The sequence below is a fragment of the Niveispirillum sp. FG148 genome (genome assembly GCF_057809655.1).
Genome location: NZ_JBMDKJ010000002.1, coordinates 173,015 through 286,556, shown reverse-complemented (window position 1 = coordinate 286,556; position 113,542 = coordinate 173,015). Strand labels below are relative to the sequence as shown.

Here is a 113,542-nt window from a genome sequence, read left to right as displayed (position 1 = left end):
CGCCATGCCGAAGCGTTCGAGAAGTCGGGATCGAAATTTCTGGGCTTCCTGCCCGATATGGGCATGTTCCTGTTCCGCTTTCCCCGCGTATGGAAGGAAAAATTCATCCGCGACGGCGTGCCCCCGCATATCGCCGACTATATCTGCAAGGCCTATGACGACCGGGTCTTGAGCGAATATGTCATCCTGGAAGTGGAGAAGATGGGCGGCGTCGGCCCAGCCATCGGCATGGCCATCACCTTGCGCCACAATGCGGCGTTCGAGCCCAAGCGCATGCTGGATCATATGGACCGCATCTGGAACATCCATGGCAAGTTCTACGAGATGACGGAAGATCTGGTCGAGCCGTCCATCCCCTATGACGAGATTGTCCGGGTGCTGAAGAAGGGCGGCTACAAGGGCTATATCTGCTCAGAATATGAGGGCAACCGCTGGATCCAGGATGCGTTCCCCGTGGACAGCATCGAACAGGTCCGCCGTCAGCAGGAAATGCTGAAGAAGCTGATTGGCGAACCCGCCGCCACCGCCGCCTGAGGAGCCGCCCCATGTTCGACAAATACATGATCTGTGAAGATGGCTACGGCAACGTCCAGCAGGATGGCCGTACCGTCGGTTTCGCCTTCCAGGCCCGTCTGCCCTATTACCGGGGCATCGGCCTGTCGATGGTGGAGGATATCGGCGTCATCATCGATGGCGAGCCGGTGGCCCGCCAGGATATCCGCTTCTCTGTCCGCGGCCGCACCTGGACGCTGGATGAGATGGAAACGGAATATACCGACCGCTGGAACTTCGCGGAGAAGGCGCTGGTCACCGTGCTGCGCGACGGCGGCCTGTCGCCCGGCCGGCACAAGGTGCAGCTGTCCGAACGTATCCGCGTGTCCTATCTGCCCTTCGTGCCGACCACGCGCGACACGAAGGAACTGCTGATCCCGGCCTGAATCTCCCCTCATATCCCTCAGGTTCGGTAGACTGCGGGGCACGGCGATGACGCCGTGCCCCGTTTTTTGGGGTATCACCCCCGCCGTTCCGGCCAGAAGCCGATGCAGATGATCTGGGCCGCGATGGCCAGCATGGCGGGCGCGTAATAGAGGATATGGACCATCCGGCGTGCTTCATCGCTGACATCTGCCGGGTCGTATCCCGCCTGGGCCAGACCGAAGGCCACGACGGCCCCACCCAGCGCCATGCCGACCTTGATGGCCAGATTGACGCCGGCGGCCAGCAGCCCCTCATTGCGGGTGCCGAACCGCGCCTCGTGGTAATCCACGACCTCCGCCGCCATGGCAAAGATGGCGGTCATGGAAATGCTGATCAGGATCGAGGACAGGATATAGACGGTCAGGAACAGGGCCGGCACCGCCTCGGTAAAGGGCAGGACGCCATACAGCACCAGGGCTGCCGCCAGCGCCACGCGGTTGCCCTTGCGCATGCCCAGCCGTTTCAGGAAGGGCGGGGCGATGGCGGACCCGATCAGCAAGGTGCCCGACACGGCGGGCAGCAGGATGGAGATCATCCAGGGTTGCCGCAGGATGTTGATGGCGAAATAGGCGGTGACCGACAGCACGGCGCCGAAGCGGATGAAGTTGAGGCTGGCAAAGCCGAACACGACCAGCCAGGCCCGGTTGTGCAGCATGTCGCGGATGGAGGACAGGCTGGTTTCCTGCTGGCCCGCGGGCGGCGGCACTGCCTCCCGGCAACTGGCAAACAGGTTCAGGGTCAGTAGCACCGTGACCGCTGCCATCAGGATCGCCACCCACAGGAAGCCCTGGGCCTGATCCCCGCCGCCCAGCGCCTGGACCAGCGGCATGGTGGCGGCCGTCGCCACGATTACCGACAGGGCGGTGCCAGCGGCCCGCAGGCTGCCCAACTGCACCCGTTCACCCTGCCGCACCGTCATCATCGGCATCAGGGCGCCATAGGGGATGTTCACGATGGAATAGAGCAGCCCCAGCACCACGAAGCTGACGCAGGCCCACAGCAGCTTGCCCGTCCCATCCAGCGGTGGAACATAGAAGCTGGCCACACAGAACAGGCCGAACGGGAGCGCCCCGAACAGGAAATAGGGTCGCACCCGGCCCCAGCGGCTACGCGTCCGGTCCACGGCCAGCCCGACCAGCGGATCGAACGCCGCATCCAGCAGGCGTGACAGCAGGAACAGCGCCCCCACCACCCCCACGGGCAGCATCGCCACATCGGTATAAAAGTACAGCAGAAACGCCCCGACCAGATTCCAGGTCAGGCCGAAACCGAAATCCCCGGCGCCATAGCTGAGCTTGGCGCGCCAGGACAGCGGCGGGGCGGCGATGCCGCCCCCCTCTTGGTTGATCGACATCGCCGTTTTCTCCGCGTTTCTTTACAGGCCCAGCGTCTGGCGCGCCTGGGTCAGACCGTCCAGTGTCGGGCCTGTCGGCTTATATTCCAGGCCGATGGCCCCCTGATAGCCAAGGTCACGCAGGATGCCGATATAGCGGGACCAGTCGATGGTGCCGCTGCCCGGCTGATGGCGGCCCGGCACATCGGCCACCTGCACATGCCCGACCAGATGGAACCGCCCCGCCAGCACGGCGGCCGGGTCCTCTCCCATGACGGTCGAATGGTACATGTCGTAGAGCAGGCGCAGATTGGGGCTGTTCACGGCTTCCACCATGTCCAGCCCCTCGGTTGTGCTGACCAGATACATGCCTGGATGTTCGACCCGGTCGTTCAGCGGTTCCAGCAGCAACAGGATGCCGGCCTCCTCCGCCAGTGTCGCCGCCTGACGCAGGGCGGTGACGGCGGCATCAAAATGCTCCTGTCGCGGCACGTCCGGACGGGTGAAGCCGGAGGCGACGACCAGGGCCGGGGCACCGGCCTGTTTCGCGGCCACCAGACTATCACGGACAGCGGCCAGGAATTCACCATGCTGGGCCGGATCCACGATGCTGCGGCGGGGTTCGACGACGAAGCTGGCCAGCTTCATCCCGGTTTCTTCAAGGGTCTGGCGGATGTCGGCCAGCGGCTTGTCCCGCCACAGATGGAACTCCACAGCGGTCAGGCCGGCATCCTTCGCGGCACGGATACGGTCGGCAAAAGTCGGATGTTCGGCGGCGAACAGCCACTCGATACAGGCGGCGAGGTACATGATGTCCTCCGGATGGGACATGTTTGACCGGCGACCGCCAGGGGGTGGTCACCGGCGGTCCGCGCGTGCGAACCTGGCGCCGAAGCGCTGAAACAGGGCCCCAGGGAGCGGGGTCAGTACCGCGTGCCGGTGTCGACCTTGCCCCTCGACAGGGCCAGCAGGGAGAGGCCGGCACCAATCAGCGCGGCGACCCCCATCACCAGAAAGGCGGTCTGCACCGTGCCATCCGTGGCGGACTTGGCCCCGGCAACGAAGAACGGGCTGGTGAACTGTCCCAGGAAGAAGCAGGAAGCCCAGATGCCCATGCCCCGCCCCCGGTGGGCGAAAGGCAGCTTGCTTTGTGCCCAGGCGATCAGGGTCGGCACCGTCATGCCCGCGCCCATCTGCTGCATCACCAGCAGGGCCATCATCCATTTATAATCCGGTGCCAGGCCGATGCCCGCCAGCCCAATACCCAGGAAGGCAAAGAAGCCGAACAGTTGCAGGGCGGTCGCCCGCTTGCCGATCCAGCCGAAGATCAACGCGCCCACGGGCACGCCCAGGCTGGCCAGCGCGATCAGCGAGCCGACACGGGCCGGGCTGTCCACCCCCACCTCCCGGAAAGCCAAGCCGCCCTGGATGATGAAGACATAATAAAGGGTGGAGGCGAACAGGGTCACGACGCCATAAAGCGCGACCGCCCGGACGGGGAAGGGCGGGGTGGGTCCGGCGTCCGGCTTCTGGTCAACGGGCGCACCGCTGGTATTCTTGCCGGGTTCGAAGATCATGAACTGCATGCCGACAAAAATGGGCATTGCGATCAGGTAGATCAGGAACACGCCGTTCCAGCTCAGTGTCGTCAACAGCCCGGACAGCGCAATGACGCCGGACGCCATGGCCGGTCCCGCCAGACCCTGCGCCACCAGCAGCCGGCGGCGTCCCGCGGCATCGTAATAATCGGCGATCAGCGTGTTCACGATGGTCAGGATCGCCGCCTCGCTCACCCCCAAGAGAAGACGCGACGCGATCACGGCATGCAGGCTGTCCAGGAAATAGGGCAGCGATCCGGCAATCCCGTAAAAGAAGGTCGCCCAGACCAGCAGCGGCCGCCGTCCGAACCGGTCGACCAGCATGCCGGCGAACGGTGCCAGCAGCGCAATGGCCAGACCGGGGGCCGACACCAGCACCGGCACCAGCAGCGAAGCGTTCGCCACATCCCGGAAATGGTCGAGAATAGTGGGGACGGCGGGTGTCAGCGACACGATGGCCAGGATCGGCAGAAACCCGCTGATCACCAGAATGATGCCTTGTGCCAGGCCTGCCTTACGCTCGTCGTTGCCAACGGGCATGGCAATGGCTTGATCGGCCATGGATTTCCTCCCAGATGGCGTTCTGCGTCGCCATAACAGAATTATGATTTTGATAATGATGATGGTGAGCGAACGATTCTGTCAATGCGGGAATCGTGCGGCCGTTAAAACAGTTGGATTTTAAGTGAATTCGGAACGGCGCCTCCGGTTTCTGTTGACAGGCAGCAATTCGCCCGGTTACTTGTTCAGAACAACAATTCTAATTCATATGTCGGGATCGCGGCGCTTTCCGTTCGGAAAGGCCGTGGCCGCACCGGCTGACAATGGAGGAAACCTTGCGCTTCTCGACCTTTCTGAACGCCCGCTCCATGGGGCCGGAGCAGGATCGCGATGTCATGATGGGCATGATCGACCATGCTGAGCGGGCGGAGGCGGCGGGATTCGATGCTGTCTTCCTGCCGGACCATCATTTTACTGGTTATATGCCGATGGCCTCCGACCCGATGATGTTCGCCGCCTTCCTGGCCGCCCGGTTGAAGCGCATGCATTTCGGCTTCTCCGTCACGACGGTGCCGCTGCACCATCCCGTGCGGTTCGTGGAGCGTATCAACATCCTGGACCAGTTGACCGAAGGCCGTCTTCTGGTCGGCGTCGGCAGCGGCACCACGCCGGAAGAAATGATCGGCTTTGGCGTGAACTATAAGGAGGCGTCGCGTCTGGCGGAGGAGAATCTGGCCATCGCGGAACGGCTATGGGCCAAGCAGCCGCATGACCCGTCCGTCACCTTCGACAATGGCCACTACAAGGGCGAAGTGGTGCAGCGCATTGCCCCCGTCGCCTATACAACCGGCCATGCCAAGCTGATGCCTGTGGCCATGAAGGAGACGAGCGCGCGCCGTGCGGCCGAATTTGGCTGGCCTGCCTTCATTCCGGCCTTCACCCCGCCGCAGATCGGCGGGACGGAGCCGTTCAAGCATGTGCAGAAATTCTTCAATATCTACCGCGACATGCTGATGGCCGCCGGCCATTCCCCCGAACGCGTCGCCGATGCCCTGTCCTGGACCACCCACACCTATCAGTGCGTGCATGTCGCGGAGACTGACGAACAGGCACGGGCGGAACTGGAAGATATCCTGACTGTCTATCAGGCGGCGGTGGATCGTGAGGCCGCCTTCAATGCCAAGGCCGAAGCAACCGAAGCCAACAAGAAGACGGACCGCACACCCAACGCGCTGACTGAGGATTGGATCGGCACCTGGTGCCTTTATGGCAGCCCGGAAACGGTGATCGCGCATCTGAAGCCGTACCAGGAACTGGGCATAGGCAACATCCTGTGCGGCATGCTGACCGGCCCCCTGACCGAACAGCGCATGGTCTATGCCAACCAGACCATGGACCTGCTGTCGCGTCATGTCATGCCGGCCTTGAAAGGCGGTGTGCGGTGAGCCGGCCGCTGATCGTCGGCTTTGGCGGCACCACCCGGCCGGGTTCATCGGGGGAGCGCATGGTGGCGGCCGTCCTGGCCGCCACCGAACAGCTGGGCGCGCAGACCCGCCTGTTTGGCGGGGCGGCACTGGCGGCGCTGCCCCACTTCGCCCCGGAAAACCCCGACCGGACGGCGGAGCAGATTGACTTCGTGGAGGCCGTGCGGGTCGCCGATGGCATTGTCATTGGCAGTCCCGGATATCATGGCGGTGTATCGGGTCTGGTAAAGAATGCCATCGACCTGCTGGAAGATCTGCGAACCGACAGGCGGGTCTATTTCGACGGCCGGGCTGTGGGCTTGATCGTCACGGCGGCCGGGTGGCAGGCGGGCGGCGTCACCCTGTCGGCGCTGCGCGGCATCACGCATGCCATGCGCGGTTGGCCCACGCCACTGGGCATCGCCATCAATACCGTCGCGCAAAAGCCATTCGATGCTGATGGCCGTCTGGTCGATGACGACATTCTGGCGCAGGTGAACGCCCAGGCCGCGCAGGTCATGACGCTGGCGCGGCGGTAATCCATAATAAATTCAGGGAAGAAGCCCATGTCCACCCATCCGCTTGACCTTGCGGCGCTGACCAGCGGCCGCGACATGTGGTCCACGGCCGCATTGCCCGGCATCCGGTCCATCCTGATGGCTGATGGTCCGATGGGCATCGCGTCCGGCCGGGTCGATGAACGCGACGTCGCGGTGCTGACGCCCTGTGGTACAGCACTGGGGGCCAGCTTTGATGCGGAACTGGTGGCGCGGGTGGGGACCATCGTAGGGATGGAGGCGCGGCGCCTGGGCGTCGATGCGGTGCTGGCCCCCAACCTGAACCTGCAGCGCAGCCCGCTTTGCGGGCGGGCGTTCGAGCTGTTCGGGGAGGACCCGTATCTGGCAGGGCATCTGGGGGCTGCCTGGATCGGTGGCTTGCAGGGGCAGGGTGTCGGGTCCGTCGCCAAACATCTGGTCTGCAATGACAGCGAGACCGACCGTGACAGCATGAATGCCGTGGCCAGCGACCGGGCCCTGCGCGAATGCTATCTGCTGCCGTTCGAAATGGCGACGGCGGCCGGATGTGTCGGCATGCTGGCCGCCTATAACCGCCTGAACGGCGATTACTGCGTCGAACATAGGCATTTGCTGACCGATATCGTGAAGGGCGATTGGGGCTTCACCGGTTTCATCGTGTCGGACTGGTTCGGTGGGCGTGACACGCTGCGGTCGGCGCGGGCCGGGCTGGATCTGGACATGCCGGGACCGGACCGGGTGCTGGGCACCAAGTTCGCGGCGGCGGTGCGGGACGGGCAGGTGTCGCTGGAGCGGCTGGCCGATGCCACAGGCCGCGTGGCCAACGCGGTTGCCCGCATCGACGCTCTGCCGCGTCAGGCCCCCATCGCCGATCCTGATACCACATTGATGGAGGCGGCGGCCGCCGGCTTCGTCCTGCTGAAGAATGACGGCGATGTCCTGCCGGTTCTGCCCAAGCGGGTGCGGCGCATCGCCATTATCGGCCCCAATGCCGCCAGCCCCTGCTTGCAGGGCGGCACCTTCGCCAAGATCGCCGTCCGTCCCGATTTCGTGACGCCCTTACAGGCCATCCGTGACCGGTTCGGTGACAAGTGCGAGGTATTGTACGAACAGGGCGTGGAACCGGAATACCGTCTGCCCCCCATCACAGCCACGCCGGTCCGCGATCTGGGCGATGGGGCCAGGCGCGGCATGACGGTGGAATGGCTGCCGGCGGCGGACGACATTCCCGTCCATGCCGAAACCCGTGATACCAATTCCCTGACCTGGTTCGTGGGCCTGCCCGGCACCGACATGCTGAAACAGCCGGGACGCATCCGGGCCAGCGGCTGGTTCACCCCGGAACGCACCGGGCTGCACCGGCTGCATGTGGGTGGCACGGGCGCGGTGACACTGTCCGTCGATGGTGAACAGGTCTTCACAGGTGGGGGCCCGGTATCGCCGTCGGACCTGATGGGCGTCCTGAAGGGCGGGGACAGCCAGTCGGTGGCTGTAGAATTGAAAGCCGGCAAGCCGGTGCTGCTGTGTTTCGAACTCACCTATAATCCTGCGCGCGCGCAGGGACTGTGGTATGGGGTGCGCGGACCGGACCTGCCCGACGACATGCTGGCCCGTGCTGTTGCCGCTGCCGCCAGGGCTGATCTGGTCCTGCTGATGCTGGGCGAAACAGCGGATGCGGGCGTGGAAAGCAAGGATCGGCCGGGCACCACCCTGCCAAAGGCGCAGATCGACCTGATCGAACGCATCCGGCATGTGAATACCAACATCGTTGCCATCTGCAATGTCGCCCACGCCTTCGACCTGTCCTGGCGGGACAAGGTGCGCGGCCTGATGATCACCTGGTATCCGGGTGAACAGTACGGGCCCGCCTTGGCCCAGGTGCTGGCCGGGGACCGCGAGCCGGGCGGTCGCTTGCCGGTCAGCATTGCGGCGCGTGATGCTGATTACCCGGCCTTCGACCTGAAGCCTGAAGCCGGCGGTGACGTGCCGTACCGGGAAGGTCACCTGATCGGCTACAGGGGAATGCAGGCGGCCGGGATTGATCCGCTGTACGCGTTCGGCGCCGGTTTCGGGTATGCGCGCTTCGATCTGCTGGATGTCGGCCTTACCGGCTGTGCCCAGGATGGCGTCACCATCACGGGCCGCGTGCGCAACCTGTCGGACCGGGCGGGCAAGGCTGTGCCGCAAATCTATGTCGCGGGGCCGGATGGCATCCGCCATCTGCGTGCCTTTTCCGCCCTGTCCGTGCCGGCGGGCGACAGCCTGAGTTTCAGCCTGACCCTGACGCCGCGGGCATTCCAGCATTGGGATGGGGCATGGCGGCTGGCGGCGGGTGCCCACCGGGTCCTGTTGGGCTGGAATTGTCGGGACCTGCCGTTTTCCTTTGTGGTTGCGGGTTGAATCAGGAACCTGGCGTGCCATCCGCCATCAATCCGCGTGACCTCAGGTCATCACGAACCAAAGCATCTGGTCAGTATTGCCCCTCGTTGTCGCCCCTGGTCTGGCGGCGAAGTGCACCCGACAGGCTGACATGGGCATCGGCGCGGTAATCCGCTGGTCGGCCCAGATGGCGTTCGAAACCGGTGATGATGTCCAGGTCCCCGTCCATTGGCGCCAGGGCCATGTTGGCATGCATCAACAGGCCCCGCATCGGTCCTGCCGGCCGGATGAGTCCGGCCGTGCCGGCCAGCTTGCGACCGTCATGCACCAGGTTGAAGGCACCGTCACAATGGGCGCCCGGCACAGGGGCCAGATCGGCGGCCACGCCCAACCCCGCCAGCGCCCCAACCATGGGTGCCGCAAGTTGTTGATATCCTTCGCGGATACCGATGCCATCACCGTCCCCGACCTGCCAGGCCAGGCTGATATTCAGCATGTGGGGACCATGGATGACAGCACTGCCGCCGGATGCCCGCAGCGCCACGGGCAGGGGACAGTCCAGCACCGCCGCCTGGAACCCGGCCAGGCGCGACCAGGATCGTGGCACCACCAGACAATGCCGGTTCTGCCAGCAGCGCCACTGCTGCCCCTGTTGCCCCCGCCCCATGACGCGGGCCAGCAAGGCCAGATCGCCATCGACCAGCATCTGTACATCGCGCGCCGGCTTTTCCAGCCGCACCATCCCAACAATCTGCTGGAAGCCGCCCAGGAACAGCGACGCAAGGTCAGACAGCCGCCTCGAACCGCTCAAGAGCATGGCAAAGCCTTTCCAGGAACTGGCCGCACGGATAACCGTCCAGCAGCCGGTGATCGGCTGTCAGCGACAGGGCCAGGCGCTGGACCACGCGCCCACCCGCGGCATCGCTCGGTACAAGCGCGGGTTCAACCCGACCCAGACCCAGCAGCGCCACCTGTGGCCGGTTCAGGATGGGGGTGAAGAAGCGCACCCGTGTCGTTCCCAGATTGGACAGGGTGAAGCTGCCGCCCTTCATCTCCGACACGGCCAGCCTGCCGGCATTGGCGCGGGCCACAAGGTCGGCCCGCGCCAATGCGATTTCCGTCAGGGACAGGGTGGATGCGCCGCGCAGTACGGGTGTCATCAGGCCACCCGGCGTGGTGATGGCAATGGACAGGTCCAGCGCGGGGGACGGCGTGAACAGGCCGTCCTCCAGCGTGCCGTTGAAATGGGGAAAATCCGCCAGAACCGGCACCAGCGCGTGGATGATGCAATCCTCCACGCTGATCTTCAGTCCCTGGTCCTTCCATGCCTGGCGCCGGGCCAGCAGGGCCGAAATGTCGGCTTCAGCGTGATAGCTAAGCTGGGCGGAATGCTGCAGACTTTCCATCATGCGGGCGGCGATTACGCCGCGCACACCCTTCAGTGGCACGGGCTGGCTCATCCTGCGATCGCCCCGATGCGCTGACCCTGCATCACCTCGGTTTCCGCCGTCACCTCGATGGTCAAGGTGCCGCTGGCGGGTGCCGTGATCTCAAAACCAACCTTCTCATTCATCAATTCGGCGACGACCGCCCCCTGGGCGACGGTGTCACCCTCCTCGAACAGCCAGGTGGAGATTACGCCTGGACTGTCATCGTCCCAGAGGCCGACGGGGATCAGGATCGGCGTATTCATGACAGCACCTCGCGCGCGGCGGCCAGCACCATGTCCGCATTGGGCAGGACGTGGTGTTCCAGCGAAGGGGAGAAGGGCACCGGAATGTCGGGATAGGTGATCCGGCGCGGCGGCGCCCTCAAGGGAACGCCGCTCTCCACGACACTGGCGATCACCTCGGCCGCCACGCCGCAACTGCGGTAATCATCGTCGATGACCAGCAGACGGCCCGTCTTGCCAGCGGACCGGCGGATGGCGTCCCGGTCCAGGGGGGCGATTGTGCGCAGATCAATCACCTCCGCCGACACGCCGTCCTGCGCCAGCGCCTTGGCGGCGTCCAGCGCGTGGTGGACGGTCACACCCAGCCCGACCAGCGTGATGTCGCTACCTTCGCGCACCAATGCCGCCTTGCCGATGGGGACTTCGTAATCCTCCTCCGGCACGCGGGTGATGGACCCGGGGACGGTGCCCAGCCAGCCCATGCCCTGCAAGGCCTTGTGATACATGAAGATCACGGGGTTGGGGTCGCGGATGGCGGCCAGCATCAGGCCCTTGGCATCATAGGCATTGGACGGCACCACCACCTTCAGCCCCGGCAGGTGCCCGAAGGTGGCGTAAAGGCATTGCGAATGCTGTCCCGCATCGCCATACCCGCCACCAACCGATGTCATCAGCACCATCGGGCAGGCGACCCGCCCACCGCTGAAATAACTCTGCTTGGCGGCCAGGTTATAGATGGCGTCCATGCAGACGCCGAAGAAATCTACGAACATCAGTTCGACCACGGGCCTCAGCCCTGCCGCGGCCATGCCCACGGCGGCGCCGATGAAGCCCGTTTCCGAAATGGGCGTGTCGCGGACCCGTTCGGCCCCGAAACGGTCTAGCAAACCGGCCGTATTGCCGAAGACACCGCCCAGCCGGCCGATATCCTCGCCCATGACCAGCACGTCGGGGTCACGTTCCATCTCCTGGCCGATGGCCTCCGCCATGGCCTTGGCGATGGTCAGCTTGCGTATTGTCTGGGTCGTCTGCATCACGAAACCCTTTCTACAAAAACCTGGGCGAAGGCCTGTTCCGGTGCCGGCAGGGCGGCGGCGCGGGCCTGGGCGAAGGCGGCCTCCACCGACCTCCTGGCTGTCATCTCCAGCGCGTCCAGTTCCCCTGCGTCGAACCCATCCGCCAGCAACCGGCGGCGATAGGCCGGGATCGGGTCCTGCTCACGCAGCCGCGCCACCTCGCCCGGCGGACGGTAACCCTCGGCATCGCCCATGAAGTGACCTTCCAGACGCGTCGTCTCGATCTCGATCAGGCTGGGTCCATCGCCGGTTCGTGCCCGCGCGATGGCTTCTGCCGCCGCCGCATGCACAAGGTCGGGATCGTTGCCGGGCACATAGATGCCGGGCATGCCATAGGCGACGGCCCGGTCGGCATTGCGGGCAACGGCGGTGCATTCGGCCTTGGGCACGGAGATGCCATAGCGGTTATCCTCGATCACGAAGATCACCGGCGCCTTCCAGATGGCGGCAAGGTTCAGGGCCTCGTGAAAGGCCCCCTGATTGGCGGCGCCATCCCCCAGGAAGGCGACGGCGACATCATCCCGCCCGCGCAGCTTGGCCGCCATGGCGGCCCCCACGGCCGGGCCCAGCCCCTGGGCGATGATGCCGGAGCAGCAGAAATTAACCGACGGGTCGAACAGGTGCATATGCCCGCCGCGTCCACCGGAAAGTCCCGTTTCCTTACCGAAAATCTCCGCCGCCATGGCGTCCAGGTCCACACCCTTGGCGATCGCCACATGGTGGGGCCGGTGCGTGGCCGTCACCGTGTCGGTGGGACGCAGATGGGCGCAGACACCCACGGCGCAAGGCTCCTGCCCGTCGGACAGGTGCATCTCGCCGGGGATGGGCCCCTTTGCCATGTTGAACAGGGGCTTCTTGCCCTCCAGATAAGCCGGCTTGATCAGATCCTCGAAATGCCGGCTTTTCACCATCCGCTCATACATCCAGAGCCGGTGGTGGTGGTTGCTGCCTTGATCGTTCATCGCGCCACCCAACCGCCATCGATGACCAGTTCGATACCCGTGACGAAGTCCGCCTCGTCGGATGCCAGATAGACCGCCCCCATGGCGATGTCGCGCGGGCTGCCCACCTTGTTCATGGGACACATGGCGCCGACATCCTTCCAGGGATCGTCGCGGTTCAGCAGTCCCTGCCGGGTCCAACCTTCCACCGCCTCCTCCAGCATCGGCGTGCGGATGCAGCCGGGATGGATGGAATTGACGCGGATGGGCTGACCATGGGCCGCGAATTCGATGGCCAGGCTCTTGCTCAGGTGACGCACAGCCCCCTTGGAGGTGTTGTAGGCCGCCTGGTCGGGATAGCCCACGATGCCGGCGATGGAGGAGATGTTGATGATCGACGCCGTGGAAGACGCTGAGCCTGAAGCCGCCATCAGCCCCTGCAGGGTGCGGCAGCCCAGGAACACGCCGTCGACATTGACGGCCATGACGTGGCGCCAATCGTCCAGCGATATCTCCGGCAGCGGCCGCACCAGTTCCACCCCGGCATTGTTGACCAGGATGTCCAGCCGCCCCTCCCGCTCACGGATCAGCTGCTCCGCCGCCTGCCAGTCCGCCTCCCGCCGCACATCCAGGCGCAGGGCCCTTTCGTCGCCGTCGCCCAGATCGCCGCCATAGACGGTGGCGCCGGCTTCGCGGAAGGCCGTCGCGATGCCGGCTCCGATCCCGCGTGCGGCCCCGGTGACCAGCGCCACCTTGCCTTCCAATCGCCTTGCCATGGGTTCCTGTTCCTCCCCCGTTGTTCATTAAGGGGATCATGGACGGGAAGGGCAGAGGCGGCTTGTCAGGCAGGGGCGGATAGTTTGTCGGTCAGCGCACGTCCTGACCGCGCCCGTCGCGCGCCTGCTGCCTGAACTCACGCGGGGTGGTCCCAAAGGCGGCGCGGAAAGACCGGCTGAACTGCGAGGCGTCGGCGAAGCCGTTCTTCATGGCAATCTGGGTCAGCGACAGGGCATCGCAGCCGGCCGCGGCCAGATCGGCACGGCAGCGCTGCAAGCGTCGCTGCTTGATCCACTCCGAAACGGTCATGTCCGTCGCCTCGAACAGCCGGTGCAGGTAGCGCGGCGAGAAGCGGAAGGCGGCGGCGATGGCCTGGGGCCCCAGTTCCGGATCGCCGACATGGGCATTGATATAATCCTGCACCCGCGCCAGCAGCGCCCGCTGGAACGCCGACCCGTTCAGCCGCTCCAGTTCCGGGCGGAAGGCGATGGCCGCCAGTTCAACCGTGGCACGCAGCATGGCGGGCCGGTCGGTGGGATCGATACTGTCGATCGACCGGTGCAACTGGCGCAGATGGGCCAGCAGCACGGCCCCCACACCGCTGTCGCCCCGCACCTGCAGGCCGCACATGTCCTCGATACAGGGCAATGCCGACAGGGCCTGCTGACGCGGGATCAGCAGGGAATATTGATGCTGTACCTGCTTGGCGGCGAAATAGGCGGGGCGGGTACTGTCCCACAGGGAGATGCTGCCTGCACTCAGTTCGCTCTGGTTACGTCCCTGTTCCAGCAGGGTGCGGCCCTGTTCCAGGAACAGCAGGCAGAAATATCCGGCCTCCGCCTTGCGGATATCGTCGGCCCGGCGCCAGCCCGACAGGGGATCGGCGACCACGCGGGTGAAGACGAAATCATCCACGGGCCGGCGCTGCACCTCTGCACTGTAATTGTCGCCCCGGTCGACATGCAGATCCCAATGGAAATGGGTGCGGTCCAGCACGTCCTGAAAGCCACGAAAGCGGCGGGCAACGGGCATGGATTGGGATGACCAGTTCTCGATCTCGGCCAACGACATGTCTCCTCCCACGGATTGATCTTGTTTTTGGCCCGATCCGTTCGGGTAGCGCACAGTAAACCGCAAATCAGGTCCTGACGAGCGGCCGCATACGGGGCGATGCGCGGAAGAACAAAAGAACTGTCGCTGCCGCGCAAGTCGGCCCGGCAATCGCGCTCTGGCGCATGAGTTCTGACGCTCAGCGCAAAGTCACGCCCCGGCCGGCGGGATAGTTTCCGACCATCGCAGAAAAATGCCCGATCAAAGGGACAAGGGAGGAAACATGCAGTTCAGGAAGGGGGCGCGTGCCGCGCTGGCCCTGTCATTGCTGGCAGGCACCGCGTCGGTGGCACCGTCGGGTGCCCAGGAAGCCATCGAAGAGATCGTGGTCATGGCTCAGCGCCGGGCGCAGAACCTGCAGGAGGTGCCGGTTTCCGTCTCGGCGTTGGGTGGCGATCAGCTTCAGGAAAGCGGCCTGTCCAACAGCCTGGCCATCGGCGACATCGTGCCGAACCTGGAGATCAAGACCTTCGGCGGTGTGCCGAACATCTTCATTCGCGGGGTCGGCAACAACGACTTCAACTCTTCTTCCGTGGGGCCGGTCAGCATCTATCGTGATGATGTCGCGGTGGCCTCCACGGGCAGCCAGATCTTCTCCCTGTTCGATCTGGACCGGGTGGAGGTGCTGCGCGGTCCACAAGGCACCCTGTTTGGCAAGAACACGACGGGCGGGGCCATCGTCTATATCTCCAAGCTGCCTGACGACGCGCAGGAGGGCTATTTCCGCCTGGGCTACGGCCGCTTCAACCTGTTCGAGGCGGAAGGGGCCGCGTCCATGCCCCTGGCCGATGGCTTGTCGGCGCGCGTGTCGGGCATCCTGCGCCGGCGCGACGGGGAACGGGTCAATCTGCAGACCGGTGATCGTGCCATCGACGTTGATGAAGGGGCGGTGCGCGCCATCCTGCGCTACCATCCTGAGGGCGACCAGGATGTCGATATCCGTCTGGCCGCCGGCACGGGCCGCGACCGCAGCGATTATCTGCAACCCAAACCCGATGGACAGATCAAGGGGGCCGACCTGTTCGGCTACAAGGACCCGGCACCGGGCGATGTGAAGATCCTGAATTTCAACGGCGACAGCCGCAATTACTCGGATAATGACTGGGTATCGCTGACGGCGTCCTTTGGCCTGTCCGACACGGTGTCGCTGAAATCCATCACGGGCTTTGACAAGGGCAATGTCGATAACCGCGTTGATGTCGACGGCGGGCCCAAGCGCATTGATCAGATCAAGTTCCTGACCGATACGGAGCAGAAATCCCAGGAGCTGCAGGTCGCCTATGCTGGTGACGGCGTCCAGGCGTTGATCGGCGCCTTCTATTTCGATGAGGATTTCACCTCCCATTCCGAGGCTGATCTTGTCGGTGAACTGACCTTTGCCCAGGGGGCCGTACCCCTGATCACCGATGCTACCCGCCGTAACAAGAGCTATGCCATCTTTGGTCAGACCACCATCAATCTGGCGGATGATCTGCGCCTGACGGGCGGCGCGCGTTATACCTGGGACAAGGTGGATGCCACGCACCAGGGGCGGTTGATCCCCGGCTTCTTCGACGCCACCATCCCCGATGGCGCGCCCATCGCCCTGGTGCCTTATGCCGCCATGGGCGACACGTTCAAGGCGTCTTCCTGGCGTCTGGCCGCCGACTATGACGTGACCAGGGATGTCATGGCCTATGGCAGCGTCACACGGGGTTTCAAGTCCGGCAATTTCAACATCGGCATCATCACCAGTGTGGCGGAACGGACCAAGGTCGACCCGGAAATCCTGACAGCCTATGAGGTCGGCCTGAAAAGCACCCTGCTGGACCGCCGGCTGCGGGCCAATATCGCGGCCTTCTATTACGATTACAGCGACCTGCAGGTCCTGTCGGTCAATCAGCAGGGCAGCGGCGTGCCGACCCTGGGCCTGGACAATGCCGCCGACGCCCGCGTCAAGGGGCTGGAAGTGGAACTGACGGCCATCCCCGTCGACGGCCTGGATCTGGGCCTGAACCTGGGCTTGCTGGATGCGCAATACCGCAACTACACGTCCGGCGCCATCGACCCGGCCACGGGCCGACCGCGCGATTTCTCCGGCAACAAGCTGCCGGGGGCGCCGAAATTCACGCTCTCCAGCTTCGCGCAGTACAGCGTGCCGTTGACGGCCAGCTACCGTGCCGCCTTTCGGGCCGAATACAATTATACGGCCAAGAAATATTACAACAACGCCCAGGATGATCTGGTCAGCAGCCGGGGCGGCCACGGCCTGTTGAACCTGCGCGTGGCCCTGTCGGCGCCGGATGCTGATTGGGAATTGGCTTTCTGGGGCCGGAACGTTACCGACAAGGCCTATATCGTCGATGCCACCGACCTGCGCGATTTCGGGTTGATCCCGCTCTATTACGGCGAGCGGGCGACCTGGGGCGTCGAATTCACCCAACGTTTCTGATCATAGGGGAGGGACAAGCATGTCCACCGATGAAAGCCTGATCCCGGCCGCAGAGGCGCGCTGGGCGCCGTTGGCCGAGGGCATTGATTTTCGCCTGCTGTTCACGAGCACGGAGACGGGCCGCTGGACGGTGCTGTTGCGCTGTCAGCCCGGCAGTTCCTTCGGCCGGCACAAGCATTATGGTGCTGGCGAATATTTCGTGGTGAAGGGCCGTATGGAATATCGCATGGGCACGGCCCTGACCGGCACCTGGGGGTACGAGCCGTTGGACACGATCCACGAATGCACGACCTTCCCGGAATATACCGAGCTGCTGTTCACCAACCACGGTCCGGTGATGTTCATCGAGGAAGATGGAACCATCCTGTCGGCATTGGATGGCACATTGGTCCGGACTCTCTGGGAACAGACAGCGGCGGCCTGACCAGGGCAGGGGTCATCCGGCAGGGGCAATCCGGATGACCCGACGGCCGATAACCGCGTCAAGGCAGATTCAACCGCCCTGATAGTCACTGTCACATCCGGCAGTTCGCCGGCACCAGTTGGCGGCCTCTGCCAGCAAGGGCTGAACAGCCCCGGTGACCCCGGTCATATGGATGAAGGCGTGGATCAGTGAGGGTCCATGCCGGTGCGTCACGGTCACCCCGTCAGCCGACAGCCGGGCGGCCAGGGCGAACCCTTCATCGCGCAGCGGATCATAGCCCGCCGTCAGCAGCATGACCGGCGGACAATGGTCCATCGGCCCCCGGTGCAGAAGGTTGAAACGGGGATCGGCGCGCTGTGCTTCGTCGGGAATGGCAAAGTCGTTAAAAGCCTGTATCAACCGCTCGGTCAGCAGGTAATCACGCCCCAGCGCCGCCCGGCTGGGATATGGCTGATCGAAGGACAGGACCGGATAGAACAACAGCACCCCCGCGATGCGGCAACCATCGACAGGCGCGTCCAGTGCGGTGGCCAGCGCCAGATTGCCGCCGGCGGAATCCCCGGCAAGGATCAGCCGGCCGGGGTCCAGGCCCCAGGACGCCCCCTCCCGCCCGATCTGGGCCAGGATCGACAGCGCGTCGTCATGGGCTGCCGGCAACGGGTGTTCCGGCGCCAGCCGGTAGGTCGCGGCCAGCACGGGCAGACCCGACAGGGCGGCCAGACGGCGGCAGGCCATCTCATGGCTGTCCAGTCCGCCAGCCACGAACCCACCCCCATGGAAGAACAGAATGGCCGGGCCGGGCCCAGCGTTGCCCGCATCCGCCGGTCGGTAAAGTCGCCCTTCCAGCGGCTCCACCGCGCCTGCCAGCGAAAGCGGTTGCTCCGTCAAGGCTTCGGCCGGCGGCGGCCCTTCCATCATCCGGCAATTCTCCGTCATGACGGCACGGATCACGGGAACCGGCAGGTCGCCCATATCCGGCTGTCCCAGGCTGCGTATATGCGCCAGCAGGCCGGCGATATGCGGGTCGAGTTCGGTCATGTCGTGTCCCTTATTCACAGCACTGGCAGCGGTGTGCCGGGCATCAGGATGATCGGCTTGATCACCTGCCCATGTTCTGACGCTTCAACGGCCTGGTTGATCTCCGCCAGGGGATAGAACTGTACCAGCCGGTCGAACGGCAGGCGGCCCGCGCGGTGCAGTTCAACCAGCCAGGGGATGAACTGGTCGGGATCGGCATCCCCTTCCACCACCCCGCGCAGGCGGCGCCCGCCGCTCAGCAGATGGCCGCCATCAACCGCAATATCCTGGCCATGGGCGATGGCGCCCACTACGGCGCATTCGCCCATGGGGGCCAGCATCATGATGCCGCTGCGGATGACATCGGCGCGGGCGGTGGTATCGATGCTGTAATCAACACCCACACCCTGGGTCAGCGCCAGGACGGCGGTGACCGTGTCGGTGCTGGTCGGATCGATCACATCGCTGGCGCCCAGCGACAGGGCCATGTCGCGCCGGGCCGGTTGCGGGTCGATGGCGATGATGCGCCCGGCCCCGACCATCCTGGCCGCCATGATGGAAGACAGGCCCACGGTGCCGGCACCCATAACCACCACGCTTTGCCCAGCCCGCACCCTCAGCGCGTTGGTGACCGTGCCCACCCCCGTCATCACGCCGCAGGCCAGCGGGCCCAGCAGGGCGATGGGGGCATCTTCGGGCACCTTCACGACATTGCGTTCATGAGCCAGGGCGTAGGTGGCAAAGCTGGACTGGCCGAAGATGTTGCCGTGGATCGGCTGCCCATCCTTGGAAAGTCCGCTGCTGCCATCCAGGCGGGAGCCGAAGAAATTGCGGGGGAAGAATTCCCGACAATAGGACGGGGATGCACCGGCGCAGGACGGGCAGCTGCCGCAACTGTTGAAGCTGATCACCACCGCGTCGCCAGGGCGCACCTTGCGTACGCCCGGCCCCACACTATCCACGATTCCGGCCCCTTCATGGCCCAGCACCACCGGCTGTGGCACCGGCAGCAATTGGTCCCGCATGACCATGTCGGTGTGGCAGATGCCGGTCGCCAGGATGCGTACCCGCACCTCTCCCGGCAGCGGTTCTTCAATGTCAAGCTGCTCCAGGCGAAAGGGGCCGCCCGGTTCACGGGTCACTGCCGCCGTGATCTTCATGATCCTTGCTCCGGTCAGAAGGGGTAAGCAGGGGGGCGAGCCTTTACCGTGGACCAGCGCCAGGTCGAGAACTCATCCCAGTTGGCCGGACCACTGATGCGCCCGCCATTGCCGGATTGGCCGAAACCACCGAATGGGGCCGACGGATCGGCCAGCACCGTCTGGTCATTCACATGCAGATGGCCGACCCGCAGCTGGGCGGCGACGGCGCGGGCCCGCGCCAGGTCATTGCCGATGACCGCCCCGGCCAGGCCGTAGGCCGTGGCATTGGCCAGCCGCACAGCCTCGGCATCATCGGCAAAGGTTGTGATGACGGCCACGGGGCCGAACAACTCCTCGTTGAAGGCGGGCATGCCGGGGCGTACATCGGCCAGGACGGTGGGGGCATAGAATCGGTCGTCGATGCGCCCGCCGGCCAGCAGTCTGGCCCCGGCCTTCACGCTGTCCTGCACGATGGTGTCCAGGCGTCGCACCTGTTCCGGCGTGATCAGCGGACCCAGCGCCACCTCTGGATGGGTGTTCGGATCACCCACGGGAAGGTGCCGCGCCTTTTCCACCAGCCGCGTGGTCACGGCCTCGGCGATCCCCTGCTGCAACAGGATACGGCCCGTGGCCATGCAGATTTGCCCCTGATGCAGCCAGGCGCCCCAGGCGGCATTGGCGGCGGCCAGATCCGGATCGGCGTCGTCCAGCACGATCAGCGGGTTCTTGCCGCCCAGTTCAAGCTGCACCTTCTTCAGGTTCTCCCCGCACAGCGCGCCCACCCGCCGCCCGGCGCGGGTCGACCCGGTGAAGGACACCATGGTCACCCGCGCATTGATACACAGTTCCTCGCCGGCCTCCGCATGGCCGGGCAGGACATGCAGCAGGTTTGGTGGAAGGCCCGCCGCTTCGAAAAGCTTCGCAATCACCAGACCTCCCGATACCGGCGTGCGCGGGTCGGGCTTCAGCAATACAGCGTTCCCCGCGGCCAGTGCCGGGGCCACGGCCCGCAGCGACAGGACCAAGGGAAAATTGAAAGGGGAGATGACGCCGACCACCCCCAGCGCCACCCGCTCGGCCAGACTGTCGGTCCCCGGATCGGCCGGCAGTACGTGGCCGCGTGGTTCCATTGCCTGTGCGGCCGCATGCTCAATAAAACCAACGGCATGGTCGGGTTCCAGCCGCGCCTTGGCCAGGATCGATCCACCCTCCCGCACCAGCCATCCTGCCACCTCTTCCCGATGCTGGCGCAGCAGGTCTGCCGCCCGGCGCAGGATGGTGGCCCGCGCACCGGGATGCAGTGCTGCCCAGCTGGGCTGGGCCTGTGCCGCCCGTTCTGCCGCCGCCGCCACCTGCGCGGCACCGGCCAGCCCGACGCTGACCAGCACCTGGCCGGTTGCCGGTTCCACCACCGGCAGGGGGCCGGCGCCGGGCCGCCAGCCCCCACTATAAAGCAGGCCCTGCCAACCCTGACCCATCAGGGATGTGCTTTCCGTTGCCATGTCGCTGCTCCTGTCCGATCAGCCGCGCACGCGTAGCGTCAGGAACCATTCGCGCGGCCGCGAATAGGTGCCGGTGGTGTTGCCGATGCTGCTGTTGGTCAGCCCGGTCACCAGATAGCGCTTGTCGGTGGCATTGCGCACGCCGGTCAGGATCTGCCAATTGCTGTCTGCCGGGCTGTATTCCGCCGACAGGTTGACGACGCCATACCCGCTCTGGATCAGGGCCGGGGTGTTGGTGGCATCCTTGGCCTGGCTGCTTTTATAGACATAGTCTGCGCGCAGCGTACCGCTGCCGGCTTCGCCCAGCCCGACCTCATAGGCGCCCCCGACGTTCAGGGTCCAGTCGGGCGTGTTCACGAACTTATTATCCAGCGCGATGGTCGATCCCGCCTCCAGCTTGCGATATTCGGCATTGAGATAGCCAAGGGCCGCATTCAGGGTGAGGGCGCTGGTCACAGCCGCCTCGGCTTCCAGCTCAAACCCCTTGATCCGGCCGGTGCCCGCATTCTCAAAGGTGGGGGAGATGCCGCGCTGCACCACCACCTGGATGTTCTTGTAATCGGTCCAGAACGCCGCCCCGTTCAGGCGCAGGCGCCGGTCAAACAGTTCCGACTTGATCCCCGCCTCATAGGTGTCTGCCGTTTCCGGCTCGAAATCCGGGGCGATGCCGCTGGGTTCGGGCGCTGTCAGTCGGGTGGTCCAGCCGCCGGACTTGAAGCCCTGCGCGTAAGATGCATAGGCCAGCACATCGTCCGTCAGCTTATATTCCGCCCCCAGCCGCACCGAACTGTCGGTGAACTTCTTGTGGTTGACGCCCAGCGGATAGACGCGCGTCAGATCGGTCTGGTCGGGATAGAAGGCGGCGGGAAACCCCATCTTCAGGGCAAAACTGTTCAGGTCGCGCTGCTTGCCCTCGAACCGCTTCTTCTCCTCCGTGTAACGCGCGCCGAAGGTCAGGCCGATCCGGTCGGTCAGCTGGAAATTATTGTGGGTGAACAGGGCCCAGGCGACGTTGCGGAAATCATTGGGGCCGTAGACCTGCACCAGCCCTTCAACGAACGGTACCGTGTCCAGCAGGTTGCCCGTTTCCTTGAAATAATAGGCGCCGACCACCGATTTCAGCCGGTCATCGAAACCCGTATAGTTCAGCTGCAGCTCTTGCGACACCTGTTCCTGCTGCATGTTGAAGGACGTGTCGGAGATGACGAAGGGCGCGCCGCCATTTTCCACGCCAAAGGCGCTGTCCAGGTTGCGGTACGCGGTGATGGATTTGAAACCCAGGGATTCCGACAGCGACCAGTCCAATGTCGCCGACAGGCCATAGGTGTTGACGATGGAATAGTTGCTGCCCCTGGCATAGGACGTGTCGATGTCGCCCGTGATGAAGCGGTTGTCATAAGGCAGGCGGTTGTTGGATGGATCAGCATCGACATTCACGCCGGCCAGCCCGGTGCCCACCGTCCCACGCGGACCGCAGGCAGCCCCCAGGCCGATGCTGGCCAGCACGGCGGGCGGCAGGCTGATACAGGCATTATAGACGGACGCGATGGATTGGCTGGCCGGATCGGTGATGGTGCCCAGCAATGTGCTGGGGGCGGCCTGTTCATTGGCCCAGGAGGCATCGCCCGCCAGCACCAGTTTCACATCCTGATTGGGCGTGAAGGCCAGCTTGCCGCGCAGGGTGCGCACATTCTCGTTGCCCTGCCGGTCGCCGCCGGGCGGGCGGGACGTCATGAACCGGCCGGTATCGGTGACGAATTTTTCCGCGCCGGGGAACGGGATGCGTTTCTGATACCCGTCGCGCTCCTTGGAGGAGAAGGAGACCGACGCCGCCAGCTTTTCCTCCACCAGCGGCACATTGACCGTGCCGCGGGCGTCCAGCCGGTGGAAGCTGCCGGTCGTCATCTCTGCCTTGTACTTGAACTCGTCCGTCGGGTCAGCCGTGACGACGGAGATGGCGCCACCGATGGTGTTGCGTCCAAACAGCGTGCCTTGCGGGCCTTTCAGTATCTCCACCCGCTCAATATCCAGCAGATCGACGGCGGCCCCCACGGTACGGGCAAAATAGACACCATCGACATAAAGGCCGACGCCCGGTTCCATGTTGAAGGCGAAATCATTCTGGCCGATGCCGCGCACGAAGGCCGAGACGATGGTCGACGAGCCGGCGAAGGGCGAAGCCTGGTCGATCTGGATATTAGGCGCGAAGTCGGTGACCTGCGTGACATTGGTCAGGCCCTTGGCTTCCAGCGCATCGGCCCCCATCGCCGTAATGGCGATCGGCACTTCCTGAAGATTTTCCGCTCGCTTCTGCGCGGTGACGATGATTTCATCCAGCATGCCCTGGCCGGCATTGTCCTGGGCCTGAGCGGTGCCCGCCAGCGCCAGGAACGGCAAGGCCGAGACGCATGCCTTCAACAGCGCGGTTACCGCGCGCTTACTGCCCTTCATGATGTACCTCCCAGTACGAGGCGCCTTTGTTATTGGCGCTAATTGTACTGTGATATAATCATTTGGCGGGCAGGCATGCTTGACCGGAGCGGCAGAGAAACTTGGTGAAAGCGGCAATCAGGCCGCAGGGACCTTCTCCAGGCGGTAATCGCGGGGCGAACGGCCGAACCGTGCCTTGAAAGCGCGGGAGAAATGGCTGGCATCGTTGAAGCCACAGGCGAACGCCAGCTCCGTCACGCTGCGTCCGGCGTAGTGGGGGTCGCGCAGCTGCCGGGCGCATTCCTCCAGCCGTCGTCGCAGGATATAGGCCGTCAGGCTTTCGCCATCACCGGCCAGCAGCAGACGCAGATAGCGGGGTGACAGGCCAAGGGCGGTCGCCACGCTGGCGGGGCCAAGCTCTGCATCGAAAAGCCGGGCCTCCACATAACGGCGGATACGGGCGCGGTGGCCATCGGTCAGCGCCCGTTCCTCTGCGCCGGCCCCGAACTGCATTTGGCAGGCCGTGGCGAACAGGTCCAGGATGGTGGCGCCCAACCGCTCGCCCACCGGATGGGACAGGCCTTCGTTGCCATCGGCCTGTTCCCAGACTTCCGTCACCAGGGTGCGGACCATGCGCATCGGCCCGGCCGCCCCCTGTAACCGCCGGCCCAACAGACTGTGCGGCGCCACCACCCGACGGCGCAGCTCAGAGGCCGGAATGCCCAGAATCAGGGTCCGCGACAGGCCGGACAGGCCCAGATCATAGGGGCCGGCGGTGTCGCACAGCACCATGTCGCCCGGCTCCAGCCAGGCTTCCCGCCCATCCTGGAGGGCATGCATGCGACCATCCAGCTGCGTGTGCAGGAAATAGAGATGCTCCCCCGCGGCCGCCACACCGTGGCGGCGGATGATGCGTGCCGGGGCCGAGGCGGCGTGCGCGATGGACAGCCCGCCCAGACCGGTGCTGCGGATATGATTGTCGAATTCACCGGGCATGTCCGGTTCGACATCCAGATCCGTAAAGACGGAGGACAGGACCTGTTTCAGGTAATCAATCTTGGCACGCGGCGATGGCAGGCCGCTGGTGGAGAAATGTTGCATAGGCTCTCCCTGACCAACGCGCCAAGCGTAACACAGCCGAGTGCATTGTTCATCGGGGATATCATGCCGGTTTCAGCCGGGGCCATATCCTTGCCGGGCCTGCGCGGCCTGCCGCAACATATCGGTGCGGCCGATAGCATATATCGGCAATGCCAGCTTTATGCCTGGGCATCGTTCCCGTATGCCAATGTCTCCCCATCATTTCCAGAGAATAGAAATGAAGCTGGCAAGTCTTGACCTTGGCGGGCGTGACGGACGGCTTGTCGTCGTCTCCCGTGACCTGACCCGCGCAGTTCCCGCCACCGACATTGCCAATACCATGCAGCAGGCGCTGGATGACTGGGCCGGCATCGCTCCGCGCCTGCAGGCCTTGTCGGATGCGCTGAACGCCGGACTGCTGACTGACACTATGCCGTTTATCCCTTCACAGGCGCTGGCTCCACTGCCGCGGGCCTGGCAATGGCTGGACGGGTCGGCTTTCCATGCGCACGGGGAACTGATGGCCAGGGTCTTTGGCATCTCCAACCCGCAGACGGACAAGCCCTTGATGTACCAGGGCATGTCTCATCGCTTCATTGCACCCGCCGCGTCCGTGCCTTTCCCGGCTGAAGAGGACGGGATCGATTTCGAGGGAGAATTTGCCGTGGTGACGGACGACGTTCCCCTGGGCACCGACAAAGTCAGGGCGCGCGACCATGTCAAGCTGATCCTGCTGATCAATGACTGGTCGTTGCGCGCCACGGGCCGGGCGGAAATGGCGACGGGATTTGGTTGGGTCCAAGCCAAACCCGCCTGTTCCGCCGCCCCCGTTGCCGTGACGCCGGATGAACTGGGCGATGACTGGGCAGAAGCGCGCGTGCATCTGGACTTGCAGGTCGACCGCAATGGCCAGCGTTTCGGTGCGGCCAATGGCGGCGCGATGGGTTTCTGCTTCGGGCAACTGATCGCCCACGCCGCCCGCACCCGCGACCTGTGCGCCGGCACGATCATCGGGTCGGGAACAGTATCCAACGAGAATTATCGCGAAGTGGGGTCCAGCTGCATCGCCGAACGGCGTGGCATCGAAATGCTGGATGAAGGAGCGGCCCGCACAAGCTTCCTGCGTTTCGGCGATCGGGTGCGCATGGAGGTGCTGAAGGATGGGCAGAGCGTCTTTGGCGCCATCGACCAGCAAGTCGTGAAAGCCTGAGCGCGACGTATCGCCCTGGTCGATGCTTGGTGTCGATGTAAGCGGATTTTGCGATTTGTTCGGAAAGACCCGTCGGGATCGGCATTTTCAGCGCGATCCCGCTCTGCTCTGGTTTCGCAGTCTGATGCGCCGCTGTGCGGCAGAACAGGATGCGGCCTGACCCATCGGGCCGACGGTAACAAAGGCTGTTGGCGACGCCGAAACGCCACCAACAGCAACAATGATATTACCGCCGCCGTACCGACGCTCATCAATTATGGTCGCCGGGACTAACCGGCGCTGTTGCGAATTTGATGAACAAAGCCGTCCACGGCGTTCAGCAATTGACGGGTCTCTTCCCCCAGGGTTTCCGACAGGCGTGTGATGCTGTCGGCGGAATGGTCGGTTTCGTTCCAGGCATCGACCATGGCACTGCCGCCGGTGGCGCTGGTCTCGGCGCTTTCGGCGGCCTTGCGGGCGCTGCGGGCGATCTCGCGGGTGGCGCTGTCCTGTTCCTCGACAGCGGCGGCGATGGCGGCAGTGACATTGTCCAGATCGAAGATGGCCGAGGCGATGGCTTCGATCGCCTTGCCTGCGCGGTCGGTGATCTCGCGGATGGACAGCACCTTTTCGCCAACCTCGCCGGTGGCCCGTGCGGTCTGGCCAGCCAGATTCTTCACTTCCGATGCCACGACGGCGAAGCCCTTGCCGGCCTCACCGGCCCGTGCGGCCTCGATGGTGGCGTTAAGGGCCAGCAACTGGGTGTGCTCGGCGATCTCGCTGATGGTGCGCAGCACCCCTTCGATGCTGGTTGCAGCCTCCGTCAGACCCAGAACAATGGACTGGGTCTCGCGTGCCTGGGCGGCGGCGCTGCGCGTCTCCGCGCTTGACCGGGCGACCTGGGTGGCGATTTCCGTGATGGCGGAGGAAAGCTGACCTGCGGCGGCGGCCACGGCACCGGCACTGCCGACGGCATCGTCGCCGGCGCGATGCACGGCGTGGGATTGGTCGGACCCGGCCCGCACCAGCCCGCGCAGGCCCTCTGCATCTGATTCGGCTGACGCAGCGGCATCGGCCACCCGGCGGGCCAGACTGCCCACCTGCTGTTCCAGCTGGTTGGCGACCTGCAGCAATACCCGTGCGCGTTCCTGGCGTGCTGTTTCGGCGCTGGCCTCCCGTTCGGCGGCGGCGCGCGCCACCTCGGCATGGGCGGCCTGTGCGTCGGCCAGGGCGGCCTGCGACTGGCACAATGCCTGTGACAGGGTGGCGGCGATCCAGCCCATCAGCGCCCCTTCGAAGGTGGCGAACCAGGGATAGACCAGAAGATTGAGAAAGCTCTCTCTGTCCACCCCCAGGTCCGCCGGCACCACCAGCCCGCCAAGGAAGAAACCTGCCGCCAGCGTTGCGGCACCCAGCGCCACCTGCCGCCAGTTACAGGTGCCGGTGATTACCGCCAGCAGGACAAAGGCATAAATCTGCATGCCGGTCTGCCAGCTGGTCTGGCCGCGGAAGGTGACCACGGCCACCAGCCCGGCGATGGGCAGCAACATTGCCAGCAGCCATTGTATCCATCCTGGTGGCAGGAGACGCCACGCGGCCAGCCCCAGCAGGGTCAGCACGGCGCTGCCCAGCGGGCCAAACCAGCCGACTGAACCGGTGACGATCCAGGGTGCTACAACCAGCACCGGAATCTGGATCGCCAGCAGGCCAAGGGAGAGAAGGGTAGTAGTATTACGGATCCGTTCGATCGGGGTCATGGGCCGTCCAGCTTTCGGCTGCTTCGGGGGCGGGCACCCGCATTCTTTAGGATAGCCATTATCGGATAAAGCCGTCCATCGGCATTGACCCATGTCATTCGCTAACAGAAGGGTTTCCAACAGCGCCACCGGTTCGAAAACCGGACATGGTCATCCACACCACCAGTTCATCGCCGCTGATGATCTCGGGAATCGGAGTTGTCGCCAGGGTGCGCACGGATGCGCGAGCGGTTACCGACCTGCCATCAGAAAATCCGCGGCACGTTCCCCGATCATGATGCTGGGGGCGTTGGTGTGGCCGCCGATCAATGTCGGCATGATGGAGGCGTCGGCGACACGCAGGGCGTCCACCCCATGAACCTGCAAGGTGGAATTGACAACGCTCTGCTCGTCCGTCCCCATCCGGCAGGTGCAGGCCGGATGCTGGGCGGTGACGGCGATGGCGCGGATATAGCGGTCCATTGCCGGCCTGTCGGCCACCTTGGGGCCTGGAAACGCCTCCTCGCCCACGAAATCACGGATCGGGTCCGTCGCCATCAGGTCCCGCGTCCAGGTGATCGAATGGCGCAGCAGGTCGACATCCTGGGGATCGGACAGCAGGTTGAAGCGGATTTCGGGCGGGGTTGACGGATCGGCCGAGCGCAGGCGGACTGTCCCCCGGCTGCCCGGCCGCAGCACGCAATTCAGCGAGGTCAGCACGTCGTCGTGCGGCCGCCTTATACCGGGAAACCAGACATGGGCGTTCAGGCTGGTCGGCATCAGGATATTCTCCAGATCCGGCCGTTCCAGCGCCAGGTGCGACCGGTAATAGGCGATCGCGGTCAGGGGTTGGGTCCCCATCATGCCCCGGCCGGTCAGGGCCCAGCGCAGTGCGGACAGCATGATACGGTCGGCGCGCAGCGCCGCGCGCAGCGGGAAGGCGCGTTTACCGCGGAAACCCATCGGCACCAGCGGGTGGTCCTGCAGATTGCTGCCGACGCCGCCCAGATCCGCTACAACGTCGATGCCATGCGCGCGCAGATGGTCGGCGGGGCCGATGCCGGACAGCATCAGCAGGTGGGGCGATGCATAGGCCCCGCCGCACAGCACCACCTCGCCCGTGCAATGCGCCGTATGGCTTCGGTCGGCCTGCCGATATTCCACACCCACGGTACGGGAGCCTTTGAACAGAAGGCGCGTCACCTGCGCCCCGGTTTCGATCCGGAGGTTGGGCCGGTTGCGGGCGGGGCGCAGGAAGGTGCTGGCGGTGCTGGCCCGCCGCCCCCGCCCGATCGTCAGGTCCGGCAAGCCGAATCCTTCCGATGTGCCGGACTCGAAATCATCGGTAACCGGGTGGCCGCGGTTGCGTGCGGCGGCCTGCATGGCCTGGACCAGCGGGTCGTCCGTCGACATGCGCGATACGCTCATCGGTCCGTCGGCACCATGCCAATGACTGGCCCCGCGCTCGCTGCGCTCCGACTTACGGAAATAAGGCAGGACCTCGTCGAACGACCAGCCCTTGGCCCCCATCTGTGCCCATTGGTCATAATCGCCCGGATGGCCGCGCGAATACATCATGCCATTCACGGCCGACGAGCCGCCCAGCACCTTGCCGCGGGCAGCCGGGATCGACCGGTCGCCCGCGTGCGGCTCCGGCTCTGATTTGTAGCCCCAGTCAAACAGCATGCGCTGGCGCAGCAGCCGGAAGGCGACGGGCATCTGGATCAGCAGGCTGCGGTCGCGCGGACCCGCCTCCAGCAGCAGCACGCTGATATCGGGGTTTTCGCTCAGCCGTGCGGCCACGACGGCCCCCGCCGACCCGCCCCCGATGATGATGTAGTCGGGCCGGTCCCGGCCATTCCCGCCGATCATGCCGGCACCGGCCCGTCAGCGACCTGTTCCTGGGCAATCAACCGGTTCAGCTTGCGCCGTGCCAGGGCCGCACCGGCATCAATGGGCAGCAGCGTGGGCCGCAGACTGTCGGGATCGGCATTGCCGATGCGTGTCTGCTGGTCTTCCAGCATAGGCTTATCCTCCCGCTCGAACGCGTGTTGCAGCATTGTCCGCAGACGTGCGGAATATTCCACATCATCCATGCGGTCACGCCTTGTGCCGCAGACAAAGTAATGGGTACGCCGCGCCGTCTCCGGCGTCATGCTGTGCAGGGCCCAGACTTCGTCTTCCCGGGTGCGCTCCCGGCCGGCCGGGGTCAGGGCTGTCTTGATCACCATGATGGCCGGTGCCTGCCATTCAGCCCGCGTCCAGGCATTGGCCAGTTGCGACGCGGGCACGCGCTCGCGAAAACGCGGTGGCGGCACGACATCCCGCTTCTCCCACTCCACCGCCACACCGCTGCTGGTGTCGGTCACCAGGGGGCGGACCCCGGTCATGACCCCGCCCAGCGTTTCCGGATGCAGATAGTCGGCGTGGCTGAGGTCCAGAAGATTGTCGGTGACCAGGCGATAGCTGGCCTGGATCGGGATGGTGAAGTGGATGCGGGCCGTTGGCGGAGTTTCGTCGATGAAGGACAGGTCGGGGATCAGGATCGGGTCGGCTCCACCCTCGTCACCCATCCAGATCCACAGGACGCCGTGGCGTTCCGCCACGGGGAACGCACGCACACGCAACGCCGCTGTGATCTTGCCATGCGGGTTCAGGGCACAGCGCCCGGCCCCATCGAACGCCAGTCCGTGATAACCGCAAATGATGCGCCCCTGGTCGACCCTGCCGGTGGAAAGTGGTGCGAAGCGGTGCGGACACATGTCATGCAGGGCGCTGACACCCGCGGCGGTTCGGAAGGCGACCAGCGGCACGTCGATGATGGTCCGGGCCAGGGCCGCATCCCCCAGTTCATGGCTGAAGCCCAACTGGTACCAGCGATTACGCAGGAAATGCTCCATGCCGATCCCCTCCCTTCACAATGTTCATTATTCCGGGTTGGCCCGATCAACGGGGGCCGGTTTCAGACAGTGTCGGCGGGTGGCTTATCATGCGTCAAATGACTTGTAGTGAACTGGAATTCCCAAAAGGAATGCTGTCGCAACATTCCTATCAGGAATGCAACTGCCCAGTAAAGCATTGGACGGGAATGCCGGGCCTTGGCAGGCTGATCCCGGATCAGTCCTTTGGAACATAGAGGGGCAACAAGTGCCTGGTGGAATGTCGAGCAGCAGCGTAACGCGGTCCGGTGCGGAATGCGGGGGTTGCGGCGCATGAGCACGGTTTCCACGGCGTCCGCCCGCATTCCGCTGGGGCTGGTCTTGTCCTATCATGCCGCCATCGACCCTGATCGTCCGGCGCTGACCCAGGATGGTGTGACGCTGAGCCGGGCCGAACTGGATGCGCGGGCAAACCGCCGTGCCCGCCTGCTGGCCCGCCATGGTGTGGGGCAGGGGGATTTCGTCATCTTCGCGCTGCCCAATTCCATCGCCTTTTTCGAAACCAGTTTCGCGCTTTGGAAGCTGGGGGCGGTGCCCTGTCCGATCTCCCCCAAGATGCCGGCCGCGGAATGTGCCGCCATTGTCGAGGCCGTGTCGCCCCGTCTGATCCTCGGTCCGCCGGAACTGTGCTTTGCCCAATGCCCGACCCTGGCGCTGGACGCTGAACCTGAGCCGCAGGACAGTGACCGGCCTTTGCCGGCCTGTGTTTCGCCGTCCTGGAAGGCAATCACCAGCGGCGGCTCCACGGGGCGGCCCAAGGTCATCGTCACCGGTGTCGACGGGCGGACCGATCCGCAAGGCCCGGGCTATGCGCTGCAGCGGCCGGGCGATACGATCCTCAATCCGGGACCGCTCTATCACAATGCCGCCTTCAGCGCGGCGCACCAATGTCTGTTCGGCGGTGGTCATGTGGTCAATATGGAGCGGTTCGATGCGGAGACCTGTCTGGCCCTGATCGAACGCTACCGCGTCAGTTACGTCATGATGGTGCCGACCATGATGGGCCGCATCTGGCGCCTGTCCGAAGAGGTACGGGGCCGGTACGATCTTTCCAGCCTGCGCATCCTTGTCCATCTGGGCGGCCCCTGTCCGGCCTGGCTGAAGGAATGCTGGATCGGATGGATCGGGCCGGAACGGCTGTACGAGATCTATGCCGGGACGGAAGGGATCGGCGCCACCATCATCAATGGCGTCGACTGGCTGAGCCACCGCGGATCGGTGGGGCGCCCGGCACCGGGCACGGAGATGACAATCCGGCACCCCGATGGCTCGGTCTGCGCGGCCGGGGAGGTGGGGGAAATCTTCTTCCGCCAGGCGTCCGGTGCTGCCCCGAATTTCCGCTATATCGGATCGGAGATGAAGGTGGCGGATGGCTGGTCGTCGCTGGGGGACCTGGGCCACACGGATGATGACGGCTTCCTTTATATCTCCGATCGACGCACCGACCTGATCATCTCCGGTGCCGTCAATATATATCCGGCGGAGGTGGAGGCAGCCATCGACCGGCATGCCGCCGTACGCGGCAGCGTGGTCATCGGCCTGCCGGACGACGACCTGGGCAACCGCGTGCATGCCATTGTTCAGGTGGCGCCCGACCAGGCCCCGCCCTTGGATGCGGAGACCCTGGCCGCCTATCTTGCCACCCAACTGGCCCGCTACAAGCTTCCCCGAAGCTTCGAATTCGTCACCACCGACCTGCGCGACGAGGTGGGCAAGGCCCGCCGCAGCCAGTTCCGCCAGGAACGTCTCTCACCGGAAAGCATGGGCAGACCATGAGCGAGCAACCCCTTTCACCCCGGGATGCCGGGCCGTCGGACGGGCCGGACCAGGATGGCAACATCGTTTCGGTGACGAACCTGGCGGGCCAGGTGGCTCTTGTCCGCTTCGCCCGCCCGCCGGGCAATTATTTCAGCACCGCCCTGATCACGGTCCTGGCGGCAGCGCTGGAGGCGGCCGATGGCGATCCCGAAATCCACGCCATCGTTCTGGCGGCCGATGGGCGGAATTTCTGCGCCGGCGCGGAACTGACGCAGCAGCATGAGGAGCCGGAGCAGCTTTATGCCGCTGCGCACCGGCTGTTCGCGATCCGTAAACCCATCGTGGCGGCCGTGCAGGGTGCGGCCATCGGCGGCGGGCTGGGCCTGTCGCTGGTAGCCGATTTCCGCGTCGTTGCCCCCAGTACGCGCATGGCCGTGAACTTCGTGAAGATCGGCATCCATCCGGGCTTCGCCATCACCCTGCTGCTGCCGCGCGTGGTGGGGCAGCAGAAGGCCGCAGAACTGCTCTATACCGGCCGGCGCATCAATGGGGAGGAGGCGCTGCGGATCGGCCTAGCCGATCGTCTGGTGGCGGAGGAGGATCTGGACGATGCCGCCGTGACCCTGGCCCGGCAGATCGCCGAAAATGCGCCCCTGGCCGTGGAGGCTACCCGTGCCACGCTGCGCGGTGGGCTGCTGGAGGACATCCGGCGCCAGACCGATATCGAGGCGCGCAAACAGCATGAATTGCGCATCACCGAGGATTTTGCCGAGGGTATCCTGGCCGTACAGGAACGGCGGGCCGGCAACTGGAAGCGCCGGTAGGACATTCGCCGTTGCCGTCACCCCGGCCTTTGCGGGGTGACGGCCCCGATGGCCGAAATCCTTACAGCCCAGACTTTCGCCGCCGCGCTTCCTGTCGGATCAGCCAGGCGGCACCCGCCTGGCACAGGAAGGCCAGGATGATGAAGGGTGTCAGCCATTGCAGGGCCATGGCCAGCGCCATGTTGCCATAAACCGGCGTCAGCCGGTCGCTGACCACACCGACGAACAGGGGCCCGCAGCCCAGCCCGATCAGGTTCAGGATGAACAGCAGGATGGAACTGACCGTCGCCCGGTACTGGGCCGGGGTCCGGTTCTGCAGCAGGGCCAGGGCCGGCACCAGATAGGTGGAGGTCAGGGTGATCGGCGGCACCAGCAGGGCCAGCGACAGCTGCCAGCTGTCCACCATCGTGAAGCCGAACAGGAAGGGCAGCACCAGCACCATGCCCAGGCCGGGCAGCAAGGGGTACCAGATCGGATTGCGGGCCCCGGCCCTGTCCGCGATCACGGCGCCCATCCAGGCGGCCAGCACCATGGAACCGGCGACGATGACGCCGAAATAGCCGCTGATCTGCCCCAGCGACATACCCTGCACCCGGGTCAGAAAGGCCGGCGTCCAGTTGAGCAGTCCGAAGGAACAGAAGGAGGTCAGCCCGCAGGCCAGTGCTGTGAGGATGAAGACGGGTGACCGCCAGAAAAAGCCCAGTGCCGCCGTCAGGCTGGGGGCCGCCTTCGCCGTCCCCGTTTGTGCCATGTCGGCATCGAACCGGCCGCGAACGGGTTCCCGCACGATCAGCAGCAGCAGCGGTGCGAACAGCAGGCCCGCCGCGCCGATGGCCATGAAGGCCGCCCGCCAGCCATAGGCCTGTGCAATTGCCGCCCCGGCCACGGCCCCGACAAAGCTGCCCGCCGGCACCCCCAGCACGTAGAGCGCCAAAGCCCGCCCCCGCTTGTTGGCCGGGAAATAATCGGCGATCAGGGAGTAGGAGGGGGGCGAACAGCCCGCCTCCCCGATACCCACGCCGATGCGGGCCAGGGCCAGACTGATGAAGCCGGTGGCCAATCCCGACAGGGCGGTGAAGATGCTCCAGATGCCGCAGGCGGCGGCGATCAGGCGGGTGCGGTTGCCCCGGTCGGCGATCATCGCCACCGGAATGCCGAAGAACGTGTAGAAAAGCGCAAACATCAGCCCCGTCAACATGCCGATCTGGGTATCGCTGAGGCCGAGATCCTGTTTGACCGGCTCCACCAGGATCGACAGCAATTGCCGGTCGACGAAGTTGAGCATGTAGGCAAAGGCCAGCGCCGCCACGACGACATAGCGGTAGCGCGCGTCCGGCTCGGATGATTGGGGGCTCACGGCCGATCCTGTCTGTTCAGGGGTGAAAGCATTTTGGCAAGGGTGCCGGACATGGCGCGTCGGAATGCCCGTCACAGCAGCCCGACGATGGAGATGGAGCAGATGCCGTGGAACGGTGCGCCCCCCAGATTATGGGCCAGCGCGTTCACCACCGGCTGGTTGCGCTGGCGTGGGCCGGCCCGCCCCAGAAGCTGGAGATAATTCTCATAGACCATGCGGATGCCGGTGGCGCCGATGGGATGGCCGAAACATTTCAGGCCGCCATCGATCTGGCAGGGCAGGGCGCCATCGGCATCGAAACGCCCGTCCAGCACATCGCGCCAGGCGCGGCCATCCTCGCTGAGACCCAGATCCTCCATCGTGACCAGTTCGGTGATGGAGAAGCAATCATGCACCTCCGTCAGGCTCAGTTCCGCGCGCGGATCGCTGATCCCGGCTTCCGTATAGGCGCGGGCGGCGGCGGCACGGGTGGTCGGCACATAGCTGCTGTCCCAGCCGCTGCCCTGCGCCTCCCACCCACCGGTGGCCGCCAGCTGCAGCGACTTGATGGTGACGATGTCTGATTTGCCCAGGGCGCGGGCGATCTCCGGCCGGGTGACGATGGCGCAGGCCGCCCCGTCGGACACGCCACAGCAATCGAACAGGCCCAGGGGGGCCGCAACGATCGGGGCCCTGATCACCTGTTCGGCCGTGATCGGCTTGCGCAGATGGGCCTTGGGGTTCTTCGCCGCGTTGGCGTGGCTTTTGACCGAGATATGGGCCATGGCGCGCTTCAGATCGTCCGCTGCCACCCTGTGGCGTGCGGCGTAACCTGAGGCCAGTTGCGCGAAGGCGCCGGGTGCCGTCAGGTTGGCGTTGGTGGCATCATAGAACGGCCCGCGTGAGGCGGCGGGAAGCCCGCTATAGCCGGCATCCTTCAGCTTCTCCATGCCCAGCGCGAAGGCGATGTCGCAGGCGCCGCTGGCCACGGCATAGGCGGCCCCGCGCAGCGCCTCCGTTCCCGTGGCGCAGGCATTTTCCACCCGTGTCACGGGGATATTGTGCAGCCGCAGCGCCAGGGCCAGCGGAATGGCGCCGGGTCCCACGGCATTGCCGGCATGACCGAACCAGCCGGCCTCCAGTTCCGACGGGTCGATGCCGGCATCGGCGATGGCTTCCTCGAACGCCTCCACCATCAGGGTCGGGCCGTCAGTGTCCCAGCGTTCCCCGAACTTCGCGCATCCCATGCCCAGGATGGCGACCTTGTCCTTGATCCCATTGGCCATTGTCGGTCCTTTCGCTTGCGCGCGCCCTCAGACGCCGGGCGCCGCCATCCGGCGGCTTGGCTTACGCGCCACGAGGCGCGCGGCGGCGGTCGCCGCCGTGTACCGGCGGTCAGCCGTCCTGGCCGGCGGTTCGCCCGGCATCCGGGGCGGCTTTCCAGAAATATTGCGTGAAGCCACGGGCATCGATGCGCTTGATCCGGAACATCATCCGCATCCGCGCACCCGGCTGCGGGATGGTGTCGCCCACATCCACGATGTCGGCGATCATCCGGCCGCCGCCCTCGAAATCGATCATGCCGTAATGGCTGGGCGGATCGGGGGAGAAGGCCAGATGATCGGCGGTGACCGTGACCAGCTGCGCTGGCCGATCGGCCAGCGGATAGTCATCCTGCGTATCCACCATCCGCGCGTTGCGGGCCACGGAGATGGTACTTTTCGGATATTGCACCGTCCCGGTCACGCGGCATAGCCCACCAACCAGCCCAAGGACGGTTTTCCGGTCACGGTAAAGCGCGGCATGGGAGGTCTTGAGGTCCAGTTCGGCGCGCATCCCGGCTTCCAGCCGGACCTCTCCTCGGAAATGCAGATGCTTCAGGTAATTCTCCTCCGGCTGTCGCCGCGCCAGCCAGCCATCCACCCCCTGGCCGCGGGTGCCCCGGCCGACCCGGTCGGTAGTGCGGAACAGCAGCAGGTCGACGCCCTGGCCGAAACCGGCGAGCGCGATGCACTTACCCGGACCGGCAACGGCCAGCAGCCGGGACAGCAGCAGCAGCGGGTGGGCCGCACCCGTATAGCCCAGTTGCCCATGCATGCCGTCTACCAAACGGTCGGGCGGAATGCCGATGGCGTTTGCGACCTGTGCGTCGACCCCTGGTGCCGGCAGGGCCATGATCAGGTGGTCGATGTCGGCGGCCGCGACACTATTGCGGTCAAGCCCGTCACGGATGGCTCCCGTCAGCAGCCGCAGATAGCCCTCGTCCCGGACCCAGCGCCCCTCCCAGGCGTAATCATGGTGGCGGTCGCTGGCGCGGTAATGGTCGACGAAATCGACGGTGACGCTGTAATGGCCGGTCAGCTCCGCGATCAGATCCCGCGTGCCGGTCAGCAGGGCGGCGGCCCCATCGCCATTCGTGAACTCATCCGTCGATGCGGGCCGTGCCGGCCGCTTGTCGGCGGCAAGGCAGAGGACGGGCGCATCGGCCGATCGTGCGGCTTCCAGCGCGGACAGCAGGGCGGCCGTGCCTGCCCGTTGCGATCCCGCGACATCCATTGCCCCGATGGCGTCGGGCAGGGTCAGGGCCTCCTTGACGATCCCGGCATTCTGCCGGTCGGCAAAGGGCAGGCTGGTGGAAGCCAGGATCAGGCGGGTCACCTCCCGCCGATTGCAGCCGGTCAGGCAGTCGCGCGCCGCCTCCACCGCCATGGTGACCGCATCCTCGTCCCAATTGGCCATGGCCCGTTCGCCCTTGCCCAGGCTGGCCAGCGCAGGATTGTACCAGCTGGTGGCGGCGGCCATGGCCCGGCGCTGCAGGCGCAGCAGCGGGACATAGGCACCGATGGCCGTGATGCCCGCCCTTGTCATGCCGGGCTCCATCACAGCGGGTCCCAGCAGATGATGTCGGTCATGCTGCGCAGCGGCTGCATGCTGGGTCGCAGGGCCGGCATCAGCGTGTCCGCACAGCTCCGTGGTGTCCAGCCCGTGGCGTTGTGCATGGTGCGCAGGATGGTCGGCCGGGAATAAAGAAAGACCTCATCCCCGCGAACGCCGAAAATCTGGCCGGTGATGTCGGCCGCATCATCCGCGCACAGGCAGGCGACCAGCGGGGCGATTTTCTCCGGCTTCAGGGATTTCAGCTTTTCCGCCCGGTCGCGGTTCGCACTGTCCAGCGGCACACTGTCGACCAGTCGGGTCCAGGCCGTGGGCGCCACGCAGTTCGACCGCACGCCAAAACGCTGCATATCCAGTGCGATGGACGTGGACAGGCCGATCACGCCGGCCTTTGCCGCCGCATAATTGGCCTGACCGACATTGCCAAGCAGGCCGGTGGTCGAGGTGAAATGCACAAAACTGCCTGAACCCTGTTCGCGGAAATGCGCTGCCGCGGCGCGGGAGACCAGGAAGCAGCCGGTCAGATGCACGCTCAACACATCGTTCCAATCGGCCAGGGTCATCTTGTGGAAGATGCTGTCGCGCAGGAAGCCGGCATTGTTCACCACCGCGTCAATGCGGCCGAAATGCCCGATCGCATCGGAAATGATCGACGCGGCACCATCCGGATCGGCGACGCTGGCATGATTGGCCACGGCCGTACCGCCAGCCGCACGGATCTGGGCAACGACATTGTCGGCCGGGCGCGCGTCGGTGCCGTCGCCATCGGTCGAAACGCCCAAGTCATTGACCAGCACCTGCGCCCCTTCCTGGGCGCAAAGCCTGGCAATGGCGGCACCGATCCCCCGGCCGGCGCCGGTGACCACAATGGTTTTTCCCGTCAGCATCCTCATCTCCATTTTCTGCTTGCAGCTTGGATCGAACCGACATAAGCGTCAAATTCATTTGAAGTCATCAACATGCCTTGATGGAATGACCAGCCATGGACCTCCGACTGAATTATGTCGTCGCCGTCGCGCGTACCGGTTCCATCACGGCGGCGGCCGAAGCGGTCGGGGTCACCCAGTCGGCGATCACCAAAAGCGTGGCCAGCCTGGAAAAGCAGATCGGCTATGCGATCTTCTACCGGACGCCGCGCGGGTCTTTCCTGACTGCGGAAGGGCGCGATTTCATCGACCGCGCCTCGCGGCTGGTCGATGATACGCGCGAATTGCTGCGCCGGCCCACGGAACAGGACCGGGACTATGCCGGTACGCTGCGCATCGGGGTTGGCCCCGCCTCGCTGGAATGGCGCCTGCTGGCCCCCCTGGCGCTGCTGCTGAAACGCCATCCCGGCATCAAGGTTGATGTCAGCGGATCGACGTTTGAGCGCACGGTGCAGTTGCTGCGGGCCGGCACGGTCGACGTCGCCCTGGGGTTCGATGCAGCCTATGCCGACTGGCCGGATATCCACCGGGAGACGATCCGCGCTGTCCGTTCCGTCAACTTCGTGCGCAAGGGGCACCCGTTGCTGGAACGGCCCGCGATAACAGCGGCCGATCTGGCTGAATTCGACTTTGTCAGCCCTTCTGACGGCCGCCCCTATGGCGTGGCCGTCCGCAAGATCTACGAGGATGCCAATATCGAATGGCACAAGCGGGTGCATGTCGTGGATTACTTCCCGCTGGTCCGACAGATCGTGGCCCAGACGAACGCCATTGGCGTCACCACGGAATTCTTCGCCGGCACCCCGGCTTTCCGGACGGATTTCGTCGCGCTGGATGACATGAACCTGCTGCCCCCTTCCACCATGTGCTGTGCCGTTCGCAAGCGTTGGGAGCCAAAGCCCATGGTGCGCGCCTTCATCCGCGCCGTGAAGGAAACGCAGGGGTGACGTCGGTCCCCTGTACGGTGCCCGCGCGCCAGGCCGGATAGAAGGTCTGTCCGCTGGCCGCCATCTCCCGCAGTTGCTGGGTCGGCGCGAACCGGTCGCCATGCTGTGCGGCCAGCCGGTCCAGCGTTTCCACCACGGCCTTTATCCCGACATTGTCCATGTGGCTGAACGGTCCGCCCGTATGTGCCGCGAAACCCCAGCCGAAGATGGCGCCGATATCGCCATCGTCGGGCGTCGACAGCACCCCTTCCTCCAGACAGCGCGCGCATTCGATCAACTGCCGGTAAAGCAGGCGTCGGCGCACCTGGTCGGCTGACGGTTGTTCGGCAGCAGGATGGAAATGCTGGGCTAGACCGGGCCAAAGGCGCTTTGATCCGCCATCGGCGGGATATTCGTAATAGCCGCGGCCATTCTTGCGTCCCTGCCGATCCAGTTCGATCACCATCTTTTCCAGTACACCGTCGGCGGCACTGGGCCGGTAGGCCGCGCCCAGGGCCTCGCGCGTCGCCTGCATGACCTTGAGGCCCAGTTCGATCGAAACCTCGTCTGAAACGGCCAGCGGCCCCACGGGCATGCCCAGCTGCCGGCCCATATTCTCGATCAGAGCTGGATTGATGCCCTCGGCCAGCATCTGTGTGCCTTCCCCCACATATGTGGAGAAGCAGCGAGAGGTGTAGAAGCCCCGGCTGTCATTGACGACGATGGGCGTCTTGCGGATCTGGGCGATGAAATCCAGCGCCTTGGCCAACGCCCTGTCACCGGTCTGCGGGCCCAGGATCACCTCCACCAACGGCATGCGCTCCACGGGGGAGAAGAAATGGATGCCGATGAAATTCTCCGGCTTCGACCAGGCCCGGGCCAGCGTGCCGATGGGCAGGGTGGAGGTGTTGGAACCGAAGATCGTTTCGGGGCCCAGCACTGCTTCCACCTGGCGCGTCACCTCGGCCTTGATGCCGGGATCTTCGAATACAGCTTCAATCACAAAATCCGATCCGGCCAGGGCGGCGAAATCCGTGGCGGGGGTGATGCGGGCCAGGGTCTGGGCCATCTGTTCGTCTGTCATGCCGCCCTTGGCCACGCGGGTCGCCAGTTCGGCATGCACATGCGCCTTGCCCTTGTCGGCGGCCGCCCTGTCACGGTCCAACAGCACGACTTCCATCCCGGCCAGGGCCGCCACGGCGGCGATGCCGGCCCCCATCATGCCGGCGCCCAGCATGGCCAGCCGGCGCGTGGGGGCAGGGGCCTCAGCGGCCGGTCGCCGGGCGCCGCGTTCGGCCGCCTGCTTGTTCACAAACAGGGTGCGGACCATGGAACGGGCCTGGGGATCGGCCAGAACCCTGGCGAAATATTTGGATTCCACGCCGATGGCCAGGTCCATGGGCAGTTGCAGCCCTTCATAGACGGCCGACAGCAGGGCTGCTGGCCCGTGGATATTGTGCTGGGTCTGTTTCACCATCATCGGCACGGCGCCGATGAAATTCTGCACAAAGGCCGGGTTCATGGCCCCGGCCCCGCCCGGAACCTTGAAACCCTTGCGGTCCCAGGGCTGGGTATGTGCTGGGGGATTGGCCATGACCCAGGCCCGGGCAGCGGCCAGCGCGGTACCCCTCGGCACCACCGCGTCCAGCAGCTTCAGCGCCAGCCCTTCCGCCGGGCGGAACAGCTTGCCCTGCAACATATGGGTCAGGGCCGCCTGCACCCCGATCAGGCGCGGCAAGCGCTGCGTTCCACCGCCGCCGGGGATCAGTCCCAGCAGGCATTCCGGCAGGCCAAGCTGCGTCTTGGGATCGTCGCCGGCGACGCGGTAATGACAGGCCAGCGCCAGTTCGAACCCGCCGCCCAGGCAGGCCCCTTCAATGGCGCAGGCCACAGGCTTCCCGCCGGTTTCCAGCCGGCGCAGCAGGCTGTTCAGCACGAAAACCCGTTCAAACAGGCCGGCCAGGCTGCCATCACCCCCGGTCAGCAAGGCCTCCATGGCCTTCAGGTCCATGCCGGCCATGAAGCCGCTTTGCTTGCCTGAGGTGATGACAACACCCTTCACGCTGTCATCACTATCGATCCGGTCAAGCAGGACGGCCAAGTCAGACAGGAAGGCAGCACCGATCACGTTCATCGACTGGCCCGGAACATCGATGGTCAGGGTGGCGATGCCATCCCCGTCCAAGGCGTAACGGATGGATTGGGTCATGATGGGGTCTCCGTTACGGGATGTCAGACGCGTTCGATGATGGCGCCGGTGCCCATGCCGGCGGCGACGCACAGGCAGACCAGCGCCCTCTGCCGGCCCGTGCGTTCCAGCTCGTCCAAGGCAGTGCCCAGGATCATTGCGCCGGTGGCGCCCAGCGGGTGGCCCATGGCAATGGCCCCGCCATTGACATTCACTCGGCTGGGATCAAGGTCCAGCGCCTGGATGGTGCGCAGCACGACACTGGCAAAGGCCTCGTTGATCTCCCACAGGTCGATATCGGCGACGGACAGGCCGCTTCGGTCCAGCAGCTTGCGCGCAATATGTTCAGGTCCGGTCAGCATGATGGTCGGCTCCGACCCGATGGAGCCCATGGCACAGATTCGGGCGCGGGGCCGCAGGCCAAGCCGCTGTCCCGCCCGCTGCGAGCCCACCAGCACGGCCGCGGCCCCATCGACGATGCCGGAACTGTTGCCGGCATGATGGACATGGTCGATCCGCTCCGCCGTCGGATAGCGCAGCAGCGCCACGGCGTCGAAGCCGGGCATTTTCCGGCCCATCTCCTCGAAGGCCGGTTTCAGGGTACCCAACGCCTGCAGGTCGGCATCCGGGCGCATATGTTCGTCATGGTCCAGCAGGACCTGCCCGATAATGTCGCGGATGGGCAGGATGGACCGGCTGAACCGCCCCTCGTCCCAGGCGCGCTTGGCGCGGCGCTGGCTTTCGACGGCGAACGCATCGCAATCGGTCCGCGTGAAGCCGTGCAGCGTGGCCAGAAGGTCGGCCCCGATCCCCTGGGGCACGAAATAGGTCTGGTAGGCAACGGCCGGGTCACTGGCCAGGGCGCCGCCATCCGACATCATGGGCACGCGGCTCATGCTTTCCACGCCGCCGCCGATGGCGAGGTCCACTTCCCCGGCCATGACCTTGGCGGCCGCGATATTGACAGCCTCCAGCCCGGAGCCACAGAACCGGTTGACCTGCACGCCCGGCACGTCCTGGTGATAGCCGGCCATCAGGGCGGCAGTGCGGGCAATGTCGGCGCCTTGTTCACCCACGGGGGTGACGCAGCCCAGGATGACGTCTTCGATCTGCACGCTGTCGATACCGGTGCGGTCAGGCACCGCACGCAGCAGCTGGGCCGCCAGTGCCACCGGCGTCACCTCATGCAGGGCACCATCGGGCTTGCCACGCCCCCGCGGGCTGCGGACCGCGTCGTAGATATAGGCTTCCATGCCGCCTCCATGCAGGCCGGAGGGCATTCGCCCCCCGGTACCGTTTCTGTCAGTATTTGACGCTGAGCTGGATGCCATAGGTGCGCGGCGTACCGGTGTAGCGACGGACCACATCGGACAGACGGGCGACGTTGTTCCAGTAATATTCGTCGAACACATTATGGACGAACAGGGTTGCTGCCCAGCGATCATCATTGGCGGCAATGCCGAACCGCGCATCCACCAGCGTGTAGGCGTCGATCGCCAAGCGCTGGTCGCCACCGAAGCCGGCATTGGTGGCGCTGCGGTAGGTCACATTCAGACCCAGGATGCCGTCCAGGCCGTCGCTGACCGGTGTGCGGTATTCCCCATCCGCGACAAGCTGGTATTTCGGGGTGTAGGGGAAGGCATTACCCTTGAAATCCGCTGCCACCCCCAGGATGGTGGAATTGACGAAGCTGTCCGTTACCTTGCTGTCCAGCCAGGTGCCGCCCAGGCTGAGCCGCAGATGCTCGACCGGATAGGCATTGACCTGGATTTCCGCACCCTTGATCCGTGATTTCGGGACATTCACCAGCCCCGGCAGATTGCCCAGGACCGTGGGGCGGCGCGCCAGAAGCTGTTTGTCATTATAGTCATAGTGGAACAGGGCACCGTTGGCGTCCAGGGCACCACGCACGATGGTTGCCTTGAAGCCGGCCTCATAGGCCATTACCGATTCCTGCGTGACGGGCGACAGGGTCGATGCCTCGATGGCCGGCAGGGTGGGGGCGCTGCCCGACTTGTAGCCCTTGCTGGCATTCACATAGAACAGGGTGCGCGGCAGCGGCTTCCAGTCCAGGCCCGCACGCCAGGACACGTTATCCTCGTTCAGCGATTTGTGCACCTCGTTGGGGGTGGCCGTGGCGTCCAGCGTGACGCATTGGTTGGCCTGCAAGGCGGCGATGGGCGACAGGCCGGCCCGGCCGCGCACGACATTGATCAGAACGCTGTAGGTGGCGGCCGATGTGGCATCACCGCTGACGGCGCAGGAACGGTAATCCAGGTCGACCTTGGTGTAGCGCAGGCCGCCATGGGCCGTGATCTCGTCGGTCAGGTCCATGTCGATATTGCCGAACAAGGCCCTGTTGTCGAATTCCTGCCGGCCGCGCAGCCCGGAACTGAGCGTGCGCATGCCGGGGATGGTGGTGAAGGAACTGGTCGTATAGGGGAACTGGTACAGGCTGTTTTCGTCCGACTTTTCCTTGGCATAGCTGGCGCCGGCCACGATGATCGCCGGCCCGACTTCCCCCGTCAGACGCAGTTCCTGGGAGAAGGCCGACAGGCTGCCCCGGACATTGGTCAGCGACGCGCGCTGATCGGTGCCGTCCTGGTCGACAAGCTGGTCGACATCCATGTCGGAATAGGCGGTGATGGAAGTCACCTGGATTTTGTCGGTGATGTCCAGATCACCGCGCAGGGAGGCTTGGTAGAAGTCGTTGTCCCGTTTCAGCGACTGATCCGGGTCCCAGTCGGCGGCGCGGTTATTGTCGGGCGCCACGGGGTAATTCACGATATTGGGGATAGAGCCGGTGGCGGAAGGGGCGGAATAGACCCGCGCGATCAGTTGTGCGGCCTGGGTATCCGATTTGTCCTTGAAGCCGTTGACATTGATCGTGAATTTCAGGTCGTCCGACGGCGTCACATCCACCAGCAGCCGGCCCTGGTAGAAGCGCTTGGCGCCCAGGCTGTCGTCGCGGCTGTAGCTTTCCTGCCAGTCGCCGCTGCGCACGGCGCGCGCCGACAGGCGGGCGGTGACGACATCGCCCACCAGCGGGCCGCTGACATAGCCCGATGTCTCAAAACTGTTGAACCGCGCAATGCTGGCCGTCATCCCGGCGGCGAAGTCCCGCGTCGGCTTGGCCGCGACATAGTTGAGCGCGCCGCCCGTGGCGTTCTGGCCGAACAATGTACCCTGCGGTCCTTTCAGCACTTCCACGCGGGCCAGGTCCAGGGCGGCCCCCTGCGCCATGATGGAGAAGGGCAGGGGCACCTCGTCGGTATAGACGGCGACGCTGGGCTTGGCGCCCAGGGTGGTGTCGAAGAAGCCGACGCCGCGCAGCGTGAAGACCGGCGTGCCCGAACCGCTTTCCGTGAAGCTGAGGCCCGGCGTCACCTTGGCCAGATCTTCCACATCGGTGATGCCGCGCGCGGCCAGATCGTCACCGGTGATGGCGGTGATCGACATGGGCACGTCATTCAGCGACTGTTCGCGCTTCTGCGCCGTCACGATGATCTCTTCCAGCACGACGGCACTGTCCTGCCCGCCGGTGGTGGCCGGCGCCGGGGCCGCCTGGGCCATGGAGACGGACGGCCACAGGATGGAATTCAACGCCGTCGCCATCATCAGGACGGATCGGCGGGCATGGTTACGCTTCATCTCTTCCTCCCTTGACGCACCGCGGCCGGTTGCCCGCGATGCCACCGCCCTGGGGCCGTCGGCCGGCGGGCAGCTTGTTCATAAATTTGTTCCTGAGAGGAAAGGCGGCGGGCGGGTGATTGTAAAATTCAATTTCCTGGCCCTTTATTCCTGCAAGGAATGTTGCGCGTCTGCCGGCGGCCACCATGCGTTGGCGGAATGTTGCCATCCAAGAAGGAATTGCGGGTTGCTTCCCCGCTTCCCGTAAAAATCCGCAGCGGCGCCCTGAACGCGGGTGGCCCAACCACCCGTTGCTGTAATGCGTTCGAGGGAGAAGGCCGGATGAGCACCGATATTGCCGATGCGACGCGGGCGTCGCTGTCCCGACCATTCCGGATGCTGATCGGGGATGATTGGTGCGAGGCGTCCGACGGCGCGCGCCTGGATGTCGTCAACCCCTCGGACGAACGGGTTTTTGCCACCATTCCCCTGGGCACGGCGGACGATATCGATCGGGCTGTCGCCGCCGCCCGCCGGGCGTTCGACAATGCGGTCTGGACCGGGCTGACGCCTGGCCGCCGCGCCCAGATCCTGTGGCGGGTCGGCGATCTGCTGGAAGCGCGCGCGCAGGAATTGGCCGAGCTTGAAACGCTGGATAATGGCAAGCCGGTCAGCGCAGCCCGCGCCGTGGACCTGCCCCTGGCCATTGGCGCCTTCCGCTACTGGTCGGGCTGGTGCACCAAGATCACGGGCGAGGCGCCGACCGTGGACATGCCGGGCAATTTCATGGCGATGACGCGGCGTGAGCCGGTGGGCGTGGTCGGCATCATCACGCCCTGGAACTTTCCCCTGGTTCAGGCCGTCGTGAAGATCGCCCCGGCGCTGGCGGCCGGCTGCACGATGGTGGTGAAGCCGGCGGAGCAGACTTCGCTGACGCTGCTGCGGCTGGGGGAAGTGCTGTTGGAGGCGGGCGTGCCGCCGGGCGTGGTCAATTTTGTTTCAGGCCTGGGCAGCGTCACCGGTGCGGCACTGGCCGCGCATGGGGATGTCGACAAGATTTCCTTCACCGGCTCCACCCCCGTTGGCAAGACGCTTCTGACTGCGGCGCAGGGCAATCTGAAGCGCCTGACACTGGAACTGGGGGGCAAATCGCCGACGATCCTGATGGAAGATGGCGATCTGGATCGGGCCATTCCCAGCATTGCCGGGGGGATCTTCCGTAACGCCGGTCAGATGTGCGCGGCGGGGTCACGGCTGCTGGTGGCGCGGCCGGTGGTGGATCGGGTGCTTGACGGGTTGGTGCAGCAGGCCCGCGCACTGCGGATCGGCCCCGGCATCGACCCGGCGACCACGCTGGGTCCGCTGGTATCGGCGGCACAGCAGCGCCGCGTACTGTCCTATATTGAGCAGGCGCGCCGCGAGGGGGCGGGTGTGGTGACCGGCGGGCATGCTGCCAGCGACCGGGGCTATTTCGTCGAACCCACCATCCTGCTTGACCCGGGTGCGGCGGCGACGGTGTCGCGGGAGGAGATTTTCGGACCGGTACTGGTGGTAACGCCCTATGACGATCCGGCCGATCTGGCCCGGCTTGCCAATGACACGGTCTATGGGCTGTCGGCCAATATCTGGACCCGGGATGTCAGCGCGGCCTACCGCCTAGCGCAGAAAATCAAGGCCGGCACGATTACCGTCAACAGCGGCATGATCGTCGGCCCGGCCCTGCCGTTCGGCGGGTTCAAGCAGTCGGGCTGGGGCCGTGAAGGCGGTGCCGAGGGGCTGGCCGCCTTCACCGAGACGAAAAGCATCATCACCGCGCTTTGATGCCGGCTCCCGATGAACTGAATTCATCGGGAGCCGGTTCGGCGGCGATGACAAGTCAGCATGGCGTGGCCGCTGCTGACGGATACTATTTGATCTTGAACAGCCGCTCCGCATTGGTCTGGAAGAATTTCTTCTTCACTTCCAACGGCATGTCCATGGCGTCCAGGGCCATCACCTCTTCCACCGGGCATTGGTAGGGGTAGTCCATGGCGTAGAGCACGCGATCGTCGCCCATCACCTTCTGCGTGAACTTGATCGCCTCGTCCCAGGCCACGCCGGAATTGGTGATGTGGAAATGTTCGCGCAGATAGGTGGAGACCTTGCCCTTCTTCAGGGGCTTCATGCATTCGTACCGGCCCGTGCGCACGCCGGCCCCATGCATGAAATCCAGACGGTAAAGCCAGAAGGGCAGGGCCTCGCCCATATGGCCGATGATGATCTGCAATTTGGGGAACCGGTCCAGCGCGCCGGACGTAATCATGCGCAGCGCGTGCATGCCCGTCTCGACGCCAAAGCCGAAAATGGCCCCGTCCAGACCGGCTTCCAGCAGGGGGCCGATCATGGCGGCAGGCGGGGTGTTGGGATGGATATAGAGGGGGACATCCATCGCCTCGATGGCTTCCAGAACCTCGTGGAACTTGGGATTGTCCAGATACTCCCCCAGGATGTGGCTGTTGATCAGCACGCCGGACAGGCCCAGCTTGCTGATGGCGCGCTCCACCTCCCGCGCTGCCGCCTTGGGGTTCTGCGGCGCGCAGGCGGCCATGCCGCTGAAACGCGTGGGGTACTTGGCGATGGCTTCGGCCAGCCGGTCGTTTGCCGTCTCCGCGATCATCGTTGCCCGGTCGGCATTGCGGATGACGTTCGTGCCGGGTGCGGTCAGGCCCAGGATCTGCCGGTCGATGCCGCGTTCATCCATATGGGCGATGCGCTGTTCGCCCAGATCCATCAGGGCATTGGCCACGAAACGCGGGCGTTCGGCCGGATGGTCCAGATAATAGCCGATCAGGCTGAGGAAACCCGGATCGACATCCGGGGCCGCCAGTTCCTCCCGAAACGCCGCGATCAGTTCGGGCGTGGTGAAGGCTTCTTCGGTCGCGATGCGCAGATAACCCTGGGCGCCGCCGGTCTTGGGCGTGGTCATGGGATTTGCCCCTATTTTCAAAGCTGATGGATGGTCTTGGTGACAAGGCAGGCGGCCAGCCCCTCGGGCCCGTCCTCCGACCCGTGGCCACTTTCCTTCACGCCGCCGAAGGGCGCGTCGGGCGCGGCCAGCGCCGTGGTATTGATGCCCACCATGCCGGCCTCGATGGCGTCGCCGATCAGGTTGGCCCGGCGCGCATTCTCCGTGAAGGCAAAGGAAGCCAGGCCATAGGGCAGGCGGTTGGCCTGTTCCACGGCCTCATCAAGGGTGGCGAAGGGGGTGGTGACCACGATGGGGCCGAACGGTTCCTCGTTCATGATGCGGGCGCTGTTGGGCACATCGGACAGCACGGTCGGCTGCCAGAAGAAGCCCTTGCCCTCGATCCCTTCCCCACCCGTGCGGATGCGCGCACCATGGCTGACGGCATCCTTGATGAAGTCGGCGATGGCGGCCGGCCGGCGCGGATTGGCCATCGGACCCATATTGGTGTCCGGCAGCAACCCATCGCCCACCTTCATCTGCGACATCCGCCTGGCATAGGCTTCCACGAACCGGTCATGGATGCCTTCCTGGATATAGAAGCGGGTGGGGGAAACGCAGACCTGGCCGGCATTGCGGACCTTGGACCCGGCCAGCATCTCCACCGTCCGGTCGAAATCGCAATCATCGAAGATGATGACGGGCGCGTGCCCGCCCAGTTCCAGGGTGGTGACCTTCATCGTGTCGGCGCACAGCCGCATCAGATGCTTGCCGACCAATGTCGATCCCGTGAAGCTGAGCTTGCGGATGATCGGGCTGGCCAGCAGGTGGCGCGACACCTCGTCCGGGACACCGAAGACAAGCTGCACGACATCGGACGGGCAGCCGGCATCGATCAGCGCCTGGACCACGGCCATGGCCGATGCCGGGGCTTCTTCCGCAGGCTTCAGGATCACCGAACAGCCGGCCGCGATGGGCGCGCCCAGCTTGCGGCCGGGATTATGGATGGGGAAGTTCCAGGGGGCAAACGCTGCCACCGGTCCCACCGGCACCTTCATGACCAGGGAACGCGCCCCGGCCGGCCGCACCAGCACGCGGCCATAGACCCGCTTTGCCTCCTCCGCATAGAAATCGAACAGGCCGGCGCAGGCATATGCCTCGATCCTGGTTTCAGCGAAGGTCTTGCCTTCCTCCCGCGTGGCGTTGCGGGCGATGACATCGGCGCGTTCGCGCAGCAACTGGGCCGCCCCGCGCAGGACGCGGGCCCGTTCCTCGACCGGCGTCTTGCTCCAGGTGCGGAAGCCGCGGTCGGCGGCGGCCAGCGCCCGGTCCAGGTCGGCAGCACCAGCCAGGGGCACCTCACCCAGCACATCCCCGCTGGCAGGGTTGATGACGCTGTGGGTGCGGTCGGACCGCATGATCCACTCGCCATCGATATACATGCCGAGCTTCGGATACTCGGCGGAATTCTGGTCAACCAAGGTCGATCCCTTTCGATCGCGCGGGATAGCAGATCAGGCGGCGGTGGTCTGGGCCGGTGCCCAGTTGCCATGCAGGCCCATACGGATGCGGAAAGGCAGGCCGATCGTGGCGATGGGGCCGGCGGCCAGGTCCAGCGCCTTGAACAGCAGCAGGCGGGAGGCCTGCTCAATCAGCCGGTTTTCCAGCACCACGATGTAGCCGTCGCCTTCCTGGGTGGAGCCGGGACGCGGCACGAAGGCCGGTTCCTGGAGCGACGAGGTGGAGCCGACCCAATAGGTGTCGGTCTCGCCTGTTTCCAGGTCGATGCGGCCCAGCGTGTTCATCATCAGACCAGACGCGCTGCGCCCGCCCGGCAGGTCGACAGGCTTGCTCAGGTCCTGTACCAGCTGCCAGCCATAGCGGTTCTTCACCCCGGCGAAACGATCGTCGATGCGCGGGAATTCGCCCACCAGCTTGGCCAGCGGCGCCATCTGGATGTCGTCACTGTTCGCACTCATGTCCACGGTCCAGCGCGTCATGGTCGCGGCCGCTTCCTGCGGCTGGAACGGCGCCCCTTCGGTATCGGGGAAGAAGGGGAACATGTTGCCTTTGGCCATGGGCACATCGAAATGCACCTTGCTGCCTTCCTCATGCGCATTCATGACGTGGCTGGCAAAGCAGGTGGGGGTGGAGAACCAGCGGATATCCGCCGCTTCGCCATTGCGCGGCAGGATGCCCAGATGCACGGGGCGGCCGCGGTCGAAGCCGAAATGCGGCAGGCCGGCCTGCAGGCGTTCCCACGACCCGACGATCGGAACGACGTGGAAGATCACGTAATTCTCGGTAAAGCCGAAATCATGCATCATGCAGTAATAGGGAATCTCAAACCAGACTTCCTTGGTGATTTTCCCTTCTGCATCAATGGCATAATAGACCATGTCGCGGGTGCACAGACCCTTGGCCGCATAGCCGAAGCTCAGCATCTCGCCCGTGCGCGGGTCGATCTTGGGATGGGCGGAGAAGGTCTGCGACAGCATCGTGCCGTCGAAATCATAGGTCGGGTCCAGCGTCTCCAGCGTTTCCGGATCCATGATGACGGGCGGGCTGTCCTCCTTCAGGGCGAACAGCTTGCCGGCATGGACGATGACATTGGTGTTGGCGGTGCCGCGCACCTCTCCCTTCACGCTGTCATCATCGGTCAGCGGGTTGCGATAGGCGCCGAACAGGGCGTGGCCGGCCTTGCGTTCCAGCGTGAACTTGTCGGTACGGACCCAGCGCTGCTGCAGGGAGACATTGCCGTCCTTGAAGCGGAAGCGGGTGACCATGCCGTCGCCATTGAACCAGATATCGTCGCCGGCCAGCGGCGGGAATTGCGGGTCGGGCGCCACGCGGTAGAAGCTTCCATCCAGGTCGGCCGGCACCGCACCCGTCAGCACGGGCAGGTCATGGACAGTGGCCTCGACACCGGAGGGGGCGAAGAAACCCGTGAAATTGGGGGTGTTGGGAAACTTCATGATGTGCCTCGTGCAGAGAGCGTTTCATTCAGGACGGGTGCGGTCTCGGCCATGATGGCACGGGACGCGAGCCAGTAATGCAGGGCGGCCCAGGCATAGAGACCAATGCTGGACAGGAGCGCGCTGCGCACCCCGATGGCCGAGGCATTCAGCCCTTCGCCGGCCGGGACGGCAGACGCGAATAAGTCGCTGAGCAGGCCCAGCAGCGGCGGCCCGAACCCGACCCCCACCAGGGTGGAGACGAAGAAATAGACGAAGGCCGCCGTCGTCCGCTGCTGTGGCGCCACCATGTTCTGGAAGGCGACCAGCGTGGGAACGGAATGGAAGAACAGGAACACGCCGCCGATGGTGATCAGGCTGACGGCCACCACTGGGTTGCCAACCGCATAGCCGGCCAGATAGAGCGGAATGCTGATGGCGATGCCGCAGAAGGGCAGCAGCGCGTACCAGCGCGCACCGCGCCGGGCGATGAAGTCGATGCCGAAGCCGCCCAGGCTCATCCCCGCCGTCGACGCCGTGGTGCTGAGGATCGCCACATAGAGCGCCGTGGTGGTCAAGGGCAGGCCATGGACGCGCATGAAGAAGGGGGCGGTGAAGGCGCCACCGGCGAACAGGGACATGCTGGTCAGCGCCAGCCCGGCCAGCATGTGGCGGAAGGCCGGCCGGCGGAACATCTGCGCGAACACCTCCCGCGTGCGGGGCGGCTCGGCCTTCACTGCCGGAGCGGGGGTTCCGGCCTGCCGGTCGCTCCATCCCCGCGGCGGATCGCGCAGCAGCAGCCGGAACAGCACGGCCACGATCAACCCCGGCGCACAGACCAGCATCAGGGCCACACGCCAGCCATGATCCTTGGCCAGCCAGGCCGCCACCACCGAGCCCAGCAAGGAACCGACGGGGGCGCCCAGACGCATGATGGTCAGGGCGAAACCACGTCGGTGCGGCGGGAAATGGTCACCGATCAGCGAGGTGCTGGGCGCCTGCACCCCAGCTTCACCGATGCCCACACCGATGCGGCACAGGAACAGCGTCCAGACATTGGTCGCCATGCCGCACAGCAGGCTCATGACCGAAAAGACGGCCACGGAGACGGAGATGATGGTGACGCGGTCCCGCCGTTCCGCCAGCCGGGCGATGGGCAGGCCCAGGGTGGAATAAAGGATGGCGAAGGCCAGGCCGCCCAGCAGACCGAACTGGAAATCGGTCAAGCCCAGATCCTTCTTGATGGGTTCCGCCAGGGTCTGGACGATGACCCGGTCGACATAGGCAAAGGCGGCGACCAGCAGGATCAGGACCAGCAACATCGCGCGATAGGCACGCCCAAAGCTGGGTTCGGGAGCCGCTTTCGCGCTTTCAGGAGAAGTCATGGATGGCCCCGCTCTCTTTCCTGGGAAACGGGGAGGCCGTCCGGCCTCCCCGCGGCAGATCAGAAGGAGAAGCGGAAGCCGGCCTTGAAGGAGCGACCGATATTGTCATAGAGCACGGGATTGGTCACCCCGAAGCTGGACGGCAGATCGTTGGGCGGATCGCGGTCGAACAGGTTGTTCACGATGCCGTATACCTGCACCTTCGTGTCGTTGAAGGTCAGATCATACTGGGCATTCAGGTTGAACAGCCAATAGGAGCCGACATAATTGTCGCTGATACTGTTGGCCGCCGTCGGGCTGTAACCCGCTTCGTGCGGGCCGATCAGCGTGGCGTTGTAGACACCATGCGATACGTAGCGGCTTTGAACCGTGCCCGTGAAATCACCCAGCGCGTAGGTGGCGCTGAGCGTGCCGGTGAAGGTCGGCAGGCCCGACGGCTGCGAGGTGGGTGCCCCGTTCATGCCGGCGCGGTTGACCGAGGTGCCGGTGGCGTCGATCGTGATCAGGTCAAACAGATAGGTGCCGAGCGCCCGCAGGGTCAGGTCGCCTTCACCCAGATCGAACTTGTAGCGGGCTTCGATATCAACGCCGCGCGTGGTCAGGGTGTTGAGGTTCAGGTTGGCGTTGTTGACGCTGGTGATGGTGCCGGCGGCGTTGCGCGTGATCAGGGAGCAGAGATCGGTCGCACCGGCCTTGCAGCGGTTAATGATGACCTGACCGCCCAGCGTCGTGATGGCACCGTCCAGCTTGATGTCGAAATAGTCGGCCGACAGTTGCAGACCGTCGATCGGCGTGACGACGGCACCTGCCGTCCAGGTCTTGGCAATTTCCGGCCGCAGCTTGGCATTGCCGCTCAACACCACGGAGGTCAGGGCGCTGCCGCCATTGTTGGGATCGGTCAGCAGCTGGAAGCTGGTGCTGGCCGGGGCGTAGAGTTCGAAGAAGTTGGGCGCGCGGATGTCACGCGACCGGGTGCCGCGCAGGCGCAGGAAATCCACCGGTTCCCAGGACAGACCGGCCTTCCAGCTCCAGACCGAGCCGCTGGTCGAATAGTCGGTCAGGCGCACGCCGCCATTGGCCGACAGGCTTTCGGCGAACGGCACGGATTTCAGCAGCGGCACGCCCAGTTCGGCATAGCCTTCCTTCACCTTGGTATTGGGGCCGGAAATGGACTGGCCGGAGCTGGTGATGAAGCGCAGAGCCGAGGAAATGGGGTCGGTGCTGCCGGCCACGCTTTCCACGCGATATTCCGCACCCGTCGCAAAGGACATGGGGCCGGCCGGCAGTTCCGCCACGGTGCCCTGCAGGTTCAGCGAGCCGACCTGCTGGATCAGATGCGTGTGCTGCCAGGCGGTGCCATAGGCATAGGCGACGGCTTCCTTGGAGAAGCGGTTCTCACCAAACAGATTCAGCGGCTTACACCCCGCCACCAGCGGATTGGTCGGCGTCGTCAGGGTCGAGCGGCAGACGATGTTGCCATTGGCCACCCCGTTCTGGAGCAGACCCTGATCCACCGCATCCACTGCGCGGGCGAAATTGTCGGTGATCTGGGTGTTGCGGGTTTCCTGCTCATAGTTGGTCCGGCCATACTGGTAATAGGCATCCCATTGCCAGTCGTCGGTAAGATCGCCCCGCGCACCGGTAACGACACGGTAGGTCTCGCGGCTGACTTCCGCGACAGGTGGCCCGATATCGTTCGACACGCGGCCGAAGGAGAAACTGGTCTGGTTGGCGGCCACCAGCTGTGACCGCAGGGCCGCCGGCAGATAGGCATTGTCGCGCTGGATGGTGATGTTGCCGGTATTGCGCGACGAAGCGCCGATCGTTTCCGCATCGGCCCGGCCATAGGACGCTTCCAGGAACACCTGGGTGCTGTCGGTCGCCTGATACTTGGCGTGCATCATGCTGGAGAAGCGCTCGACCGGAGCCACCAGCGGGAAGTTGTTGTAGAAGCCATTGACCGGATCGGCGCTGCCGCCGGACTGGAACAGGCCGCCATTGGAATAGGCGGGGCCGGTGGCGTAATAGGTGCCGTAATCATGGTTGAAATAGCTGCCATCGGGACGGAATTCGATCCCGCGCAGCACGCCGGTGGTGATCAGGCCGTTGAAGGACGATGTCGCTGTGCGGGCATTGGGCAGCAGGATGGTCCGCGCCAGGCCGTTGGTCTGCGGCGTGGGGTTGGAGATGGTGTTGTAGCTTTCCGCGCACCAGTCGCGGGTATAGCAATCGCCCACCCCCTTGTTGTTGGAATATTCGGCGCCGAAAACGACATGCCCGCGATCGCCGGCAAAATCGGTGCCGCCGGCCAGTGTCGCATAGACTTCGCGATTGTCGTCTTCCTGCGATATGCCATACTGCAGGCTGCCGCGCACGCCATCGAGATCGGTGTTCAGGATCACGTTGACGACGCCGGCAACCGCATCGGAGCCATAGGCTGCGGAGGCACCGCCGGTGACGACCTCGCTACGCTCGATCAGGGCGGTCGGGATCAGGTTCAGGTCGACGGAACCGGACGGCGAATTGCCGCTGCCGGCGATCGTGCTGGCGACAAACCGGCGGCCATTGACCAGCACCAGCGTGCGCTGGGCACCCAGGCCGCGCAGGTCGGCCAGGTTGGCGCCGGCATTGCTGGAGAAGATGCCGACCGTGGCCGGGGTCGATTGCGGCCGGAACGAGGGCAGGGTGTTCAGCATGTCGGCCACGCTGGCCACACCCTGGCGCTGCAGGTCCACCTCGCCGACGACGGTCACGGGGGTCGGCGTCGTGAAGCCGGTAACGGGCAGGCGCGTACCGGTCACGACAACTTCTTCCAGCTGGTCCAGCGTCGAATGCGGATCGCTGGCACCGCCCTGGGGTGGGGCTGTATTGGCGGTTGCGGTCTGGGCCAGGGCGGCAAGGATCGCCACGGTGCTTGCACGGGCCAGCCAGTGCGGCAGTGAATGCCTCATTCGAAACTCCTCCCCCTTGCGATGCGCCGGCCGGGACAGACACGGGTCACATGCGCTTGTTGATTTATCAATGAGATTATTGATAGCTCAATGATATGGCGCTTGGCAATAGGTTGTTCGGGCAAATCGACCGGCATTCGCCTGAACATCTGCACATGGCTTGCAGCAAATGTCAGCCGTGGAAGGGCAGTCAAGGACCATCGGTGAACATCCAGGAATATATTGTATTTATTCAATATTTTTGAGTGTCTGGGCAGTGTGGCATTGACAGTGCCCGCCCATCGGTGGCGCCGTCCGCCAGGAGTTTCTCAATTGTGCGCCGCACAGTTTCTCTCCGCCAGGCCTTCTGCGGGACAAAAGCGGCCCTGCAGGAAGAAAGGGCAGCCATCGTCAAGAAACTGCGGGCGTTCAGCGCTTTGCGCATTGACAGTCAGACTTACATATTGATTCATCAACAAACACCATAAATCGAGGCGGACCGCCCCTGTTCCGGGGTATGTGCCTGACAGCACCGGCCGCCCGGAACACCGCTGCTGCGCATTCGCGGAGGGCGAAGGGGAGAGATCCGATGGAAGTCCGTTTTCCCGACATCCAGGCCTACCAGGGCTGGGCCAAGCCGCTGCGGCTGGAATCAACCGTCGACGCACTGGAAACGATCGAAGGCACGGTGCCGCCCGGGCTGGACGGCACCTGGTACCGGGCCGGGCCCGACCGGCAGTACCCGCCCATGCGGGGCACCGACATCTTCATCGATGGCGAGGGCATGGCGCATATGTTCCGCATCAAGGATGGCAGCGTCTCCTACCGCAGCCGCTGGGTGCGCAATGACCGTTTCATGGCCCAGGCCAAGGCGGGACGATCGCTGTTCGGCCTTTATCGCAACCGGTTCACCGATGATCCGTCGGTCAAGGGCGTCAGCGGCGGTACCGCCAACACCAATGTCATCTTCCATAATGGCCGTCTGCTGGTGCTGAAGGAGGATGACCTGCCGTTCGAGGTGGATCGCGACACGCTGGAGCCGGTGGGGCGCTATGATTATGGCGGTGCGATCCGGGCCACGTCGCTGACGGCGCATCCGAAATGGTATCCCGATGACGGCCGGCTGCTGACCTATGCCTATCAGGCGCGTGGTGATGGCACGCGCGATATCGTCTTCTACGATATTGACGATGACGGCCGCATCCTGGACGAAATCTGGTTCGAGATGCCCTATGCGTCGCTGGTCCATGATTTCTCCGTGACGCCCAACTGGGCCATCTTCCCGTTCATGCCGCTGATCACCGATGTTGAGAATCTGAAGCGCGGCGGCACCTTCTATGAATGGCATCCAGACGAGCAGGTGGTCGTGGCCCTGGTCAAGCGGGGCGGCACGCGCGAGGATATCCGCTGGTTCCGCGGGCCGGCCGGGTGCCTGAGCCATATGATGAATGCCTGGGAGGACGGGGAGAGGGTCCATCTGGATGCCTGCTACTATGATGGCAATTGCTTCCCCTTCTTTCCAACGCCGGACGGGCAATATGTCGAAGGCTGTCCGCCCATCCTGTCCCGCCTGACGTTCGATCTGGCCGGCGAGGGCGACCATTTCGAACGCCGCCCCATCATCGCCATGCCCGGGGAGATGCCGCGCACCGACGACCGTTATCAGGGACTGGACTGCCGTCACGGCTTCCTGATCACCGGTCGTAGCCCCGATGGATCGTCGGCCATCGGCCGCGTCGATCTGCATACGGGTGCTGTGACGCGCTGGCACCCTGGTCCCGGCGCCTCGGTCCATGAACCGCAATTCGTGCCGCGGGGACCGGACGCGCCGGAGGGGGATGGCTGGCTGCTGGTCATCGTCAACCGGCTGAACGCCAATCTCAGTGAGTTGGCCATCCTGGACGCGCAGAATATCGAGGCGGGGCCGGTAGCCCGGCTTTACATGCCGATGCGGGTGCGCACCACCTTCCATGGCACCTGGGTGCCGGGTCCGGCGCTGCGCAGCCGGGCGCGCAATGACTGATATGCTTGACCGGTGAGGCGACCAATGCAAGTCGCCTCACCGGCTGGTTCAGGCCACAGCGGGGCGGCCGGCAGGGGCGCCTTCGCGGCGGATCGGCTTCAGCGTCAGCACCAGCAGCGCCACGACAACCGGGGGCACGGCAATCATGCTCAGCGTGACCGGCAGGGTGAAGGATGACGACAGGGCCATGCCACCGAACAGCGGGGCGATGATGCCGCCGATGCGCCCGGCACCACCGGCCCAGCCCACGCCCGTGCTGCGCAGCGCCGTCGGATAGACCTGGGTCAGCAGCATGTTCAGCCCCGCCTGACCGCCCGACTGGCAGAAGCTCCAGCAGATCAGCAGCGCCACGAAGCCGGCTGTGCCGAAGGGTATATGACCCATCAGGATCAGGGTCGTTGCGATACCGATATAATAGGCGGGGATCAGGCGCGTCGGGCCGATGCGGTCCATCAGGAAGCCGATGGTGACGGTACCGACCATGCCACCGACGAAGCCCGTCATGGAGACGATGGCGAAGCGCTGGATGGAAATGCCGCCCATTTCCTGGAAGAAGGTGGGCAGCCAGGCGGCCAGCAGCGCGATATTGCCCATGGACAGCACGCAGGCTGCGAACATGATGGCGCTGGTCCGGCCCCGTCCTTCGCGGAAGACATCGATGACGTGAGCCTTCACGGCCTTGCCGCCGGTTTCCGCCGTCACGAAACGTTCTTCCCCGGACAGGGTGATCGACCGGTCGATCCAGCGGATGGTGCGGGCGATGGCCGGGTCCGCGGGATTGCGCCCCACGCAGTAGGTCAGCGATTCCGGCAGGAACAACGCCAGCAGCGGCACCAGCGCCAGCGGCATCAGCCCGCCCAGCCAGAAGCCGCTCTGCCAGCCATAATCCGGGATCAGCAGGGCCACGGCCGCACCGGCCGCACTGCCGGCGCTGTAGCCCGCGATGCCGATGGCGATGAACAGCGACCGCCAGCGCTTGGGCGTGAATTCCGCCAGCAGCGCCATGGTCGTGGGCACCACGCTGGCCAGAAACAGGCCTGACAGGCCGCGCAATATGGCCACCATCATCAGCGAGGTGGCAAACACCGTCAGCGTCGTCAGAATGCCGAAAATGATGAAGGCGATGATCAGCATCCGCTTGCGACCGTAATAGTCCGACAGCGGGCTGATGAAGAAGGCGCCCACGGCCAGCCCCGTCTGCTGAAGCACGAAGACCGTGGTCATGCTGGCGGGCGTGGCGCCGAAATCCTTGGCGATGGCCGGGGCGATCTTGCCCACCATGAAGATGTCGAACCCGTCGAAGAACATCGCCAGCGTGGCCAGCAACAGCACGATGCATTGTGGCAGGCCGATGCGGCGCTGGTCGATGAATGTCTGGACGTCGAATGCGGACATGCTGTTCCGCCCCTCCCTTAAGGGTGCCGGACCGCCGTCCGGCCTATGGTCTGTGATGGGGTGCCGGCTTCTGCGGGGTACGGCGGTCGCCGTCCTTTCCGACCGGTCTTTGAGGAATCATTATTATCCATTACGATGATTGCGCGCCAGCCTTCTTGGATGCATGTTCGAAAAATCACGGTTCCGGGCCATGCCAGCATCGCCAGAAGGCTGGAATAAGGTTGAACCATCAATTAACAATGAAATCGGGTCAGCGACCGCCCGCACTCTATCAGGATGAAAGACGACATATGACCAGGCAGGCCAGATCGGATGCGGACCCGGCCCGCAGCGAGGGGGAAGCCGAGGCAACGGGTAGGGACGACACGGCGCCCATGCGCACGAAGCTTGAATTGCCGGGATGGAACGTTCCACATCTGGAATTTTCCACCTTTCGCGTCACCCTGATCGCCAAGGTGATCGACCGGGTGACCATTCGGCGCCTGGCGGAACGCGGCGAACTGACCTATGCCGAATGGCGGGTGCTGGCCCGGCTTGGCACCATGCCGGACGGCGGCACCGTGGGCCAGGTGGCCGATCTGGCCTGGGTTGACAGGGCAGAGGTCAGCCGGGCCGCCCGCTCGCTGGAGGAGCGCGGATATACAAGACGGCGGGAGAATCCCAACGATCTGCGCACCCCCATCCTGTATCTGACCAAGGCCGGCATGAAGCTTTACAAGGCCACCTTGAAAGAACGCATCGCCTTTCATGAGTCGCTGCTGGCCGATCTATCGGCCGACGAAAGGGTCGTGCTGGACGATCTGCTGTCGCGCATCGGTGAGCGGCTGGCCCATCTGTTGAAGAATTGATTCTGCCGGCCGGTTGATTTTAAACCTTGTTGATTCGTCAATGTGAAAGATCATTGATTGATCAACGAGTCGGTGATATTTCTGCCCCAGCTTCCGCCCGCAGCCGATGAACGCGCGGGCCATCTCCGGAAGGGGGAAACAATGGCCGAGACTTGTTGGCCCGATGGCGTTCCCGCGGTCATGCCCGCCGAGGATCGCGCCGAAATCACCGAACTGTTCGCCCGCTACGCCTGGGGCCTGGATCTGGCGGATGAGGAACAGGTCCTGGACACCTTTGCGGAGGATGGGGAGTTCGACCATCTCTGGCAGGGCAAGGCCCAGGGTCGCGAGGCCATCCGCGAGCATCTGCGCGGCCTGTGGTATGACCGCCAGCATTGGTGGTTCGGGCGTCAGCACCTGTTCAACCATTTCATCATGGACCCGCGTCCGGAAGGGGCACGGGTGCGCTGCTTCTTCCAGATCGTGCAATGGAATGCCGATTACGGCACCAACTTCATCTTCGGCATCGGCACGCGCGACGACCGGCTGGTGAAGCGTGACGGGCGCTGGAAATTCTATCGCCTGTTCGTCAATGCCTGGACCAAGGCGGACCAGGTGCCGTGGAAGGGTGAACGCACCATGGTGCCGCGCCCGTTCAATGCCCCGCCACCCGTGGATTGCCGCCCCTTCAGCGTGCAGTCGCAAGACCCGTGGTAAAGAAAGGGGCGGGCAGGATGTCCATTCATGATCGCGTCCGGGCGCTGGGCACGGAATTCTCAATATCGCAGATCCAGGCCTCCATCGCGCTGTTCGCGCCGATGCTGCCGCCCGTCGATGAGTCCTGGGTTCGCCGCGACCTGTCCTATGGACCCGACGCCCGACACCGGCTGGATGTGTTCGATGCGGGACAGGGGGAGGTGGGCGACCGTCCCATCCTGATCTTCCTGCATGGCGGTGGATTCGTTGGCGGCGACAAGGGCGCGCCGGGGGCACCGTTCTACAATAATGTCGGCGCCTGGGCGGCCGATCAGGGCTGGCTGGGCATCACCGCCACCTATCGGCTGGCGCCCACCCATCCCTGGCCGTCAGGAGCGGAGGATGTGGCCCGCTTGGTCAATTGGGTCAGGAGCCAGGCGCGGGGCTGGGGAGCGGACTCAAGCCGCATCGTGCTGATGGGACAGTCGGCCGGCGCGGCGCATGTCGCGTCTTATGTCGGCGGACAGGGATTTGCCGACGCGGCGGCTGCCTGCATCGCGGGGGCCATCATGCTGTCTGGTCTGTACGATGTGCCCAGCGCAGCGCGTAATCCGTATCAGGATGCCTATTTCGGCACCGACCCGGCCCGGTTCCCGGCGCAATCCAGCGTCGACGAGCTGGCGATGACGGCCGTACCCTGCCTGTTCACCGTATCAGAAAACGATCCGGCGGATTTCCAGCGTCAGGCGTCACTGCTGGTGGCCCGCCGGGTGGCGGCCACGGGCCGCTGGCCGGATTTCCACTGGCTGGAGGGGCACAATCATATCAGCCCCGTGCATCAGATCCGGTCGTCCGTGGATATGCTGGGGCCGGTTCTGGCGCGGTTTGTGGAAAGGGTGGCCGGGTAGGGGGCGCTGATCCGTCGGTCGGGGCGAGGTATGGGCCTCACCCCGACCGACGGTGCTGGACGCTACCCAAGCCGCTTCTCCTTCTCCACCACCCACCGCGCCAGTTCCCCATGCGCAGTACGGGCGACGGCTTGCATATGGTCGTCGGGCACGGTCGGGGTGGTCAGTTCCACGCGCAAGCCGTTGGGGTCAAAGAAATAGATGGATTTGATGATGTGATGATCGGTGACGCCGATGACCTCCACCCCTGCGGCCTGCAGGCGAGCCATAGCCTGTTCCACCTCCGCCACGCTGCCGACGCGCAGGGCGATGTGGTTGACCCAGGCCGGCGTGTTGGGCGAGGGCGCGGCGGCCACATCATCACCCAGATCGAAGAAGGCCATGTAGGAGCCGTCGCGCATCTGGAAGAAGATATGGACATAGGGGCAATATTCGCCCGTGCTGGGCACATTGTCGCTGCGGATGACATGCACCAGCGGCAGGCCCAGCAGTTCCTCGTAAAAATGCCGGGTCTCCTCCGCATCGCGGCAGCGCCAGGCGAAATGGTGAAGGCCATGGATGGGAACAGGGGGCTGCATGCTGCGTCTCCTGGATCAAAGCCGGCCGCACCAGCCGGCAATATGGTCGGCAACCTCGTCAACCAGATGGGGCTGACCGCTGAGATAATGGTTGCCGCCCTTGATGGCGTGCCGTTGCACCCGGCCCTGTGCCGCTTCTGCCCAGGCTGCATTGTCGGACGGGAACACCGACGGATCGGCCGTATATTCCAGCAGCAGGACCGGCACACTGGTCCGGGCAAGATTGGCCGGACCGTCGCCCCGGCTGCTGGGCGACCACTGGCTGAGATATCCGGTCAGCGAGGTATAGCGCCCCATGCTGTTGGCGGCATAGTTCTGCGCCCGCGGCGGCCCCCAGACAGTCGTGCCTGGGACGCGGTCATTGGGGTCGATGCTTGGGTCCAGGCAGCGCGGATCGGCCAGCGTGCGGTGGATGACGAAGGCTTCGTCGCGCATGCCGTCGGCCCGTGCGCGCAACTGGCTGAGCCGGTCGCGGGCCCAGGCCTCGATCCCGGCATTGCGCGCGCGCTGTGCCCGGCGATAGCGTTCCATGAAGGCGGCGCTGTAGGGCGGGCCGTTGTCCGGGTTAAACATGTCCAACTGCGTGCAGGACGGCATCGGGTCATGTTCGTCGACCACGGCGGGATCGATCCAGGTTTCCATCAGGCGGGACCGGCCCAGATGCGCCGCCGCCAGGACAATGCCATTGGCCGGCGGCAGGTCTTCAGGGCGCAGGTCGATCGGGTCGCCCGCTGGCGTGTCGGTGATGGTCAGCCGTTCGGCCTGCGCCTGATAGAAGGCCGACAGGGCCGCCCCGCCGGAATTGCCGATCAGCGCCACGCGGTCGAACCCCTGCCGGCGCAGCCAGGCGACACCGGCCCCCATATCCTGGATCACCTGTTCCAGCAGCAGCACGGCATCATTGCCCATGTAGCGCGAATTCAGCGCCAGCGTGGCAATGCCGCGCGCTGCCAACGGGGCGACAAGATAATGGCCCATGAAATTGCTGGTCGGATGCATGATGATGGCGGCGGTCCTGGCCCCCGGCGGCCGGGCAAAGGCGCCATAGATGCGCGGGCGCAGCATCTGCAGGCCCGACTGGCTTTCCATGGCGGCCCCCGGCCGCACATCGATGACGACGAGTTCCAGGTTCATACTTCCTCCCCAACGGTTTGATTTATTTATAGTTCTTGGCGGATCACAACATGCGTAACGGCGTTCAGGACGACATCACTGACCGGCTTTGCGCCCTGTCGGAAGCGGTGGCCGCCATCGGCCGTCCGCGGTTCGATGACGCGCTGCTGACGGCCGTGGCGCGGGTGATCCCGGTCGACCATTGCACCATCCTTTGCTATTCGGCGGCGGGTGGGTTGAAGCAGGTGGGCGGGTCCAGCATGCATGACCGGGCGACGGTGCTGTCGCTGGGCCGCGACTATGTCGCCGGCCTGCATGAATTCGACCCGAATTTCGCGGAACTGGCCCGCCTCTCCAGCAGCCGCAAGGTGATCTTCCGCCGCCACGACCCGGCGCGCTTCACCACTCAGGATTATCTGCGCCGCTTCTACACGACCGTCGGTATCGTCGATAAGGTGTCCTATATCTGGCGCACCTCCGATCTGGCCTTCTATCTGAACTTTTACCGCTCGTTGCGCTCGGGCACGTTCGAGGCGGGGGAGGTCGATCTTCTGTCCCGGCTGACCCCGCTGTTGACCAGCATCGTCCGCCAGCATTGCGCCCATTACATCGTGCAGTCGGACATCAATGCCGGCCGTACCCTGCCGTTTGTCGAACGGCTGGTGGAACTGGCGGAGGAGACGTTGAGCACGCGGGAACTGGCCGTGTGCTGCCGCATCGTGCTGGGCTATCAGACGGACGGGATCGCCGCCGATCTGGGCGTGCGCCCGTCCACGGTGACGACCCTGCGCAAGCGGGCCTACCAGAAGCTGGGCATCGCTTCGCAGGCGGAATTGTTCGCGCTGTGCCTGCGCAACCTGCCCCGGCTGATGCGGTCCCCCTGAGCGTGGCATGGCGTCAGCCCCGCAACAGGGACCAGAGCGCCTGGTCACGCTCGGCCGTCCAGGGGGTGGGATGTTCACCGCCCTGCAACTGTTCCAGCATCCGCGCCACGTCAAAGGGCAGGACATGCGCGAAGACGGGCCAGTCGCCATAAAGCGGGGTCATGACCCGTTCGGCTTCCGCGTAGCAGGCTTTCAGATCGGCGCCGCGCGCGTGGGCGGCGGCTACGGTGTCGCGCAGGGTGGTCAGGAAGCCCTGCGTGGCGTCGATGGCGGCGGTCACCGCCTCTCGTGTCTGCAAGGCTGCACCGCGGCCCGGCACCATGGTGGTGGCCGGCAGGTCGCGCAGTCGGCCCAGCGTGTCGATCCAGTCGGCGACATAGCCGTCGCCGGCATAGACACCGCAGCGGTTTTCAACCAGGTCGCCGGAGAACAGCACACCGCAACTGGGAATCCAACAGACGGAATCGCCGGCCGTATGGCCCCGGCCCAGATGCCGGAAATGCAGGTCCCGGTTGCCCAAGCGCAGGGTCAGCCCCTGATCGAACACCAGGTCAGGCCAGGTCAGGCCAGGGATTTCCTCCACGCCCCGGAACAGGCGGGGGAAGCGGCGCACTTCGGACTCGAAATCATCGGGACCGCGTTCGGTAATCAGGTCCAGCGTGGCCTGACTGGCGATCAGGGCGGCGTCGGTGAAGGCCGAGGCACCCATCACCCGCACCGCATGGTAATGCGACAGGAAGACATATTTCACGGGCTTGTCGGTGACGCTGCGGATGGCGGCCAGCATCTCCCGTGCCAGGGTGGGAGTGGCGCGGGTGTCGATCGCCACGACATAGTCCGGCCCGACGACGAACCCGCAATTCGGGTCGAAATCGCTGACATAGCCATAGACGTCGCGGGCCAGTTCGACCAGACGCGGGGTTTGCTGGGCATTGTCGGCGGCGGACGCAAAGGATTGGGTCACGGGGCGGTCCCTTGGTTGGCGGCGGCGCGGGCGGCGGCAAGACAGGCGGTCAGCACCGCCTGATCGCCGATCTGATTGGCCAGAAGCAGAACTAGGCGGGTATTCAGCGCGTGGCTTTCCGGCGTGCTGAGACCCGCATGCGCATCCAGCAGCGCTTCGTAAAAGCCATCGGAATCGGTGAAATTAGATGTGCTTTGCATGGGATAGCTCCCCGGGGGATCAGGCGCGGCCGCTGGCTTGCGCCAGGGCGGTGCGCACATCCGCGATGGTGGCGTCGGACAGGTGGGCGGCTTCGTGCAGGTCGGGACGAACCAGCAGCACATCGCCCGGCAACAGGTTCAGGGCGGCCAGATCGTCCGCCGCCAGCCCATGCACGCGCAAGGGCCAGCCATCGCGGACCAATTGCGACAGGCCCGCCCCCAGCGCGTCGGCGCCGTCGCGTGGTCGCCACAGGGCCAGGAAAGGCGCGCCGTCACCGGCCAGCAGGTCGGTCAGGCGCCCATTGCCCAGCGGCAGGTTGGGCAGGGCGGCGCCCGCATCGCCTGTGGTCAGGGGGGAAGGCGCATAGCGGTGGGGCACGCACATCCGGCCGGTGTTCAGCAGCAGCCGGGCAAAGGCATGGTCCGGGGCCAGATCCAGCACGGCGGTACGGATCATCCGCTCCATCTCGCTGCGCGGGGCCAGGAACCGGCCGGACCGGCGGGTGACGCGGATATTCTCCTCTGCGGCCGGGCGGCGTTCGGCATTGTAGCTGTCCAGCAGCGTTTCCGGGGCCTGACCATTCAGGACCAGCGTCAGCTTCCAGGCCAGGTTTTCCGCGTCCTGGATGCCGCTATTGCCGCCGCGTGCGCCGAACGGACTTTTCACATGGGCAGCATCGCCGATGAAAAAGACCCGGCCACAGCGGAAATCATCCATCAACTGCGTGCGGTAGGAATAGGCGCCAACCCACACCAGTTCGAAATCGACATCGGGGCCCAACTGGTCGCGCAGCCGCCGGGCGGCGGTCTCTGGCCGGCTGGCCTCGTTCGGATCGGTGTTGGGCAGCATCTGGTAATCGATGCGCCAGACGCCATCCGCCATCAGATGCTGCCAGACGGCGCGTCCCTCATTGAAGGGTGCTTCCACCCAGGTCCAGCGCTCAATGGGCAAATCCTTGGCGAAACGGACGTCGGAGATGCACCAGCGATCCTCTCCCAGCTCTCCGCGCGTCGTCAGGCCCAAGGCTTGCCGCACGCGGCTGGCATGGCCGGAGCCGTCGATCACCCAGTCGGCTTCCAGCATGTAGCCACCATCGGGCGTTTCCACCGTCAGCGTGGCGCCGCCTGCATCCTGGCGGATATCCGTCACCCGGTTGCGCCAGCGCAGATCGGTGCGGCCCAGTTCCCGGATACGGTCCACCAGGAACCATTCGATGTAGAATTGCTGGATATTGATGAAGGGCGGCTGGGCCGACATGTTGCCCTCGGCCAGGTCGAACCGGTACAGCGCGTCATGCCCGCGCAGTACCTTGCCAACCGACCAGGTGATGCCCTTGTCACGGATGCGGTCGTAAATGCCCAGACGGTCAAAGATTTCCAGGCTTTTCCGGGCATAGCAGATGCCGCGGCTCGCGGCACCGCGCACGCCCACCGTGTCATCCTCGTCCAGGACGACGGTGGAAATGCCCCGGCTGGCCAGATCGCAAGCCAGCGTCAGGCCGGCCAGACCGGCCCCCACGATCGCCACCTGATGGCGATGGGCGGCTCGTCCGGACATTTCCGGTGGCCGAACATATTCGTAAACGGGCAGGTCATAGCCTGCGGGTGACAACCCGGTCACGTCCCCCTCCCCATTTTGTGGCTGTCCGGGAACTTTGCCCCGGTTCGATGGGCCAACTATGCGGCAGGGAAAGGGGAAATTCTGTCCCCCTTAAAGGGGACGCTTCAAACGGTGTCGGTTGGAGGGGTGGTGGGACGGAAACTCAGCATCTCGCTGAAGGCGGCCGCCTGTTCGCGCACATCGGCGGCGACATCGTCTGCCTTCAGCCGGGCAAAGCGGTATGCCGGCTGGGTGAGGCCCAGAGAGCCGATCAGCGAGCGGCGGGGGCCGAAGACGGGGGCGGCGACGCCGGCCATTTCCGCCGCCTCGCTGAAGAAGAAGGCCACGCCGTCGCTGCGGATCTTCTCCATCTCCGCGCCAAGCGTGGCCATTTCCGCCGGGGGTTCGTGGGTGATTGGGCCCGGTCCCGCTTCGGCATAGGCGGCGGCGAACTCCTCCTCCGGCAGGAAGGCCAGGATCGACCGCCCCAGGGAACCCCAGAACAAAGACAGTTCCGTATCAGGTTCCAGCACATGGCGCAGCGGGTGGGGCGTCTGGATGACTTCCACCACCAGGGCCTTGTGTGTCATCGGCCGATACAGTGTGAAGACCGCCGTTTCCTGCCACCGGTCCCACAGCTTGCGCAGATAGGGCCGGACCAGTGTCCGGTAATCCATGTGCCGCAGCACTTGCGAGGCCAGCCGGAACAGTTCGCGGCCGGGTCGGTAGGCGGTACCCTTCGACCGTTCCACCATGCCGGCGCGGACCAGAACCTGCAAAAGCCGATGGACGCTGCTGATGGGCAGGCCAGCCCGTTCCGCCAGGTCCTTCAGGGCGAAGTCACCCCCCTGGTCCGCGATGACGTTCAGCAGCAGCATCAGCCGCGCACCCGACCCCCGTTCCAGATCATCCATCGACATGTCGCATTCCGTCCTGGCTGTGCCGCCACCGCTATCAAATTGCGGCGGTCGATGGATCATTCATAGAGCAAAAATTCCGTATAATGAAATCGTTATTTCTCATAATGGAATCTGCTTGACTTCCCCAGGCGAACGGATAGCCTGCCAAACGTAATGACCCCGGCAGAGGGTCATACGGGGGGAGGTGATCATGCCCATCGACCGAAGAGGGTTCGTCGCGGGTAGTGTCGGCCTTGTCGCATCCGCCGTGGGTGCTGTATCGGAAACCCAGGCAAAGCCGGCCGCGACCGTCAAGTCACCACGTCATCGCAGGATCGCGACGGAAGAGGCCTGGTCCTTTCCGGAGCATCTGGACGCCCTGGCCGCACTTGCGCAGGGCAACTGGCACAATCTGGATGTGGAGGTGGTCAATCCCGCCGGCTCAAAGGCGACGGAGCCTTTGTACGTCAATCTGATGGACACGCAAGGCCGGTTGCGGGAAATGGACCGGCTGGGTGTCGATGTCCACATCCTGTCGCTGACAGCGCCCGGCGTTCAGCTTCTGCGCCCCGATCGGGCTGTGGCCCTGGCTGCACTGGCCAACGACCGGTTGGCCGACGTGGTGCGATCAGCGCCGGGGCGCTTTGGCGGCCTGGCCTCTTTCGCGCCGCAGGACCCGGCGGCGGCAGCGCGGGAGATGGAACGCGCGGTGCGGACGCTGGGCCTGAATGGCTTCATCGTCAACTCCCACACGGACAATGAATATCTGGACCAGCAGAAATTCTGGCCCATCCTGGAAGCGGCAGAGGCGCTGGACCGGCCGATCTATATTCATCCCCGCTGTCCGGCCGACACCATGGCAGGGCCGTTCCGGGGCACCCGGCTGCAATCGGCCATCTGGGGCTTTGCCGTGGAAACCGGCACCCATGTCATGCGCATGATCACGTCGGGAATTTTCGACCGGTTCCCGAAATTGCAGATCATCATCGGCCATATGGGGGAGAATATTCCCTTCCACCTGTGGCGCAGCGACCATTGGTTTGAACGGCGGCGGGCGGCCTATGGCTCGTCCCTGAGCCCATCGGAAGTAATGAAACGTAACATTATCATCACCACCAGCGGCGTCGAACATGGCCCGGCCTTGCGCTATGCCATCGAGGTGCTGGGCGAAGACCGGATCATGTGGGCCATCGATTACCCTTATGAAGCGATGGAACCGTCCGTCACCTTCATGGACAAGGTCGAGATCACGGAGAAGCAGCGCGCAGCCATTTTCCACGGCAATGCAGAGCGGGTGTTCCGGTTGCAGTGATTTCTCGGGTGGGAGGGTGAAGGACCATCACCCTCGCTTAAGGACGGCGGGATCAACCGCGTCCTGTGTCTTCAAACGGTTCCGTATCCTGCCACCGTGACCGGCCTGCCGGCGCGGACAGGGCGGGTCTGTCTCTACGGGATGGAAATTCCATTCCGCGGAATGGTGACGATGGTCGTGTCCGGGCAGGGCCGGCCTCACAGCATAAGAACAAGCCAGAACAGCGCACAACAACATCAGGGAGGAAAAACAATGCGGAAGTCATTTCCCAAAATTCCCCACGCCGCGACCGGGTGCGGTTTCGTGGCGGCGATGCTTTTCGCCTGTGCCGGCCCGGCCGCAGCGCAGGCCGCCGCCAATGGCGAGGCCAAGACTGAACTGCTGGAGGAAATCGTCGTCACGGCGCAGTTCCGCACCCAGCGCCTGCAGGATACGCCCATCGCCATCACGGCCATGACCGGCGACATGCTGGAGGCACGCAGCCAGACCAGCATCGCCCAGGTGGCAGCGCAGGCGCCGAACGTCAATTTGCAGGAAGCGCCTGCCACCTACGGCCCGTCCATCCAGGCCTTCATCCGCGGCGTCGGTCAGGCGGATAGCACCTTTGCGCTGGAACCCGGCGTCGGCCTTTATGTGGATGATGTCTATTATTCCACCCTGCAGGGCTCCATGCTGGACCTTCTGGACCTGCAGCGTGTGGAAATCCTGCGCGGTCCGCAGGGAACACTGGCGGGGCAGAATTCCATCGGCGGCGCCATCCGGCTTTATTCCAAGCGGCCTGACGGCAAGGGCGGCGGCTATGTCCAGGGCACCTATGGCAGCTATAACCGCACGGAATTCCGGGGCGGGGCCGATTTCACCATCGCCCCGGACCAGCTTTTCGCCCGCATCAGCGGCACGTCGGTGGAACGCGACGGCTATGTCACCCGCTATGATTATCGCTGCACGCATCCGACTTCGACCGTGCGCTCCTTCAATCTGAAGGACAATTGCAAGCTGGGGACCGAAGGCGGAAAGTCCTATGCCGCCGGCCGAGCCTCCGTGCGCTGGACCCCCGGTTCGGATACGGAGGTGCTGCTGACCGGTGACGTTACCCAGGATGACAGCGAATCCTCCCCCTCCACCCTGCTATATGTCGGATCGACCACGGCGCCCGGTTCGCCGACCACGGCGCCCTATACGATCGACGGGGTGCCGTTGGGCACGGCCACCGGGTCGGCCTTCATCAGCTATTCGCCCTATGGCGATTATGCCCGCGACACCTTCACCAACAGCCCCTATGTCAGTTACGAGAACTACCTGAACTATGCCCCGCGTGACGGCACGGCCCCCTACGCCGCACCGGCCCGCAATTCGCTGGATACCTGGGGCACGTCGGCGAATATCGAGCATCATTTCACCGACAGCCTGTCGGTGACCTCCATCACCGCCTATCGCCATTACAACGCCATCTACACCTCGGCGGAATCCTCCCCTATTGCCACGGCGCTGACGGCCAATGATGTCACGCATGAGCAGACGACCCAGGAACTCCGCCTGTCCGGGGCCATCGGCACCTTGGTCAATTTCACCGTCGGCGGCTTCTATCTGGATGCCCACAGCCAGGGCGGGTCGCGCGTGCAGCTGCCTACGCTGGAATTCCGCCAGATCGATGATGTGAAGTCGAAGACCAAGGCAGCCTTTGCCAATGTCGAACTGCATGCAACCGAAGATCTGACCTTTGTTGCCGGTGCCCGCTATTCCGACATCAGCAAGGACTTCACCTATTACCGCAATGGCACGCCCGGCAATATCTACAATGGTGCTGCCCCGCCGTCGCTGGCCCCGCTGAACGGGTTGAAGGCCGCCTTCAGCGGCGACCATTTCGATTATCGCGGCATTGTGCAGTATCGCTGGTCACCGGAATTCATGACCTATGCCCAGTTCTCCACCGGCTTCAAGAGCGGTGGGGCCAACCCGCGTCCCTTCTATCCGTCGCAGGCCCTGACCCATAATCCGGAGACGCTGGATGCTTATGAAGCAGGCTTCAAGAGCGACCTGTTCAACCGCAGCCTGCGGCTGAATGTTTCTGCGTTCCAGAACGAGTACCACGACATCCTGGTGTCGGTGGCCAATTGCCCGACGGTGCCGGCAACACCCTGCGCCCTGCCGCTGAACGCCGGTGAGGCGGAACTGCGCGGGCTGGAGGCTGAGACGACCTGGGAACCGGTCGATGGCTTGCAGGTCGACGGTTCGCTGGGCTATCTCGACTTCAAATACAAGTCGATTGCGCCCATCGCCGCCAGTGCCGGCATTACGCTGGGCATGGACGCACCCTTTGTCCAGAAATGGCGTTGGAGCCTGGGTGCACAGTACGAGATCGACCTGGGCGGCATCGGGTCGCTGACCCCGCGCGTCGATGTCTCTCACCAAAGCTCCTATTTCTCCCAGGCCATCAACCGGCCGCCGTTCAATCTGGTGCCGGGCCGGACGCTGGCCAACGCCCGCCTGACCTACCGCGACCCGGACAAGGATTGGCAGGTGTCGCTGGAGGTCACGAACCTGACCGACAAGCTTTATTACGACGGTCTGTTCGATAACCGCGCCTCAACCTACTCCATCCAGGGCCGCCCCGGCCGGCCGCGTGAATGGGCGGTCAGCCTGCGGCGCAATTTCTGACGGACGGGCGGCATCGTCCGCCCGTCACTACCCACCTACCTTATCTACGGAGATCATCATGGAAACTGCCCTGAAGGCGCAGAACGGCGCCCCCTTGCCCAATCGCGGGGAAGGAACTGTCGTCGCCGGCCTGCCCATGCCGCGCTTCAACCGCATCATTGTGGAGCCGATCACCGGTGCCTGCGGTGCCGAAATCTCCGGCGTCGACCTGCGCCAGCCGCTGGATGACGAAACCCGGCAGGAGATCATGAAGGCGTTCGAGCATTTCCTGGTCATCGTCTTCCGCGACCAGGATCTGACCATCGAACAGCACAAGGCCTTTTCCGACCTGTTCGGTCCGCGCATGGAACTGCCGCAGGCCCCCACCTATGGCGGCCAGAACGACATGCAGGAGGTACGGCGCGAGGCGTTTGAGCCGTCGACCGTCGTCCCGTCCTTCGAACATTTCCACACCGACAGCCCGTTCCTGGAAGAACCGCCTTTGTGCATCGTCATGCGGGCGCTGGAAGTGCCGAAATTCGGCGGCGACACGGCCTTTTCCAACGGCTATCTGGTCTATGAAAGCCTGTCGGAAGGGTTGAAGAAGCTGCTGGACGGGCTGGACGTGGTCTATTCCGGCCGCGACATCTGGGAACGCAATGAACGGCTGCCGCCGGAAAAGCGCCTGCGCCTGCGCGAAACCCACGGTTTCTCCGAACATGAGCTGGAGAACATTCATCCGGCCGTGCGCATCCATCCGGAAACCGGCCGCAAGGCCCTGTTCGCCACCACCTCCTATTTCCGCCGCTTCGTCGGCTGGAATGACGAGGACAGCCGGGCGCTGGTCAATTACCTGCAGTCGCTGGCCCAGCATCTGCACTTTCATTGCCGGGTGAAGTGGAAGAAGGACACGCTGATCGTCTGGGACAACCGCTTCCTGCTGCATCGCGGCGTGCATGATTACCGTATGGAACGCCGCCATCTGATCCGCACTACCGTGCGCGGTGAACGCCCGCTGGGTCCGCGCGACCTGGCCTCCCTGGGCCTGTCCGGCGAAAAGGAGACGCAGACGCCATGAGCAAGGTCGGAGGCGTGATCGCCGAGATCCTGCGGCGCGAGGGGGTGGACGTCATTTTCGGCTATCCCCGCAATGCCGTGCTGGAAGAAGCCGCGACGGCCGGTATCCGGCCCATCATCGTCCGGCAGGAACGGACGGGCGTCCATATGGCGGACGCCCTGTCGCGGATGAGCCGGGGCCGCCGCATGGGGGTTTTCGCCATGCAGCATGGCCCCGGCACCGAAAACGCCTATGGCGGCGTCGCCCAGGCCTTTTCGGAATCCGTGCCGGTGCTGGTGCTACCCCAGGGCTATGCAAGGCGTCTCGCCTTCGTTCCTGACAATTACAATGCCAGCGTATCGATGCGGGGCATCACCAAACATGCCGAGCCGCTGACGTCGGTGGCCGAAGTGTCGAACGTGATGCGCCGCGCCTTTACGCAATTGCGTAACGGACGGCTGCGCCCCGTGCTGGTGGAACTGCCCTACGACCTGTTGAAGGACGAGGTGCCGGGGCCGCTGGATTACCAGCCGGTGGTGCGCACCCGGTCGGCGCCCGATCCCGACGCGGTGCAGGTGGCGGCCGACATGCTGGTCGCCGCCAGCCGGCCCGTCATCCATGCCGGGCAGGGGGTGCATTGGGCCGAGGCTTACGAGGAACTGCGCACGCTCGCCGAACTGCTGGGCGCGCCGGTCTCCACCAGCCTGGAAGGCAAGAGTGCCTTTGACGAGACGCATGAACTGGCGCTGGGGTCGGGCGGGGCGGCCATCCCGCGCACGGTCCGGCATTTCCTGGACCGGTCGGACCTGATCCTGGGCATCGGCTGCAGCTTCTCCGAAACCGTGTTCGGCGTGTCCATGCCGGCCGACAAGACCATCATCCATGCCACGCTGGACCCGGCCGACCTCAACAAGTCGGTGCGCTGCCAGCATGCGCTGGTGGGAGATGCCAAGCTGACCCTGTCGCTGCTGGTGGATGCCGTCCGCCAGCGCATCGGGGAGCCGCGCGACCGCAGCGCCACGGTGGCGGAGATCAAGGCGGTGGAGCGGGAATGGCTGGCGGAATGGATGCCCCTGCTGACCAGTCCCGACAGCCCCATCAGCCCCTACCGTGTGCTGTGGGATCTGCAACAGACGGTGGATGTGGCCAACACCATCATCACCCATGATGCCGGCAGTCCGCGCGATCAGTTGACCCCGTTCTGGAAGTCCAGCGCCCCCCTGACCTATATCGGCTGGGGCAAGTCGACCCAGTTGGGCTATGGTCTGGGCTTGGCCATGGGGGCGAAGCTGGCCTGCCCGGACAAGCTGTGCATCAATGTCTGGGGCGATGCCGCCATCGGCTTCACGGGCATGGATTTCGAAACGGCGGTGCGCGAACGGCTGCCCATCCTGTCCATCCTGCTGAACAATTCGTCGATGGCCATCGAACTGGACATCATGCCGGAGGCGACGAAGCGTTATCGCGCCACCGACATTTCCGGCGATTATGCCGCCTTCGCCCGCGCGCTCGGCGGTTATGGAGAGCGGATCGAGAAGGTGGAGGATATCGTGCCGGCCATCCTGCGCGGGATCGAAGCGACGGAGCGCGGCCAGCCCGCCCTGCTGGAATTCATCACCACCAAGGAAACCCGCGCCTCGCGGCTTTAGCAGGAACAGCGTCATGCATGAACAGACGAAGACCGAAGCCGTGACAGGCCCGGCCGCCGCCCCCGCCGGTGGCGACTGGTCCCTGCCGACCGTCTATACGCTCGGCTTTCTGACCCTGATTTCCACCTTCAACTATCTGGACCGCGCCATCCTTGGCCTGGCCCTGCCGGCGATCAAGGGGGAGATGGTCGTCTCCGACATGGTGCTGGGGCTGGTGTCCGGCCTGGCCTTCGTCCTGTTTTATTCCTTCCTGGGCATTCCCATCGCCTGGGCGGCCGACCGCTGGAGCCGGCGGAACATCATCGCCATCGGCTTCGGGTTCTGGAGCCTGATGACGGCGCTGACAGGCTTTGTCGGCAATATCTGGCAGTTGGCCATCGCCCGGTTCCTGATGGGGGCGGGGGAGGCGTGCGGGCTGGCGCCGTCCAACGCCATCCTGTCCGATCTGTTCCGCAAGGAAAGGCGGCCGCTGGCCTTCTCCATCTTCGGCACCGCGGCCGCGCTGGCCTTCATCGTCTTTTTCCCCATCGCAGGCTGGGTGCTGGAACATCATGGCTGGCGGGCCATGTTCTTCGCAGCGGGCCTTCCCGGCATGGTGCTGGCGCTGCTGTTTACCCTGACGGTGAAGGAACCGCCGCGCGGGGCCAAGGAGGGCGGGAAGGCGGCGACGGTAGCCGTAGGGTTCGCAGAGACGTTCCGTTTCCTGCTGGGCTCCCGCGCCTACCTTGCCATGGTCGCCGGCGCCATGCTGATGGGCGCCAACCTGTTCGCGGCCAGCGCCTGGACCCCCACCTTCCTGCAACGGGTGCATGGGTTGAGCATGCTGGACATCGCGGCCAGCATCGGCCCGTTGCGCGGGGTGCTGGGGGCGGCCGGCGTGCTGGCCGGTGGCATCCTGATCGACCGGTTCGCCAAATATGATGACAAGCTGCGGGTGCGGCTGCCCGCCATCGCCTGCCTGCTGGTCGGGCCGGCAGAGGTGCTGATGCTGCTGGGGGAAAGCAAGCTGGCCTGGATGACCGGCTATGGCCTCAGCAGTTTTCTGACCCTGATTCACCAGGGGCCCATCTTCGCCGCCGCTGTCAGCGTGGCCAAGGTTCGGATGCGGGCCGTGGCGGTGGCCATCCTGGTCTTTTCAGCCAGCATGCTGGGTCAGGCGCTGGGGCCGCTGTTCGTCGGTACCCTGAACGACCTGCTGGCCCCCAGCTTCGGGCAGGTGGCCATCCGCTATTCCATGCTGATCCTGGTGTTCACGGCTATTGCGGCGGGTCTGCTGTTCTGGATCGCTGGCCGCTGGATCGAGGCGGACGGGCGGCGCGCGCAGGAGGGGGGCTGAACCGGCCCCCCTCTCTTTTATGGCGATGGCGGCAGCAGGGCAGCGCTGTTGCGCACCAGCCGGGCCAGCGCCGGCACATGGGTCAGATGCGTCCAGCAGAAGCTGGCGGCCAGCCGGGCGATATCGTCCGGCGTGCTGTCATCGTGCGCCAGCATGGCCCCGCGTAGTAGCAGGGCCGCCCCCAGCGTGTGGCCCGCCATTTCCAGGAACGGGGTGGCCCCGGCCAGCCGTTCCACCTCGCTGCGGTCGGGTGACAGCAGCCAGTCGATGCACCCCGTCAGGGCGGCCAGTGCTTCCGTCAGCAGGGGGGCGCAGGCGCGCAACAGCGGGGCGTCGGCCGTGGTGGCCGTCTGCGCGTCGACCTGCAATTCCGTCAGAAGGGTGCGGATAGCCGCGCCGCCGGGGGCAACGATCTTGCGCTGGACCAGATCGATGGCCTGGATGCCGTTGGTGCCTTCATAGATGGCGGTGATGCGGACATCGCGCAGGTGCCGTGCCACGCCCGTTTCTTCCACATAGCCGGCCCCGCCATGGACCTGGATACAGGTGGAAGCGATGGCGATGGCGCTGTCGCTGCAATAGGCCTTGACGATGGGCGTCAGCAGCGACGCGCGTTCCAGTGCCGCGCGGCGCTGCCCGGCAACGGCGGCACCATGTGCTGCATCAATGGCCACGGCCGCCGTATAGGCGATCAGGCGGATGGCCAGGGTGCGGGCGCGCATGTCGGTCAACATGCGGCGCACGTCGGGATGGGCGATGATGGGGGATGGCGGGGCGCCGCGCCGGGGACTGCCCTGCTGCCGCGCCTTCGCATAGGCATAGGCTGCCTGGGTTGCCCGCTCTGCCACGGCTACGCCCTGCAGGCCCGTGCCCAGACGGGCGCGGTTCATCATGGTGAACATGCAGGCAAGTCCCTGATGTTCCTGGCCGATGATCCAGCCGACGGCCCCGTCCTTTTCGCCAAAGGCCAGGGTGCAGGTGGGCGACCCGTGCAGGCCCAGCTTATGTTCGATACCCAGGCAGTGCACATCATTGCGTCGGGCGGGGCCACCGGCCGTGTTGGGCAGCCATTTCGGCACCAGGAACAGCGACAGGCCCTTGCTGCCCGGCGGGCCATCGGGCAGGCGGGCCAGGACCAGATGCGCGATGTTCTCCGTCAGGTCATGTTCGCCATAGGTGATGAAGATCTTCTGGCCGAACAGGCGGTAAAGCCCATCTTCCGTCCGTTCCGCCCGGGTGCGGATCAGGTTCAGGTCGGACCCTGCCATCGGTTCGGTCAGGGCCATGGTCGCCATGCAGGTGCCCGCCACCAAGGGCGGCATCCAGGCCTGGCGCAAATCATCATCACCATGGGCCAGCAGCACTTCCATGGCGCCCTGGGTCAGCACCGGGGCCAGCCCGAAGGCCATGCAGGCGGACGTCCAGGCCTCCATCAACGGGGCCGCCACCGATACGGGCAGGCCCATGCCGCCCCATTCCTCCGGCACGTCGACATTGTTCCAGCCGCCTTCAACCCATTGCCGGTAGAACGCGACGAAGCCCTGCGGCATGGTGACGGTGCCGTTGGCATAGTGGACCCCGATCCGGTCGCCGACCGGGTCCAGCGGCGCCAATTCCGCTTCCGCCATCCTGGCGGCGGGGGGAAGCAAGTCGACCAGGATGGCGCCGGCCTCCGCCGGGCCCCCGGCCACACGAAGGGCGAACAGCATGTCGTGCTGGGCGATCTGGAAGGCGTCTGTGTCGTTCATCCTGTTGCCCGCGGCACGCGGGATCCCTTGCCATCGTCGGTTGATCTGCGAGGCATCATGGCATGAAAGCCGATCTGTATACAGGTCTGCCTTGGTCGATGCCGTCAGCCTGCATCGTCCAAACGCTTCCATACCCGCCGGAACACGGTGGCGCGGATGCGGCTGAACCGGCCCTGGTCCAGGTCGTAAAAGGCAAAGCTGTTAATATACATGCGGTCGCCCTGCCGCATCGGGCCGGAGGTGAAGTCCGGCACATCGGTCACGGCCAGGAATTCGGATTCCAGCTCGGCAGCCAGCATGGCGTCACTGGCAAAACAATCCAGGACCTTGATGGTGCGCCGGGTCACGCGGCGGACGCCGGTATAGAACTGCACAATCTGTTCCCGACCACGCAGCACCCGGCCGTTGCCGATGGTCAGGCAGATATCGTCGGCATAGTAGGAACAGGCGGTTTCAAAATCGCCGGCGTTGAAGGCCGCGATATAGCGGGCGAAGGCGGCCGGTGCATCCGGCATAAAGCTGACGGGCGGGTTCATGGCGCTGCCTTGCAGGGGGCTGAGCGGATACGGATGAAGCGGCCATCGGCAATGTCATGAAACACGAAACTGACAACCGACCGCCATCCCCCATCGTCCAGCAGCACGTCCGGGAAGTCGGGCGCATCCCCCGGCGCTTCCAGTGTCGTTCTGATTTCAGCGGCGATGCGGCCGGGCCGGTCGACATAGTTCAGCACGGTCAGTGTCCGGCGGACACGGCCCTGGAACTGGCGATAATGATCAAGCACCGCCTGGGCCGACCGGTATTCCATATCGTCTTCTGTCAGATGCAGGTCGGGGGCCAGGAAACCGGCCAGTGCCGCCAGATCCCCGCGGTTCTGTGCATCGATATAGCGGTTGAACCAGTCCCTTTGATCGGTATCGGTCATCATTGCCGCTCCGCCGGTTTGGTCACAGGATGGCGTAATAGCGGAACAGCGAATGGTCGGGCGCGTCATCTTCCGTCAGTTTCGGCCGGCGCTGGCCCACGCCCACGATGACCGTCCGGTTCAGCCATTCATGCGGGCCGTCCGGCGCGCGGAAATAGGGGGTGCAGCGGAAATAGGGCGTCAGCGGCTCATGCCCCGGCCGTTTCAGGGGTCCGTGCACATAACCCAGGTTGCGGATATAGATCAGCGCCCCGTCATCGGCCTGGATCATGTAATGGGCGTTCAGTTCCACCACGCCGTCGGTGCGGATCACGGGCCAGTCGGCACCGCTATGGTCGACCAGCTTGCCATTCAGGCGGGGCCCGCTGACGGTGCAGTCCGCCCCCACCGAGGTATAGCCGTGGTTGGGGCCGCCCTGATGGATGGCGCCCGTCGCCCAGCGGCGGTCGAAATTGATGCGGATGTCGAAAACATGCTCATAGCGCAGGGCCAGCGGATCATGATCCGTCATGGTGCGTATCCTCCCGTCATTCGTTGAGAAATCAATATTATCATCGATGGACGCTTGCAAGGGGGTGATTTTCAATTATGATGATTAATCAATGAATGATGGGCGGCCGGCGCTGTCACCGCCCGGATAAAGCCGAAAAGACGCTGAAAAGACAAGGGACGGAGACGGGCATGCCCGACGCTTTCGAATTGAAGATGCTCCCTGGCCGGGACCCTTCGAAAAACCCCTACAAGCCGCCGCTGCCGCCCAAGGATTATGCCCGGATTGAGGAGGACGGGCTGGTTTTCGAACGCAACCTGCCCGTGGTGATGCGCGACGGTGTCACCATCTATGTGGACCTGTACCGCCCACAAGGCCCGGCGGGGGAGCGTGACCTGCCCGTGCTGCTGGGCTGGAGCCCCTATGGCAAGCATGGCAAATCCGCCAATCTCTGGCCGCCCGCGGGGATCGAGAATGGTTGGAATTCCCGCCATACCGCGTTCGAGGCGCCAGATCCCGCCTATTGGTGCCGGCATGGCTATGCAATCTGCTATCCCGATCCGCGCGGCGCTTGGCTGTCGGAAGGCGAACTGCGCCATAACGGCATCGGGGAGGGGGAGGATTGCTACGACCTGATCGAATGGCTGGGCGTACAACCTTGGTGCAACGGCAAGGTCGGGATGACCGGTGTCTCCTATCTGGCCTGTATCCAATATCTGGTGGCGCCGCTGAAGCCGCCGCATCTCGCCGCCTTGAACCCCTGGGAGGGGTTTTCCGACTGGTATCGTGAGTTCGCCTGCCATGGCGGTATCCGCGAGACGAATTTTGTCGAGCGGGCGACGATGAGCGTGAACTGGTCGACGACGCGGACGGAGGATACGGCCGGCAATGTGAAGGCCCATCCCCTGATCGACGCCTATTGGCACAGCAAGGAGACGGACCTGTCGGCCATCGATCTGCCGACCTTTATCGTCGCCAGCTGGTCCGACCATGGGCTGCATACGCGCGGCACGCTGGAAGCCTATAAGCAGATGGCGACGGACCAGAAATGGCTGCTGGTGCATGGCCAGAAAAAATGGCGGCATTATTACACGCCGGAGAATGTGGAGCTGCAGCGTCAGTTCTTCGACCATTTCCTGAAGGGGCAGGATACGGGCGTCCTGCAATGGCCGCGCGTGCGCATCCAGGTGCGGGAGAATGGCAGCGAGGGGGCGTTCCGGGATGAGGCTGAATGGCCCCTGACCCGGACGCAGTACCGGCCGCTCTATCTGGATGCCGGCAGCGGCGTCATGGCGGTTGAGCCGGCAGCGGAGGCGGCGGAAGCCCGCTACGATGCGCAAACGGGCAGTACCCGCTTCGACATCGTGTTCGATCGGGAAACGGAACTGACCGGCCATTTCAAGCTGCGCCTGTGGGTGCAGGCCGATGGGGCCGACGATATGGACCTGTTTGTCGGCCTGGACAAGATCGACCAGTCTGGCGCGCGTGTCCCCTTCACCTTCTATGCGCTTTATGATGATGGTCCCCTGGCGCTGGGCTGGCTGCGGGCGTCGCACCGCGCGCTGGATGACGTGAAATCCACGCCCTGGCAGCCCGTGCATCCCCATGACCGGGAGGAGCCGCTGCCCGCCGGAACCCCGGTGCCGGTGGAGATCGAGATCTGGCCGACGTCGGTGCATTTCGCAGCGGGGGAGGGGCTGCGCCTGACCGTGCAGGGGGGCGATATCTATGACCAGGACCGCTATGGTCTGGCCTTTGCGCGGCACGAGGATCTGCGCAATCACGGCCAGCATATCATCAAGACGGGCGGGCCTTATGACAGCCACCTTCTGGTCCCCGTCATTCCCGCCGACCGTTCCCTGATTTGAAAGGAAGAAGAATGTCTGTGCCCCATCCCTTTGCCCCGCAATTCGAATATGCCTTCTCCATCGGCATAACCCTGACCAAGCCCTATTGGCTGCGCCCCACGACCATGGGGGCAACCCGCGCTGCCATCTATGCCGCCGAGGGCACGGTGGAAGGCCCCGGCATCAAGGGGCGGGTCGTGCCGATGAGCGGGGGGGACTGGCCGCTGCTGCGCCCCGACGGCGTCATCGATTTCGATGCGCGCTATCTGCTGGAACTGGACGACGGGACCATCATCTATCTGCAGAACCGCGGCTATCGCTGGGCCTACACGCCGGAGGTGGCGGAGCGGATGTCCCGCAACGAACCTGTGGACCCGTCTGAATACTACATGCGTGTATCGCCGAAGTTCGACGTGCCGGCCGGCCCCTATGACTGGCTGGCCAAATATGTCTTTGTCGGCGTGGCGGAAAAGATCCCCGGCGCCAACCGCATTCATTATTTCAAGGTGCTGTGACGGGCCTGCGGGGCCGCTGTAAAACCGCACTTAAACATGCGGGTCTATCCTGATGGTCCAGAACGACCATCCGGGTGGACCCCATGCAACTCCAGTCCCTGTTGTCCTTTGCGGCTACACCGGCGCCCGGCGCCGGGACGGGCCCGATGGTGGCCGCGACCCCGGCCGGAGCCTTCGGGAGCATTGTCGAGGACATGGTCCGCAGTCTGGGGGCGGGGCTGGTCAAACCGGCCGGCCCGCAGCAGGCGGTCGAGTTGGCGTCACCCGGCCTATCGACCGACGATGCCGTTCTGGCAGGGCTGATGCAGGCGATGGGCCTGGTTGCCCAACCGATGCAGCCGACACCGCTGGCGTCTGACCTTTCCGTTTCGGGGGTGGTGGCGGGCACGCCAGCCGGCGGGGACGGAACGACCCGGCCGTTGTTGGGTGCGGGTGAGGTGGCCACCGGTATGTTGCAACCTAGCCTGCGGCCGGTACTGACCGGCGCAACCCCTGGCATGCCGGATAGCGGCGGTGCATCGGGTGCCGCACCCGTTGCCGCCAGATTCGGACCCGGCGGGCCGGCTTCGGGTGTTGCGGAATCTGGCGGTGGCGATGCGGCCGATGCGGCGATTGTCGCCACCATTCCCAATATGATCACACTGTCCGGGCTTCCGGCCGTGGTTGCTGCACAAACGGTGTCGGCGCCACCGGCAACCCCGCCACAGCCGGCGGCAACGGCTTTGCGGACCGATGCGACATCGCAACCAATCATCCCCCTCCCGGCGAACGAGCCGCCGGGGGAAAAGGAGACAGGACCGGATCGCCGGGAAACCCCCGACGGCATGAATACCGCGGTTACCGGTGGGGTTAAATCACCGAAGCCGATGGCCGCGGTCGAATTCCGTCCGCCCGTTACCAGACTCGCGTCTGCGCACGGCGCATCCGGTGACGCTGCGGCGCCGGCGACCGACGCCGTCCCCTTGCCGTCGGGCGGGACGGCGCCCCCGTCGTTGATGACGCCGGCCGTTGCCGATAGCCTTCAGGTGGTCCCGCGCGACCAGCCACCCCCTGCCGTGCTGGCGTCCCGTCATGCGACGGGTGCGCAGGGTGGCCCCGGCCTGCAACTGGTCGGGCGGATCGAACAGGCCATCGCCAAGGAACAGACCACGCTGACCGTGCAACTGGACCCCGAACATCTGGGCCGGGTGGAGGTGAAGCTGGAACTTCAGGATGGGTGGGTCACGGCCATGATCGCGGCGGAAAAGCCGGCAACGCTGGACCTGCTGCAACGGGATGCCCGGCTGATCGAACGCACCCTGCAACAGGGCGGCATGCAGGTGCAGCCCGACGGCCTGCACTTCTCGCTGCGGGAAGGCGGTGGTCAATGGACCATGTCGGAGCAGGGGCGGCGCGGCGCGCAGCTTTATGGTCAGCAGGCGCTGGCCGCGCCCAGGCCCGACCCGCTGACACCCGTCCTTTATTGCACAGACAGTCTTGTGGATATCCAGATCTGAGGGGTTTGCCATCATGAGCACCGTTACCGGCGTCGACAGCACCAGCAGCGCGGCTACCCAGGCGGCCCAGGCCCGCCTGACCACGGACACGCAATCCTTCCTGCGGCTGCTGACCGCGCAATTGACCAATCAGGACCCGTTGCAGCCCGTCGATCCCACGCAATGGGTGACGCAGCTGGCCCAGTTCTCCTCTGTGGAACAGCAGGTCTCCTCCAACAACATGATGAGCCAGGTCCTGTCCGAGCTGCGCACCGGCGGCGACCGCGCGGATATGAGCTATATCGGGCGTACGGTGGAGGTGGTCAGCGATCAGGTGGGCGTGAAGAACGGCCAGCTGAACGCCACCTACACCATTCCGGAAGGGGCCAGCACCGTGCAGATGATGTTGCTGGACAGCCAGGGCAACCTTGTCCACAGCTTCGATGCCGACATGTCGGCGGGCACGCATGATCTGTCCTGGAACGGGGTGAAGGCCGATGGCAGCACCGTGGCGGACGGCAGCTACACCTTGGCGGTCGATGCCCGCGACGCCAATGGTGAAACCCTGGACACGTCCGTCAGCACCCTGTCCAAGGTGGCCCGCGTCCGGCGGGAGGAGGCGGGCACCGTGTTTGAGCTGGAAAGCGGGGCGCGGGTGGATCGCTATGACATTGTTTCCGCTGCCTGAGGGAGGCGTCCCCAAAGCAAAGAGCCGGTGGAATGCGGGATGCCCTTTCCATCGGCCCTTTGCTTTGGTCCCGGCGGCGGGGCGTCAGGCTGGCTTGCGCCGGTTTTCCTGCAAGATTAGCTTGGTCAGGGTCAGTTTGCGGATATTGCCACCCGTCACCTCGCTCGCTGCATGCAGAAGCCGGGCCTGCAGCGCCGGTGGATCAATGATGCCGGGCTGCATGCCCCCCTGCGCGCCGATATCGTAAAGATCGCCCAGCAGCCGGTCCCGCACCAACGGAAGGAGCGGGGCGCCATTGCTGCCCGGCGTCAGTTCCAGGCTGATCTCCACCGCAACGAAGCCTGTGATGTGGCCTTGGCCCCAGACAGGCACGATCATGGCGATGGGCAGGGCGGCCGCAGGCGCCACCATTTGCGGACGGTCGATCAGGACCGTGCTGGCACCATAGCCGCCGGCGAAGGCGGTAAGGCCCGCGACGGCGGCCAGGATGGTCAGCTGCATCTTGTTCATGGGCAAACCCGTTACGTCAGAAGGGCAGGATCGCGTCCAGCACCTGCTGGCCGACGCGGGGTTGCTGCATGTCGGTGATCTGCCCGCGCCCGCCATAGGTGATGCGGGCCTCCGCGATCTTTTCGTAAGAGACGGTGTTGCGGGTGGTGATGTCCTGGGGACGGATGACGCCGGCGATGCGCAACTCCCGCAGTTCGAAATTCACCCGCATTTCCTGCCGCCCGGCGATGACCAGATTGCCGTTGGGCAGGATGTCGGTCACCACCGCCGCCACCTTCAGGCTGATATTTTCCTGCCGGTTCACCGCCCCGGCGCCATTGCTGCTGCCGCTGGAATTCAGGTTCACCAGCTTGTCCGGGTCGACACTGTTGGGCAGGGCCGTTTCCAGCCCGAACAGGTTGGGTACGCCCATGGCCTCGCCGGCCCCGCGTGAGCGGGAGGTCTGGTTGCTGATCCGCGCCTGTTCGGCCATGTCCACTTCTACTGTTACGATGTCGCCGATCTTGCTGGCCCGCAGATCGCGCAGGAAGCCACGCGCATCCGCTTCCCACAGCGATGCGGCCTGGCGCATGGTGGTGGAGCGTTCCGGCATGGGCATGGTGACGCCCGTGGCTTCGGCCTGACGGCGGGGATTATCGATGGGCGTCATGTCGGGGACCCGGCCCAGATGGTCGAAATGCCCGGTGCAACCCGACAGCAGCAGCGGGAGCAGGGCCAGCAGGCCCGTACGGCGGGGAAAGGGCATGATACCGTTCCTCTATCGTATCGATTGATCATTCTGTGGTCGAAACGGTAGCTGGCCCCGTGACCGTCCCGGTCAGAGTGCGGTTGCTGTCCAGGTTCTGCACCCGGATCTGGTCCCCCACCGCGCCATTCGCCAAGGCACGACCCCGCGCCGTGATCAGCAAGGCCCCCTGGCGATATTCCAGGGTCACCGGCTTGTTGCGGATGACAGCCGTCTGCGCCACAACCGAATTGTCGGGCACGGGCCGGCCGGGCGACAGCACGCGCCGTGCCGTCTGGCCCAACAGGGCGTGCTTGTCCGTGATGGTGCGCTGACCCACCTGATCGGTGCGCATCGCGGTCATGGTCAGGTCGGCTTCCCCGATCACTTCCCCCGGTGACAGGCGGCGGGTGGGGACGGGGATCTGAAGCTCCGTCCAAAGCTCTCCCTCCACCCGCTGCCGCCGGCCGGGGCCGGCCAGGATGGCGGCGAAGCGCCGGCCGCTGCGGTCGATAGTCAGCGTCTCCACCGCCGCAACCTCTCCCGTCACGGGCGTGGCGATGCGCAGGTGCAGTTCCCCCTGGCCCAGCGTGGGGCCAAGGCGTTCCTGAAGGGCCGGGCGCAACAAGGCCTCTGCCGCGTCCTTCTGCGCCAGGGCCGGGGTGCAGAAGGCCAGCAGCAATCCGGTCACGGCCAACGGGGGGAACAGCCTGCGCATCATCGTCCTCACCGCATCTGGACCAGGGTGTTCAGCATCTGGTCGCCGGCTTCCACCGTGCGGCTGTTCATCTCGTACGCCCGCTGGGCAGAGATCAGGTTGGTGATTTCCTGCACGATATTGACGTTGGAGGATTCGACATAGCCCTGGCGGACCGTGCCAAAGCCCGGCTGGCCCGGCAGGCCCAGGATCGGCACACCCGATGCGGGGGTTTCCAGGTACAGGTTGCTGCCCACCGATTCCAGACCGGCTTCGTTTACGAACATGGCGATGTCGAACTGGCCGACATTCTGCGGCTCCGTCTGGCCCTCGATATAGGCCAGCACCTCGCCATTGCTGTTGATCATCACGTCGCGGGTATTTTCCGGGACGGTGATGCCGGGGCTGACCTCGTGCCCGTCGGTGGTCACGATGGTGCCTTCGGGCGACAGCTTGAAATTGCCGGCGCGCGAATAGGCCGTCTCCCCCGTGGGCAGCGTCACCAGAAAATAGCCGCGCCCGTCCAGGGCCAGGTCATAATCGCCTTCGGTCTTGGTCAGCGGCCCCTGCACATGCTGGCGCGCCACGGTGCCGGGCTTCACGCCCAGACCCAACTGGATGCCCGTGGGCACGATGTCCCCCTGGTCGGAGGAGGTGGCGCCCGGCCGCAATTGCGACTGGTACATCAGATCCTGAAATTCCGCGCGGGACCGTTTGAAGGCGACGGTGTTGATGTTGGCGATGTTGTTGGAGATGACCTCCACATTCATCTGCTGGGCCATCATGCCGCTGGCGGCAATGTCGAGCGTGCGCATTTTGTGATCCTTTTCGTGCGCCATCAGGCGCCGGGCCGGCGGTCGCCAGCATTCTGGGTGGATGGCTGACCATCAGGTCGCGGGCCCGCCGAGCTTGTTGATGGTGCCGCGCTGGCGGTCATTCTCCGCCTCCGTCAGTTTCACGGACTGGCCGTAGGCGCGCGTCAGGTCGATCAGCCGCACCATTTCCACGATGGGCTGCACATTGGAACCTTCCAGGGCGCCTTGCACGATGGTGACGCCCATCGCCGGCAGGGCCTGGCCACTGGCGGTGACAAGCCCGTCGCCACCGCGTTGCAGCCCTTCCGCCCCCGGCAGTGAATAAAGCCCGATGCGACCCAGTTCCACCGACTGGGCGCCTTCGCTGCCTTCCACCTTGTAGGACAGGGTACCGTCGGCGGCGATGGTGAGCGGCCCCACATCCTCCGGCACGGTGATGCGATTGCCGGCATCATCCAGCACAGGGGCCCCGTCTACGGTCACCAGATCGCCGTCCGCCGACCGGCCCAGACGCCCGTCACGGGTGTAGCGCGCCCCTGCTGGCGTTTCGACCTGCAACCAGCCATCGCCGCGGATGGCGATGTCGAATGGGTTGCCCGTCGTGGTCAGGGCGCCTTCGCGCGTGTCGGTATAGGTGGCGCGGTCGATCACAAAGGCCGTCGGATCGGCGCCACGGCCCATGCGGCTGACGAAATCGTCGAAGACCGGCCGTTCCGCGCGGAAGGCCTGGGTATTCATGTTGGCCACATTGTTGGCGGTCACGTCCAGCATGCGGCGCAGCGCCATCTGCTGCGACAGCGCGACATAAAGCGCGTTTTCCACGGGGGGAACCCTCCGGCTTCGCTGGCGCCCTGCAATCCCCGATGCGAGGGGGCGCCGCTTTGAACCGGCTTTAATGTGCAGCGGCTAGGTTAAATCCGGGTTCAAGATCGGCTGCGGTGGGGCCATGAGACAGTTTTTGCGTGTCCTTCTGACGTCCGTGCCGGTGGGGGCGGGCCTGGTCGCCCCTGGTCTGGCGGAACAGGCCCCGACACCCCCGGCGGTTACGGCCATGGTGGTGCCGGGCCGCAAGCCGCCGGTCCCGGCCCTGACGGCGGCAGAAGCGGAATTCGCCCGCAAGGCCGTTGTCGATGGCGCACGGGAGGCGGCCACACCACCCGCCGGCAAGCGCCCCAAGGGAACCGCCAGCGCGTCCACCAGTGGTCGTGACGCGCGTCGACCCGATCCAGCCTGGGGCGGCGGGCCGTCGCTGGTCGACCTGAGCGGCTGGCGTCAGGCGCCCTATCTGGAGCATCGTGACCGGTTGCGGTCGGCCCTTTCCCTGTCGGACCATGATCCGGCGGCGCTGCGCGATCTGGTGCGCTTCCAGCTTGCCTGGAACATGGCGCCGGAAGTCCGGGCCACCCTTCAGGGGCGCGCCGCCACGGAGGAGGATCAGGTGCTGGCCGCTATTGCCGCCGTCCTGGCCGCTCCGCAGGACGCACAGGCCGATCGGCTGCTGACCAACCAGTCGCTGCGGGCCGCCGATGGCCCCCTGTGGGCGTCCGTGCTGCTGCAACGGCGGGGTCAGGGGCGGGAGGCGGTTCTGTACCTGCCCAAGGCTTTGCGGGCGCTGCCCGCCCTGCCGGCAGAGATGCGGCGGGATCTGGGGCTGGACCTGCTGTCCATCGCGGCCGATGCCGGCCTGGACGGCATGGCCAGGGTCATCGCCCGCAGCATCGAAGCCGATGACAACGATCCCGTGATCAAGGCAAGGCTGCACGAGGCGGTGGGACGCCTGCATGCGGCGGCCGGCCGGGCCACGCTGGCGCTGACACAATGGGATCAGGCGGCGGCCCTGGCCGGCACCGATGCCGCCCGCGCCCGGCTGGAAGCCATCGCGATGCGGGTGGAGCGCGGCGAGCGGACGCAGGCCGAACGGGTCACGGCCCTGGATGCGGCCGTCCGGGATTGGCCCGGAACGACGATCGAGGCGGAAAGCCTGTGGCAGCTGGCCCTGCTGGCCCAGCAGCGATACGACCCGCTGACGGCGCTGGAAAAGCTGCGTCTGCTGGCCCTGCGCTTCCCCGACCGGTCCCCGGCCGAGCGGGCAGCCGCCGCCGATCTGGCGGTGCAGATATTCGACCACTTGGCCAGCGCCGCGGCGAAAGATATCCCCCTGCCTGACCGTATCACTGCCTATCAGCGCCACCGCGACCTGTTGCCGTCGGAGCCGGTGGGCTGGGATGTGCGTCGGCGTTTTGCGCGCATGCTGTCGGATGCCGGCGCGCAGCGCATCGCCATGGAGGAATTGCAGGCGCTGGTGGCGCCGTTGCCGGCGAGGGAGCGGCCGGCTATCCTCCATGATCTTGCCGCCCTGGAGCTGGCGGCCGGCGACGCGGCGGCCGCGCTGGTGACCCTGGAGGGGGTGGAAGACCCAACACCCGCCGAAGCCCAGCGCGGCAAGGAGCTGCGCGCCCGGGCCCTGCTGATGGCGGGCGACAGTGCCGGGGCCATGGCGGTCATGGCCGATGGCAAGGACCCGGCCGCCCTGGCCGTGCGCGCCGATGGCTTGTGGCAGCAGGGCAAATGGGGCGAGGCGGCGCGGAATTACAAGGCCCTGGCCGCCGAGCGCCCCCTGTCGCCGGACACGGCGGCGCGATATGCCCTGGCCGCCATGCTGGCCGGTGATCCGGCAGCCGGGTCCGTCATCGAAGGGCAGGGGGACGCGCTGGACGGGCGCCGATGGGGCGACGATCTGCTGCTGCTGGCCCGGCCAGTGCCGGGGGCACAGGCGGGTGAACGCGACCTGCGCGGCCTGCTGGATGATGCGCAGGCGCTGGGTCGGCTGGTGCGGCCGGCCGGCCCCAACTGAAAACCGGGTTTAACCCGGCCTTGTCAGGATGGGGCCTCCTGAACGTCGCCTTGCCCTGGAGTTATCGCGATGAACCTTCTCATCGGTGCTGCCATCGTCTTCGCCTCCGTCCTGGGCGGGTTCCTCGCCCTGGGTGGACACATAACGGTTCTGTGGCAACCATTTGAAGTGCTGATCGTCTGCGGCGCCGCCCTGGGCGCCTTCGTCATCGCCAATCCCTGGCAGATCATCAAGGACACGGGCACCAGCCTGCGCGCCCTGTTCCGGGGCACCGCCCATCGCCGTGCCGATTATCTGGAACTGCTGGCCCTGCTTTATACGGTGCTGCGCACGGTGCGGACCAAGGGTCTGATGGGCCTGGAAAAGGATATCGAGCAGCCGACGGAAAGCGCCCTGTTCCAGCAGTTTCCCCGCACGCTGGAACAGGAACGTGCCGTCACCTTCATGACCGACTATCTGCGGCTGATGTCGCTGGGCGCCGACCGCGCGACGGAGATGGAGGCGCTGATGGAGGAGGAACTGGTGACCCTGCACAAGGAACTGCACCGGGCGCCGCGCAGCCTGCACACCATGGCGGAGGCGCTGCCGGCGCTGGGGATTGTGGCGGCCGTGCTGGGCATGATCAAGGCCATGGGCGCTATTTCCGCCGCCCCGGAGGTGCTGGGCCAACTGATCGGCGGGGCCATGGTCGGCACCTTCCTGGGCGTTCTGCTGTCCTATGGCGTCATCGGACCGCTGGCCAGCGCCATGAACCGCATGCGGGACGAGGAGATGAAATTCTTCCATTGCATCAAGGCGGCCCTGGTTGCGCACCTGCACGGATCAGCTCCGGCCGTAGCCGTGGAACATGCGCGCAAGGTGCTGTTCGCCGAAGTGCAGCCCACCTTCCATGAAGTGGAGAATGTCACCACCAACGCCGCCCAGCGCATGGGCGAGCGCCAGCGGGCGGCCTGACCATGGCGACGACCGGACGGCTTCCCCGCACCAGCATCGTCATCCGCCGCCGCCATCATGTCCATGACGAGGACCAGGAAAACGGATCGTGGAAGATCGCCTATGCCGACTTCACGACCATGATGATGGCCTTCTTCATGTTGCTCTGGCTGGTGAACATCACGTCGCCGGAACAGAAGGAAGGCATTGCCGACTATTTCAACCCGATCAGCGTTTCCAGCAGCAATTCCGGGGCGGACGGGCAGTTGGGCGGCCGAAGCGTTGCCACCAGCGGCGCCCTGACCAGCAGTGCCAGCAGCGCCTGGGAGAGCATTCCGGCTGCGCGCGTCCCCGCCCTGTCACCCCCCGGTCCGGATGCGCAGGTGCTGGAAGGCGAGGCCGGGAAGGGCAAGGCGGGCCAGGCCGGAACGGATGCCGGCAAGGGTGACCTGAACCTGGGGGAGGTGGCCAACGGTGCCATCCCCGTGGGCGAGGAGATCGATCCCGGGCTGGCGCAGCAACTGGCCGGTGTGGCCGCCGAACAGGCGGCGTTCGAGAAGATCGAGACGGATCTGCGCGCCGCGCTGGCGCTGGCCGGGGAACTGGCCGAGCTTTCCGACAATCTGATCTTCGACATCACGCCCGAGGGTCTGCGCATCCAGATCACCGACCGGCCGCATTTTTCCATGTTCGATGTGGCGTCGGTCGAACTGAACAGCCGGGCGGCCGCCCTGTTGCAGGTGGTGGCGCAGGCATTGGCCCCGGTGCCCAACCCGGTTGCCGTGGCCGGCCACACCGATGGGCGGGCCTTCGCGGCCAGCGCCCGCTATGGCAATTGGGAACTGTCATCCGACCGGGCCAACGCCGCCCGCCGCATCCTGGCCGCCAATGGCATCGCGTCCTCGCGGATGGCGCGGGTCGAGGGGCTGGCCGATACGCTGTACCTGTTCCCGGAGGCGCCGGAAGATCCGCGCAACCGTCGCATTTCCATCACCCTGCTGCGCCGCGTGCCGTTGCCCACGGGCGTAAAAGTGAACTGAACCATCGTCGCCGGTTTTATCCGGTTTTAAGCGTGACGCCTTATCGTGAAGGGCGGTGGGAGAACCCACCGGGCGGAACGTCGGCGCTGAAGCGCCTCCCGGCCCTGTTGCGCGACCCGGCCCCGCTTGGGCCCCGATGGTCGTTGTAACGGACATCATCCCCGATGCCACGGCACCTTTAACCGACCAGCCAAGCGGAGTCCGTCCCCATGAGCATTTTCAGTGCAATGAACTCGGGAGTCAGCGGTCTTGCGGCGCAGAGCGCCAAGTTCAGCGCCATTTCCGACAATATCTCGAACTCCGGTACCGTCGGCTACAAGCGCACCAATGTGCAGTTCGCCACCCTGGTCACCAACAATTCCAGCGCCGGCACCTATTCTGCCGGTGGTGTCGAAGCCTCGCTGCGCACGGAAGTGTCGCGCGGCGGCATTGTCACCCGGTCCACGGTCGCCACCGATCTGGCCATTTCCGGCAATGGCTTCTTCGTGGTCGGCACCGAAGCTGATGGCCAGGATGTGCAGGGCACCACGCATCTCCTGACGCGCGGCGGTTCCTTCCGCCCAGACAGCAGCGGCAATCTGGTGAATACGGGTGGCTATTACCTGCAAGGCTGGCCGTTGGATACCAACGGCAATGTCGTTGGCGGAAACCCGTCGCGCACCAGCTTCGACGGCCTGGAAACGGTCAGCCTGGGCAAGATCACCGGGTTGGCGAAGGCGACGACGGCCATCAATTTCACCGCCAACCTGCCGGCCAGCATGACGGGCCAGACCCCGGCGGCGGCCCCGTTTTCCACCTCCATCGACTATTACACACCGCTGGGCTTCACCAACAAGCTGACGATGGAATGGCAGCCGTCGACCGTTGCCAACCGCTGGACCCTGAACATCAAGGATGGCAACAACGTGTCCCTGGGCACCGTCAATATGGAATTCAGCAACGGCATCTCCTCCACCATTCCGGCGGGTACCTTGTCCTCCATGACGGCGGGTTCCGGCGTCACCGTGAACAACGGGACCATTTCGCTGACGGTGGCCGGGCAACCGATCAAGCTGTCCATGGGGCAGATCGGGGAGAATGGCGGCCTGACCCAATGGGGTGACCAATATGCGCCGGGCGCCTTCGGTAAGGACGGGGCCGGCTACGCGCCGCTGGACCGGGTGGAAATCGGTGATGACGGCATCATGACCGCCATCTATCGCAACGGTCTGCGCCAAGCCGTCTATCAGATCCCTGTCGCCAATGTGACCAATCCCGACGGCTTGCGGCGCATGGATGGCAATGCCTTCCAGGTCAGCCGGGAGTCCGGCGATTTCTACCTCTGGGATGGTGGGGCCGGGTCGGCCGGAACCATTGATGACGGGGCGCTGGAAAGCTCCAATGTCGATATCGCGGAGGAGCTGACCAGCATCATCGAGACGCAGCGCGCCTATTCCTCCAACGCCAAGATCATCCAGACCGCCGACGAGATGATGGATGAGATCACGCGCCTGATGCGCTGAGCCAACGTCCAATTTCGTCAGAAAGGCAGCGACCATGAGCATCGGTCTTGCTCTCCAGACAGCGCTGAGCGGCCTGCAGGCCAATCAGGCCAAGTCGGCCATCCTGTCCCGCAACATCGCCAATGCCGCCACACCGGGCTATACCCGCAAGGAGGCGGTGCTGACCTCCGTCTCCATCGGCGGGGAGGGCAGGGGCGTGCAGGTCAGCGACGTGCGTCGCAGCGCCGATGCCTCGTTGGCCCGCGAGCAGCGGGTGCAGGCGTCGGCTGCCGCCGCGCAGGCGGCGCGGGCGGAAATCCTGTCGGTCTATACCCAGACCATCGGACAGCCGCAGGAGGAACGCAGCCTCAGTTCCCGGCTGGCCGCCTTGGAACAGGCCTTCTATGGTCTGGAAGACCTGCCCGACAGCCCGACCCAGCAGCGCGCCGTGGTCGATGCCGCTGTCAATCTGGCCAGCGGGTTGGGTGATGCCAACACGGCCGTCGCGTCCGCCCGCGAACAGGCCGATGCCGGCATCGGCGATGCGGTCACCAGCATCAACGGCGCCTTGCGCCGGCTGGAGGAACTGAACCGGCAGGTGGCCGTGCGGACCGGCAGCGGCCAGGACATTTCTGAACTGGATGACGAGCGTGACCGTCTGCTGGACGGGCTGTCGGAGCAGATCGACATCCAGTATTTCACCCGCGATGCCAATGCCGTCGTCGTGATGACGACGGGTGGCGTCACCCTGCTGGACGAACAGGCGCGGCAGATCGACTTCTCCCGCACGCCAGTGATTGGCGCCAGTGCCGGATATCCCGGGGGTGGTCTGTCCGGCCTCACCGTTGACGGCATCGACATTGCCCCTGGCAGCGGCTATCCCAACGCGGTCAAGGGCGGAAAGCTGGAAGGTCTGTTCGCTGTCCGTGACCAGATCATGCCGGAGATGCAGCGCCAGATTGATGAGATTGCCAGCGTCCTGACCGACCGGTTCCAACAGGCCGACGCATCGGTTACCGGGACCGCCCCGGCCGATACGGGCCTGTTCACGGAAAATGGTACTGCCCATGACCGGGCCGCGGGCAATATTACCGGCATGGCCGGGCGCATCCAGGTCAATGACCGGGTGCGGCTGGATCAGGGCGGTGATCCGGTGCTGGTCCGCACGGGCCTGCACAGCGCTGGTGGCAATGTCGGCGACACAGGGCAGGTCCGGGCCTTCCTGGGGGTGTTCGGCAGCATTGTGAGCTTCGACACCACGGCCGGGCTGATGGCCAGCGGCACCGTCAAGGATTTCGCCAACGCCGCCATCGGCCAGCAGCACACGGTGCGCGCGGCGGCGGAAAGCAACGCGAAATCCCTGGATATCCAGCTTGAAACGGTGCGCGCCACCCGCGAAGGGCGGGAGGGTGTGAATATCGACGAGGAATTGCAGGAACTGATCGTGCTGGAACGCAGCTATGCCGCGAATGCCCAGATCATGCAGGCGGCCAGCCGCATGCTCGACAAGCTGTTGGAGATCTGATCCATGACACTCAGCACCATTTCGACCCTGTCGCTGGCCCGCCAGACCCGCAACAATGTCCGGGTGACACAGACGGAGATGCAGACCCTGCAGCAGGAACTGTCCACCGGTCGCAAGATCGACGTGGCGGGCAGCCTGGGCAGCCGTGCCGCTGCCTTGCTGGACCTGCACAATGTCCGCAATGAGATCGACCAGTTCCAGACCGCCATGGCGTCACAGGCATCGCGGATGGTGGCCATGCAGGACGCCTTGACCGTGGTGGGGGAGACGACGTCGAAGGTCCGTGATCTGGCGCTGGCCGCTTCGGGCGGGGGATCGGAGACCACGTCGGCCGTCATCGACAATGCGGCCAAGGACGCGCTGCGCACCGTCACCAACATGCTGAACAGCTCCATGGGCGGGCGGTTCCTGTTCGGCGGCACGCGTTTCGATCAGGCACCCATCCAGGCGGGGGACCAGGTGGCCGCTTCCGGCCTGTCGCCCAATGCGGCGGTTCAGCAGGTGCTGACGGCGGCCGGGCCCCTGACGACGGCCGCTGATGTCGATGCCATGATCGACGGGCCCAATGGCCTTACCGCCCTGTTCAATGATACACGCGTCCCGGCGGCCGGCAATTTCTCCAACACCTTCTTCCATGGGTCCACCGCTACGGTGGTGGCGCGGGCGGAAGGGTCGGTCACCATCACCTATGGCGCCACGGCCGGCGATCAGGCGGTGCGCGACCTGTTGAAGGGGCTGCATCTGCTGCGGTCCGTGCCGTCCGACAGTGTGCCGGAGGCAGCCTATCAGCGGGTGGCGGAACGAGCCTGGGCCATGATCAACGGCGCCACGGCGCAACTGACGGAAACGCAGAGCATCCTGGGCCTGGAACAGCAGACCATCCAGCGCACGCAGGACCGGCTGGAGGTGGAGCAGACCCTGGTCGCCACCCAGATCGTGAAGCTGGAGGAAGCCGATCCCTATGAGGCGACACTGCGGCTGGATGTGCTGCGCAACCAGTTGGAAGCCACCTTTGCGGTGACCAGCAGCCTGGGTAAATTGTCGCTCGCCAATTACCTGTGATCGGTGGCGGACGGTCCTGGCTTGCGTTCATCCGGGCGCAGCGTCAGGACCGACACGCCGGTGGCGGTGACGGCCACCGTATGTTCGAACTGCGCCGACAAGGATCCATCCTGCGTCACGACGGTCCAGCCATCATCCTCGGTCTGCACAGCCCGCCCACCGCGGTTGAGCATCGGTTCGATGGTGAAGACCATACCTTCGCGCAGGGTGAGGCCGGTACCCGGCCTGCCAAAATGCAGGATCTGCGGGTCTTCATGCATCTCCCGGCCGATACCGTGGCCGCAATATTCCCGCACCACGGAATAGCCGGCGCGCTTGGCATGGCGTTCGATGGCATGGCCGATATCACCCAGCCGGGCGCCGGGGCGAACGGCCTTGATCCCCATCCACAAGGCGTCATAGCTGGTCTGGACCAGCCTTTTGGTGGCAGGATCGACCGTACCGACCAGGTAGGTCTTGCTGCTGTCGGCGATATAGCCGTTCTTTTCCAGCGTGATGTCGAAATTGACGATGTCGCCATCGCGCAGCACGGTCGATGAAGAGGGCACGCCGTGGCAGACCACCTCATTCACCGATGAGTTCAACACAAAGCCGTAGCCGTACTGCCCCTTGCTGGCCGGCCTTGCCTGCAAATCGCAGACGATGAAATCTTCGACCAGGTCATTGATTTCAAGCGTCGATTTGCCGATCAGCACTGTCCGGTCCAGCCATTCGAAGACCGATGCCAGCAGCCGGCCGGATTGGGCCAGCAGCGCCAGTTCCCAGGGTTCCTTGATCATGCGGCGTTGACGGACAGCGATGGGGCCGACACGCCCGCAGCGTTCAGCTCCCGTTCCATGATCTGGGTGAAGCTCAGCGTCGGATTGGTCTCACACAGCATGCCGATCTTGATCCAGAAGGCAGCCTGCGCATTGATCGACCGGTAGGTGACCTTGGCGACCCGACGAAGCTGATCATGCAGGTCATCCTCGATATTCACGATGCCCATTGAAGGCTCCATATATGGTTCATATATGAACCATATATAAGCTTGCCCGTGAAAAGCCAAGCGCTGTATCGGGCCGGGGGAGGCTTCTGCCGTCACCCCAGCCCTTGTCATGGGTACGAACCGGCGGTTCGACCGGCCGGCTTTCCCTATTCCTCGGCGCAACCGCCATGGACGATCAACAATGCCGCCCGGGCCAGGCGCTTGCGGCCCCGGCGTTTCATTCACGGCAATCAGGCGCTGGCACTGGCTCCCGAACGGGCCCCGGCACGGATCAGGGCGGCAGGGATGGAAGGGACGGACTTGATCAGCGCCGGCTCGCCGGCATCGCGATCATCTTCGACCGGGGCTTCGAATTTATAGCCGCGGCCATACACCGTCTCGATATATTTGTCGCCGCCGGTCGCTTCGGCGATCTTCTTGCGCAGTTTGCAGATATAGACGTCGATCACCTTGTCCAGCGGATCGGAGCCGGACAAGGTATAGACCGTCTCATAAATCTTTTCCTTGGACACGACGCGCCCGACATTCAGCGCCAGAATGCTGAAGATCGCATGTTCGCGGTGCGACAGCCGCAGGCGCTGCCCATCCACCGCCGGGTCGCGGCCGTCCAGAAACACGGTCAGGCGGCCCACGGTCAGTTCCGGGGAACTGTGGCCGTGGGAACGGCGCCGAACGGCGTGCAGCCGCGCCTCGATCTCCTGCGGATTGATGGGCTTCACCAGCACATCGTCGGCCCCCGCCCGCAGGTGCTGGATGGTCGAGGTGACGCAGCGATGTTCCAGCAGGCTGACAATGATCATCGGCCCCACCACAGCCCGCAAGCGTGAGATCAGGGTTTCGGCGCCGGTCACACCACTGACCAGGATCGCGTCATAGTTCTCCAGTGATCCGTCCCTTTCAGCAATCGGCGTTTCCACGCTGCTCTGTGACTGCTGTTCGCACCGAACGCCGACGCGGCTGATGGCACGGCTGATGGCACCGGCGATGGTCTGATCGTTCTCGATCAACAAGACACGCATTGCCCCACTCCTGATTTGAGTAAAATTCTACAGGAATTTTACGAAACTGTTGAAAGCAGAAGAAAAACTTCTAATTTGTTTGTATTTCCACTCTATATTCGCCTTTCGTTCTGCTCGAATAGAGCAATGTCTACGACGAACGTTGCAGTCAAGATGATAGTGACTCAGATAATTAAATGGATATTAACGCCGCGAGTAAGAACCTCTTGGAAAAGCCGCTTTAACCCTGCTGTGCCATGGTGACGACATTGGATACATCTTAAGGGGTCGGAAATGGTTGTGCGCCGCCATGTCCGTAGCTTTCTCTGTCTTGCCGCCGCCATGCTGATGGCCCAGCCGGACGCCGCATTTGCCCAGATGCGCATCAAGGATCTGGTGGAGGTCGAGGGGGTCCGCGGCAATCAGCTTCTGGGCTATGGGCTCGTTGTCGGGTTGAACGGCACGGGTGACCGGTTGCAGAACTCCCCCTTCACCCAGCAAAGCCTGGAAGGCATGCTGGAACGGCTGGGCGTGAACATCACCGGCCTCAATGTGAAGACGCGCAATGTGGCGGCGGTGATGGTCATGGCGGAACTACCGCCTTTCCCACGCCAGGGCACGCGTGTCGACGTTTCCATTTCCACCATGGGGGATGCCAAAAGCCTGGCCGGCGGCAATCTGATCGCCACCCCGCTGATGGGGGCAGATGGCAAGATCTACGCCGTGGCCCAGGGGCCCGTCGCCACGTCGGGTTACGCCGTGGAAGGGGCGGCGGCCAGCGTCACCAAGGGCGTGCCCACCTCCGGCCGGGTTGCCAACGGGGCGATCGTGGAGCGGGAAGTGGATTTCGATCTGGACTCCCTGGAGCGGGTGCGGCTGGCGCTGCGCAACCCGGATTTTTCCACCGCCAACCGTATCGCCACCGCCGTCAACCAGAACCTGGGCAGCGATACGGCACGCGCGACCGACCCGACCACAGTTGACCTGCTGGTCCCGGCGGCCTATCGCGGGGATATCGCTGGCCTGCTGACGCGCATCGAAACCATCGCCATCAAGCCCGATCAGGTGGCGCGCGTCGTCATTGATGAACAGTCGGGCACCATCGTGATGGGCGAGAATGTCCGGATCAGCACCGTCGCCATTGCCCAGGGCAATCTGACGGTGCGGGTGGAGGAAACGCCCCAGGTTTCGCAGCCTGGCCCGTTCGCGCAGCAGGGCCAGACCGTTGTCGTTCCGCGCACGAAGATCGCCGTGGATGAGGGGGAGGGCAAGCGCCTGAACATCCTGGATGGCGGGGTTTCCCTGAATGAACTGGTCAATGGCTTGAACCGGCTGGGCGCCACGCCGCGCGACATCATCGTCATTTTGCAGGCGATCAAGGCCGCCGGTGCCCTTCATGCCGAACTGGAGGTCATGTGATGGAGATTGCTAAAATCCAACCGAACCGCCGCCCGGCCCCGGCCGTGGGGGCGCTGTCCAGCAACGATGCCACAGAGGCGGCCCGGAAGTTCGAGGCGCTGCTGTTGCAGCAGGCGCTTGATTCCATGTTCGAAGGTGTCGCCACGGATGGCCCCTTTGGCGGCGGATATGCGGAGGAGGTGTTTCGCGGCATGATGCTGGAGACGGTGGCCGACAATATGGCGTCCGCCCATGGTGGCTTTGGCATCGCCGGCCCTGTTCGCGCGCAGATCGCGCAATATGGCCAGTCGCAGGAGGGCTGAACCATGAAGGTGGAAGCCCTGACCCCGGATATGCGCCTGCGCCTGGCAGAGGCGTTCGAGATGCTGACGGCCTTGCTGGACGAGGAAACATCCCTTGTCTCCAAGGCGCAGTCGGATGGGCTGGAGCTTTATTTCAGCACCAAACGCCGGCTGTTCGAGCAGTTGGGCATCCTGCTGCGCGAGGCCAACCGGGCGCCGCTGCTACCGGTCTTTGCCGACGATAGCGCGCCTGGTGAGGGGGACGCGCCGATGGTTGAGGACCCGGCACCGCCGGAACGGGTGCGAGTGGCCGCCGCAAGGCTGTGCGCGGCGACGCGCGCCAACACCATTGCCCTGCAAGCGGCGCAGGAGGCTGTGACCGCCGTCGCCCGCCGTCTGGGCCGCGTGGCCGAGCGGCAGCGTGCCGACGGCGTCTATGGCCGTGGCGGAACGGCCAGCAAGCGCGCCGTGCCCGGCTATGGCCGGATCGAGCATAATCTTTGAGATGCAGGCGCTGGCGACTGACGTCCGGTGATCGTTCACGGTCAACGGCCCGGGTGAGCAAGCATCCTAAAGATGTATCCCGGTGGTAAGTGCCGACTTTTAAGCGGCTTTAATCTCGGTCTGCCACAGTGTCTTCAGCTTCCGGGCTTGGCCAAGGTTTGCCCCCGTGACCCGGAAGCGGCTGCGTCAGAAGGCGCTTAGATCCATATCCATCCACGAAGGAGAATGATCATGGCTGCCTCTATTCTGACGAACGTCGGCGCAATGGTCGCGCTGCAGACCCTGAACAAGACCAGCAAGGATCTGCAAACCGTTCAGGACCGCATTTCCACCGGCATGAAGGTGGCGACGGCCAAGGACAATTCGTCCTACTGGGCCATCTCCACCACCATGAAGTCCGACGTGTCGGCCCTGAAGGCGCTGAACGAAAACATCGCCATCAACGCCGCCACCGTGCAGACGGCCCGCGTCGGTTCTGAAAACATCCAGAAGCTGCTCAGCGAGGTGAAGAACCAGCTCTCGCTCGCCACCTCCGCGTCGGTTGACCATGCGAAGGTCGGTGATGAACTGGACAGCCTGGCGGACAACATCCAGAACACCATCGACAGTGCCAGCTACAATGGCGAGAACCTGCTGAACAACGCCAATACCCGCACCCTGACGGTGTCGATCAACCGTTCCGGCGCTGCCATCACGGCCGTGACGGACAGCATCGACGGACAGGACATGACGGCGGTTCAGACCTTCGTGGCGGGCCTGTCGGCCGCGATCACGGGTGGTGCCGACGGTTCGGCCAATGCCGCCGCCGCCCAGACCCAGCTGCTGGCGCTGGAAGCCCACATGGACACGGTCATCAGCGCCGCGGCCGAGTTCGGTAATGTCGGCAAGCGTCTGGACCTTCAGGCTGATTTCACCAGCAAGCTGGTGGACAGCCTGAATGAAGGTATCGGTACGCTGGTCGACGCCAATCTGAACGAGGAATCGGCTCGTCTGCAGGCCCTGCAGGTCCAGCAGCAGCTGGGCATCCAGGCTCTGTCGATTGCCAACCAGGCGCCGCAGAACATTCTGTCGCTGTTCCGTTAAGCGCGGAATTTCGGCAAGGGGGTCGATCTTCGGATCGGCCCCTTTTCTTTGTATATGTGTAAATATTTATCAGAATATTACCTGATATTATTCGTTTCACTGCCGTTTAATCGCCGGGTGTTATTTTGTCTTCATCGAAGTTTTTATGGGGACGATTACCCAATGAGCGTCGCAGCCTATCGGCAATCCGTCATGGATACGGCCAGCCCCCGACAATTGGAGCGCAAGGTTCTTCAGCAGGTCACCCTGGATCTGGAGACGGCCACGCGCAGCAATGACGCCAATGCGCGCATCCGCGCCATCGACCGTAACAGGCGGCTGTGGATGACGCTGGTCGCCGATGTGTCGGACCCCGGTAACCTGTTGCCCGATACGCTGAAGGCTGGGCTGATCTCGCTTGGCCTGTGGGTTGACCGCTATAGCGGCAATGCCCTGTCGTCCGATCGCCCGTTGTCCCCGCTGGTCGATGTCAACCGCGCGGTGATGCAGGGCTTGGGCGCCGTTCCCACGAGCTGACCTGGAAGGTGTTCCATGGGGCTGAAACTGAAACTGAAACCTTTCGAGAAGTTCATCGTGAACGGCGTGGTCATCGAGAATGGCCGGCACCGTAATACCGTGACGGTCGCCAACCATGCCCAGGTGATGACGGGGCGCAGCATCCTTCAGCCGGAGGAGGCAACCACGCCCGTGAAACGGACCTATTACGCCGTGCAGGCCATGCTGCTGGACCCGCCAAATGCGGGCCGGCAGCGGATGGTGTACGACACACTGATCGCGCAGTTGCATGCGGCGATCCTGGACCCGGCCATGAGCTTCCATCTGACCGATGCCGACCGTCATGTTCGGGACGGCGATTACTACAAGGCGCTGGCCGCGCTGCGGCCCGTCATCAGCTACGAGGCGATCTTGCTGCCGTCCGCGCGGACGGTCAGTCCGGTCGAAACGCTGCCGGAACAAGCGGCCGGTGCGTAGGCACCCCCGCACGACAGGAGGCGAGCATGAGTGATCAGAAGAAGGTCGATGCGGTATCCTCCGCGGAAATGGCGGCGCGGCGGCGGCTGGCAGAACCGGTCGCCGCCATGGACCGGGCCGCCGAGCGTGAGGCTGACAAGGGCCTGAAAGTGCCGCCGGTGGCCACGGCGCCGCCCGTGGAACCGTCCCCGGCCTATCGGCCCTACCGCGTTCTGCTGGACCCGGAAACGCAGCGTCTTTACACCGAGGTCATCGACAAGCAGACGGGCGACGTGCTGCTGCGCATCCCCCCCGCCTATGTCCCACCTGATGAGGAAACGGACAATATTTCAGCCCGGCGGCGGGAGGTCGAGCTATGAGCCTGACCGGCTTTGGCGCAGGGCTGATTACCGGCGGCTCCGGTTCGTCGCTGCTGCAATGGCGGCTGCTGTCGCGCACGGAGGAACGGCAGAAGGCCGCGATGATGGCCGATCCGGTCAACAGTGCTGATACCGATTATGCGCGCAGCCGGCTGCCGCAGGTGGGGTCGGTGGACGAACTGATGTCCGACAGGCGGCTTTACACCTATGTGATGCGGGCTTTCGGGTTGCAGGACCAGATCAACTCCCAGGCACTGGTGCGCAAGGTCCTGGCCAGCGACATGTCGGACAGCGCGTCGGTCGCCAACCGGATGGGCGATGCCCGCTTCCGGGAACTGGCCGGGGCGTTCAATTTCGGCCCCAACAGCGACAAGACCGGCACGTCCTTCATTGACCAGATCACCGACCGCTATGTCTCGGCCCTGTTCGAGCAGGAGATCGGCCAGCGCAACAAGGCGCTGGAGATGATGCTGGACTTCACCCGCAAGCTGCCATCGAAGACGGACTGGGCCGATGTCATGGACGATCCGGACATGGCTACGGTGGTGCGAACCGTCTATGGCCTGCCCACGCCCATCGGCCCCGCCGACGCGGCCAGCCAGGCCGAGGCGCTGGAGAACACCATCCCCTTTGCCGAAATGAAGCTGGGGCCGAAACAGACGGAGTTCCGCAACAATTTCCTGGATATCTGGGACTATAACGGCAACCCGCGCGGCAGTTCCGTCAGTTCCAAGGTGCAGTGGCAGATGATGACCAGCACCTATGACCGCGACAAGGCGGCCGTGGCCGCGCGGTATCAGGTGCGGCGGACCTTAAGCGCCGTAGAACAGAAGCTGCCGGGCCTGGACAGCACGGATGAATTGCTGCGCGACCGGACAACCCTGGCGGTGGTGCTGAAAGCCTTTGATCTGGAAGACAAGGCTGGCGACACCACGTACCTGCGCAAGGTGCTGAACAGCAATCCCGCCGACGCCGACAGTTTCGCGTCTAAGGCGGGGGAGCGGGAAAAGAACCTGGCTTTGGCCTTCAGCACCAGCAATACCGGCGCCAAACGCCGCGGCAGCCCCGCCTTCATCAATGATATCGTCCAGCGCTACGAGACGCAGAGCTTTGAGGTGTCGGCGGGCAATGCCAATGAGGCCCTGCGCCTGGGCCTTTATTTCGAACGCAAGGCGCCCGGCATCACCAGCTGGTATCAGGTGCTGGCCGACAAGGCCCTGGCGGAATTCGCCCGTACAGCACTGGGACTGCCGGATCAGGCGGCCCAGATCGATGTGGACCGGCAGGTCGGCATCCTGTCCAGCCGCTTCGACATCAAGAAGCTGAAGCAGCCTGCGGAACTGTCGAAGCTGGTTGAGAAGTTCATGATGATGTACGACGTCAAGAATGGCGGCAGCAGTGCTGCGGCTGGCAATCCGGCCGTGCAGCTTTTGTCAGGTAGCGGCCGCACGACGATTGATGCGTCCACCTTGCTGGCACTGGCGACCACGCGGCGGTGGTAGCGAAGGCATCATTGTTTGGTGGAAGGCGGCCCCGCCAGCGTGCGGGGCCGTTCTGTTTCTACCCCCGCCGCTTGGCCACCACGGCTGGTTTCTTCGCGGGTTCAGGCGGCGGTGGGGGCGGGGAAGGGGCCGCAAGTTCGGCCTGGATGGCGTCCAGCACGGCAAAGCCCTGGGCCGTGGCCGTCACCTCTCCCTTGCCCTGGCGCAGGAATTCCTGCAGGGCCGGATTGGCCTTGATGGCGCGGTCGACCTCCGGGTCGCTGCCGGCACGATAGGCGCCCAGGCGGATCATCTCCTCCATCGCGTCATAGCGGGACAGCAGGGCGCGGGCGCCAGCCATGGTTTCGTTCTCCGCCGGACTGTGGCAGCCCGGCAGGGCGCGCGACACGCTTTTCAGCACGTCGATGGCGGGATAGCGGCCGCGTTCCGCGATCTTGCGGTCCATGACGATATGGCCGTCCAGGATGCCGCGCACGGCGTCGGCCACCGGCTCGTCATGGTCGCCGCCATCCACCAGCACCGTGAACACGCCCGTGATGTCGCCCGTGCCATCCACGCCGGGGCCGGCGCGTTCCAGAAGACGCGGCAACTCCGCAAAGGTGCTGGGCGGGTAGCCCTTGGTGGTCGGCGGCTCGCCGGCCGACAGGCCGATTTCCCGCTGGGCCATGGCGAAGCGGGTGACGCTGTCCATCAGGCACAGCACATCGCGCCCGGCGTCGCGGAAATATTCCGCCACGGCCATGGTCATATAGGCCGCCTGCCGCCGCGCCAGGGCCGGTTCATCCCCCGTGGCGACGATCACGACGCTGCGCGCCAGCCCTTCCGGGCCCAGATCATCCTGGATGAATTCCTGCACCTCGCGCCCGCGCTCACCGATCAGGCCGATGACATTCACATCCGCCGCACTGGACCGGGCCAGCATGGCCAGCAGCGTGGATTTGCCGACGCCCGACCCGGCGAAGATGCCCAGGCGCTGTCCTCGGCAGAGCGGTGTGAACACGTCGATGACGCGGATGCCGGCTTCCAGCCGGGCCCCGATGCGTCGCCGTTCGAAGGCGGGCGGGGGCTGGGCGCGCAAGGACCGGTTGGCATCGCCCAGGCCCAGATGTCCCTTGCCGTCGATGGGCCGGCCAAAGGCGTCGATGACCCGGCCCAGCCAGGCTTCACGGGGCCGGACCAGCCCGGTTGCCGCCCCCGCTTCCACCCGCGATCCCAGGCCGATGCCTTCCATGGACGCGAAGGGCAGCAGCACGGCGCGGCCCTGGCGGAAGCCCACCACTTCGCACGGGATGGCGCGGCCGTCGCGGGTCAGCGCCTTGCAGCCATCGCCCACGGACAGGCGGCGTTCCACCCCCTCCACCTCCATCGCCAGACCGGAACAGGTGACGACCTGGCCATGGAAGCGGGGGCCGGGCAGTTGCTGGATATCGGCCAGAAGGCCGGCCAGGATGGTCATGATGGGGTTCCCGATGCTGGGCTTGGGTGACGGCCCATCCTTGGCGGCGGCGGTTAAAGCCGGTTAAACGATGCCCGTGCTGTCAGGGCGCTTAAACGCCGCTTTAAAGTCCGCATGGAACCATCGCCCCCGTATCCGGCCCCAATGGGAGTGATGCTGACATGGATATTTCCGCCATCGGCCTGTTCAACCTGGCCAGCCGCCGCATGGACTATCTGTCCGCCCGGCATAAGGTGCTGGCGGAGAATATCGCCAATGCCGACACGCCCGGCGTGCGCGCCCGCGATCTGAAGCCGTTCAGCTTTGCCGAAGCGCTGAAAGGGGCCGGCGTGCAGCAGGTCCGCACTAACGCAGCACACCTGGAACCGCTGCATCAGGCAGCAGCGTTCCGGGAGGATCGCGGCGCCAGCGTCTATGAAACGGCACCCGACGGCAATGGCGTGGTGCTGGAGGAACAGATGATGAAGACCGCGGAAGTGCGTCAGCAATATGATCTGGCCGCCAACCTGTTCCAGAAGAATGTCGGCATGCTGCGCTATGCCTTCATCGGCCGCTGAGGGGGGAGGGCAGCATGAGCATCGATAATCTGGCCGCCTCCTTCGGGATCGCCGCATCGGGCATGAAGGCGCAGACGACGCGCCTGCGTGTGGTGGCGGAGAACATGGCCAATGCTAATTCCACCGCCGAAATTGCCGGCGGCGCCCCCTATCGCCGCAAGACGGTGGTGTTTTCCAGCGTGCTGGACCGCGCCCTGAAGGCCGACACGGTGGAGGTGAAGCGCGTGGGTCGGGACATGGGCGATTTCCGCCTGGAATATGACCCCAGCCACCCCGCCGCCGACGCCGATGGCTATGTGAAGCTGCCCAATGTCAACAGCCTGGTGGAAGCCATGGACATGCGGGAGGCCGGCCGATCCTATGACGCCAACCTGAATGTCATGCAGCAGGCCCGCAGCATGCTGGGCCGTACCATCGACATGCTGCGCGGCTGATACGCCGCCCTGCGACAGGAGTTCCGATCATGCATGTCATTCCCGTCTCCGGCGTCGCCGATGCCTATGCCGCCGGCAAGCTGCCCGGCATTGCCGGTCCGGCCACCGATGCCGCCACACCCGTGCGCGGTTCCTTCCCGGAGATTGTGGGCAAGGCGGTCAAGGACGCCATCGCCACCATGCGCAACGGGGAGCAGGTGGCCGCTTCCGGCCTTCAGGGCAAGGCCACGGCGCAGGAGGTGGTGCAGGCCACCATGTCGGCCGAACTGACGGTGCAGGCGGTCACGGCCGTGCGCGACAAGCTGGTGAACGCCTATCTCGACATCATGCGCATGCCGATTTGACACCCGTGAAGGCGGGCGACCGAGGGAATACGTAGACATGACCCAGGCCGATGTCCTTGATCTGTTGCGCAGCGGCATCTGGGCCGTGATCTGGGCGGCCACGCCACCCCTGGCCGTGGCCCTGATCGTGGGGTTTGGCATCTCGCTGTTGCAGGCGCTGACACAGGTGCAGGAAGCGACCTTGTCCTTCGTGCCCAAGATCGTGACCATCATGATCACGGTGGTGCTGGCGCTGCCCTTCATGTTCCATGTGCTGGCCGGCTACTGGACGGAGATCGTCACCCGCATCGGCGGCGCCCCACCATGAGGATGACGATCGCCCTTCTGGCCATGGCGCTGCTGGGTGGGGCCATGCCCGCCGAAGCGGCCGATGCCACGGCCTGCCTGTCGGCCATCCGGGCGGCAGAACGCAAGATGCGCATCCCCACCCGCCTGCTGATGGCCATCGGGGTCACCGAATCCGGGCGTGAGGTTGATGAAAGGCTGACCGTCTGGCCCTGGACCGTCAATGCCGAGGGGGAAGGACGCTATTTCCCGGACAAGACGTCGGCCGTTGCGCATGTGCGGGCCCTGAAAAAGCGCGGCGTGCGCTCCATCGATGTGGGCTGCATGCAGATCAATCTGCAATGGCACCCCACGGCCTTCAAGGATGTGGAGACTGCCCTTGACCCCGCCGCCAACGTTGCCTATGCCGCCCGCCTGCTGAAGGAATTCCATGGCGATCTGCGCAACTGGACGCGGTCGATCAAGCAGTATCATTCCAGCACGCCCGACAAGGCCGATATCTATTTCAAGCGGGTGGCGGCCAATCTGCGGCTGGTGCAACTGCGCCGCCATGATCTGGCCGATGTGCTGCCGCGACCGCAAAGGCCCGCGCCGCCGGCCGATCCCTGGGCCCTGCCGCCCCGCATGGGATAGGCGTGGTCTGCGGCTGATCGCAAACCACGCCGGCGGGGGGTCAATCCTTCTGCAAGGGCGCGAAGGTCACCGACACCATCTTGTACATGCCTGACATCAGGACGAACTGATCCAGGCGAAGCTGCGTACGGTCACTCACCGATGTGGGCAATTGCGGCTGGCAGGAGCGGAGCAGGTAGAGGTTCAGCTTATCCTCGCCCGGCGTCTGGACCGTGCCCTGGCGGGCCGACAGAACGCAATTCAGCGTGCCGCTGGCGCCGTCGCCCTGGAAGGACAGCCGGAAGGGGCAGGCCCCCATGCGCCGGCCCGGCATGAACGGGTCCTGCACCTGCGGGCATTCCTGGTCACCCACCGTCTGCATGACCTGAACGATGGTATCGCGCAGGTTCACATCCTGGCCCGGCATCGCTTCGTCATTGGCGACCATGCGGTTATTGACAAAGGCGGTATATCGCAGCGGCGCGCCGCTGCCATTGCGGATGCGGAAGGTGCCGGGGGAATAGCCGATGGCTTCCGACAGAGAGCAGCGCCCGCGGTTGGTGACGCCAACAGCGCCGGCATAGCTCAACTGGCCATCGGTGCTGGACAGGGTGATCTGGCACTGGCTGGTGTTTCCCACCCGGCACTGATTGTCGACCAGCTTGTACGGACCTGTGAAAATCTTGTCATCGTCGATGATGAATTTATCGAAGTTCGTGGCGCCGGTCGGCAGGAAACGGTGGATATTCATCAGCACCTGCGGCGGCTTTCCTACCGGTTGTGCCAGATCCAGCCCCATTTCGAAGCGGGCAGGACATTTCTGCTTCAAGGTGACCTTGTAGCCCTGCTCGTTCGGCAGGCCCATCAGCTTGTCCAGCATCGGGATCTTGGCGATCTTGGAGACAAGTTTCAGGATGTCATTGAGGTTGGCGGCGGTGTCCCGGTATTTGGCCCAGCCATCGTCATCGAAGGACTGAATCTTGGACGTGAAATAGTTGCTGCTTATCATCCGCCAATCCGTGGTCACCCCATCGGGGGAGGTGTGGCCACCGATCCGGGCTTCGTCGCAGCCGGCATCTTCCTGACAGACGATCAGATTGAAACCCCAGTCGTTGGAGAACCAGCCGAACGGATCAACAATCGGTTTTCGGATTCCGGCGGACACGACGGCAATGCCGCCGCCCGGAATGACCAGATCGCCTTCGGCACGACCGGCGCTGGTCCCGATGATCGGGGCGAACGCATAATCGCCATCGTCGACATGCGTCGGCTGTTTGATCGTCAGCGGGTACGCATCCTCATTGCTCAGCACAATTTCCACGATGGTGTATGACGACGCCTGCGCGGAAGGTGCGGCGGTGACGAGGGAGCCGACGGACAAGAGTAACCCGAGCAGGGCGCCATGGAAACGGCGCGGATGATTGGAAGGGGGCATTTGCCAATGTATCCATAAAAAATCAATAGGTGGTCATATTACTAATATGTCTCGTGATCCAGTCAATGATGAATGCATTAATGTTGAGGTTGTAGGGTTTGGTGCGTAATATTATGCGCAATTTATGAAAAATTTTTCTGTATTAATGACTTAACATTGGTTGTGCGTGACGACGGTGTTGCCCGCCATATGCGTTGCCGGAAAGAGCATTTGTGACACAAATCCTGATTGCGGCGTCGGCGTTTGAGGCCATTCACCGGAAATATGCTTCGACGGCCTTGAACCCCAGTTTTACCGCGCTCGCCTAGATTTGCCGTACATATCCCGGAGATCCCTCGCCCATGTCTGCCGCCACCACCCTGTCCGACGGCCTGCGCCACCGCGATGTGTTCTTCGCGCTGGGTCTGGTTTTCATCCTGAGCGTGCTGATCCTGCCGGTCCCGACCTGGATGCTGGACATGGGGTTAGCCATGTCGATGGCGATCAGCGTGCTGATCCTGATGGTGGCGCTGTGGATCAATCGGCCGCTGGATTTTTCCAGCTTTCCCACAGTGCTGCTGGTCGCCACCATGCTGCGGCTGGCGCTGAACCTGGCCTCGACCCGTCTGATCCTGTCGAACGGGCATACGGGCACCGATGCGGCCGGCCATGTCATCATGGGTTTTGCCGATTTCGTCATGGGCGGCAATTTCGTCATCGGACTGATCGTCTTCTGCATTCTGATGCTGGTGAATTTCATCGTCATCACCAAGGGCGCCAGCCGCATCGCGGAAGTGGGCGCCCGCTTCGCCCTGGACGCCATGCCGGGCAAACAGATGGCCATCGACGCCGACATGTCGTCGGGCCTGATCGACGAGGGGGAGGCGCGGCGGCGGCGGTCGGAACTGGAACAGGAAAGCCAGTTCTTCGGCGCCATGGATGGTGCGTCGAAATTCGTGCGCGGTGATGCCATCGCCGGGCTGGTCATCACGGCCATCAATGTCATGGGCGGCCTGATCATCGGGGTGGCCCAGCATGATCTGGCTTTTGGGGAGGCGGCGCATAATTACACGGTGCTGACCATCGGCGATGGGCTGGTGACGCAGATCCCGGCCTTGATCGTGTCGCTGGCCGCCGGCCTGCTGGTCTCCAAGGGCGGCAATCAGGGTTCCATCGATCAGGCATTGCTGAACCAGCTTGGCGGATATCCCAAGGCGCTGGGCGTGGCGGGCGGGCTTTTGCTGCTGCTGGGCCTGACGCCGGGTCTGCCCTTCCTGCCGTTTTTCATCCTGGCTTCGGGGGCGGGCGGGCTGGCGTGGCATCTGCCGCGCAATGCCGCGCGGCTGGCCGAACAAAAGCGCCATGACGAATTGCTGGCAGCCAAGGCGCCGACAGCGGAAGAGCCGGTGGCCGACATGCTGCGCGTGGATGACATCAGGGTGGAACTGGGCAGCGGTCTGGTCCCGCTGATCCTGGACCCGGCCACGGGCCTGTCGGCCAAGGTGCGGCGGCTGCGCAAGCGCTTTGCCACGGAGTTCGGCTTCCTGCTGCCGTCGGTGCGGCTGCGCGACAGTGCGTCGGTGTCCACCAACGCCTACGAGATTTCCATCCAGGGCGTGATGATCGCCAAGGGGGAGGTGCAGGTGCGCAAGATGCTGGCCATCGACCCGCGCCACCAGGGCATCGACATCCCCGGCACCGACACGCGCGAGCCCACCTTCGGCCTGCCGGCCCGCTGGATCGACCCGGTGCAGGCGGAGGAGGCGGAGTTGAAGGGCTTTACCGTGGTCGATCCCGACAGCGTCATCACCACGCATCTGGCCGAAATCATCAAGGAGCATATGCCCACCCTGCTGGGCTATGCCGCCACCAAGCGCCTGCTGGACGAGCTGGACCGGGAGCATCAGAAGCTGGTTACCGATCTGATCCCGGCCCAAGTCAGCCTGTCGGTGGTGCAGCGCGTGCTGCAGGCGCTGCTGGCCGAGCGTGTGTCCATCCGCAATCTGCCCCTGATCCTGGAAGGCATATCGGAGGCGGCGGTCTGGACACGCAATGTCACGCTGATGACCGAACATGTGCGCACGCGCCTGTCGCTGCAGATCTGTCAGGCACTGACCACGCCGGACGGGTCCATCCCCGTCATCGTGGTCAGCCCGGAATGGGAACAGCGCTTCCTGGACAATATCGTGGAGCAGGGGGAGGACCGGCAGTTTGTCATGCCGCCATCCACCGTGCAGGATTTCCTGATGGCGGCGCGCACCCGCATCCAGGCGCACGCGACATCGGATTACTGGCCGGCCGTGCTGGTGACACCGGCTGCACGGCCCTTCGTGCGCTCGCTGCTGGAACGGGTCAGCCCGTCCACGCCCGTGATCTGCCACACCGAGCTGCACCGCAAGGCCCCCGTCACCACGATTGACCAGATATGACCCTGCCGCTGGCCCAATTGCTGAGTGCGGAGCTTTACGGCCTGCTGCTGGTGCTGGTCCGGGTGGGGGCGGCCTTGTCCATGCTGCCCGGCTTCGGGGAGATGGCGGTGCCCATGCAGACGCGGCTGGCGGCGGCCCTGGCCCTGTCGCTGGCGCTGGCAGCCCTGGTGCCCGGCCTGCCGGCGGCGGCACCCACGGCCGTTTCCGACCTGCTGCGCCATGTGCTGGCAGAGCTGATCGCGGGCGGCATCCTGGGTGTATGCGCCCGCATCCTGTTCGCCAGCCTGCAAATGGCGGGGCAGGTGATTTCCCAGTCCATCGGCCTGTCCAACATCTTCGCCCTGCCCGGCACGGGGTTCGAGGGCGGGTCGGTGGCCGGTTCCTATCTGATGCTGGGGGGGCTGGTGCTGATCTTCGTCACCGACCTGCACCATGCGGTCATCCGTGCCCTGGTCGACAGCTATCGCCTGATGCCGGCGGCACGCCTGCCCGATATGGGCCTGCTGGCGCGGATGACGTCGGAGGCGGTGACGCTGTCCTTCCGCATGGCGGCACAATTCGCCGGTCCCTTCCTGGTGCTGGGCTTCGTCTATAATGTCGGGCTGGGCCTGATCAACCGCGCCATGCCGCAGTTCGCGGTGTTCTTCATCGGCCTGCCCATTTCCATCCTGGGCGGGCTGTTCATCCTGACTGCCACCATTGGCGCCATCCTGACCGGGTTTCTGGACGGGTTCGGCGGCTGGCTGCTGCGTTTCGGCGGGTAGCCATGGCCGAGGAAACAGATGACAACCAGAAGACCGAGGAACCGACCCAGCGCAAGCTGGACGAGGCGCGGCGCCGCGGCGATGTGCCGACCAGCCGCGAGGTGGGGGCAGCCCTGGGCGTGATGGCGGCCCTGATCTTGGCCGGCGGCATGGGACCATCCATCGCCGAGGGACTGGCGGCGGAATTCCTGCCGCTGGTGGAAAATCCGGGTGATCTGTTGCTGCGGGAACCGGCCGATGCCTTTCACCTGATCGCACGGGTGGCGGGTGGTGTGGGGCTGGTGCTGCTGCCGGCGGCGGGGCTGCTGTTCCTGGCCGGGCTGCTGGGTGCCATGGGGCAGGGCAGCATCGTCATTGCGGCCGAACGCATCCAGCCGAACCTGGGCCGCCTGTCGCCCCTGGCGGGGCTGAAACGGCTGCTGTCGCTGCGCAATCTGGTGGAATTCCTGAAGGGGCTGGGCAAGGTCCTTGCCGTCACCGTGGCCTTCCTGCTGGTCGTGACGCCGCTGGTGCATCAGGCAGAGGCCATGGCGCTGAGCGATGCGGGCGCCTTGCCCCTGATGCTGGCCGACGTGACGTCCCGGCTGCTGCTGGCGGTGCTGGCGGCGTTGATCGTCATCGCCGTCCTGGATCTGCTGTGGCAGCGCCTGTCCTGGCACCGGCAACAGCGGATGAGCCTTCAGGAACTGAAGGAGGAATTCCGCCAGGCCGAAGGCGACCCGCACCTGAAGGCCAAGATCAAGCAATTGCGGCGGGACCGCGCCCGCAACCGCATGTTCGCAGAACTGCCGACGGCCACTGTGGTCATCACCAACCCCACCCATTTCGCGGTGGCCCTGCGCTATGACCTGACCAAGGCGCCGGCGCCGGTCTGTGTGGCCAAGGGGCGGGATCTGGTGGCCCTGCGCATCCGCAAGGTGGCGACCGACCACCAGGTGCCGATCATCGAAAACCCGCCTCTGGCGCGCACGCTGCACGCCGCCATGGAGATCGGCGAGGAGGTCCAGCCCGAACATTATGTCGTGGTGGCCGAGCTGATCGCCTATGTCATGAACCTGAATGTCAGGAATACGGTGGTCTGAAACCGCTTCTGCCCTCAGCAGCGTCCCTCGGCGGTCACCGTCAACAGGCTTTGCGTCAGCAATGTTCGCTGCAAGGCTGGCACATGGCCCAGCCCGTCGGGCACATCCACCTGAAAACTGGTCAGCGACGCGCCTTCGGCCAAGCAGGTCAACAGGTGATGCAGGCGGGCCAGCCCCCCTTCATCACTGAGCTGTGCCGCCATTTCCAGCAGCCCGTGTAATTCAGTTTCCAGCGATGTCGCCTGTAACATTCGGTTCCTCCATTGGTGTTATCACCAATTTGGCTGATCATTGTCCGTAAGACGTAGCGGCGTATGGATTTTCCTAAAATTTGATGGGACGCGATTAAAGCAGCGTTAAAAATCACGCGCCCGCACTGCATGTCACAGCCGCTCCGTCCGGCATCAGATCAGCCAGAAAAGGCCTGCATCCCCAGTGCAAACGCAAGGAAGACCGGACTTCCAGGCCCGCCAGGGCATCTTCCACCAGACGTTGGAACGCGTCGCGCAGGACCGGTGGCGGCAACAGGGTGACCGAAAGATCCATCATTACCCTTTCGGGCAGGCTGAGGCCCCGCAACTGCACCGGACCCAGCGCGCTGAGGTCCATGCCCAGCGAAAAGGCGGTGGCGGTGACATCGCCATTCAGTTGCCCATTCCCCGCTTCGTCCGGGTCGGGCGGAAGCAGGATGCCGGGCATGGTGGCCAGCAGCATCACCGACGGACGGTCGCCTTCCATGAAGGGGACCAGCAGGGTCGACCAGACCGATCCGTCGGACGCCATGCGCGGGGTGGGGATCATGGCCTCCTCGATCTCGGCCAGCACCTTGGCTTCTGCGCGGGTCAGGTGGCCCATCTGCGCATCGCCCAGCCAGGCCCGCACCCCGCCATTGCGTGCGCCGAACAGGTACAGCATCAGGGCCGCCCCGCCCAGACGGTCGGCCCGCGGCAGGAACGCCGCCATGCGGGCCAGCATGCCGGGATGGGCCAGGGCCTGGGCCAGCACAAGGTCGGGCCGCGCTGCAGCCGCCCCCTGGGACAGGATCGGGTCGGTTGCGGGTTGTTCCGACGGCAATGGTGTCAGCGGGGCCTTGGCCAGCGCGTCCTCCTGGGGGACCAGGGCCGCCTGGCGCAGCAGGTCCTGCGCGCCGGCGGCGGCACCCTTGGCGATGTCCGGCACGGCTTGCGCGCTCTGGGCTGCGGCCACGCCGCGAGGCCTGTCATCAAGGGGGACTGGGGCAATGGCAGCGGTCGGCCCCGTGCGGGGCGTCTGCATGGACCCGGCCGCGGCCACAAGCTGCGGGTTGCCGGCCGGGGCGGCAGCGGCCTGCGGCTGGACATTGGTCGGGACGGTGGTGGCGGCAACGGCGCTGGTGGTGGCGATGACGGGCCGGGCACTGGTCGCGCTGGCTACCCCGCCATCGGTCCCCGCCGCCAGCAGGCCGCGCAGGGCCGTTTCCGCCCCGCTGGAGGGTGGCCGGGCGCCTGTCGCGACGGAGGGCGCGCGCTCCGGTACAGCGAGCGACTGGACATTTCCGGCGCGGGCACCGGGCCCGATGGTGACGGAAACGCTGCTGCCCGCCGGCAGGTCGGCCGGCCACGCCCCCGGCACGGGGCGTAGCAGCAGGGTGCCGGACGGGGTTGCCAGCGGCAGGTCGCCATCCGGCGTGGCCGTACCCAGAATGCCCGTCACTTGGGTCCCG

The 113,542-nt window shown here is 64.9% G+C and carries 101 protein-coding genes (2 of these 101 cut by a window edge); 48 read left to right on the top strand and 53 right to left on the bottom strand.

Features of this window, described 5'->3' with window-relative positions:
* Both ACODTW_RS03135 and ACODTW_RS03130 read left to right on the top strand, forming a co-directional pair.
* Window positions 1-534, top strand: partial view of a sugar phosphate isomerase/epimerase family protein gene (locus tag ACODTW_RS03135; RefSeq protein WP_488944429.1) — the 3' portion only. The gene continues 471 nt to the left of window position 1, outside the view; only the last 534 of its 1,005 coding nucleotides appear in the window; its start codon lies beyond the left edge, outside the window; it ends in the stop codon at window positions 532-534.
* Window positions 535-545: 11 nt separating this feature from the next.
* Window positions 546-938 carry a C-glycoside deglycosidase beta subunit domain-containing protein gene (locus ACODTW_RS03130; protein ID WP_488944427.1) on the top strand — a complete coding sequence of 131 codons (393 nt, stop codon included), beginning with the start codon at window positions 546-548 and terminating at the stop codon, window positions 936-938.
* Between the two features lie 74 nt (window positions 939-1,012).
* Here ACODTW_RS03130 and ACODTW_RS03125 read toward each other — a convergent pair whose 3' ends face one another.
* The 3 genes from ACODTW_RS03125 to ACODTW_RS03115 form a co-directional block, all read right to left on the bottom strand.
* Entirely contained in the window at window positions 1,013-2,332 is a 1,320-nt protein-coding gene (locus ACODTW_RS03125) for an MFS transporter (protein ID WP_488944426.1), read from the bottom strand.
* A gap of 21 nt (window positions 2,333-2,353) precedes the next feature.
* A complete protein-coding gene (locus tag ACODTW_RS03120) occupies window positions 2,354-3,121 on the bottom strand; it encodes a hydroxypyruvate isomerase family protein (RefSeq protein ID WP_488944424.1) in 768 nt (255 codons plus the stop codon).
* Window positions 3,122-3,234: 113 nt separating this feature from the next.
* The gene (locus ACODTW_RS03115) at window positions 3,235-4,470 is read right to left on the bottom strand and encodes an MFS transporter (protein ID WP_488944423.1); all 1,236 of its coding nucleotides are present in this window, start codon (window positions 4,468-4,470) and stop codon (window positions 3,235-3,237) included.
* Window positions 4,471-4,745: 275 nt separating this feature from the next.
* On the opposite strand from ACODTW_RS03115, the gene ACODTW_RS03110 reads away from it, so the two are divergent.
* Genes ACODTW_RS03110 through ACODTW_RS03100 form a run of 3 tightly spaced genes read left to right on the top strand, consistent with a single transcriptional unit; the run spans window position 4,746 to window position 8,809 of the window.
* The gene (locus ACODTW_RS03110) at window positions 4,746-5,855 is read left to right on the top strand and encodes an LLM class flavin-dependent oxidoreductase (RefSeq protein ID WP_488944422.1); all 1,110 of its coding nucleotides are present in this window, start codon (window positions 4,746-4,748) and stop codon (window positions 5,853-5,855) included.
* Window positions 5,852-6,412 (top strand): NADPH-dependent FMN reductase, encoded by a 561-nt coding sequence (locus ACODTW_RS03105; RefSeq protein WP_488944421.1) that lies wholly within the window; start codon window positions 5,852-5,854, stop codon window positions 6,410-6,412. Before ACODTW_RS03110 ends, ACODTW_RS03105 begins: the two co-directional genes overlap by 4 nt.
* 27 nt (window positions 6,413-6,439) lie before the next feature.
* A complete protein-coding gene (locus ACODTW_RS03100; protein ID WP_488944420.1) occupies window positions 6,440-8,809 on the top strand; it encodes a beta-glucosidase family protein in 2,370 nt (789 codons plus the stop codon).
* A gap of 70 nt (window positions 8,810-8,879) precedes the next feature.
* Here the strand turns inward: ACODTW_RS03100 and ACODTW_RS03095 are convergent, their stop codons facing one another.
* The 7 genes from ACODTW_RS03095 to ACODTW_RS03065 form a co-directional block, all read right to left on the bottom strand.
* The gene (locus ACODTW_RS03095; protein WP_488944419.1) at window positions 8,880-9,605 is read right to left on the bottom strand and encodes a lipoate--protein ligase family protein; all 726 of its coding nucleotides are present in this window, start codon (window positions 9,603-9,605) and stop codon (window positions 8,880-8,882) included.
* On the bottom strand, window positions 9,574-10,248 hold the full coding sequence (locus ACODTW_RS03090) for a 2-oxo acid dehydrogenase subunit E2 (RefSeq protein WP_488944418.1): 675 nt from the start codon (window positions 10,246-10,248) through the stop codon (window positions 9,574-9,576). Before ACODTW_RS03090 ends, ACODTW_RS03095 begins: the two co-directional genes overlap by 32 nt.
* Window positions 10,245-10,481 carry a lipoyl domain-containing protein gene (locus tag ACODTW_RS03085; protein ID WP_488944417.1) on the bottom strand — a complete coding sequence of 79 codons (237 nt, stop codon included), beginning with the start codon at window positions 10,479-10,481 and terminating at the stop codon, window positions 10,245-10,247. Before ACODTW_RS03085 ends, ACODTW_RS03090 begins: the two co-directional genes overlap by 4 nt.
* Complete coding sequence (locus tag ACODTW_RS03080) at window positions 10,478-11,494, bottom strand: alpha-ketoacid dehydrogenase subunit beta (RefSeq protein WP_488944415.1); 1,017 nt, start codon at window positions 11,492-11,494, stop codon at window positions 10,478-10,480. Before ACODTW_RS03080 ends, ACODTW_RS03085 begins: the two co-directional genes overlap by 4 nt.
* Complete coding sequence (locus tag ACODTW_RS03075) at window positions 11,494-12,498, bottom strand: thiamine pyrophosphate-dependent dehydrogenase E1 component subunit alpha (protein WP_488944414.1); 1,005 nt, start codon at window positions 12,496-12,498, stop codon at window positions 11,494-11,496. The genes ACODTW_RS03080 and ACODTW_RS03075 overlap by 1 nt, the downstream gene beginning before the upstream one ends.
* Window positions 12,495-13,253 (bottom strand): SDR family NAD(P)-dependent oxidoreductase, encoded by a 759-nt coding sequence (locus tag ACODTW_RS03070; RefSeq protein ID WP_488944413.1) that lies wholly within the window; start codon window positions 13,251-13,253, stop codon window positions 12,495-12,497. The genes ACODTW_RS03075 and ACODTW_RS03070 overlap by 4 nt, the downstream gene beginning before the upstream one ends.
* 91 nt (window positions 13,254-13,344) lie before the next feature.
* Window positions 13,345-14,325, bottom strand: a complete 981-nt coding sequence (locus ACODTW_RS03065; RefSeq protein WP_488944412.1) for a helix-turn-helix domain-containing protein — start codon at window positions 14,323-14,325, stop codon at window positions 13,345-13,347.
* 262 nt (window positions 14,326-14,587) lie between these two features.
* Between ACODTW_RS03065 and ACODTW_RS03060 the strand changes: the two genes are divergently transcribed.
* Complete coding sequence (locus tag ACODTW_RS03060) at window positions 14,588-16,795, top strand: TonB-dependent receptor (protein WP_488944411.1); 2,208 nt, start codon at window positions 14,588-14,590, stop codon at window positions 16,793-16,795.
* Between the two features lie 19 nt (window positions 16,796-16,814).
* Window positions 16,815-17,219 (top strand): 2,4'-dihydroxyacetophenone dioxygenase family protein, encoded by a 405-nt coding sequence (locus tag ACODTW_RS03055; RefSeq protein WP_488944409.1) that lies wholly within the window; start codon window positions 16,815-16,817, stop codon window positions 17,217-17,219.
* 69 nt (window positions 17,220-17,288) lie between these two features.
* Here the strand turns inward: ACODTW_RS03055 and ACODTW_RS03050 are convergent, their stop codons facing one another.
* The 5 genes from ACODTW_RS03050 to ACODTW_RS03030 all read right to left on the bottom strand — a co-directional run bounded on the left by ACODTW_RS03050 (window position 17,289) and on the right by ACODTW_RS03030 (window position 24,411).
* Complete coding sequence (locus tag ACODTW_RS03050) at window positions 17,289-18,257, bottom strand: alpha/beta hydrolase (RefSeq protein ID WP_488944408.1); 969 nt, start codon at window positions 18,255-18,257, stop codon at window positions 17,289-17,291.
* Window positions 18,258-18,271: 14 nt separating this feature from the next.
* Window positions 18,272-19,396 carry an NAD(P)-dependent alcohol dehydrogenase gene (locus ACODTW_RS03045; RefSeq protein ID WP_488944407.1) on the bottom strand — a complete coding sequence of 375 codons (1,125 nt, stop codon included), beginning with the start codon at window positions 19,394-19,396 and terminating at the stop codon, window positions 18,272-18,274.
* 14 nt (window positions 19,397-19,410) lie between these two features.
* Window positions 19,411-20,880: an aldehyde dehydrogenase family protein gene (locus tag ACODTW_RS03040; RefSeq protein ID WP_488944406.1), complete on the bottom strand. Its 1,470-nt coding sequence runs from the start codon at window positions 20,878-20,880 to the stop codon at window positions 19,411-19,413.
* An 18-nt stretch (window positions 20,881-20,898) separates the two neighbouring features.
* Window positions 20,899-23,331, bottom strand: coding sequence for a TonB-dependent receptor (locus ACODTW_RS03035; protein ID WP_488944405.1), 2,433 nt, complete (start codon window positions 23,329-23,331; stop codon window positions 20,899-20,901).
* Window positions 23,332-23,448: 117 nt separating this feature from the next.
* Window positions 23,449-24,411, bottom strand: a complete 963-nt coding sequence (locus tag ACODTW_RS03030) for an AraC-like ligand-binding domain-containing protein (RefSeq protein ID WP_488944404.1) — start codon at window positions 24,409-24,411, stop codon at window positions 23,449-23,451.
* Window positions 24,412-24,628: 217 nt separating this feature from the next.
* Between ACODTW_RS03030 and ACODTW_RS03025 the strand changes: the two genes are divergently transcribed.
* Window positions 24,629-25,600 carry a fumarylacetoacetate hydrolase family protein gene (locus ACODTW_RS03025; RefSeq protein WP_488944403.1) on the top strand — a complete coding sequence of 324 codons (972 nt, stop codon included), beginning with the start codon at window positions 24,629-24,631 and terminating at the stop codon, window positions 25,598-25,600.
* A 269-nt stretch (window positions 25,601-25,869) separates the two neighbouring features.
* Here the strand turns inward: ACODTW_RS03025 and ACODTW_RS03020 are convergent, their stop codons facing one another.
* The 3 genes from ACODTW_RS03020 to ACODTW_RS03010 form a co-directional block, all read right to left on the bottom strand.
* Complete coding sequence (locus tag ACODTW_RS03020; RefSeq protein WP_488944402.1) at window positions 25,870-27,336, bottom strand: methyl-accepting chemotaxis protein; 1,467 nt, start codon at window positions 27,334-27,336, stop codon at window positions 25,870-25,872.
* Between the two features lie 231 nt (window positions 27,337-27,567).
* Complete coding sequence (locus tag ACODTW_RS03015) at window positions 27,568-29,187, bottom strand: GMC family oxidoreductase (RefSeq protein ID WP_488944400.1); 1,620 nt, start codon at window positions 29,185-29,187, stop codon at window positions 27,568-27,570.
* Window positions 29,184-30,215, bottom strand: coding sequence for a Rieske 2Fe-2S domain-containing protein (locus ACODTW_RS03010; protein WP_488944399.1), 1,032 nt, complete (start codon window positions 30,213-30,215; stop codon window positions 29,184-29,186). The genes ACODTW_RS03015 and ACODTW_RS03010 overlap by 4 nt, the downstream gene beginning before the upstream one ends.
* Window positions 30,216-30,527: 312 nt before the next feature.
* On the opposite strand from ACODTW_RS03010, the gene ACODTW_RS03005 reads away from it, so the two are divergent.
* Both ACODTW_RS03005 and ACODTW_RS03000 read left to right on the top strand, forming a co-directional pair.
* On the top strand, window positions 30,528-32,030 hold the full coding sequence (locus tag ACODTW_RS03005) for an AMP-binding protein (protein ID WP_488944397.1): 1,503 nt from the start codon (window positions 30,528-30,530) through the stop codon (window positions 32,028-32,030).
* Entirely contained in the window at window positions 32,027-32,836 is an 810-nt protein-coding gene (locus tag ACODTW_RS03000; protein ID WP_488944396.1) for an enoyl-CoA hydratase/isomerase family protein, read from the top strand. The genes ACODTW_RS03005 and ACODTW_RS03000 overlap by 4 nt, the downstream gene beginning before the upstream one ends.
* Before the next feature lie 61 nt (window positions 32,837-32,897).
* Here the strand turns inward: ACODTW_RS03000 and ACODTW_RS02995 are convergent, their stop codons facing one another.
* The 4 genes from ACODTW_RS02995 to ACODTW_RS02980 all read right to left on the bottom strand — a co-directional run bounded on the left by ACODTW_RS02995 (window position 32,898) and on the right by ACODTW_RS02980 (window position 37,954).
* On the bottom strand, window positions 32,898-34,193 hold the full coding sequence (locus tag ACODTW_RS02995) for a spinster family MFS transporter (RefSeq protein ID WP_488944395.1): 1,296 nt from the start codon (window positions 34,191-34,193) through the stop codon (window positions 32,898-32,900).
* A 71-nt stretch (window positions 34,194-34,264) separates the two neighbouring features.
* Window positions 34,265-35,458, bottom strand: a complete 1,194-nt coding sequence (locus ACODTW_RS02990) for an acetyl-CoA acetyltransferase (RefSeq protein WP_488944394.1) — start codon at window positions 35,456-35,458, stop codon at window positions 34,265-34,267.
* 109 nt (window positions 35,459-35,567) lie between these two features.
* Window positions 35,568-37,040, bottom strand: a complete 1,473-nt coding sequence (locus ACODTW_RS02985) for a 3-oxoacyl-[acyl-carrier-protein] synthase III C-terminal domain-containing protein (RefSeq protein ID WP_488944393.1) — start codon at window positions 37,038-37,040, stop codon at window positions 35,568-35,570.
* Between the two features lie 11 nt (window positions 37,041-37,051).
* A complete protein-coding gene (locus ACODTW_RS02980; protein ID WP_488944392.1) occupies window positions 37,052-37,954 on the bottom strand; it encodes an SDR family NAD(P)-dependent oxidoreductase in 903 nt (300 codons plus the stop codon).
* Between the two features lie 95 nt (window positions 37,955-38,049).
* Between ACODTW_RS02980 and ACODTW_RS02975 the strand changes: the two genes are divergently transcribed.
* Window positions 38,050-38,940, top strand: coding sequence for a LysR family transcriptional regulator (locus tag ACODTW_RS02975; RefSeq protein ID WP_488944391.1), 891 nt, complete (start codon window positions 38,050-38,052; stop codon window positions 38,938-38,940).
* Here ACODTW_RS02975 and ACODTW_RS02970 read toward each other — a convergent pair.
* The 3 genes from ACODTW_RS02970 to ACODTW_RS02960 are packed head-to-tail and all read right to left on the bottom strand — an operon-like array spanning window position 38,909 to window position 44,758.
* A complete protein-coding gene (locus ACODTW_RS02970; protein ID WP_488944390.1) occupies window positions 38,909-41,128 on the bottom strand; it encodes a 3-hydroxyacyl-CoA dehydrogenase NAD-binding domain-containing protein in 2,220 nt (739 codons plus the stop codon). The genes ACODTW_RS02975 and ACODTW_RS02970 overlap by 32 nt on opposite strands.
* Before the next feature lie 23 nt (window positions 41,129-41,151).
* A complete protein-coding gene (locus ACODTW_RS02965; RefSeq protein ID WP_488944389.1) occupies window positions 41,152-42,360 on the bottom strand; it encodes an acetyl-CoA C-acetyltransferase in 1,209 nt (402 codons plus the stop codon).
* A gap of 49 nt (window positions 42,361-42,409) precedes the next feature.
* Entirely contained in the window at window positions 42,410-44,758 is a 2,349-nt protein-coding gene (locus ACODTW_RS02960; RefSeq protein WP_488944388.1) for a TonB-dependent receptor, read from the bottom strand.
* A gap of 321 nt (window positions 44,759-45,079) precedes the next feature.
* On the opposite strand from ACODTW_RS02960, the gene ACODTW_RS02955 reads away from it, so the two are divergent.
* Entirely contained in the window at window positions 45,080-46,558 is a 1,479-nt protein-coding gene (locus ACODTW_RS02955) for an aldehyde dehydrogenase family protein (protein ID WP_488944387.1), read from the top strand.
* 85 nt (window positions 46,559-46,643) lie between these two features.
* Here ACODTW_RS02955 and ACODTW_RS02950 read toward each other — a convergent pair whose 3' ends face one another.
* The 5 genes from ACODTW_RS02950 to ACODTW_RS02930 are packed head-to-tail and all read right to left on the bottom strand — an operon-like array spanning window position 46,644 to window position 54,971.
* Window positions 46,644-47,702, bottom strand: coding sequence for an amidohydrolase family protein (locus ACODTW_RS02950; protein ID WP_488944386.1), 1,059 nt, complete (start codon window positions 47,700-47,702; stop codon window positions 46,644-46,646).
* Window positions 47,703-47,719: 17 nt separating this feature from the next.
* A complete protein-coding gene (locus tag ACODTW_RS02945) occupies window positions 47,720-49,162 on the bottom strand; it encodes an NAD-dependent succinate-semialdehyde dehydrogenase (RefSeq protein WP_488944385.1) in 1,443 nt (480 codons plus the stop codon).
* 33 nt (window positions 49,163-49,195) lie between these two features.
* Window positions 49,196-50,656 carry a carotenoid oxygenase family protein gene (locus tag ACODTW_RS02940; RefSeq protein ID WP_488944384.1) on the bottom strand — a complete coding sequence of 487 codons (1,461 nt, stop codon included), beginning with the start codon at window positions 50,654-50,656 and terminating at the stop codon, window positions 49,196-49,198.
* A complete protein-coding gene (locus ACODTW_RS02935; RefSeq protein ID WP_488944383.1) occupies window positions 50,653-52,020 on the bottom strand; it encodes a spinster family MFS transporter in 1,368 nt (455 codons plus the stop codon). The genes ACODTW_RS02940 and ACODTW_RS02935 overlap by 4 nt, the downstream gene beginning before the upstream one ends.
* 59 nt (window positions 52,021-52,079) lie before the next feature.
* Window positions 52,080-54,971 carry a TonB-dependent receptor domain-containing protein gene (locus tag ACODTW_RS02930; RefSeq protein WP_488944382.1) on the bottom strand — a complete coding sequence of 964 codons (2,892 nt, stop codon included), beginning with the start codon at window positions 54,969-54,971 and terminating at the stop codon, window positions 52,080-52,082.
* Between the two features lie 568 nt (window positions 54,972-55,539).
* Between ACODTW_RS02930 and ACODTW_RS02925 the strand changes: the two genes are divergently transcribed.
* On the top strand, window positions 55,540-56,973 hold the full coding sequence (locus tag ACODTW_RS02925) for a carotenoid oxygenase family protein (protein ID WP_488944381.1): 1,434 nt from the start codon (window positions 55,540-55,542) through the stop codon (window positions 56,971-56,973).
* A 48-nt stretch (window positions 56,974-57,021) separates the two neighbouring features.
* On the opposite strand, the gene ACODTW_RS02920 is transcribed toward ACODTW_RS02925, so the two are convergent.
* Complete coding sequence (locus ACODTW_RS02920; RefSeq protein ID WP_488944380.1) at window positions 57,022-58,368, bottom strand: MFS transporter; 1,347 nt, start codon at window positions 58,366-58,368, stop codon at window positions 57,022-57,024.
* Between the two features lie 374 nt (window positions 58,369-58,742).
* Between ACODTW_RS02920 and ACODTW_RS02915 the strand changes: the two genes are divergently transcribed.
* The 3 genes from ACODTW_RS02915 to ACODTW_RS02905 all read left to right on the top strand — a co-directional run bounded on the left by ACODTW_RS02915 (window position 58,743) and on the right by ACODTW_RS02905 (window position 60,799).
* The gene (locus ACODTW_RS02915; protein ID WP_488944379.1) at window positions 58,743-59,216 is read left to right on the top strand and encodes a MarR family winged helix-turn-helix transcriptional regulator; all 474 of its coding nucleotides are present in this window, start codon (window positions 58,743-58,745) and stop codon (window positions 59,214-59,216) included.
* A 141-nt stretch (window positions 59,217-59,357) separates the two neighbouring features.
* Window positions 59,358-59,912, top strand: a complete 555-nt coding sequence (locus ACODTW_RS02910; protein WP_488944378.1) for a nuclear transport factor 2 family protein — start codon at window positions 59,358-59,360, stop codon at window positions 59,910-59,912.
* Window positions 59,913-59,929: 17 nt separating this feature from the next.
* Window positions 59,930-60,799 (top strand): alpha/beta hydrolase, encoded by an 870-nt coding sequence (locus ACODTW_RS02905; protein WP_488944377.1) that lies wholly within the window; start codon window positions 59,930-59,932, stop codon window positions 60,797-60,799.
* 62 nt (window positions 60,800-60,861) lie between these two features.
* On the opposite strand, the gene ACODTW_RS02900 is transcribed toward ACODTW_RS02905, so the two are convergent.
* Window positions 60,862-61,377 (bottom strand): VOC family protein, encoded by a 516-nt coding sequence (locus ACODTW_RS02900; RefSeq protein ID WP_488944376.1) that lies wholly within the window; start codon window positions 61,375-61,377, stop codon window positions 60,862-60,864.
* A 15-nt stretch (window positions 61,378-61,392) separates the two neighbouring features.
* Window positions 61,393-62,511: an alpha/beta hydrolase family protein gene (locus tag ACODTW_RS02895; RefSeq protein WP_488944375.1), complete on the bottom strand. Its 1,119-nt coding sequence runs from the start codon at window positions 62,509-62,511 to the stop codon at window positions 61,393-61,395.
* A 50-nt stretch (window positions 62,512-62,561) separates the two neighbouring features.
* Between ACODTW_RS02895 and ACODTW_RS02890 the strand changes: the two genes are divergently transcribed.
* On the top strand, window positions 62,562-63,374 hold the full coding sequence (locus tag ACODTW_RS02890) for a helix-turn-helix transcriptional regulator (protein ID WP_488944374.1): 813 nt from the start codon (window positions 62,562-62,564) through the stop codon (window positions 63,372-63,374).
* A 13-nt stretch (window positions 63,375-63,387) separates the two neighbouring features.
* Here ACODTW_RS02890 and ACODTW_RS02885 read toward each other — a convergent pair whose 3' ends face one another.
* From ACODTW_RS02885 to ACODTW_RS02870, 4 genes are all read right to left on the bottom strand, one after another.
* On the bottom strand, window positions 63,388-64,338 hold the full coding sequence (locus ACODTW_RS02885; RefSeq protein WP_488944373.1) for an MBL fold metallo-hydrolase: 951 nt from the start codon (window positions 64,336-64,338) through the stop codon (window positions 63,388-63,390).
* Entirely contained in the window at window positions 64,335-64,538 is a 204-nt protein-coding gene (locus tag ACODTW_RS02880) for a DUF2783 domain-containing protein (protein WP_488944372.1), read from the bottom strand. Before ACODTW_RS02880 ends, ACODTW_RS02885 begins: the two co-directional genes overlap by 4 nt.
* A 19-nt stretch (window positions 64,539-64,557) precedes the next feature.
* A complete protein-coding gene (locus ACODTW_RS02875; protein ID WP_488944371.1) occupies window positions 64,558-66,159 on the bottom strand; it encodes an FAD-dependent oxidoreductase in 1,602 nt (533 codons plus the stop codon).
* Between the two features lie 104 nt (window positions 66,160-66,263).
* Entirely contained in the window at window positions 66,264-67,058 is a 795-nt protein-coding gene (locus tag ACODTW_RS02870) for an IclR family transcriptional regulator (protein WP_488944370.1), read from the bottom strand.
* A gap of 190 nt (window positions 67,059-67,248) precedes the next feature.
* On the opposite strand from ACODTW_RS02870, the gene ACODTW_RS02865 reads away from it, so the two are divergent.
* From ACODTW_RS02865 to ACODTW_RS02845, 5 genes are all read left to right on the top strand, one after another.
* Window positions 67,249-68,349: an amidohydrolase family protein gene (locus ACODTW_RS02865; protein ID WP_488944369.1), complete on the top strand. Its 1,101-nt coding sequence runs from the start codon at window positions 67,249-67,251 to the stop codon at window positions 68,347-68,349.
* 312 nt (window positions 68,350-68,661) lie between these two features.
* A complete protein-coding gene (locus tag ACODTW_RS02860) occupies window positions 68,662-71,007 on the top strand; it encodes a TonB-dependent receptor (protein WP_488944522.1) in 2,346 nt (781 codons plus the stop codon).
* A gap of 58 nt (window positions 71,008-71,065) precedes the next feature.
* Window positions 71,066-72,064, top strand: a complete 999-nt coding sequence (locus tag ACODTW_RS02855; RefSeq protein WP_488944368.1) for a TauD/TfdA dioxygenase family protein — start codon at window positions 71,066-71,068, stop codon at window positions 72,062-72,064.
* On the top strand, window positions 72,061-73,692 hold the full coding sequence (locus tag ACODTW_RS02850; protein WP_488944367.1) for a thiamine pyrophosphate-requiring protein: 1,632 nt from the start codon (window positions 72,061-72,063) through the stop codon (window positions 73,690-73,692). The genes ACODTW_RS02855 and ACODTW_RS02850 overlap by 4 nt, the downstream gene beginning before the upstream one ends.
* Window positions 73,693-73,705: 13 nt before the next feature.
* The gene (locus ACODTW_RS02845; RefSeq protein ID WP_488944366.1) at window positions 73,706-75,028 is read left to right on the top strand and encodes a spinster family MFS transporter; all 1,323 of its coding nucleotides are present in this window, start codon (window positions 73,706-73,708) and stop codon (window positions 75,026-75,028) included.
* 17 nt (window positions 75,029-75,045) lie between these two features.
* Here ACODTW_RS02845 and ACODTW_RS02840 read toward each other — a convergent pair whose 3' ends face one another.
* From ACODTW_RS02840 to ACODTW_RS02825, 4 genes are all read right to left on the bottom strand, one after another.
* The gene (locus ACODTW_RS02840) at window positions 75,046-76,776 is read right to left on the bottom strand and encodes an acyl-CoA dehydrogenase family protein (RefSeq protein WP_488944365.1); all 1,731 of its coding nucleotides are present in this window, start codon (window positions 76,774-76,776) and stop codon (window positions 75,046-75,048) included.
* A 104-nt stretch (window positions 76,777-76,880) separates the two neighbouring features.
* A complete protein-coding gene (locus tag ACODTW_RS02835) occupies window positions 76,881-77,312 on the bottom strand; it encodes a nuclear transport factor 2 family protein (RefSeq protein ID WP_488944364.1) in 432 nt (143 codons plus the stop codon).
* The gene (locus ACODTW_RS02830) at window positions 77,309-77,704 is read right to left on the bottom strand and encodes a nuclear transport factor 2 family protein (protein WP_488944363.1); all 396 of its coding nucleotides are present in this window, start codon (window positions 77,702-77,704) and stop codon (window positions 77,309-77,311) included. The genes ACODTW_RS02835 and ACODTW_RS02830 overlap by 4 nt, the downstream gene beginning before the upstream one ends.
* Before the next feature lie 19 nt (window positions 77,705-77,723).
* Complete coding sequence (locus ACODTW_RS02825) at window positions 77,724-78,212, bottom strand: DUF3237 domain-containing protein (RefSeq protein WP_488944362.1); 489 nt, start codon at window positions 78,210-78,212, stop codon at window positions 77,724-77,726.
* Between the two features lie 170 nt (window positions 78,213-78,382).
* Between ACODTW_RS02825 and ACODTW_RS02820 the strand changes: the two genes are divergently transcribed.
* From ACODTW_RS02820 to ACODTW_RS02805, 4 genes are all read left to right on the top strand, one after another.
* Window positions 78,383-80,059, top strand: coding sequence for a CocE/NonD family hydrolase (locus ACODTW_RS02820; RefSeq protein WP_488944361.1), 1,677 nt, complete (start codon window positions 78,383-78,385; stop codon window positions 80,057-80,059).
* An 11-nt stretch (window positions 80,060-80,070) separates the two neighbouring features.
* Window positions 80,071-80,553, top strand: a complete 483-nt coding sequence (locus ACODTW_RS02815) for a DUF3237 family protein (RefSeq protein WP_488944360.1) — start codon at window positions 80,071-80,073, stop codon at window positions 80,551-80,553.
* A gap of 83 nt (window positions 80,554-80,636) precedes the next feature.
* Window positions 80,637-82,049, top strand: a complete 1,413-nt coding sequence (locus tag ACODTW_RS02810) for a flagellar hook-length control protein FliK (RefSeq protein ID WP_488944359.1) — start codon at window positions 80,637-80,639, stop codon at window positions 82,047-82,049.
* A gap of 13 nt (window positions 82,050-82,062) precedes the next feature.
* Window positions 82,063-82,716 (top strand): flagellar hook assembly protein FlgD, encoded by a 654-nt coding sequence (locus tag ACODTW_RS02805; RefSeq protein ID WP_488944358.1) that lies wholly within the window; start codon window positions 82,063-82,065, stop codon window positions 82,714-82,716.
* 84 nt (window positions 82,717-82,800) lie between these two features.
* Here the strand turns inward: ACODTW_RS02805 and ACODTW_RS02800 are convergent, their stop codons facing one another.
* The 5 genes from ACODTW_RS02800 to flgF all read right to left on the bottom strand — a co-directional run bounded on the left by ACODTW_RS02800 (window position 82,801) and on the right by flgF (window position 86,284).
* On the bottom strand, window positions 82,801-83,226 hold the full coding sequence (locus tag ACODTW_RS02800; RefSeq protein WP_488944357.1) for a hypothetical protein: 426 nt from the start codon (window positions 83,224-83,226) through the stop codon (window positions 82,801-82,803).
* Between the two features lie 16 nt (window positions 83,227-83,242).
* A complete protein-coding gene (flgH, locus tag ACODTW_RS02795) occupies window positions 83,243-83,971 on the bottom strand; it encodes a flagellar basal body L-ring protein FlgH (protein ID WP_488944356.1) in 729 nt (242 codons plus the stop codon).
* Between the two features lie 28 nt (window positions 83,972-83,999).
* Window positions 84,000-84,671 (bottom strand): flagellar basal body P-ring formation chaperone FlgA, encoded by a 672-nt coding sequence (gene flgA, locus ACODTW_RS02790; protein WP_488944355.1) that lies wholly within the window; start codon window positions 84,669-84,671, stop codon window positions 84,000-84,002.
* 5 nt (window positions 84,672-84,676) lie between these two features.
* Window positions 84,677-85,462, bottom strand: a complete 786-nt coding sequence (gene flgG, locus ACODTW_RS02785; protein WP_488944354.1) for a flagellar basal-body rod protein FlgG — start codon at window positions 85,460-85,462, stop codon at window positions 84,677-84,679.
* Between the two features lie 72 nt (window positions 85,463-85,534).
* Window positions 85,535-86,284, bottom strand: a complete 750-nt coding sequence (gene flgF, locus ACODTW_RS02780) for a flagellar basal-body rod protein FlgF (RefSeq protein WP_488944353.1) — start codon at window positions 86,282-86,284, stop codon at window positions 85,535-85,537.
* A 124-nt stretch (window positions 86,285-86,408) separates the two neighbouring features.
* Between flgF and ACODTW_RS02775 the strand changes: the two genes are divergently transcribed.
* From ACODTW_RS02775 to ACODTW_RS02750, 6 genes are all read left to right on the top strand, one after another.
* Window positions 86,409-88,316, top strand: a complete 1,908-nt coding sequence (locus ACODTW_RS02775) for a hypothetical protein (protein WP_488944352.1) — start codon at window positions 86,409-86,411, stop codon at window positions 88,314-88,316.
* Window positions 88,317-88,385: 69 nt separating this feature from the next.
* Entirely contained in the window at window positions 88,386-89,270 is an 885-nt protein-coding gene (motA, locus tag ACODTW_RS02770; protein WP_488944351.1) for a flagellar motor stator protein MotA, read from the top strand.
* A gap of 2 nt (window positions 89,271-89,272) precedes the next feature.
* Window positions 89,273-90,289: a flagellar motor protein MotB gene (locus ACODTW_RS02765; protein ID WP_488944350.1), complete on the top strand. Its 1,017-nt coding sequence runs from the start codon at window positions 89,273-89,275 to the stop codon at window positions 90,287-90,289.
* Between the two features lie 209 nt (window positions 90,290-90,498).
* Window positions 90,499-91,791: a flagellar hook protein FlgE gene (locus ACODTW_RS02760; protein ID WP_488944349.1), complete on the top strand. Its 1,293-nt coding sequence runs from the start codon at window positions 90,499-90,501 to the stop codon at window positions 91,789-91,791.
* Between the two features lie 34 nt (window positions 91,792-91,825).
* The gene (flgK, locus tag ACODTW_RS02755) at window positions 91,826-93,295 is read left to right on the top strand and encodes a flagellar hook-associated protein FlgK (RefSeq protein WP_488944348.1); all 1,470 of its coding nucleotides are present in this window, start codon (window positions 91,826-91,828) and stop codon (window positions 93,293-93,295) included.
* Between the two features lie 3 nt (window positions 93,296-93,298).
* Window positions 93,299-94,357 (top strand): flagellin N-terminal helical domain-containing protein, encoded by a 1,059-nt coding sequence (locus ACODTW_RS02750; RefSeq protein WP_488944347.1) that lies wholly within the window; start codon window positions 93,299-93,301, stop codon window positions 94,355-94,357.
* Here the strand turns inward: ACODTW_RS02750 and map are convergent.
* From map to ACODTW_RS02735, 3 genes are all read right to left on the bottom strand, one after another.
* Complete coding sequence (gene map / locus ACODTW_RS02745) at window positions 94,348-95,136, bottom strand: type I methionyl aminopeptidase (protein ID WP_488944346.1); 789 nt, start codon at window positions 95,134-95,136, stop codon at window positions 94,348-94,350. The genes ACODTW_RS02750 and map overlap by 10 nt on opposite strands.
* A complete protein-coding gene (locus tag ACODTW_RS02740) occupies window positions 95,133-95,345 on the bottom strand; it encodes a ParD-like family protein (RefSeq protein ID WP_488944345.1) in 213 nt (70 codons plus the stop codon). The genes map and ACODTW_RS02740 overlap by 4 nt, the downstream gene beginning before the upstream one ends.
* Before the next feature lie 230 nt (window positions 95,346-95,575).
* Complete coding sequence (locus ACODTW_RS02735) at window positions 95,576-96,364, bottom strand: response regulator transcription factor (RefSeq protein WP_488944344.1); 789 nt, start codon at window positions 96,362-96,364, stop codon at window positions 95,576-95,578.
* 273 nt (window positions 96,365-96,637) lie between these two features.
* Between ACODTW_RS02735 and ACODTW_RS02730 the strand changes: the two genes are divergently transcribed.
* The 8 genes from ACODTW_RS02730 (at window position 96,638) to ACODTW_RS02695 (ending at window position 102,463) form a co-directional block, all read left to right on the top strand.
* On the top strand, window positions 96,638-97,762 hold the full coding sequence (locus tag ACODTW_RS02730; protein ID WP_488944343.1) for a flagellar basal body P-ring protein FlgI: 1,125 nt from the start codon (window positions 96,638-96,640) through the stop codon (window positions 97,760-97,762).
* On the top strand, window positions 97,762-98,064 hold the full coding sequence (locus ACODTW_RS02725; protein ID WP_488944342.1) for a rod-binding protein: 303 nt from the start codon (window positions 97,762-97,764) through the stop codon (window positions 98,062-98,064). The genes ACODTW_RS02730 and ACODTW_RS02725 overlap by 1 nt, the downstream gene beginning before the upstream one ends.
* 3 nt (window positions 98,065-98,067) lie before the next feature.
* A complete protein-coding gene (locus ACODTW_RS02720) occupies window positions 98,068-98,547 on the top strand; it encodes a hypothetical protein (RefSeq protein ID WP_488944341.1) in 480 nt (159 codons plus the stop codon).
* 231 nt (window positions 98,548-98,778) lie between these two features.
* Window positions 98,779-99,630, top strand: coding sequence for a flagellin N-terminal helical domain-containing protein (locus ACODTW_RS02715; RefSeq protein ID WP_488944340.1), 852 nt, complete (start codon window positions 98,779-98,781; stop codon window positions 99,628-99,630).
* 162 nt (window positions 99,631-99,792) lie between these two features.
* Window positions 99,793-100,146 (top strand): flagellar biosynthesis regulator FlaF, encoded by a 354-nt coding sequence (flaF, locus tag ACODTW_RS02710; protein WP_488944339.1) that lies wholly within the window; start codon window positions 99,793-99,795, stop codon window positions 100,144-100,146.
* A 15-nt stretch (window positions 100,147-100,161) separates the two neighbouring features.
* Window positions 100,162-100,602 (top strand): flagellar biosynthesis repressor FlbT, encoded by a 441-nt coding sequence (locus ACODTW_RS02705; protein WP_488944338.1) that lies wholly within the window; start codon window positions 100,162-100,164, stop codon window positions 100,600-100,602.
* Window positions 100,603-100,628: 26 nt separating this feature from the next.
* Window positions 100,629-100,961: a hypothetical protein gene (locus ACODTW_RS02700; RefSeq protein WP_488944337.1), complete on the top strand. Its 333-nt coding sequence runs from the start codon at window positions 100,629-100,631 to the stop codon at window positions 100,959-100,961.
* Window positions 100,958-102,463, top strand: a complete 1,506-nt coding sequence (locus tag ACODTW_RS02695; RefSeq protein ID WP_488944336.1) for a DUF1217 domain-containing protein — start codon at window positions 100,958-100,960, stop codon at window positions 102,461-102,463. Before ACODTW_RS02700 ends, ACODTW_RS02695 begins: the two co-directional genes overlap by 4 nt.
* 58 nt (window positions 102,464-102,521) lie before the next feature.
* Here the strand turns inward: ACODTW_RS02695 and fliI are convergent, their stop codons facing one another.
* Window positions 102,522-103,919 carry a flagellar protein export ATPase FliI gene (fliI, locus tag ACODTW_RS02690; protein WP_488944335.1) on the bottom strand — a complete coding sequence of 466 codons (1,398 nt, stop codon included), beginning with the start codon at window positions 103,917-103,919 and terminating at the stop codon, window positions 102,522-102,524.
* 161 nt (window positions 103,920-104,080) lie between these two features.
* Between fliI and ACODTW_RS02685 the strand changes: the two genes are divergently transcribed.
* From ACODTW_RS02685 to ACODTW_RS02665, 5 genes are read left to right on the top strand one after another with little or no spacing between them, the layout of a single operon-like run.
* Window positions 104,081-104,476, top strand: a complete 396-nt coding sequence (locus tag ACODTW_RS02685; RefSeq protein WP_488944334.1) for a flagellar basal body protein — start codon at window positions 104,081-104,083, stop codon at window positions 104,474-104,476.
* A gap of 14 nt (window positions 104,477-104,490) precedes the next feature.
* Window positions 104,491-104,910: a flagellar basal body rod protein FlgC gene (gene flgC, locus ACODTW_RS02680; protein WP_488944333.1), complete on the top strand. Its 420-nt coding sequence runs from the start codon at window positions 104,491-104,493 to the stop codon at window positions 104,908-104,910.
* A gap of 29 nt (window positions 104,911-104,939) precedes the next feature.
* Entirely contained in the window at window positions 104,940-105,254 is a 315-nt protein-coding gene (gene fliE, locus ACODTW_RS02675) for a flagellar hook-basal body complex protein FliE (protein WP_488944332.1), read from the top strand.
* A 37-nt stretch (window positions 105,255-105,291) separates the two neighbouring features.
* Window positions 105,292-105,561 (top strand): flagellar biosynthesis protein FliQ, encoded by a 270-nt coding sequence (fliQ, locus tag ACODTW_RS02670; RefSeq protein ID WP_488944331.1) that lies wholly within the window; start codon window positions 105,292-105,294, stop codon window positions 105,559-105,561.
* Entirely contained in the window at window positions 105,558-106,172 is a 615-nt protein-coding gene (locus ACODTW_RS02665; protein ID WP_488944330.1) for a lytic transglycosylase domain-containing protein, read from the top strand. The genes fliQ and ACODTW_RS02665 overlap by 4 nt, the downstream gene beginning before the upstream one ends.
* Window positions 106,173-106,212: 40 nt before the next feature.
* On the opposite strand, the gene ACODTW_RS02660 is transcribed toward ACODTW_RS02665, so the two are convergent.
* Complete coding sequence (locus tag ACODTW_RS02660; protein WP_488944329.1) at window positions 106,213-107,586, bottom strand: hypothetical protein; 1,374 nt, start codon at window positions 107,584-107,586, stop codon at window positions 106,213-106,215.
* Window positions 107,587-107,927: 341 nt separating this feature from the next.
* Between ACODTW_RS02660 and flhA the strand changes: the two genes are divergently transcribed.
* The 3 genes from flhA to ACODTW_RS02645 are packed head-to-tail and all read left to right on the top strand — an operon-like array spanning window position 107,928 to window position 111,840.
* Complete coding sequence (gene flhA / locus ACODTW_RS02655) at window positions 107,928-109,994, top strand: flagellar biosynthesis protein FlhA (protein WP_488944328.1); 2,067 nt, start codon at window positions 107,928-107,930, stop codon at window positions 109,992-109,994.
* The gene (locus ACODTW_RS02650; protein WP_488944327.1) at window positions 109,991-110,758 is read left to right on the top strand and encodes a flagellar biosynthetic protein FliR; all 768 of its coding nucleotides are present in this window, start codon (window positions 109,991-109,993) and stop codon (window positions 110,756-110,758) included. Before flhA ends, ACODTW_RS02650 begins: the two co-directional genes overlap by 4 nt.
* Before the next feature lie 2 nt (window positions 110,759-110,760).
* Entirely contained in the window at window positions 110,761-111,840 is a 1,080-nt protein-coding gene (locus ACODTW_RS02645) for an EscU/YscU/HrcU family type III secretion system export apparatus switch protein (protein WP_488944326.1), read from the top strand.
* A 14-nt stretch (window positions 111,841-111,854) separates the two neighbouring features.
* On the opposite strand, the gene ACODTW_RS02640 is transcribed toward ACODTW_RS02645, so the two are convergent.
* Both ACODTW_RS02640 and ACODTW_RS02635 read right to left on the bottom strand, forming a co-directional pair.
* Entirely contained in the window at window positions 111,855-112,091 is a 237-nt protein-coding gene (locus ACODTW_RS02640) for a hypothetical protein (protein WP_488944325.1), read from the bottom strand.
* Between the two features lie 112 nt (window positions 112,092-112,203).
* On the bottom strand, window positions 112,204-113,542 hold the 3' portion of the coding sequence (locus ACODTW_RS02635; RefSeq protein ID WP_488944324.1) for a hypothetical protein. Its footprint extends 164 nt past the window's final position; 1,339 of the gene's 1,503 nt are visible here — the last part of the coding sequence; the start codon falls outside the window, past its right edge — the gene reads right to left on this strand; the stop codon is at window positions 112,204-112,206.

What these genes read in the sequence shown, in the direction of transcription:
- ACODTW_RS03130 (WP_488944427.1), top strand. Translation starts at nt 546, where the DNA reads ATGTTCGACAAATACATGATCTGTGAAGATGGCTACGGCAACGTCCAG.
- ACODTW_RS03125 (WP_488944426.1), bottom strand. Translation starts at nt 2,332, where the DNA reads ATGTCGATCAACCAAGAGGGGGGCGGCATCGCCGCCCCGCCGCTGTCC.
- ACODTW_RS03120 (WP_488944424.1), bottom strand. Translation starts at nt 3,121, where the DNA reads ATGTACCTCGCCGCCTGTATCGAGTGGCTGTTCGCCGCCGAACATCCG.
- ACODTW_RS03115 (WP_488944423.1), bottom strand. Translation starts at nt 4,470, where the DNA reads ATGGCCGATCAAGCCATTGCCATGCCCGTTGGCAACGACGAGCGTAAG.
- ACODTW_RS03100 (WP_488944420.1), top strand. Translation starts at nt 6,440, where the DNA reads ATGTCCACCCATCCGCTTGACCTTGCGGCGCTGACCAGCGGCCGCGAC.
- ACODTW_RS03095 (WP_488944419.1), bottom strand. Translation starts at nt 9,605, where the DNA reads ATGCTCTTGAGCGGTTCGAGGCGGCTGTCTGACCTTGCGTCGCTGTTC.
- ACODTW_RS03090 (WP_488944418.1), bottom strand. Translation starts at nt 10,248, where the DNA reads ATGAGCCAGCCCGTGCCACTGAAGGGTGTGCGCGGCGTAATCGCCGCC.
- ACODTW_RS03085 (WP_488944417.1), bottom strand. Translation starts at nt 10,481, where the DNA reads ATGAATACGCCGATCCTGATCCCCGTCGGCCTCTGGGACGATGACAGT.
- ACODTW_RS03080 (WP_488944415.1), bottom strand. Translation starts at nt 11,494, where the DNA reads ATGCAGACGACCCAGACAATACGCAAGCTGACCATCGCCAAGGCCATG.
- ACODTW_RS03075 (WP_488944414.1), bottom strand. Translation starts at nt 12,498, where the DNA reads ATGAACGATCAAGGCAGCAACCACCACCACCGGCTCTGGATGTATGAG.
- ACODTW_RS03070 (WP_488944413.1), bottom strand. Translation starts at nt 13,253, where the DNA reads ATGGCAAGGCGATTGGAAGGCAAGGTGGCGCTGGTCACCGGGGCCGCA.
- ACODTW_RS03065 (WP_488944412.1), bottom strand. Translation starts at nt 14,325, where the DNA reads ATGTCGTTGGCCGAGATCGAGAACTGGTCATCCCAATCCATGCCCGTT.
- ACODTW_RS03060 (WP_488944411.1), top strand. Translation starts at nt 14,588, where the DNA reads ATGCAGTTCAGGAAGGGGGCGCGTGCCGCGCTGGCCCTGTCATTGCTG.
- ACODTW_RS03055 (WP_488944409.1), top strand. Translation starts at nt 16,815, where the DNA reads ATGTCCACCGATGAAAGCCTGATCCCGGCCGCAGAGGCGCGCTGGGCG.
- ACODTW_RS03050 (WP_488944408.1), bottom strand. Translation starts at nt 18,257, where the DNA reads ATGACCGAACTCGACCCGCATATCGCCGGCCTGCTGGCGCATATACGC.
- ACODTW_RS03045 (WP_488944407.1), bottom strand. Translation starts at nt 19,396, where the DNA reads ATGAAGATCACGGCGGCAGTGACCCGTGAACCGGGCGGCCCCTTTCGC.
- ACODTW_RS03040 (WP_488944406.1), bottom strand. Translation starts at nt 20,880, where the DNA reads ATGGCAACGGAAAGCACATCCCTGATGGGTCAGGGTTGGCAGGGCCTG.
- ACODTW_RS03035 (WP_488944405.1), bottom strand. Translation starts at nt 23,331, where the DNA reads ATGAAGGGCAGTAAGCGCGCGGTAACCGCGCTGTTGAAGGCATGCGTC.
- ACODTW_RS03030 (WP_488944404.1), bottom strand. Translation starts at nt 24,411, where the DNA reads ATGCAACATTTCTCCACCAGCGGCCTGCCATCGCCGCGTGCCAAGATT.
- ACODTW_RS03025 (WP_488944403.1), top strand. Translation starts at nt 24,629, where the DNA reads ATGAAGCTGGCAAGTCTTGACCTTGGCGGGCGTGACGGACGGCTTGTC.
- ACODTW_RS03020 (WP_488944402.1), bottom strand. Translation starts at nt 27,336, where the DNA reads ATGACCCCGATCGAACGGATCCGTAATACTACTACCCTTCTCTCCCTT.
- ACODTW_RS03015 (WP_488944400.1), bottom strand. Translation starts at nt 29,187, where the DNA reads ATGATCGGCGGGAATGGCCGGGACCGGCCCGACTACATCATCATCGGG.
- ACODTW_RS03010 (WP_488944399.1), bottom strand. Translation starts at nt 30,215, where the DNA reads ATGGAGCATTTCCTGCGTAATCGCTGGTACCAGTTGGGCTTCAGCCAT.
- ACODTW_RS03005 (WP_488944397.1), top strand. Translation starts at nt 30,528, where the DNA reads ATGAGCACGGTTTCCACGGCGTCCGCCCGCATTCCGCTGGGGCTGGTC.
- ACODTW_RS03000 (WP_488944396.1), top strand. Translation starts at nt 32,027, where the DNA reads ATGAGCGAGCAACCCCTTTCACCCCGGGATGCCGGGCCGTCGGACGGG.
- ACODTW_RS02990 (WP_488944394.1), bottom strand. Translation starts at nt 35,458, where the DNA reads ATGGCCAATGGGATCAAGGACAAGGTCGCCATCCTGGGCATGGGATGC.
- ACODTW_RS02985 (WP_488944393.1), bottom strand. Translation starts at nt 37,040, where the DNA reads ATGACAAGGGCGGGCATCACGGCCATCGGTGCCTATGTCCCGCTGCTG.
- ACODTW_RS02980 (WP_488944392.1), bottom strand. Translation starts at nt 37,954, where the DNA reads ATGCTGACGGGAAAAACCATTGTGGTCACCGGCGCCGGCCGGGGGATC.
- ACODTW_RS02975 (WP_488944391.1), top strand. Translation starts at nt 38,050, where the DNA reads ATGGACCTCCGACTGAATTATGTCGTCGCCGTCGCGCGTACCGGTTCC.
- ACODTW_RS02970 (WP_488944390.1), bottom strand. Translation starts at nt 41,128, where the DNA reads ATGACCCAATCCATCCGTTACGCCTTGGACGGGGATGGCATCGCCACC.
- ACODTW_RS02965 (WP_488944389.1), bottom strand. Translation starts at nt 42,360, where the DNA reads ATGGAAGCCTATATCTACGACGCGGTCCGCAGCCCGCGGGGGCGTGGC.
- ACODTW_RS02960 (WP_488944388.1), bottom strand. Translation starts at nt 44,758, where the DNA reads ATGAAGCGTAACCATGCCCGCCGATCCGTCCTGATGATGGCGACGGCG.
- ACODTW_RS02955 (WP_488944387.1), top strand. Translation starts at nt 45,080, where the DNA reads ATGAGCACCGATATTGCCGATGCGACGCGGGCGTCGCTGTCCCGACCA.
- ACODTW_RS02950 (WP_488944386.1), bottom strand. Translation starts at nt 47,702, where the DNA reads ATGACCACGCCCAAGACCGGCGGCGCCCAGGGTTATCTGCGCATCGCG.
- ACODTW_RS02940 (WP_488944384.1), bottom strand. Translation starts at nt 50,656, where the DNA reads ATGAAGTTTCCCAACACCCCCAATTTCACGGGTTTCTTCGCCCCCTCC.
- ACODTW_RS02935 (WP_488944383.1), bottom strand. Translation starts at nt 52,020, where the DNA reads ATGACTTCTCCTGAAAGCGCGAAAGCGGCTCCCGAACCCAGCTTTGGG.
- ACODTW_RS02930 (WP_488944382.1), bottom strand. Translation starts at nt 54,971, where the DNA reads ATGAGGCATTCACTGCCGCACTGGCTGGCCCGTGCAAGCACCGTGGCG.
- ACODTW_RS02925 (WP_488944381.1), top strand. Translation starts at nt 55,540, where the DNA reads ATGGAAGTCCGTTTTCCCGACATCCAGGCCTACCAGGGCTGGGCCAAG.
- ACODTW_RS02920 (WP_488944380.1), bottom strand. Translation starts at nt 58,368, where the DNA reads ATGTCCGCATTCGACGTCCAGACATTCATCGACCAGCGCCGCATCGGC.
- ACODTW_RS02915 (WP_488944379.1), top strand. Translation starts at nt 58,743, where the DNA reads ATGCGCACGAAGCTTGAATTGCCGGGATGGAACGTTCCACATCTGGAA.
- ACODTW_RS02910 (WP_488944378.1), top strand. Translation starts at nt 59,358, where the DNA reads ATGGCCGAGACTTGTTGGCCCGATGGCGTTCCCGCGGTCATGCCCGCC.
- ACODTW_RS02905 (WP_488944377.1), top strand. Translation starts at nt 59,930, where the DNA reads ATGTCCATTCATGATCGCGTCCGGGCGCTGGGCACGGAATTCTCAATA.
- ACODTW_RS02900 (WP_488944376.1), bottom strand. Translation starts at nt 61,377, where the DNA reads ATGCAGCCCCCTGTTCCCATCCATGGCCTTCACCATTTCGCCTGGCGC.
- ACODTW_RS02895 (WP_488944375.1), bottom strand. Translation starts at nt 62,511, where the DNA reads ATGAACCTGGAACTCGTCGTCATCGATGTGCGGCCGGGGGCCGCCATG.
- ACODTW_RS02890 (WP_488944374.1), top strand. Translation starts at nt 62,562, where the DNA reads ATGCGTAACGGCGTTCAGGACGACATCACTGACCGGCTTTGCGCCCTG.
- ACODTW_RS02880 (WP_488944372.1), bottom strand. Translation starts at nt 64,538, where the DNA reads ATGCAAAGCACATCTAATTTCACCGATTCCGATGGCTTTTACGAAGCG.
- ACODTW_RS02870 (WP_488944370.1), bottom strand. Translation starts at nt 67,058, where the DNA reads ATGTCGATGGATGATCTGGAACGGGGGTCGGGTGCGCGGCTGATGCTG.
- ACODTW_RS02865 (WP_488944369.1), top strand. Translation starts at nt 67,249, where the DNA reads ATGCCCATCGACCGAAGAGGGTTCGTCGCGGGTAGTGTCGGCCTTGTC.
- ACODTW_RS02860 (WP_488944522.1), top strand. Translation starts at nt 68,662, where the DNA reads ATGCTTTTCGCCTGTGCCGGCCCGGCCGCAGCGCAGGCCGCCGCCAAT.
- ACODTW_RS02855 (WP_488944368.1), top strand. Translation starts at nt 71,066, where the DNA reads ATGGAAACTGCCCTGAAGGCGCAGAACGGCGCCCCCTTGCCCAATCGC.
- ACODTW_RS02850 (WP_488944367.1), top strand. Translation starts at nt 72,061, where the DNA reads ATGAGCAAGGTCGGAGGCGTGATCGCCGAGATCCTGCGGCGCGAGGGG.
- ACODTW_RS02845 (WP_488944366.1), top strand. Translation starts at nt 73,706, where the DNA reads ATGCATGAACAGACGAAGACCGAAGCCGTGACAGGCCCGGCCGCCGCC.
- ACODTW_RS02840 (WP_488944365.1), bottom strand. Translation starts at nt 76,776, where the DNA reads ATGAACGACACAGACGCCTTCCAGATCGCCCAGCACGACATGCTGTTC.
- ACODTW_RS02835 (WP_488944364.1), bottom strand. Translation starts at nt 77,312, where the DNA reads ATGAACCCGCCCGTCAGCTTTATGCCGGATGCACCGGCCGCCTTCGCC.
- ACODTW_RS02830 (WP_488944363.1), bottom strand. Translation starts at nt 77,704, where the DNA reads ATGATGACCGATACCGATCAAAGGGACTGGTTCAACCGCTATATCGAT.
- ACODTW_RS02825 (WP_488944362.1), bottom strand. Translation starts at nt 78,212, where the DNA reads ATGACGGATCATGATCCGCTGGCCCTGCGCTATGAGCATGTTTTCGAC.
- ACODTW_RS02820 (WP_488944361.1), top strand. Translation starts at nt 78,383, where the DNA reads ATGCCCGACGCTTTCGAATTGAAGATGCTCCCTGGCCGGGACCCTTCG.
- ACODTW_RS02815 (WP_488944360.1), top strand. Translation starts at nt 80,071, where the DNA reads ATGTCTGTGCCCCATCCCTTTGCCCCGCAATTCGAATATGCCTTCTCC.
- ACODTW_RS02810 (WP_488944359.1), top strand. Translation starts at nt 80,637, where the DNA reads ATGCAACTCCAGTCCCTGTTGTCCTTTGCGGCTACACCGGCGCCCGGC.
- ACODTW_RS02805 (WP_488944358.1), top strand. Translation starts at nt 82,063, where the DNA reads ATGAGCACCGTTACCGGCGTCGACAGCACCAGCAGCGCGGCTACCCAG.
- ACODTW_RS02800 (WP_488944357.1), bottom strand. Translation starts at nt 83,226, where the DNA reads ATGAACAAGATGCAGCTGACCATCCTGGCCGCCGTCGCGGGCCTTACC.
- flgH (WP_488944356.1), bottom strand. Translation starts at nt 83,971, where the DNA reads ATGCCCTTTCCCCGCCGTACGGGCCTGCTGGCCCTGCTCCCGCTGCTG.
- flgA (WP_488944355.1), bottom strand. Translation starts at nt 84,671, where the DNA reads ATGATGCGCAGGCTGTTCCCCCCGTTGGCCGTGACCGGATTGCTGCTG.
- flgG (WP_488944354.1), bottom strand. Translation starts at nt 85,462, where the DNA reads ATGCGCACGCTCGACATTGCCGCCAGCGGCATGATGGCCCAGCAGATG.
- ACODTW_RS02775 (WP_488944352.1), top strand. Translation starts at nt 86,409, where the DNA reads ATGAGACAGTTTTTGCGTGTCCTTCTGACGTCCGTGCCGGTGGGGGCG.
- motA (WP_488944351.1), top strand. Translation starts at nt 88,386, where the DNA reads ATGAACCTTCTCATCGGTGCTGCCATCGTCTTCGCCTCCGTCCTGGGC.
- ACODTW_RS02765 (WP_488944350.1), top strand. Translation starts at nt 89,273, where the DNA reads ATGGCGACGACCGGACGGCTTCCCCGCACCAGCATCGTCATCCGCCGC.
- ACODTW_RS02760 (WP_488944349.1), top strand. Translation starts at nt 90,499, where the DNA reads ATGAGCATTTTCAGTGCAATGAACTCGGGAGTCAGCGGTCTTGCGGCG.
- flgK (WP_488944348.1), top strand. Translation starts at nt 91,826, where the DNA reads ATGAGCATCGGTCTTGCTCTCCAGACAGCGCTGAGCGGCCTGCAGGCC.
- ACODTW_RS02750 (WP_488944347.1), top strand. Translation starts at nt 93,299, where the DNA reads ATGACACTCAGCACCATTTCGACCCTGTCGCTGGCCCGCCAGACCCGC.
- map (WP_488944346.1), bottom strand. Translation starts at nt 95,136, where the DNA reads ATGATCAAGGAACCCTGGGAACTGGCGCTGCTGGCCCAATCCGGCCGG.
- ACODTW_RS02740 (WP_488944345.1), bottom strand. Translation starts at nt 95,345, where the DNA reads ATGGGCATCGTGAATATCGAGGATGACCTGCATGATCAGCTTCGTCGG.
- ACODTW_RS02735 (WP_488944344.1), bottom strand. Translation starts at nt 96,364, where the DNA reads ATGCGTGTCTTGTTGATCGAGAACGATCAGACCATCGCCGGTGCCATC.
- ACODTW_RS02730 (WP_488944343.1), top strand. Translation starts at nt 96,638, where the DNA reads ATGGTTGTGCGCCGCCATGTCCGTAGCTTTCTCTGTCTTGCCGCCGCC.
- ACODTW_RS02725 (WP_488944342.1), top strand. Translation starts at nt 97,762, where the DNA reads ATGGAGATTGCTAAAATCCAACCGAACCGCCGCCCGGCCCCGGCCGTG.
- ACODTW_RS02720 (WP_488944341.1), top strand. Translation starts at nt 98,068, where the DNA reads ATGAAGGTGGAAGCCCTGACCCCGGATATGCGCCTGCGCCTGGCAGAG.
- ACODTW_RS02715 (WP_488944340.1), top strand. Translation starts at nt 98,779, where the DNA reads ATGGCTGCCTCTATTCTGACGAACGTCGGCGCAATGGTCGCGCTGCAG.
- flaF (WP_488944339.1), top strand. Translation starts at nt 99,793, where the DNA reads ATGAGCGTCGCAGCCTATCGGCAATCCGTCATGGATACGGCCAGCCCC.
- ACODTW_RS02705 (WP_488944338.1), top strand. Translation starts at nt 100,162, where the DNA reads ATGGGGCTGAAACTGAAACTGAAACCTTTCGAGAAGTTCATCGTGAAC.
- ACODTW_RS02700 (WP_488944337.1), top strand. Translation starts at nt 100,629, where the DNA reads ATGAGTGATCAGAAGAAGGTCGATGCGGTATCCTCCGCGGAAATGGCG.
- ACODTW_RS02695 (WP_488944336.1), top strand. Translation starts at nt 100,958, where the DNA reads ATGAGCCTGACCGGCTTTGGCGCAGGGCTGATTACCGGCGGCTCCGGT.
- fliI (WP_488944335.1), bottom strand. Translation starts at nt 103,919, where the DNA reads ATGACCATCCTGGCCGGCCTTCTGGCCGATATCCAGCAACTGCCCGGC.
- ACODTW_RS02685 (WP_488944334.1), top strand. Translation starts at nt 104,081, where the DNA reads ATGGATATTTCCGCCATCGGCCTGTTCAACCTGGCCAGCCGCCGCATG.
- flgC (WP_488944333.1), top strand. Translation starts at nt 104,491, where the DNA reads ATGAGCATCGATAATCTGGCCGCCTCCTTCGGGATCGCCGCATCGGGC.
- fliE (WP_488944332.1), top strand. Translation starts at nt 104,940, where the DNA reads ATGCATGTCATTCCCGTCTCCGGCGTCGCCGATGCCTATGCCGCCGGC.
- fliQ (WP_488944331.1), top strand. Translation starts at nt 105,292, where the DNA reads ATGACCCAGGCCGATGTCCTTGATCTGTTGCGCAGCGGCATCTGGGCC.
- ACODTW_RS02665 (WP_488944330.1), top strand. Translation starts at nt 105,558, where the DNA reads ATGAGGATGACGATCGCCCTTCTGGCCATGGCGCTGCTGGGTGGGGCC.
- ACODTW_RS02660 (WP_488944329.1), bottom strand. Translation starts at nt 107,586, where the DNA reads ATGCCCCCTTCCAATCATCCGCGCCGTTTCCATGGCGCCCTGCTCGGG.
- flhA (WP_488944328.1), top strand. Translation starts at nt 107,928, where the DNA reads ATGTCTGCCGCCACCACCCTGTCCGACGGCCTGCGCCACCGCGATGTG.
- ACODTW_RS02650 (WP_488944327.1), top strand. Translation starts at nt 109,991, where the DNA reads ATGACCCTGCCGCTGGCCCAATTGCTGAGTGCGGAGCTTTACGGCCTG.
- ACODTW_RS02645 (WP_488944326.1), top strand. Translation starts at nt 110,761, where the DNA reads ATGGCCGAGGAAACAGATGACAACCAGAAGACCGAGGAACCGACCCAG.
- ACODTW_RS02640 (WP_488944325.1), bottom strand. Translation starts at nt 112,091, where the DNA reads ATGTTACAGGCGACATCGCTGGAAACTGAATTACACGGGCTGCTGGAA.